The following is a 115,343-nucleotide window of genomic DNA, read 5'->3' as shown; positions in this document are numbered from 1 at the left end:
CTGGCAGACCCGGTCGGTGTATCTGTCGACGGTGCCGACCCGGGTCATGCATCGGATCCGCCACCAGGTGAACACCGGTCCTCCGCCGGACGGCGCGGTCGCCCCCGGCACACCGGACGCCGCGATCGATCTCGAACTCGACGTGTCGGCGTGGGTGGAGCAGAAGTGGTCGGCCATCGGCGCACACCGGTCGGAGATGGACCGGAGCCCGGCCCTTGCCGAACTCGCCGAACTCGACCTCACGCGCCGCAACGCCCTGCTGGGGACGGAGTGGTACCTCCGCCGCGACCTCGTCGACGGCGGCGTCGACCTGGTATGAGACCGGCGCCTACACGTCGATGATCGACGACCGTAATCCGCTGGCGCGAAGAACCTTTCGTTCGATTCCGGCGCGCAGACCCTCGGCCGTTCCGATGAGACGGACGGAGTCGGTCGCCCGGGTGATCGCGGTGTAGAGCAGTTCCCGACTCAGCAGCGCGGAGTCGGCGGGTGGGATCACCACGGCCACGGCACGGTACTGGCTGCCCTGGCTGCGGTGGATTGTCATCGCATAGGCCGAGGACACTCCCCGGAGTCGGCCCGGGTGCACCAGACGCAGGTCGGTGCCTCGGCCGAACGCCGCCATCAGCCGATCGTCCTCGGCGACGACGATGCCGGTGTCACCGTTGAACAATCGTGCGCGGTGGTCGGTCTCGGTGAGCAGCAACGGTCGCCCCGGATACCAGGGGCGATCGAGATCGAGGAACGACGAGGCTCCGTCGGTCCCCCATGCGGTGACCCGTTGGGACCACTGCCGCACGCCCGCCGGCCCCTCGCGATGAGCACACAGCACCCGGTGTCCACCGAGTGCGGTCAGCGCGGCCTCGGCGTCGCCTCGTTCGGCCGCCGACGACATGGTCTGCACCCACGCCGACACCTCGCCCCGGGCGATGTGCGCCTCCTCGACGGGCTCGAGGGTGAGGTCCGGCGCTCCGGCGTCGAGTATCGACAACGCCTCGTCGGCGTCGCCGGCCCGGACGGCGTCGGCCAGCCGACCGATCCTCGCGCCGAAACGACGACGGCGGCGGAGCCGGACCACACCGTCGGCCATCTCCGACCGCTCCGATACCGCCACGGTCGCATCGGGATCCGTGGCGGCCCCGGTGTCGGTTGCCGTGTCGGTGACGGGCGGCGCGGTGTCGGTGGTGACGAGGTCGGCGAGCGGGCCTGCGAGTTCGGTGGTGTGCGAGCGGTGGACGAGGTCGGCCAACACGGCGCCGGCATCGACCGACGCCAGTTGATCGGGGTCACCGATCATCACCAACCGCGTGGTCGGTCGCAGCGCCTCGAGCAGGTGGTACATCAACGTCAGTGACACCATCGACGCCTCGTCGACGATGATCACGTCGTGTGGCAGGCGGTTCGACGCGTGGTGCCGGAACCGGTGACCGCCGCCGGGAAGCGGGCCGAGCAGCCGGTGGATGGTCACGGCCTCCACGTCGGGCAGCGCGATCTGCGCGGACTGGGCGGTCACCGCGTCCTGCAGCGACGCCGCCGCCCGTCCGGTGGGCGCACACAGACCGACGCGGAGTCCCGATCCGTGCAGCGCGTACAGCAGGGCGATGATCCGGGCGGCGGTGTGGGTCTTGCCGGTTCCCGGCCCGCCGGCGAGGACGGTGGTCCACCGGGTGGCCGCGACCGCTGCCGCCATCCGTTGACGGTCGGGGCCGGGTGCCTCCGGGTCCGGCGGGAACAGCGCACCGAGTTCGGTGGCCACGCGGGCGACCTCGACGAACGGTTCACCGGCCGCGCGCTCGGCGAGGATGGCGCGGACGCGTTGTTCCTCGCGGAAGTACCGGTCGAGGTAGAGCAGGGACGCACCGTCATCGGTGGTCACCACCCGAAGCGGCTGCAGTGGCGACTCGACCGACGTCGTCGCCAGAGCACTGGCCCGGACCTTGTCGGGAAGGGCGAGCGGGTCGGGCCACGACAACTCGGCCGGGTCCGTGCCGGTGTCGGAGTCGGGCGGGATGTCGCGTAGTCGCGCCAGGTCGATACAGACCGACCCGGCCCGGACGGCGCGGACGGTGAGGGCGACGGCGAGCAGGACGTCGGGGTCGACCTCGGCCCGGCGGATCGTCACCAGGCGCCGGGCGACGTGCACGTCGGCCGGACCGAGTACCCCCGCGCGGTTGAAATCCGCCAGTACTCCCTCGGCACGCAACGCGATCCGGTTGTCGGCGTTCATGATCGGCCCCCCGTCCTCTGCCCGCCCAGCAGCTCTGACAACGCCACCACGAGTGCGGGCGGCACATCCCAGCCGAACACCCCTCGATCGGGCGGGGTGTCGGGTCCGACCATGGCCCGGACGAAGAGGTACAGCACACGACCGAGGTGACGCTCGGGGCGGTACCCGGGCAGGCGCCAACGCAGATAACGATGCAGCGCAACCGAGTACAGCATCGCCTGCAACGGATAGTGCGATCGCATCATCTCCGCGGCCATGGCGTCCTCGTCGTAGTCCTCGACGGTCAGGTCCCCGAAACCGAGTCGGTTGGTCTTGTAGTCGACGACCACGAACCGTTCGTCTGCGGTGCGCAGGACGCCGTCGATGCTACCGGTGAGGAACCCGTCGAGCGCCGCGCCCGGGATGAGACGTAGGCGTTCCGGGTACTCGCGCAACGGGTCGTCGGCCGGGAGGTGCTCGTCCATCAGGTCAGCGATCGCGCCGAGGGTCGAGCCGCGGGTGGCCGACGCCAGCGGGAACTCGAAATCCATCTCGGCCAGACGGTCCGACATCGCGACCCCGGCGAGATCCGATGGTCCCGAGCCGATTCCGAGCGGGGTGTGCAACACCGAGTCCATCGCGTGGGCGAGCACGTCGACATCGACCTGCAACCCCGAGGACATTGCGGCACGGACACACCGTTCCCGGACCTCGGCGGACAGGTCGGCGGCGTCGGTGTCGACGTTCTCGAGCACCGAGTGCACGAGCAACCCGAACGTGGCACCGGCGGGGAGTCCGTTCATCAGCGACGGCGCGCCCGTGTCCGCGGTCGCGTCGGTGACCACCGCGTCCTCGGGTTCGTCGGTGAGCGCCGCGGTGGCATCGGCCTCGATCGCGGCACCGACCGCGACGTGCTGATCGGCGACCAGCGCGGAGTAGGAGGTGCGGCGCCAGCCGTGGTCGATGACACGGTCGAAGTCGGCGGCGCGCAGCGTGATCGGTTCGTCGTCGGTGGTCGGGACCGGTGGCGGGGACGCCGGTCCCCCGCCCACGGGTTCGACGGAGATCAGGCCGCGGGCCGCACCCGCCCACGCGGAGAGGTCGGATGCGATCGATGCGTCGGCCGGTACGCGCGCGCTCGGTCCGGGATCGGGCGCGCCGGTGTCGGCGCCGGTGGGAGTGCGGGCGAACAAGAGTCGGTGCAACGGTGCCGACCGCGCGGATGAACCGGCGGCCCACCACAGGACGACCTGGCACCGGGCCCGGGTGACGGCCACATAGAACAGTCGCAGTTCCTCGCCGGCGTCCTCGGCCTCCGACGTCCGACGGTTGCGGGCGAACTCGGCGGAGCGCGATCCGCCCACGTCGAGGATGCGGGCACCGGACTCGTCGTGCAGATCGAGGGTCGGCGGGTAGGGATTGCGGGCGGCGTCCCACCCGAACGGGACGTAGACGATCGGGAACTCGAGGCCCTTGCTGCCGTGGACGGTCATGATCGAGACCGCTTGCGCGTCGCGGTCCAGACGCCGACTCTGCTCGGTCTGATCGCCCACCCGGGGATCCTCGAGGCGGTCGACGAACCACCGCAACAGCCCCGCGATCCCCCGTGATTCAGTGACCACGTACCTGTTGCACAACGACGCGAGGTGCGCGATGTCGGTCATCACACGCTCGCCGTCGACGCCGGAGAGGATGCGCGACTCCAACCCGGTCCGGATCGCCAGGCGTTCGTACATCGCGGCGAATCCCGACTGCGCCATCGTCTGCGACAGCTCGATCAGCAGGTCACCGACGTCGGCCAACGCATCACCACCGGCTGCGTCAATCTCGCCCGCCGTACGACCGATCAGCGGCGTCAGCGCGGCGAGGCTCACGCGATCGGAACGGTTGGGCTGCTCGAGAGCCCGCAGGACGTGGAACCAGTCGCGGGCGCTCGCGGTGGCGAAGACACTCGATCCGGCACCGACCACCGAGGCCACCCCGGCCTCGCGCAACGCCCGCTGCACGGGTCCGATGGTCGAACGGGTGCGCAGCAGGATCACCACGTCCGAGGGCCGGACCGGCCGGGTGGTCCCGTCCGGGTCGGTCAGTTCGGGCGCATCGGCGAGCAGCTCGGCGACATCGCGTGCGACGTCGTCGACAACCGCGGACCGTACCGCGGACAGCGGCGGGAACCCGTTGTCCCCCAACGGTCCGAGGCCGACACGACCGAGGTGTCGCAGCCGCAGCGGTGGTCGGCCGGACAGCCTCGAGGAGGTGTGGGTCGCATCGACGGACCGGACGACGATGTCGGGATGTCCCAGCGCCGCTCCGCCGTAAAGGTGGTGCAACGCCGTCACGAGTCCGGCGTCGCTACGCCAGTTCGTTCCGAGGGCCTGGTGGTTGTCGGCACTCGTCGCGGCGTCGAGGTAGCTCAGGACCTCCGCGCCGCGGAAGGCGTAGATCGACTGTTTCGGGTCCCCGACCAGGATGAGATCGGAGTGGCCGTGGAAGCAGCGGCGCAGGATCTCCCACTGGATCGGATCGGTGTCCTGGAACTCGTCGACCAGGACAACGGAGAAGAAGTCACGGATCCGGGCGCAGGCCGCCTCGCCGTGCACCGGATCGGTGATCACGTCGCGGAGCAACGACTGCAGTTCGTCGTAGTCGCGGATGCGCATCATCCGCTTGCGTCGCAGCACCTCCCTGCGCACCGCCGTCACGAAGTCGGTCCGTGCGCGGGCCGTGGTCCCCTCCGGTGCATCGCGCGGAACGAGGGTGGCGTGGGACTGTCGGACCCCGTCGCGGGCGATGGCCACCGCGTCGCGGAAGTCGAACGGCAGCTCGTCGAGGCCGCTGTACCACTTGAGGAACACGTCACCGGCGACCTCGGTGACCAGGTCGTCGACCTCTTCGACGAGGGTGAGGCCGTGTTCGCTCTCCCCGGCGATGCCGAGCGCGTCGAGCATCCGCGAACAGAACGTGTGGGTGGTGCTGACCGTGGCGGCGTCGAAGTCCGACAACGCCGCGCTGATCCGTTCGCGACGTAGTGCCACCTCGTCGGCGGGAGCGTCGGCGAGCGCCGTGACCAACGAGTCCGACCTCGCGGACGCCGGGTCGGCGAGACCGGCGGCCAGGGTCGTCAGCCGTTCACGTGTCCGCTCCCGCAGTTCTGCGGTGGCCATCCGACTGAACGTCACCAGCAGCAGTGCACCCACGTCGACGCCCTCGGCGATGTAGCGGGCCGCCAATCCGACGATCGCGTGGGTCTTCCCGGTACCCGCGCTCGCCTCGAGCACGGTCGTGCCCGTGGGCAGCGGGGCCAGGAGGTCGAACGTGCTGCGCGCGATGCGCGGCCGCGGTGTTGTCATCGGACCACCACCTGCTCGGCGTCGAGCATCGGATGCCAGATCGACTCCGCCGATGCGGTGAATTCGTCGATGGCTCCCGGATCGGCCGCGATGCCGGCGAATCCGGAGGGGAAGACCAGGTTCAGGTAGCGGTCGGTGTGTTCACCGAACGTGCTCTCGAAGGCGGCCCGGGCGGCGTCGAGCGCATCCGGGACCGGCTCCCCTCCATGACGGCGGACGGCGTACTCGGCGCCTGCCGCCGCGGGCAGGGCCAGCGGGTGGGTGAGACCGAGGTCGCGTAGCCGCACCAGGTCGGCCAGTATCTGCGCCGGTGCAGCGGGCAGCGCGAGCTGCGCGCGGGCGAGCCTGGTCCCCTTGCCGAATCGGCCGATGGAGAGACCGGTCATGGTCCCGTCGGCGCGAGCGGCCGCCGCGGCGAGCAGGGCGATCCATGTGGACAGCCGGTGTTTGGGCGCGAGTTTGGAGTAGTGCGCCCGGAACACCACGTCACCGTGGACACCGTCCACCGTGCCGGTCAGTCGTCTGCCGTCGCCGAGGTCGACATCGACGTCCACCGACGTCCGTTCTATGGCGACGGTCGCCGAGGCCGCATCCCACAGACGGTTCACGTCGTCGAGCACCGGTTCGAGCGCGCGGCGACCCAGTTCGAACGGCGGCAGGGTCCCGCGGCGGAGTTCGGCTCCCCGCAGCGCGTCGATGGTGTCGCCCTGTAGTCGATGACGGAGCAACCGGTCGCCGATCCCCCAGCGGTCCAACGGATCGAGACCGGGATCGAGCTCGTCGTCGAGCACCTCCGCGGTGTCGGGGACGGCGAAACCGAGGCGTTGCCTGCAGAACCCGCGGACGGGATGTTCGAAGAACGCGATCAGTTCGGCGACATCGACCGGTGCCGCTGCGCCGACGGTGGACGTGACCGGCGGCAGCGGGGTGCGATCGAACTCGATGACGTGAGTGGGCGGCGCGATCAGCGCCCGAGCGCCTGCGAGGGCGGCGCGATCGAAACCGAAGGGCGCCTCGGCATCGAAGTTCGCCGGGTCGAAGGCGTGCAGCGGATGCCTGCGGACCACTTGCTCCGCGTGCGTGGGCGAGACCAGGGCGGTGATGGCGTCGACCACCTCGCTCACCGGCACCGACGGCGGACGACGAAGCCCGGTCACCGGATCGGCTCCGGTGTAGGCGATCACGAGCTTCTCGCGCGCCGACATCATCGTGTCGAGCAGGAGTTGCCGGTCCTCGCTGCGTGGATCGCGTTCACCCACGCAGGGGTTGCGGTCGAGGACATCGTCTCCGTCCTCACGCGACACCCGGGGGTAGACGTCGTCGTCGAGACCGATGAGCACCACCACCCGGTGCGGGACGGCGCGCATGGGCACCATCGAGCAGACCGTCAGCTCGCCGGTCCGGAAGTTCGCCCGTGTCGGGCGGGCGGCGACCACGTCGTCGAGCAGGGCGACGACATCGGCGCGGCGCAGGTCGACGTCGCCGCAGTGTTCGGTCGCGCGGGTGATCTCGTCGACCGCCTGCGCCCGCTGCCACGCGTCGGTGGGCGCCACGTCGAGCAGGTCGTCGATCACCCGCACCATCGACGCGGTCCAGTCCTGCGCCGAGCGCACCCCGGCGAGCGCTCCCACGCACGCGTCGAGTCGGTCCACGAACTCCGCGAAGCGACCGACCAGGTCGATGTCGGCGCTGTCGATGTCGTCGAGGGGCAGCGCACGGTGGATCCACTGCAGACCGGCCTCGTGCGCGACGACACCGAGGACGATCCGATCGAGCCCAGTCTCCATCGTGTTCTGTTCGAACCCCTTGAGGCCGAACGCGGTTCGCTGGGCCGATCCCAGACCCCAGCGGACGCCCGCCTCGGCCATCCACCGGCCGATGAGCTCGAGGTCGTCGTCGGTGAAACCGAAACGGGTCCGGACCGGTGCCCGGCCGGCCAGGTCGGCGATGTCGCTGGCGGTGACGCGGGCCCCGGCGAGCGCGACGACGACGACGACCGACTCCAGGACGGTGTTGGTCGCGCTCATCGAACGGTCGGCGAGACGGACCCGTAGTCGGTGCGCGGGATGGCCGTCGATGTCCGGGCCCCGGCCGTCCGGCCTGCGCGTGTCGAACGCCGCTCGGATCAACGGGGCGAACGCCTCGATGTCCGGGCACATGACGATGACGTCGCGGGGCATCAGTGTCGGGTCGTCGGTGAACATCCGGGACAGGACGTCCCGGATCACCTCGACCTGCCGGGCCGGGCCGTGGCACGAGTGCACGCCGACCGAGTCGTCCATGGGCCCCGGCGTGAGGTCGGTCGGCGTGGCGTCGTCACGGATCGTCTGTTGCAGACGGGCGAGCAGCGTCGTCGGTTCGGCGACCGGACCGGCGTGGTGGATGTCGCGGGTGACGTGGCGGGTCAGCCGCAGCTGGGTCTCGCGGATCTCCCGGGACAGGCTGGCCAGCAACGGGTTCGACACCGCGCCGCGGGCCAGATCACGGCGTCTGATCGGCTCCCCCGCGGCGGCGGTGATCTGCCACAGCCGGTCGCTGGGGTGCGGCAGGAAGACGTGGACGTCGCGCTCGGCACCCACGGCGGAGAGCACCGCGAGCTGCTCGGTGGTCAGCCGGGTGGGTCCGAACAGCGAGAGCCGACGGGGCAGGTCGAGTGCGGTCGGCTCGGACGAGATCTGCGCGCACAGGGATTCCAGACGCTCGGCCGGACCGGGCGTCCCGATCCGCTCACGCAGCCGTCGCCACACGTGCGCCTGCCACCGTTGGTCGGTGGGGAGCTCACCGCCGATGCCGTCGGTGTCGTGGCCGGCGGCCCAGTCGGAGAGCATCTGCGGTCGTTGCGCGGCGTAGGAGCGGAACGTGCGGGCGAGACCGACCGCCGTGCTCCACCGCCGCCCGGCGCGATGCGCGTCGACCGATCCGTCGGGGCGGACACCCAGGTGCCGTGCGAGAACCTCGCAACCGGGATCGTGCACGCAGGTGTCGAGCACCTCGAGCAGCGTCCATCGCATCCGCGCGGGCGACCACGGGTCGTCGGCCCGGTGGTAGCCGCGGATCGACCCGAGCACCCGGTCGACGAGGTCGGTGGGCGACCGGAAGTCGATGTTGGCGGCGATGCCGTCGGACCCGGCACCGGAGGTGCCCAGCCGCGCGGAGAGCCGTTGACCCAACCAGCGCTCCACCCCCTTGGCGGGGACGGCGACGATCTCGGGGGTCAGCGCGTCGGCGAGGGGATCGAGCAGGATGTCGGCCAGGGCGTCGGCGAGGATGTCGGTGCGCTCGGCGCGATGCAGGGTCAGCATGGTGCCCCTCCCCTCGCTCCGACACGTTGCCGCACAGGTGTACCAGTGGGCACCGACATCACCGCGTCAGGCCCGCCGACGCAGGGCCACCGGTTCGTCGAGACGGTCCCGCATGGCCGTCACCAAATGCTCCGGCATGGCCGTGGGTGCGCCCTCCGGATCCACGCACACCAGTGTGGTCTCGGCCTGCACGAAGCGTCGGCCGGAGGCATCGGCGAGCACCGAACCGAATTCGAACGACGAGCGGCCGACCCGACTCAGCCACACCGACGCCATGATGTCGTCCTCGCTGTAGGGGATCGTGGCCAGGAATTCGACCTCCTGGCGCACCACGACCAGGCCCGTGCCGGTCGCGGTGGCATCGTCGGTCCTCGGTGCCGCCGGGCCGGCCGCGATGAGGCGCGGCATGGCCCGCACCCGGGACTCCTCCAGCAGGCGGGCGATCGCGACGTTGTTGATGTGGCTGTTGATGTCCATGTCACCCCAGCGCAGTTGCAGGGCGATGGTCACCGCGTGATCGGACATGGGCGACATCGTATCGTCGGCGCGCGTGCACGCCACGGTGCGGTGCGTCAGGGGCGGGTGAACTGCAACTGGCTGACCTGCAGGTAGCCCGACGCGAACCCGGCCTCGCAGTAGGCCAGGTAGTACTCCCACATGCGACGGAACGTCTCGTCGAACCCCTTGTGCTGCACGGTGTCCCACGAGGCGTTGAACCGATGGCGCCAGCGCCGCAGCGTCTCGGCGTAGTGCTGTCCGAGATCGATCCGGTCCGACCGGACCAGTCCGGTGTGCTCGGCGATCGTGGAGTCGATGGCCTCCATCGAGGGGATCAGCCCACCGGGGAAGATGTACTTCTGGATCCAACCGAACGACCGTCGGGTGGCCAACATCCGGTTGTGCGGCATCAGGATCGCCTGGATCGAGACCTTGCCGCCCGGAGCGAGCAGTTCGTCGATCTTGCCGAAGTAGGTCGGCCAGTACTCCTCGCCGACCGCCTCGATCATCTCGACGCTGACGATCGCGTCGAACCGACCCTGGACGTCGCGGTAGTCCTGAAGGCGGATGTCGATGCGGTCGGTGAGACCCGCGGCGTCGATGCGCTGCAGCGCGAGCTCACGCTGCTCCTGCGACAGCGTCACCGTGGTCACCTCGGCACCGCGTTGCGCGGCACGGATGGCCAGGGCGCCCCAGCCGCTGCCGATCTCGAGCACCCGCGTGCCCTCGGCGACCCCGGCCATGTCCAGGACCGAGTCGATCTTGCGGTACTGCGCCGCCTCGAGATCCTGCGTCGCGAAGTCCCCGGCCGCGTCGAACATGGCCGAGCTGTAGGACATCGTGGGGTCGAGGAACGAGGCGAACATCTCGTTGCTGAGGTCGTAGTGGGCGCCGATGTTGCGCTTGGACCCCTCGACCGAGTTCCGCTGGTGCTCCGGGATCCGTTTGTCGACGACGGCCCGCAACTTCCAGATCGGCTCCGGCACCAGACTGGTCATCCGCTCGGCGAACGGCGTCAGGGCCCGCCCGAGGTCACTGCCCTCGGCCGCGCGCCAGTCACCGGCCATGTAGGCCTCGCCGAGTCCGATCTTCGGGTTGTGTCCCAGTCGGTCGTAGAAGACCTTGGGCCGCACGATCTCCAGTGTCTCGCTGTCGGGGGCCCCGTTGCCGCGGATGTCGCCGTCCGGGAACAGCACGTTGACCGGCGCCTTGCTCAGCGCGTAGTCGACCAGGCGACGGGTGATGGGGGTCTTGAACCACGTCCCCGCGAGGACAGGCCTGCGCACGGCGAACGGATCAACGACGTTGGTCATGGGTTCAGACCTCCTGTGGGGGCGTGTGAGAAGGGCGTGCCACGACGGGCAGGCGACGGAGCCAGAGCCAGATGCCGTGGACCGCGATGAGTCCGGTGACCCGCTGGGGCATCAGCGGCATGGTCAGTATCGACCGCAGGACGGCTCGTTTCGTGGCCGGGCGCGGAACCCCGGTGAACGACGCGGAGAACGGCGGCATCCCGGGGCGGTCGAGTGTGATGGTGACGACGACACGTTCGGCGTCGAGTCGGAACACCATGCGGTAGTGGCCCGAGACGTCGTTGAACGGCGAGACGTAGAAGTGTTTGTCGACCTCCGCGCGTCCGTCGGCGTCGGGCCGGAGCAGATAGGCGGTGCGTTCGCCGTAGGTGTTGTGCACCTCGGCGATCAGGCACCGCAGTTCACCGTCGGCCGTGAAGCACCAGTAGACCGACAGCGGGTCGAAGACGTAGCCGAGCACCCGCGCGTTGGCGAGCATGACCACCCGCGAGCCGGCACCGAGGTCGATGTCGTTGGCCGCCAGATAGGTCTCGACGTTGGTCTTGATCGCGGCCGCGGAATCGGAGTCGATCGCGCCCAGATGGTCTCGGGCGCTGAACCGCGCGAAGGGGGCGAGCGGCTTCGGCAGCCGCGGAGGCGCGTCGAGGTCGATCAGCCACTGGTACACGCGGTGTCGGAACCTGTGCGCCGTCTGCCCGCGCCGGACGTGCGAGACGTCCCCGGTCACGATCGCCGGGAGCGACGGCAGGTCGAGGACCGCCGTCATCGGGTCACCACCGGGCACCGAGATGTTCGGCTGCGGCAACACCAGAGCGGGCGCCGTCCTCGTGGAAACCCCAGCCGTGGTAGGCACCTGCGAACGCGGTCGTCGACGAGTTCAGTTCGCCCAGAAGGGTTTGCGCGGCGACGGCCGCCGGCGTGTAGGTGGGGTGGGCGTAGTCCATCACCGCGATGATCGTCGACGGATCGATGAGTTCACGGGCGTTGAGCGTCACCAGGTAGTCGGTCGCGCTGTCGAGTGCCTGCAGGCGGTTCATCCAGTAGGTGACCACCGGCGGTTCGTCCGATCCGCCGTCCCCGTCAGGGGTCAGGTAGTTCCACGACGCCCTTGCACGCTTCGCCGACGGCAGCAGGGTCGAATCGGTGTGCAGCACAGCCTGGTTGGGCGCGTAGTGGAACGCCGACAGGACGGTGCGCTCGGATTCCGACGGATCGGCCAGCATCGCCAGCGCCTGATCGGGGTGGGTGGCGACGACCACCTTGTCGAATCGGTTGCGGGCGCCGGTGCGGTCGGTGATCGTGACGCCGTCGACGTGGCGCACGATCTCGGTGACGCCGCTCGACAGCCGGACGTCGGCGATGCCCTCGGCGATCCTGCGGACGTACTCCTGGGATCCGCCGGTCACGGTGTACCACTGCGGCGAGCCGGTGACGGTGAGCATGCCGTGATTGCGCAGGAACGCGAAGAGGTAGCGCGCTGGGTAGTCCAGCGACGCCTCCGGGCCCGACGACCACACACAGGACACGAGCGGGACGGCGTAGTGACGTCGGAAGAACGCACCGAAGTCGTGCCCGTCGAGGAACTGTCCGTAGGTGGTCAGGTCGTCGTCGGTGGCCGAGTCCAGGAAGGCCCCCGCAGCGCGGTGGAACTGTTTGATCTGCAGGAGCATCCCGAGGAATCGCGGGTCGGCCAGCCGACGCGGCTGCGCGAGGATGCCGCCGACGCCCCGACCCCCCGCGTACTCGAAGCCGCTGACGCGGTCGACGATGCTCATGCTCATCTCGGTGGGCTGGGTGGCCACACCGAGGTCGGCGAACAGCCGGCGCAGGATCGGGTACGTCTCGTCGTTGTGCACGATGAAACCGGAGTCGATGCCCAGTCGGCGGTCACCGTCGGGCACCTGATGGGTGTGGGCGTGGCCCCCCAGCCGGTCGTCGGACTCGTAGAGCGTCACCGCATGGGTGCGGCCCAGCAGGTGCGCGGCGGTGAGTCCGGACACGCCCGACCCCACGACCGCAACGGTCGGGGATTGCGCATTCTGGGACCCACTCGTCATCACTCGCACCACTGTCTCTCACGCCGAAGAAGCCATTGTCGGATCACAATGGTCTCACTCATGGTTCGGACCCCCCGCACCACCGGATGGGCGTCGGCGGTTCGCTGTCGGTGAAATCGGACACGGGAAATCGGACACCGCCGCGACGCGCATAGGCTCGCGACATGAGCATCACTCGTTCGTCCGTGGTCGATGACTCGATCGACGAGGTCTTCGCCTGGCACCAGCGCCCAGGGGCGTTCCATCGCCTCTCCCCCGGCTTCGCGCCGATGTCGCTGCGGTCCGAGGCCACCTCCATCGAGGACGGCAAGGCCATCCTGGTGCTTCCCGGCGGTCTGACCTGGACCGCGGCCCATCAGCCGGGCGGATATCGTCCGCCGAACCAGTTCGTGGACAAGCTCACCTCGGTCCCGCTCCGGTACGTCACCCCGTGGACGCACACCCACAACTTCGACGCCGTCGACGCCGACCACACCCGCGTGACCGACAACGTGGACACCCGGGTGCCCGGATTCGCGTTGTCGTCGATGTTCGACTTCCGGCATCGGCAGCTCGCCGACGACATCATCACGCAGAAGTGGGCTCGGTCACTGCAGCCGACGCCGCTGACCATCGGCATGACCGGGGTGTCGGGGACGATCGGCACCGCGCTGGCCGCCCTGGCCACCACCGGCGGCCACCGGGTCGTGTCACTGGTGCGTCGGACACCGGTCGGCGACGACGAACGACGCTGGGACCCCGACAATCCCGCCGCCGATCTGCTCGACGGACTCGACATCGTGGTCCATCTGGCGGGCTCGTCCATCGCGGGGCGGTTCACCGACGCGCACGTCTCCCGTGTCCGCCACAGCCGGGTCGAGCCCTCCCACGCCCTGGCGCGGGTGGCCGCCGCAGCCGCCGCCGAGGGGCGCGGGCCCCGCGTCTTCATCGGGGCGTCGGCCATCGGGTACTACGGCGCCGACCGCGGCGACGAGGAACTCACCGAGACCAGCACCCCGGGCGACGGCGTGATCGCGGACATCGTGCGCGACTGGGAATCGGCCTACACACCGGCCGCGGAGTCCGGACTGCGGGTGGTGACCGTGCGCACCGGCGTCGTGCAGGCGGCGGCAGGCGGCATGCTCAAGGTGCTGCGGCCGGTCTTCGGTGCGGGGCTGGGCGGCCCGATCGGTGACGGCACGCAGTGGCTGTCCTGGATCGGTCTGGAGGACGTGTGCGACGTCTTCTACCGCGCGGCGCTCGACGACCGCCTGTCCGGGCCGGTCAACGCGGTCTCCCCCGAGCCCGTCCGCAACAGCGAGTTCACCGACACGATGGGGACGGTCCTGCACCGCCCCACCGTCCTGCGGGTGCCGGAGTTCGCACCGAAGCTGGTGCTCACCGAGAGCGGTGCGGGCTCACTGGCGTTGGCGAGCCAGCGTGTGCTCCCGGAGGTCCTCGCCGGCGTCGGGCACGATTTCCGGATGCCCGCACTCGCCGACACCCTTCGACACCAGTGCGGACGCTGACCGACGGGCGCGGTGGCGTGGCCCGATAGCACGACACGTTCGACGAAACCGCCGATGCGCTGCGCCTGCGCCCTATATTGGGGCGGTGATCATCGAGACCGCGCACCTGGTGCTCCGGCCGATCACCCGTGACGACGCCGCGGCCCTGGAAGAACTCGACAGTGATCCTGCGGTGATGCGCTACGTCTCGGGTGGACGCCCGACACCTCGCACCATGATCGAGGACTGGGTGATCCCGCGCGCCATCGCCGAGATGTCCACGCGACGTGGGGTCGGCATGTTCGCCGCGATGGATCGACACCGGGGCGGATTCCTCGGCTGGTTCTCGCTGCGGGCCCCGCGCCACAGCAGCCGGGCCGAGCTCGAACTCACCTATCGCCTGCGTCGTGAGGCGTGGGGGTACGGCATCGCGACCGAGGGATCACGCGCACTGGTGCAGGTGGCCTTCGACCGTCTCGCGACCGACCGTCTCTTCGCCGGGACGATGGCCGTCAACGCCCCGTCACGCCGGGTGATGGAGAAGTCCGGCATGCGCCTGGCCGCCCTCCACCAGGCCGACGACACCGCGATCGACGGATACGAGCGCGGCGAGGTCGAGTACGAGATCCTCAGATCTCAGTGGGAGACAGCGGATTTCCCGTGGGCGAGATCGGCTCGGGCGGCCGCGCACCTGATCGCCTAGCCGCCACCGCACGCGCATCGGCCGACGACCCCGTGCGCACCGCGACGATGCCGGCCAGCAGGACGAACGCACCGAGCACCTGCAGCGGTCTGAGCACCTGACCCAGCAGGACCGCCGAGGCGACCGCCGACGCGACGACCTCGAGGAGCGCGACGAACGAGGCCGGTGTCGGTCCGAGCATGCGCACCGCGGTGATCCCGGTGACGTAGGCCAGCGTCGTCGCGACACCCGCGACCGCCAGCGCCGCGACCCACCACGGGGTGGCGTGGCCGGCCAACGTCACATCCGCCGTGGTCGCACGCATCGGGAACCACCCGACCGCGCCCGCGGCACCGACGAGCACCGCACCGACCACGAGTCCTCCACACGTCAACGCGATGGGGTCGACGCTGCCTGCGGCGTCCTCGGACTCCTCGGCCAATATGAAGTACGCGGCCAAACCGACCGCCGCGGCCAGCGCCCAGGCGACCCCGACCGGATCGATCGACACCCCGGCACCACCGCCGATCACGACCAGCAGGCCGGCGACCGCGACTGCGCCACCCGCCAGGGTCACCCGACCCGGACGTCGCCCGCGCACGGCCCACTCGAACCCGATCACCATCACCGGGGCGCTGTACTCGATGAGCAGCGCGATCGGGACGTCGAGGTAGCGGACCGCGTTGAAGAAGCTCAGCTGGACGACGGCGACGGCCAACACCCCGTACGCCACCACCCGGATCGGGGCGCGCCCGATCGCCAGCAGTCGTCGGGGTCGCAGGATGAGCACCGGGACGACCAGCAACGCCGCGCCCAGCCCGAGTCGCAGTGCGCTCGCCGCGGTCGACGACCATCCGGCGTCGATCAGCGACTTCGCCAGCGGCCCGGACATCCCGAACGCGGTGGCCGACACCGCCGCGACCATCAGCCCACCGGAGGCGGTCCGATTCATGGTGTTCCCCGTTCGCTCCGCATGCGAGAGGTCGCATGTAAGAGGTGATCTTCATTTAGACTCCTTACAGGAGACGACATCGAGAGTCAGGAGTCAAGGTGCGTTTCACCCATGACACAGAACCGGCGTTGGTTGCCGTCGTCGCGCTGGTCAACTCCGGGCGCAATGCGCAGGACACGCTCACCGACCCCGCCGCTCTCGCCGATTTCCTCGACGAGCACGGCTACACCGGGCGTCGTGACGGCACCGACGCGGAACTGAGGTCGGTGCGGGCGTTACGGGACCGGGTGACGCATTTCTGGCAGATCGGACGCGACGACGCCGCGTCGGAGGTGAACGCGATCCTGCGTGAATGCGGCGCCGTGCCGTTCCTGACGCGGCACGACTCGAGCGACTGGCACATCCACGTCACCGATTCCGCCGATCCGCTCGCCGACCGCATCGGCGCCGAGACCGCGATGGCGCTGATCGACCTGATCCGCGCCGACGAGTTCGACCGACTCACCGTGTGCGCGGCGCCGGACTGCGATTCCGTGCTGATCGACATGTCACGCAACCGTTCTCGCCGGTTCTGCGCCCACCGCAACTGCGGCAACCGGGCCAATGTGGCCGCATACCGTCGACGTCGATCGCAGGCCGCCGACTGACGCGGCGACGGGTACGCCCGTACCGGTCCCCGGGGGCCGACGACACGGTGCCCACCGTGGGCGCGTGCGAATCGCCTCGATTGACTACCGTTGAGTCCGAGCGGGCGTGAACTCGACCTGAGACCGGCCTGCGCAGACGCACTCCACGACCACAGACAGGAGAAGCCCATGAGCCTGAATCGGCTTGATGGACAGCACCCCCATCGCGTGGTGGTCATCGGATCGGGATTCGGCGGGTTGTTCGGCACCCAACGGCTGAAGAAGGCCGATGTCGATGTCACCTTGATCGCACGCACCACACATCACCTGTTCCAGCCCATGCTCTACCAGGTCGCGACGGGAATCGTGTCGGAGGGCGAGATCGCCCCGGCCACCCGGGTGATCCTGCGGAACCAGGACAACGCACAGGTCCTCCTGGGCGACGTCGAATCCATCGACCTCGAGCGCAAGGTCGTCCGGTCGCGGCTGCTGACCCGCATCACCGAGACCCCGTTCGACAGCCTGATCATCGCCGCGGGTGCCGCCCAGTCGTACTTCGGCAACGACCAGTTCGCCGAGTTCGCGCCCGGCATGAAGACCATCGACGACGCACTCGAGTTGCGCGGCCGCATCCTCGGCGCGTTCGAGCAGGCCGAGCTGTCCGAGGATCCCGAGGAGCGAGCGCGTCTGCTCACCTTCGTGGTCGTCGGCGCCGGACCCACCGGCGTCGAGCTGGCCGGTCAGATCGCGGAGATGTCCGACAAGACCCTCAAGGACACTTTCCGCAACATCGACCCGTCGAGCGCCCGGGTGATCCTGCTCGACGCCGCGCCGTCGGTGTTGCCGCCGATGGGCGAGAACCTCGGCACCAAGGCCGCTCGGCGACTCGAGAGCATGGGCGTCGAGATCCAGCTCAACGCGATGGTCGTCGACCTGGACTACAACGGTCTGACCGTCAAGGACAAGGACGGCACCACCCGTCGCATCGAGTCGCAGTGCAAGGTGTGGTCGGCCGGTGTGGCCGCCAGCCCGCTGGGCAAGCAGCTCGCCGAGCAGAGCGGCGTCGAACTCGACCGCGCCGGTCGCGTGAAGGTGCAGCCGGACCTGTCGATCCCGGGTCACCCGAACGTCTTCGTCGTCGGCGACATGATGTCGATCGACGACGTCCCCGGCATGGCGCAGGGCGCCATCCAGGGCGGTCGGTACGCGGCGGACGCGATCAAGGCGAGCCTGTCGGGCCAGAAGCCCGAGGAACGCAGCCCGTTCAAGTACCACGACAAGGGTTCGATGGCCACGGTCTCGCGGTTCAGTGCCGTGATGAGCGTCCCGATCCCGTTCACCTCCAAGCGCTTCGAGACCGAGGGATTCTTCGCGTGGCTCGGGTGGCTGGCACTGCACCTGGTCTACATCGTCGGGTTCCGCAGCCGCCTCAGCACGATCATCGACTGGACGGTGTCGTTCACGACCCGCAGCCGCTCGCAGCTCACGGTGACCGAACAGCAGGTGTACGCGCGCACGGCGATGGATCACCTGCACCACCTCGAGTCGGAGAACAAGACCGACGAGGCCTCGGGGATACCGGCGGCGTCGGCGCCCACACCGCCCGCGGCCACGTCGACCCCTCCCTCGGAGGGCTCCGAGGTGCAGGGCACGACCGACAGCAAGGCGGCCGAGGACACCAACACCAAGGGCAAACAGCCGGCCGAGGCCGACGCGAGCTGACTCAGCTCAGATCGGTCACGCCCTGCTCGATCTGGGTGAGTGATCGTCCCAGCACCGTGGTCAGCGATCCGCCGCAGTCGAGCCGCAGGCGGGCCGCGATCATGCGTTCCGACACCGCGGCCGGATCCGTGTCCGGGTAGCGGAACGCGCTGAGTACCGCACGCTCGCCACTCGTTGCCGGGTTGCCGTCGGAGTCGAGCACGAGGCGGTGTCGCAGGGCCGGGAGGTCGTCGACGTCGACGTACAACCGGCCCTGCCAGCGTCCGCCGTCCTCGTCGTGGCGACCGAGTTGTACCCGTTCGTCGATCAGCACCGACGAGGTCGGGTCCGCGCGGACCGTCGTCGAGGTGACCAGGTCGGCGTCGGCGGCGACGATCGTCGGCAGCGGCGTGATCGCGAGGTCGGCCCCCGCGCCGACGAGCACGGTCCAGTCCATGGTCGAGGTCCGCTCGGTCAGCGACGGCAGCGCGATCGTCGCGGCGACGGTGCTCAGTCGGAGGCGGGCTCCCTCCTCGACCTCGACGGTGATGTCGACGTGGTCACCACCGAGTGGTGTCGCGGCCGTCGAGATCAGGTGCAGCGCATCGGTACCGGTCTGACGGACGGCGAGTCCGCCACTCGACCGGATCCGAGGTGAGCGCCCGAAGCGGGCGACGATGTGCACATCGGTGCGCATGCCTCAGGCCTGCGTGCCCACCCCTGCGCCCAACTCCGAACGCACCCAGGACAGCACCTCGCTCGCGGCGGGGTCGTCGGTGAGCGAGATCAACGCGGTCGGGCGCCCCTCGCGGACACGGGCGGCGTCGGTCGCCATCACGGTCAGGTCGGCACCGACGAGCGGGGCGAGGTCGGTCTTGTTGATCACCAACAGATCCGAGAACGTCACGCCCGGCCCACCCTTGCGCGGGACCTTGTCCCCGCCGGCCACGTCGATGACGAAGATCTGGACATCGATGAGACCGGTCGAGAAGGTCGCGGTGAGATTGTCGCCGCCGGATTCCACCAGGATCAGGTCCAGCGGCGGGTTCGCGGCCACCAGGTCGTCGATGGCATCGAGGTTGGCGGTGATGTCGTCGCGGATCGCGGTGTGCGGGCACCCACCGGTCTGGACGGCGGTGATCCGCTCGTCGGGCAGGACGGCGTTGCGCCGCAGGAAGTCCGCGTCCTCGGTCGTGTAGATGTCGTTGGTCAGCACGGCGACCGAGAGTTCCTCGCGCAGTTGCCGACACAGCGCGGCGACCAATGCCGTCTTCCCGGAACCCACGGGGCCGCCGATACCGATACGCAACGCCTCACCGGGTTGGCGGACACGGCGCGGCCGGTCGTGGGCGTGCGAGTGGGGTTCGCCGTCGATCAGATGCGGGGGCATGTCACCATCTTTCGGATAGTCGATCAGGATGCGAACAGCGGCATGCCGCGTCGCTCGTGGCGTTCGGCGAGTACGTCGAACAGGGGGTCGGACAGGTCGGCCAGGCCGGATGCGGCCTGCTCGGCGATGTCCTGACACAGGGGTGCGAGGTCCATCGTGATGATCGCGACGTCGGCCGGATCGAGCGCGAGGAGTCGTTGTCCGGCGGTCGCGGCACCGGTCATCGCGGTGTAGACCTGCACGAGCGCGGTGCGCCGCCCGGAGACCCCGCACAGTCGGCCGACCCGACCGGCGATCACGGGCAGATGCGATCGCGGGATGTGGTCGGCGAAGTCGTGATCGGGCCAGCGTCGGCGCGCGAGCCGGACCATTCCCCGCCCCTGACTCAGCGATGCCGCACGAGCCGCCGACGAGGGTGTGCGTGCGTCGGTCTCGCGCTGCGCGGCCGCGTCGGACAGTCGGGCATCGGCGACCGCGGCGGCGATCGACGCGGCCACGAGAGCACCGGTGGCGATCCGACGCTCGAGATACCGCCGCAACCCGGCCGCGTCGACGACCACGCGGTCGGCGATGGCCTGCTCCACGCCACCGGAGTGGACGTGGCCGCCGACCGGGAGTCGTGAGTCGGCCAGGGTGAGCATCATCGCCAGGGCGTGGTCGCCGGACGCGACATCGTCTGTGTCGGGGAGCATCTCAGAACAGGAAGTAGCGCTGGGCCATCGGCAACGACGTGGCGGGCTGCTCGGCCCACACCTCACCGTCGATCCGGACGGTGAAGGTGTCCGGGTCCACCACGATCTCGGGCTGGGCGTCGTTGAGCGGCATGTCCTTCTTGCCCACGGCCCGGACGTTCTTGACCGGTGCGAGTCGGCGTCGGAGCCCGATCCGGTCGGCGAGCCCGTCGTCGAGGGCCTGCTGGGCGACGAACGTGAGCGAGGTGTCGGCGGCCACCGGGGGCGCGGCGCCGAACATGGGGCGCGGCAACACCGGCTGCGGTGTGGGGATGGACGCGTTCGCGTCCCCCATCGCCGCCCATGCAATGGCGCCGCCCTTGACGACCACGTGGGGACGGATGCCGAAGAACGCCGGTTCCCACAGCACGAGGTCGGCGAGCTTGCCCACCTCGACCGAGCCGATCTCGTCGTCGAGGCCATGCGCGATGGCCGGACAGATCGTGTACTTCGCGATGTAGCGGCGGGCGCGGTTGTTGTCGGCGGTGGTGTCGCCCGCGAGCGACCCGCGCCGCCCCTTCATCACGTGGGCGGTCTGCCATGTCCGCAGCACCACCTCGCCGACGCGACCCATCGCCTGGGCGTCGGAGCCGATCATCGAGATGGCACCCAGGTCGTGCAGCAGATCCTCGGCGGCGATCGTCGACGGCCGGATACGGCTCTCGGCGAACGCCAGATCCTCGGGGACGCTGGGATTGAGGTGGTGGCAGACCATCAGCATGTCGAGGTGCTCGTCGAGGGTGTTGACGGTGTGCGGCCGGGTGGGGTTGGTCGAACTGGGCAGGATGTTGGGAAGGCCTGCGACGGTGATGATGTCGGGCGCGTGTCCGCCGCCTGCACCCTCGGTGTGGTACGCGTGGATGCCGCGTCCGGCGATGGCTCCGATGGTCTGCTCGACGAACCCGGCCTCGTTGAGGGTGTCGGAGTGCAGGGCCACCTGCACGCCGAACTCGTCGGCGACGCGCAGGCAGGCGTCGATCGCCGCGGGGGTGCTCCCCCAGTCCTCGTGCACCTTGAACCCGGAGGCGCCGGCGAGGATCTGCTCGCGCATCGACTCGACGCCGACGGTGTTGCCCTTGCCGAGAAGCACGATGTTCATCGGCCAGTGATCGGTCGCGGCCATCATCGACGCGAGATGCCATGCGCCGGGGGTCACGGTGGTCGCCTTGCTGCCCTCGGCCGGCCCGGTTCCGCCGCCGATCAGGGTGGTGACGCCGTTGCCCAGCGCCTCCTCCATGATCTGCGGGGCGATGAAGTGGACGTGGCAGTCGATGCCGCCCGCCGTGACGATCTTGCCGTTGCCCGCGATCACCTCGGTCGACGGGCCGATCACGAGCTGCGGGTGGACGCCGTCCATCGTGTCGGGGTTGCCCGCCTTGCCCAACGCGACGATCCGACCGTCCCGGATCCCCAGGTCGGCCTTGATGATCCCCCAGTGGTCGAGGACCACCACGCCGGTGATGACGGTGTCGGGACTGCCCTCGGCGCGGGTCGCCCGCGACTGACCCATCGATTCCCGGATGACCTTGCCGCCGCCGAAGACCGCCTCCTCGCCGGCGAGCCCGGGACCGCCACAGCGGTCCTCGGTCACCTCGATCAACAGGTCGGTGTCGGCCAGCCGGATCCGGTCACCGACGGTGGGGCCGAACAGTTCCGCGTATCGCGCTCTGCTGAGAGAGGCCATGTCAGTCCAGCTTTCCCGGAGGGTCCAGCGACAGTCCGGGGACGACCCGGGCTCCGCCGATGGGGACGAGTTCGACCTGCATCTCGATGCCGGGCTCGAAGCGCACCGCGGTGCCGGCCGGGATGTTCAGTCGCCGACCGTGTGCCTGCTCGCGGGAGAAGTCGAGCGCGGCATTGGCCTGCGGGAAGTGATAGTGGCTGCCCACCTGCACCGGGCGGTCGCCGCGGTTGACCACACTCACGGTGGTGATGTCGGCACCGGCATTGATCTCGACATCGCCCTCGGCACAGAGGATCTCACCCGGGATCACCGCGATGGACGCCGCATCGGCGCCGCCACCGGTCATGAGATCGGGTCGTGCACGGTGACCAGCTTCGTGCCGTCGGGGAAGGTCGCCTCGACCTGGACGTCGTGCAGCATCTCCGGCACGCCGGACATCACCTCGGCCCGACCGATCACCTCGCGCCCGGTCGACATCAACTCGGCCACCGACCTTCCGTCGCGGGCGCCCTCGAGCACGTGGTCGGTGATGAGGGCAACGGCCTCAGGATGATTGAGCAGCAGACCTCGCCCCTGACGTCGCCGGGCGAGCTCGGCCGCATACGAGATCATCAGCCGTTCCTGTTCGTGCAGGGACAGTCGCATGACGCCTCCCTCCGTTCTCTCCCGTGGAATGGGCTATCTCATGGTGCCACGCTGCGCGCAGCTCGGCGCGGCGTGCGACAGCTCAGCCGCCGGCCAGCGGGGCGACCCGTTCGGGTGTACACAGTGATCCGATGGCGGCCACGTGCGCGGGTTCGAACGCGTCCACACCCCACCCGCGGACCAGGACACCGGCCAACGCCCGCGCGGTGGCCGGTTCGTCCATCACACCGCCATCGGTCGCATCGCCGGTCCCGTCGGTCTCGGCGCGTTCGAGGTAGCGCTGCAGACGGGCGGTCGCCGCGGGCATGGCGTCGGCGAAGAACGTCTGCACCGCCAGCCATCGCGTGACGAGGTGCCCGGGGTGCATGTCCCACCCCTGGTAGAAGCCCCGCTCCAGCGAACGCCGGACGAGTCGGTGGTGGCGCCGCACGGCGGAGTCGACCTGCGCGGCGTCACCGGTGGGGACGATCTGCGTGGACCCGTCACAGACCCAGACGCCGGTCTGGGCGGCCGACGCGAGCATGACGGCCTTGGCGTGATCGGCGACCGGGTGTTCGAGCGACTGGTACGCCGACACGATCCCACAGGCCGCGCTGTAATCGTAGGTGCCGTAGTGCAATCCGCTCAGGCGCGGGCCGGACCGATGGATGGCCTGCGCCACGGTCGCGGTACCGGAGGCACCGACCACCGCCTGCGGGCTCTCGATCTGCAACTCGAATCGCACCGTCATCGGCGCGAGTCCGTGTGCTCGCTCGATCTCCTCGCACAGCGCGACCACCGCGTCGACCTGGGCGACCGCCCGCAGCTTCGGGACCGTGAAGACGAAGCCCTCGGGGACGCCGCCCGCGCCGTCGAGAACCGCCTCCATCGTGCGCAGGCCACGAGCCCGCTCGAGCGGGCCGAGCCCCTTGCACCGGACACCGGAGCTCAGGCGCGGGCCCGACCCCGACGCGCTCCACTGCGCCAACACCGCGCCGGCCGCCCGGGCGTGCCGGTCCTCGACCGCGTCGTCGCGCCAGCCGTAGCCGTCCTCGAGGTCGATCCGCAGATCCTCGATCGGGGCGGCCCGCAGGCGGGTGAGCATGGTGTCGACCGCGTCCTCCGAGGACAGTTCGACCAGCGTGGGTCGCACCGACTCGGCCAGTTCGACTGCACGAGCGCCCCATTGGGCGACGGTGTCGGAACCCACCGCGTCGGCGGGGACGTAGACGGTGTGCACGGGTTGGGTCTCGGCGCGTGCATCCGGGTATCCGGCGGCGAGCTCGGCGTCGACCTCGCGCAGCAGAGCGTCCATGCGCATCTGCGCGCGTGCACGCAGGCCCGTGGTGTCGATTCCTTCGGTCATCGGCCGGTCAGGACGGACGACCGTCGAGGTTCTGCAGCCGGACACGTCCCTGCGCCAGCAGGCGGTCGTCGGCGTCGGTCACGTCGACCTGCCACAGCTGCGACGACCGGCCACGGTGGATCGGCACGGCGCGACCGGTCACGACACCCGAGCGGACCGACTTGAGGAAGTCGGTGGAGTTGTTGACCCCGACGACCGTGGGCGGGAGGCCTTTCTCCTGCAGCCACATCGCGGCCGAGACACTGGCCAGCGACTCGACCAGCGCACAGTAGGTGCCGCCGTGGACGATCCCGTCGGGCTGGTGGTGCACGGAACCCGCGTCGAACGTCGCGACCGACCCGTCGCCGCTCATCGTCTGGTACTCGAAACCCAGTGTCGCGTCGAGGCCCGAGGGCTCGGTGCCGATGGACAACGGTTCGTCTGCCACGGGGGCTCCTTCACGGTCGGTGTGCCTGCGACCCTATGTCACCGTCGAACGACGACCTGCCCCGGAAAACCGGCAAGCCCCACACCCTGGGGGCGTGGGGCCTGCCGTGGCGTGGACCGGGGGTCTCTGCAGCCCTCAGGACACTCACTCGGTCCGACGTTGATCTAAAGATAGGCTACCCTTATTCATGTGTCAACAGCGGCCCAACCGGGGCGCTGCGGGGGAAACCGAACGGAGCGTCCACCCATGCGGTGGCTCCGGAAACGGACTTCATCGGTAAACTCGGGAGGATGAGCGGCTTGGGCGATCTGGAACGTGCGGTCATGGACAACCTGTGGTCCAGTGACACCCCGCAAACGGTGCGCCAGGTCCACGCGGCACTGTCCCGCGACCGCGAGCTGGCGTACACCACGGTGATGACCGTCCTGCAACGTCTGGCGAAGAAAGACCTGGTCACGCAGATCCGCGACGACCGCGCCCACCAGTACTCCCCGACCCACCCGCGCGAACACCTCGTGGCGAGCCTGATGGTCGACGCACTGAGCGAGGCCGACGAGTCCACCTCCCGCCACGCCGCACTCGTCTCGTTCGTGGGTCGGGTCGGCGCCGACGAGGCCGACGCCCTGCGCCGCGCCCTCGACGAACTCGAGGCCGCGCAGTCCGAGTCGCGGAACCGCTGAACGAGTCCGCTGATCGCTCGTGGGCACCGTCGCCACACAGGTAGAATCGGCTGATCGGCCACCGTGCCCGGTCCGTCGGACACGTACCAACAGCCGTAGGAATCGTCGATGACCGCCCTCGTATTCGGGATCTTCGCCCTGGCTCTGACAGGTCCCGTGGCGGAGTGGCTCTCCCGGGCCCGTTGGCCGTTGCACGCCCCGCGCGCCGCGATGGCCCTGTGGCAGTCGATCGCCCTCGCCGCCGTCCTCTCGGCGTTCAGCTGCGGCCTGGCGATCGCGGCGAACCTGCTGGTCCCCGGTCCCGACGGTCGCCCGACCACCAACCCGTTGGACGAGATCAAGTCGCTCGGCGTCGTGCTGTGGCTGGTCTACGTCGGCGTCTTCGCGCTCACCCTGATGATCGGCGCCCGGCTGATGTACACCACGGTGCGCGTCGGTGTCCGCACACGCGCGCGGCGTTCGGCTCATCGCCAGCTCATCGACCTCCTCGACCGGGTCGACCGCAGCCGGTCCGACCATCGGTTCCTCGCCCGCGACGTTCGCATGCTCGAGGTGGAACAGCCCATCGCCTACTGCCTCCCCGGGTTGCGCCAGCGCGTCGTCCTGAGCGAGGGCGTGATCTCCCGGTTGAGCCGCGACGAACTCGAGGCGGTCATCACCCATGAGCGGGCACACCTGCGGGCACGCCACGACCTCATCCTCGAGGCGTTCATCGCGGTCCACGCCGCCTTCCCCCGATTCATCCGCAGCAAGTCCGCGTTGGGCGCGGTCCAGCTGTTGGTCGAGGTCCTCGCCGACGACCACGCGGTCCGCGCCACCGGCCCGACGCCGCTCGGTCGGGCCCTCGTCGCCTGCGCCGACTCGGTCGCTCCGCGCGGTGCGCTCGCGGTCGGCGGCCCGACGACGCTGACCCGCGTGCAGCGGCTCAGCCACGATCGTCCGGCGCGCCTGGCCGGATTGGTCGCATATGTCGCGGCCGCGGGAATCCTGGTCCTGCCGACACTGGCCGTCGCCATCCCATGGCTCACCGAGTTGAGCAGGCTCGTCACCGCCGGATGACACCCCACCGACGCGGAGTCCGACGCATGGCACTCACGCGGAGGCAATAGGCTGGGGCACATGACACAGACTGACTCAGGCGCCGACTCCACCAGCACTGCTCGCGCACAGATCGGCGTCACCGGTCTGGCCGTCATGGGCTCCAACATCGCACGCAACTTCGCCCGCCACGGGCACACGGTCGCACTCCACAACCGCAGCATCGCCAAGACCGACGCGCTCATCGACAAGCACGGCTCCGAGGGCGACTTCGTCCGGACCGAGACGATCGAGGAGTTCATCGCCGCGCTGGAGAAGCCACGCCGCGTGTTGATCATGGTCAAGGCCGGCGACGCGACCGACGCCGTCATCAACGAGCTCGCCGACGCCATGGAGGAGGGCGACGTCATCATCGACGGCGGCAACTCGCTCTACACCGACACCATCCGTCGCGAGAAGGAGATGAGCGACCGCGGCCTCAACTTCGTCGGCGCCGGCATCTCCGGCGGCGAGGTCGGCGCGCTCGAGGGCCCGTCGATCATGCCCGGCGGCCCCAAGGAGGCCTACGAGTCACTCGGCCCGCTGCTGGAGTCGATCTCCGCGCACGTCGACGGCACACCCTGCTGCACCCACATCGGCCCCGACGGCTCCGGACACTTCGTCAAGATGGTGCACAACGGCATCGAGTACGCCGACATGCAGCTCATCGGCGAGGCCTACGACCTGCTGCGCAAGGCGCTCGACCTGCCGGTCGACAAGATCGCCGACGTGTTCCGCAACTGGAACTCCAGCGACCTCGAGAGCTACCTGATCGAGATCACCGCCGAGGTGCTCTCCCAGACCGACGACGAGACCGGGAAGCCGCTCGTCGACGTCATCGTCGACGCCGCCGGCCAGAAGGGCACCGGCCGGTGGACCGTGAAGTCCGCCCTCGACCTCGGCGTCCCGACCACGGGTATCGGCGAGGCCGTGTTCTCGCGCGCACTGTCGAGCGCGCTCGATCAGCGCAAGGCCGCCAACGGACTCGAGTCCGGCGAGCTCGGCAGCGCGCCGACCGACACCGACCAGTTCATCGACGACATCCGCTCGGCGCTCTACGCGTCGAAGGTCGTCGCCTACGCGCAGGGGTTCGACCAGATCGCCGCTGGCAGCAAGGAATACGACTGGAACCTGCACCCCGGCTCGATGGCCACCATCTGGCGCGGCGGCTGCATCATCCGGGCCCAGTTCCTCAACCGCATCGTCGAGGCGTACGACGAGAACGCCGACCTCCCCAGCCTGCTCCTCGCGCCGTACTTCCGCGACGCCGTCGAGAAGGCCGTCGACAGCTGGCGCCGCGTCGTGGTGACCGCCACCCAGATGGGTATCCCCGTCCCGGCGTTCGCATCGTCGCTGTCCTACTACGACGCCCTGCGGGCCGACCGGCTCCCCGCCGCGCTGACCCAGGGACTGCGCGACTACTTCGGCGCACACACCTACCAGCGCATCGACAAGGAGGGCACGTTCCACACGCTGTGGAGCGAAGGCCGTACCGAGGTCGAGGCCTGAGCCGGAGAGGCGACACAGTGCGTTTCATCGACGGCCACACCCCGGCCAACGATCTGACCTACGACGACGTGTTCGTCGTCCCCGGCCGCAGTGATGTGGCGTCGCGGTTCGACGTCGACCTCTCCTCGCGGGACGGTTCGGGCACCACGATCCCGATCGTGGTGGCGAACATGACCGCGGTGGCGGGCAAGCGGATGGCCGAGACGGTGGCCCGCCGCGGTGGTGTGGTGGTTTTGCCCCAGGATCTCCCGGCCGAGGCCGCCGCCGACTCCATCGCGTTCGTGAAGAGTCGCGGTCTCGTCGCCGACACCCCCGTGATCCTGTCCGCCGGTGATTCGGTCTCCGATGCGTTGGCGCTGCTCCCCAAGCGTGCGCATCGGGCCGCGGTGGTCGTGCACCCCGGGACCGGCGCGCCGCAGGGCATCGTCACCGAGGCCATGTGCGCCGACGTCGACCGGTTCGCGCGACTGTCGGAGGTGCTCGACCCGAACTTCGTGTCGATGCCCGTCGACTCGGCACCGCGCGCGGTGTTCGACGCGCTCACCGACCAGCACCTCGGGGTCGCCGTGCTGACCCACCCGGACGGATCGATGGCCGGTGTCCTCACCCGCACCGGAGCGCTGCGCACCGGGATCTACCAGCCCAACGTCGACGGGGACGGGCGGCTGCGTGTCGCCGCCGCCGTCGGCATCAACGGTGACGTGGTCGGCAAGGCGCGGGCGCTCGTCGAGGCCGGCGCCGATCTCCTCGTCGCCGACACCGCCCACGGTCACCAGGAGAAGATGCTCGCCGCGGTCGCCGCCCTGTCCGCGGCCGACCTCGGTGTTCCGATCGCCGCGGGCAACGTCGTGTCGGCGCAGGGCACCACCGACCTCATCGACGCGGGCGCGTCAATCGTGAAGGTCGGTGTCGGACCCGGCGCGATGTGCACGACCCGGATGATGACCGGTGTCGGGCGCCCCCAGTTCTCCGCGGTCACCGAGTGTTCGGCGGTCGCGCGGGCGCGCGGCGCGCATGTCTGGGCCGACGGCGGGGTCCGCCACCCGCGCGATGTCGCACTGGCCATCGCCGCCGGGGCATCGAACGTGATGATCGGGTCCTGGTTCGCCGGCACCTTCGAGTCACCGGGCGACCTCAAGACCGACCCGTCGGGCCGGTCGTACAAGGAGAGCTTCGGGATGGCGTCCAAGCGTGCGGTCGCCGCCCGCACCGCCACCGACAGCGCCTTCGACCGTGCACGCAAGGGACTCTTCGAGGAGGGCATCTCGAGTTCGCGGATCCTGCTCGACCCGGATCGCCCAGGTGTGGAGGACCTGATCGACCACATCTGCTCGGGAGTCCGCAGCACGGCGACCTACGTGGGAGCCCGAACGCTCGACGAACTACACGACAAGGTGGTCCTCGGGGTGCAGTCACCAGCCGGTTTCGCCGAGGGACGGCCCCTGCCCAGCGGTTGGTGAGGCCCGTCACCCGATACGATGGGTGTCTTGGTCATCGATTCGACACCGCGCCTTCTCGGACTCGCTCCCCGGCGCCCCATGGAGGACATCTTGGTGCCCACGGCACCCGTGCTCACGCACAGCCACATCACCCCGACATCTGAGCCGGGTCGCTGAGCATGCAGGCACTCATCCTCATCGGCAGTCTGCTGGGCTTCATCGCCCTCACACTCGGCACCGCCCTGTTCGTCGCGGCCGAGTTCTCGCTCACCGCGCTGGAGCGCTCCACCATCGAGGCCGACCGCCGGCAGCGTGACGATCGCCGCTCGCGGCAGGTCAGCCACGCGCACAAGACGCTGTCGTTCCAGCTGTCCGGCGCGCAGTTGGGCATCACGATCACCACCCTGGTCACCGGTTACATCGCCGAACCGGTTCTGGCGCAGCTGTTCTCCCCCGTGTTCGACGCGATCGGGACGTCGGAGCAGGTCACCTCGGTGGTCTCGCTCCTGCTCGCCCTGGTGATCGCCACCTCGCTGTCGATGATCCTGGGCGAGCTCATCCCGAAGAACTTCGCCATCGCACGTCCGTTGCCCACCGCGCGCGGGACGGCCGGGCCGATGACGGTGTTCTCAACCGCCTTCGGGTGGGCCATCAACGGTCTCAACGGGACGGCGAACTGGCTGGTCCGACGCCTGGGCATCGAACCGGCAGAGGAGCTGCGCTCGGCGCGCTCGCCACAGGAACTCGGATCCCTGGTGCGCAACTCGGCGCGCGAAGGGTCACTCGACCAGGGCACCGCGATCCTGGTGAACCGCTCGCTGCGCTTCGGCGAACGCACCGCCGAGGAACTGATGACACCGCGCGTCACCGTCGACGCGGTCGACGAGGACGCGAACGTCCGTGACCTCATCGTGGCCGCGTCGGAGACCGGGTTCTCCCGTTTCCCGGTGGTCGTCGACGGCGATCTCGACAACATCCGCGGGTTCGTCCACATCAAACAGGCCTTCACGGTTCCGCTGTCGGAACGCCGCACCACGCGTCTGGGCGACCTCGCCCGGCCGGTGCCGGTGGTGCCCGCGAGTCTCGACGGCGACGCGTTGATGAGCCGCATCCGGGCCGACGGCATGCAGGTCGCGGTCGTGATCGACGAATACGGCGGCACCGCGGGCATCGTCACCACCGAGGACCTCATCGAGGAGATCGTCGGTGACGTCACCGACGAACACGACGACGAGCAGGCCGATGTCCAGAAGGACGGCGAGGGCTACCTCTGCGCCGGACTGCTGCGCATCGACGAGCTGTTGGAGGCCACCGGCTACAAGGCACCCGACGGCGACTACGACACCCTCGGCGGTCTCGTCATGCACACCCTGGGTCGGCTCGCCCAGGAAGGCGACGTCGTCGACCTCCCCGAGCGCGCGGGATCCGACGACGACGAGAGCGGCAACGACCCCATGCCGGTGGTGCCGAAGTGGCGGGCGCGGGTGGTCCGGATGGACGGCCGCCGCATCGACATGGTGGCCATCGAACCGATCCCCGAGGATCAACGGAACGCCGACGGCACCGACACCGACACCGACGAGGAGGTCAGCTCGTGAACGACCTCCTCGGCGTCCTGCTCGCCGTGCTCCTGCTGGCGGGCAACGCCTTCTTCGTCGGCGCCGAGTTCTCGCTCATCTCCGCCCGCCGCGACCGACTCGAGGCCCTGGCCGACGAGGGCAAACGCCGGGCGCTGACGGTCATCCGTGCCGGCCAACAACTCTCGCTCATGCTCGCCGGAGCGCAGCTGGGCATCACCATCTGTTCGATCCTGCTGGGTCGTGTCGGTGAGCCTGCAGTGGCGCATCTGATCGAGAAGCCAATGGACCTCCTCGGTGTGCCCGAGAGCTTCCTGCACCCGATCGGTTTCGCGATCGCCCTCGCCCTGGTCGTCGTGCTGCACATCCTGCTCGGCGAGATGGTGCCCAAGAACATCGCGCTGGCCGGTCCCGAGAAGTCGGCGATGCTGCTGGTGCCCGCGCATCTGGCGTTCATCAAGCTGGCCCGCCCGCTCATCTCCTTCTACAACCTCGCCGCGAACCTGTCGTTGCGCGCCATCCGGGTGGAACCCAAGGACGAGCTCGACGCGACGGTCTCGGCGGGCGAACTCGCCGCGATGATCGGTGAGTCCCGCGAGGAGGGGCTGATCGACGCCGAGGAGCACGACCGTCTCACCCGCGCGCTGCAGACCACCGGTCGGACCGTCGTCGAGGTGGCGATCGGACTCGACGAATTGCGCAGTGTGCGGGTCACCGCCGACCCGGTGACCGGTCGGTCCGGCCCCACGTTGGGGTCGATCGAGCGGGCCGTCTCCGACACCGGCTTCTCGCGGTTCCCGGTGCGCGGTTCCGACGGCGCCTACACCGGATACCTGCATCTCAAGGACGTGCTCGACGAGATCCTCGACGACGACATCGGGCAGGACTCGATCATCGGCGTCGACAAGATCCGCCCGCTGCCGGTCATCTCCGGCGACACCTCGCTCGACGAGGCCACCGCCGCCCTGCGCCGGACCAGCGCCCACCTCGGCGCGGTCGTCGACGTCAACGGGCGCACGGTCGGCATCGTCGCGCTCGAGGACCTCGTCGAGGAGTTCGTCGGCACCGTGCGAGACGAGACGCACCGGATCTGATGGCGGTCCAGGGACTTCGCGTGCGCCTGTGCGCGTCCGACATCGCCGAGCGGACCGAGCGGCACCGTGGTCGGGTGGGTCGTGTGCTCGACGACCATCCGGCACGGACGCGCGACGGGTCGCCGCACCCGGTGTGGGATTTCCTGTTCCGCTACTACAGCCACAAACCCGCGCTGTTGATGCGCTGGCACCCCGGCTATGGCGTCGACCTCGACATGCCGACCGAACACGCCGACTACCCGCACTACGTGCCGTCCGCGGATGGGGATGCCGTCACCGTCGACCCGGCGTATCTCGAGACCCGCTCCCGGACCGTCGGGTTCGTCGACGGTCTCCTTCGCGCCACCGCCGACCGAGCGCCCCGCCTCAACTGCTTCGGGATGCACGAATGGGCGATGGTCTACCGCGCACCGGCCTCCGACATCCGGCACCGGACGCCCCTGCGGCTGTCGGCCGCCGACACCGACGCCGCGGTCGAGGCCAGTGAGCTGCGGTGTACCCATTTCGACGCTTTCCGGTTCTTCACCGAGCCGGCGGGCCCGCGCAACCTGATGTCGTTGACGCGCGAGACACAGGTCGACTCCGAGCAGCCCGGCTGCGTCCATGCGGGCATGGACCTCTACAAATGGGCCTACAAGTTGAGCCCGCTGATCGGCTCCGACCTGGTCGTGGACGCACTCGAGGTCGCGTTCGACCTCCGCGAGTTGGACATGCGGGCGAGCCCGTACGACTTCGCCGCGCTGGGCTTCGCCCCCATCGCGGTGGAGACGCCCGCCGGACGTGCGGAATACGTCCGTCAGCAGGCGACGTTGACCGATCACGCGGCGCTGATCCGGCGCCGACTGATCGACAGTTGTGCCGGTCTGATCGACCGCCAACCTCCCCGCTGACGGCTTGTTACTCCCAAGTAGCCTGGCAACGTACATTCCGCTGTTTCGACGACGAGAAGTGAGGCAACCATGTCCGAGCGCGTCACGGTGAACGGGGTGCAGGTCGCATCCGTTCTCTACGACTTCATCAACTCCGAGGCCCTTCCCGGGACCGGTGTGGATCAGGACGCTTTCTGGACCGGTGCCGCCGCCGTGATCACCGATCTCGCGCCGCGCAACCGCGAGCTCCTCGAGATCCGCGAGTCGCTGCAGGCCAAGATCGACGCCTGGCACCACGACAACACCTTCGAGCCGGTCGCCTACAAGGAGTTCCTCACCGAGATCGGCTACCTCGCGCCGGTGCCCGAGGACTTCCAGATCACGACCGACAACGTCGACACCGAGATCACCAGCACCGCGGGCCCGCAGCTCGTGGTCCCCGTCCTCAACGCCCGCTTCGCGCTGAACGCGTCGAACGCGCGGTGGGGCTCGCTGTACGACGCGCTCTACGGCACCGACGCCATCTCCGAGGCCGACGGCGCCGAGAAGGGCACGTCCTACAACAAGGTGCGCGGCGACAAGGTCATCGCCTACGCCAAGAACGTCCTGGACTACGCCGCGGCGCTGGAGGACGGCTCGTGGACGTCGGTGACGAAACTGCACATCGACGGATCCGCTCTGGTCGTCACCCTCGACGGCGGCAGCACCACGTCGCTCGCCGACCCGAACGCGTTCGCGGGCTACCTCGGCGACGCCGCGGCTCCCACCGGGGTCCTGGTGCGTCACAACGGACTTCATCTCGAGGTCCAGATCGATGCCGATTCCCCGATCGGGTCCACCGACCCGGCGGGCGTCAAGGACGTCCTCGTCGAGTCGGCGATCACCACGATCATGGACTTCGAGGACTCCGTCGCGGCCGTCGACGCCGACGACAAGGTGCTCGGTTACCGCAACTGGCTCGGCCTCAACCGCGGCGACCTGTCCGAAGAGGTCGCCAAGGGCGGCAAGACCTTCACGCGCGTGCTCAACCCCGACCGCGTCTACACCGCACCGGACGGCGGCGAGCTGTCGTTGCCGGGTCGCTCGCTGCTGTTCGTCCGCAACGTCGGCCACCTGATGACCAACGACGCGATCCTCGACGCCGACGGCAACGAGGTCGGCGAGGGCATCCTCGATGCGTTGTTCACCTCGCTGATCGGCGTCCACGGCATGAGTGCCGACGGTCTGCAGAACTCGCGCACCGGATCCATCTACATCGTCAAGCCGAAGATGCACGGCCCCGACGAGGTCGCCTTCACCGCCGAACTGTTCGGTCGCGTCGAGACGGTTCTCGGGTTGCCGGAGAACACCATCAAGGTCGGGATCATGGACGAGGAGCGCCGCACCACGGTCAACCTCAAGGCCTGTATCGCCGCGGCGTCCGAGCGCGTCGTCTTCATCAACACCGGCTTCCTCGACCGCACCGGCGACGAGATCCACACCTCCATGGAGGCGGGCGCCGTCGTGCGCAAGGCGGAGATGAAGTCGCAGACCTGGATCAAGGCCTACGAGGACTTCAACGTCGACACCGGCCTGCACGCAGGTCTGCAACACCGTGCGCAGATCGGCAAGGGCATGTGGGCCATGCCGGATCTGATGGCCGACATGCTCGAGCAGAAGATCGGCCACCCCAAGGCCGGCGCGAACACCGCGTGGGTGCCGTCGCCGACCGCGGCGACCCTGCACGCTCTGCACTACCACCAGATCGATGTGTTCGAGCGCCAGGACGAGATCGCCAAGCGTGATCCGGCGTCGGTCGACGACATCCTGACCATCCCGCTCGCACCGAAGACCGACTGGTCCGACGAGGAGAAGCAGCAGGAGCTCGACAACAACTGCCAGTCGATCCTCGGCTACGTGGTCCGGTGGATCGACGCCGGCGTCGGTTGCTCGAAGGTCCCCGACATCCACGACGTCGCGCTCATGGAGGACCGTGCGACGCTGCGGATCTCGAGCCAGCTGCTCGCCAACTGGATCCGTCACGGTGTCGTCTCCGAGGCCGACGTGGTCGCGTCGCTCGAGCGGATGGCGCCGGTGGTCGACCGACAGAACTCGTCGGACCCCACCTACCGGCCGCTGGCACCGGATTTCGACTCCAACATCGCCTTCCAGGCGGCCAAGGAGCTGATCGTGTCCGGGACGACGCAGCCGAGCGGCTACACCGAGCCGATCCTGCATCGGCGTCGTCGCGAGTACAAGGCCGCGAACGCCTGAGCGGGACGACTATCCTCGCCTGTCATGGGCCAACATCGCACCGATGACACACGACGCCGCGGCATCAGCCGCGGCGTCGTGTTCGGTTTCCTGGCGATCGTGGTCGTCGCGGTGCTGGTGGTCGTGTGGGTCGTCCTGGGCAACCGGATCTCCGCCGACGGGGACGATGCGGCCAAGGCCTGCGTCGAGGGGCCGGCCACGGTCACCGTCCTGGCCGATCCCGCCCTCGCGACACCGCTGAACACCATCGCCGGCGCCTACAACGCGACCAAACCGGTGGTGCGCGACCAATGCATCACCGTCACCGTGGCACCGCAGGACGCGAAGGTCACGCTCGACGGACTCTCCGGCACCTGGGACACCGAGTCCATGGGCCCCTACCCGGCGGCCTGGGTGCCGGCGTCGTCGGTGTGGAGCGCGCAGCTTCTCACCGCCCGTTCGGCGGTCGTCGACGGCAACCCCGAGTCGCTGGTGACATCGCCGGTCGTTCTCGCGGTGGCCCCCGAACTCGCGCGGGCGGCCGGTTCCACGGTGGGGTGGCTCGACATCCCCACATTGGCGCGCCGCGACAACAGCCTCGACGATCTCGGTCTGCGCGGGTGGGGGTCGTTGAAGATGGCGCTCGCCGCCGGACCCGGCAGCGACGCGAGTGTGCTCGCGGCCGAGGCCATCGCCACGCAGGTGTCGCGGACGACTACCGGCGGACTCACCGCCGCCGACGCCGACTCGGCCACGGTCACCTCGACGCTGACCGATTTGCGCAGGCGCGCACCGACACCCACCGACGGTGTCGCCACCGGGGCACTGCCCACCATCGCGAACTCCGGCAACCCGGCGGCCGCATCGATTCACGCCATTCCGATCACCGAGCAGGCGTTGTACGCGGCCACCCGCACCGACACCTCCCCCGGCGTCGTCGAGCTGCTGCCCGACGGTCCGACCCCGATGGCCGACTACCCCGTCATCGACCTCACGGGTCAGCAGGTCAGCGCGGCGCAGGCCGAGGCGGTCACCCGATTCTTCGACTTCGCCCGCACACCGGAGCAGCTGAAATCCATCACCGCACTTGGTTTCCGCGGCAACGCTCCGCTACCGGCGGCCACGGCGGCGGTGACCTTCCCGGTCACGAACAACCCCATGCCCGCACCGGAGCCGGCCGCGGCAGCGACCATCGCGAAGATCATCCTCGGCGGCTGAAGACAGCAACGCCATCAAGGTAGGTTGTCTGTCGGTTGTGCGAGGGTCCACTTCATGACGACTGATCTCGCCGGTGCGACCACGCAAGCCGTCCCGTGGGGAGCCTTTGGCGCTTATTTCTTTCTCGCGTCCGGCGTTTACCTTCTGTCCGAGGGCCTGGCGAAGGGGCTCGTCGGGCTCTCATCACGTATGACAGTGATCAGCAAAAGTATTGAGGTGGGCACCAAAGTCTCATCCGGCGCGTGGTTCGTGTTCTGGGCGTGGACCTGGTTGGACGATTCGACCAGTCACGGCAACGGCGGGCCCGGCTCATTTGTTCTCTTACAGGTTGTGTTCATAGCAGTTGCATCTGCTCTTTTCGGTCTCGTATCGACGGCTATGACCAAATTCCGCCTAGAGAGCCCGGATCAACCCCCTCGTTCTACCCAAATCCGCTTCCGCGACCCCAATCCTGATCGCGGGAACGGAATCGAGTCGCGCGAACCGGCCTGTCGCCACAGCCCACACCGCTCAGGGTAGATAGACGCGCCACACAGCCACCGGACGCCAGCCACGTGGTTTGTGTACCCCGAGCGGCTTCGAACTCAGGCCTCTACAGGGTCGCTGAACGCCTCGATGGGCGGGCAGCTGCAGACCAGGTTGCGGTCGCCGTAGACGCCATCGATACGACGGACCGACGGCCACACCTTGTCGCGTGCCCCGGACGAGGGACGCCCGCTCGGGAACGCGGCGACCTCACGTGAGTACGGGTGGTCCCACGTGTCGGCGACGAGGCATTCCGCTGTGTGCGGCGCGCCGCGCAGCGGGTTGTCGTCCACCGACCAGGTGCCGTCGGCGACGAGTTCGATCTCGGCCTTGATCTCGACCATCGCGTCACAGAACGCGTCGATCTCGTCGAGGTTCTCGCTCTCGGTGGGCTCGACCATGAGCGTGCCGGAGACCGGGAAGCTCATCGTCGGTGCGTGGAACCCGTAGTCGGCCAAGCGCTTGGCGACATCGTCGACGGTGACGCCGGTGGCCTTTGTGATCGGACGCAGGTCGAGGATGCACTCGTGTGCGACGGTGCCGTCGTGCCCGGTGTAGAGGACCGGGTAGTGGTCACCGAGACGCTTGGCGATGTAGTTCGCCGACGCGATCGCGGTCAGCGTCGCCCGCCGCAGTCCCTCGGCGCCCATCATCAGGATGTAGGCGTAGGTGATCGGCAGGATCGACGCCGATCCGTACGGCGCACCCGAGATCGTCAGCGCGCCCGGCAGATCGTCGTCGAGCGGGTGGCCGGGCAGGAACTCGGCGAGATGCTCGCGCACCCCGATCGGTCCGACACCGGGTCCGCCGCCGCCGTGCGGGATGCAGAACGTCTTGTGCAGGTTGAGGTGGCTGACGTCGCCACCGAAACGACCCGGGCGGGCAACGCCGACAAGGGCGTTGAGGTTCGCGCCGTCGACGTAGACCTGTCCGCCCGCGTCGTGCACGGCCGAGCAGATCTCGCGGACCTCGTGCTCGAAGACGCCATGGGTCGACGGGTAGGTGATCATGATCGCCGCCAGCGACTCCGCGTGGGTGGCGATCTTCTCCTTGAGGTCGGCGGTGTCGACGTCACCGTTCGCGCGGCACGCGACCACGACCACCCGCATACCCGCCATGACCGCGGACGCGGCGTTGGTGCCGTGCGCGCTCGACGGGATCAGGCAGATGTCCCGGGCCTCGTCACCACGACTGAGGTGGTACTTGCGGATGGCGAGCAGGCCGGCGTACTCACCCTGCGATCCGGCGTTCGGCTGCAGGCTGACCCGGTCGTACCCGGTGATCTCCGACAGCCAGTTCTCCAGCCGCGAGATCATGGTGTGCATCCCGACGACGTCCGACTTCGGTGCGAACGGGTGCAGGTTCGCGATCTCCGGCCAGGTGATCGGCTCCATCTCGGCGGCCGCGTTGAGCTTCATGGTGCACGAGCCGAGCGGGATCATGCTGCGGTCGAGCGCGATGTCCTTGTCGGACAGTCGACGCAGGTACCGCAGCATCGCCGTCTCGGTGTGGTACCGACCGAACGCGGGATGGGTGAGGAATTCGGTGGTGCGTGAGCCGAACTCGGCATCGCGCGGCTCCGCGGCCGAGACACCGAAGGCCTCGATGACGGAGTCGACATGGGCGTCGATCGTCGTCTCGTCGCACGCGATACCGACATGGTCGTCGTCGACGAACCGTAGGTTGACGCCGCTGGTCTTGGCTGCGGCGACCACGTCGGACGCACGGCCGGGAACCCGTGCGAGCACGGTGTCGAAGAACGTGTCGTGGACGACGGCGTCACCGAGGGCGGCGGCGATGCGAGCGGCGTGGGCGTGGGTACGGCGTGCGATGGCGGTCAGCCCCTTGGGGCCGTGGTAGCTCGCGTACATGGCAGCGAGGACGGCGAGCAGGACCTGCGCGGTGCAGATGTTGCTGGTCGCCTTCTCACGACGGATGTGCTGCTCGCGGGTCTGCAGCGACAACCGGTACGCCAGGTTCCCGTCGGCGTCCTTCGACACCCCGACAAGGCGACCCGGCAGCTGTCGCGCGTGCGCGCTGCGCACCGAGAGGTACCCCGCGTGGGGTCCGCCAAAGCCCATCGGCACGCCGAAGCGCTGGGTGGTCCCGAAGCAGACGTCGGCGCCCTGTTCCCCGGGAGGGGTGATGAGCGTGAGAGCGAGAAGATCGGCGCCGACGGCGACGAGGGCGCCCCGTTCGTGCGCCGCTGCGATGATCGGGGCGGCGTCGATGACGGCGCCGGACGCCGCGGGCACCTGCAGCAACACGCCGTAGAAGTCACCGTCGGGCAGCCCGGCGGTGAGATCGGCACGGACGACCTCGATGCCCAGCGGCTCGGCGCGGGTCTCGATGACGGCCAGGGTCTGGGGGAACAGGTCGGTGTCGACGACGAATCGCGGCGACTTGTTCTTGTTGGCGCGACGCAGCAGCGTCATCGCCTCGGCGGCGGCGGTCGACTCGTCGAGCATCGACGCGTTCGCCACGTCCATGCCGGTCAGGTCGGAGACCATCGTCTGGAAGTTGAGCAACGCCTCGAGTCGTCCCTGGCTGATCTCGGGCTGGTACGGGGTGTACGCGGTGTACCAGGCGGGGTTCTCGATGAGCGAGCGCCGCAGCACGGCCGGCGTGTGTGTGCCGTAGTAGCCCAGGCCGATCATCGAGGTCGCGACGGTGTTCTGCGACGCGAGCGCTGCGAGTTCGGCCAGCGCCTCGACCTCGGTGGCCGCGGGCGGCAGCACGTCGAGACCGTTGTCGTCGGCGGGATCGGCGATCGAGGCGGGGACCACCGCGGACGCGAGGTCCTCGAGCGAGGACACGTCGAGGAGCGCGAGGATGCGCGCGAGGTCGTCGGAATCGGGGCCGACATGACGATCGGCGAAGACATCGGAATGTTGCACCACGGGAGAACCTTTGCGCCGAGTCCGACATCACGCCGGACGGGGTGGGTCCTCCCCCTCTGTCCTGCTCTCGCCCGACCTCGCGGTCGGACTCAGGCGCCTGAGAGATTCAGCTGCGCGAGGCGCGGCCTTTCACCGTGGGCGGGCGACCGGGGTCACCACTTTCCAGAGACGTCGTAGCGCACCACGGTCCTGGATGCCTGAGAGATTGACGGAGAGGTGTTGCTCCTTCGGCGGCCGGGACCAGCCGTGGCTGACCCGACGCTCTCCCATGGTGCGGCGACGTAGGAGAAGTCTAGCCCGTCTTGCGGGTACGGGTCTTCCGGCGAGCCGCCAGCTCGTCCTCGGGTGCGGTCTCGCTCACACCGCCGTCGGCGCGCTCACCCGGGAAGTCGGCGATGGTGCCGGACAGTTCGCGCATCGCGCCGCTGACAGCGATGCCGAAGACACCTTGACCGCCCTGCAGCAGGTCGACGACCTCTTCGGCCGAGGTGCACTCGTAGACCGTGGTGCCGTCGGAGAACAGGGTGATGCGTGCCAGGTCCTCGACGCCCCGCTTGCGCAGGTGGTCGACGGCGACGCGGATGTTCTGCAGCGAGATACCGGTGTCGAGGAGTCGCTTCACGATCTTCAGGACCAGGATGTCCTTGAAGGAGTACAGCCGCTGGCTGCCGCTGCCCGCGGCGCTGCGGATGGACGGGACCACCAGGGACGTACGGGCCCAGTAGTCGAGCTGTCGGTAGGTGATGCCGGCGATCTGGCACGCACTGGGAACGCGGTATCCGACGAGTTCATCGGGGACGGTGTCGTTCGGGAAGAGTCCCGGCGCGATGTCGTCGAGGGTGCCCTGCGTGGGGCGCGCAGATGCGGCCACCGGTGCCGTCGCGACTTGGTCGACGCTGGTCACGCCGTCGCGGTTGTTCGGCTCATCGCCCACTGCGTACTCCTGAATGCTCACCGGGCGTCCCCGGCAACCCGAGGACGACGACGAAAACACCATCGTTGCAACTCAGATTACGCCGTCCGACCCGACCCTGGTTGGCGTCCCGCTCGATCGCGGGATCTGTGGGCAAACCTATGGCGGCGAAGGGGTGGTTTCAATGCGACTCGCGGAGCACGTGACTCTCAACGTGAGGTTGAGGGTGAACCGTGACCCCGCGGATGCACAACCGTGATGTGGGACCGAGGTCCGACGAACCGGTCAGGATCCGCCGGTCGCCTTGAAGTCGTCCGGGGAGATGGTGTCGAGGAACTCCTTGAACTTCTCCACCTCGTCCTCCTTGACCTCTTCGGAGTCGGCGGACTCCTCGTCGGGGATCAGCAGACCCGCCTCGGCGAGCACGCCCTCCTCGGCGATGATCGGCACCTCGGCCCGCATGGCGATGGCCACCGAGTCCGACGGCCGGGCCGACACGCGTAGATCGCCGGCGAAGACCATCTCGGCGTAGAAGGTCCCCTCCTGCATGTCGACGATGCGCACCTCGATCAGTTCCTGGCCGAACGCGGCGACCAGGTTGACGATGAGGTCGTGGGTCAGCGGCCGGGGCGGCTCGACGCCCTTCTGCCGCAGCGCGATCGACGCGGCTTCGCTCTGTCCGATCCAGATCGGCAGATAGCGTTCGCCGTCCACCTCGCGGAGGAGCAGCACCGGTTGGCCCTGGGGCGGTTCCACGCGAATCCCGACCACCTGCATCTCACACATGTCGCACCGCACCCATCGAGTGTTCTCCCAACCTGCTGTCGACAACCGCACGAAGGCGCGGCCGGCCTGCACCAATGTTATGGCACGAACACGACCGCGCTCGATCTGAATTCGACGCTACTCCCGCTCAGTCGAGTGCGTCGCGTACCGCGGCTTTGACGAGCTGGGTGTGCAGCGTGACCGAGAGCGCCGCGACCTCGCGGATCAACTCCTCGGCACGATCTCGGGCGCCGGCGCCCTTGCTCTTGGCGATCGGGTTGGCGATCTGTGCGACCAAACCGGCCTCGCGGTCGGCCGAGACCTTGAACGCCCTCAGATGACGGGCCTCGAGCCCGAAATCGGCGAGCGCCGCGGCCGCTTCCACCAGGCGGACGGCGTCCTCGTCGAAGAATCCGCCGGGCCCTGCCGTGAGGAGACCGCTGCGCATCAGTTCGGCGACGAAGGCCGCGTCGGCGCCGGTGCGTTCGAGCAGGGTCTCGCGCGAGATCCGGCCGCCCGATCGCTCGAAGTCGATCGCGGGCGCAACCCACGACCGTGCCGACGACAGCAGTCGCGGCGTACCGGGGTCGACACGCTCGCCGCGGTCGATGGCCTCGAGTTGTTCCTTGATGACCTTGAGCGGCAGGTAGCGGTCGCGCTGCGCGGTGAGCACGAAACGCAGGCGCTCACAATCGGCGTGGCTGAAACGTCGGTAGCCCGACGGTGAACGCTCCGGGGTGATCAGCCCCTCCGCCTCGAGGAAACGGATCTTCGAGATGGTGACGTCGGGGAAGTCGCCCCGCAGACGATCGAGGACCGATCCGATGGACATCGATCCTTCGTGTCGACCACCCGAGGACGGTGCGGTCATCGATTAACCGGCGGCCTGGGATCCGTCGTCGTGCGGGCCGCTGAGGAAGACCAGACGGAACTTGCCGATCTGGACCTCGTCACCGTTGGCCAGCACAGCGGAGTCGACCGGCTCGCGGTTGACGTAGGTGCCGTTGAGGCTGCCCACGTCGACGACCTGGAACTCGTTGTCGCCCAGGCGGAACTCCGCGTGACGGCGGCTGACGGTGACGTCGTCGAGGAAGATGTCGCTGTCGGGGTGGCGACCGGCCGAGGTGGTGGCCTGGTCGAGCAGGAAGCGCGAGCCCGCGTTCGGACCGCGCTTGACCACGAGGAGAGCGGTTCCGGCCGACAAGCGCTCGGCGCCGGTCTCCGAGGTCTCGGTCGAGCCGCCGTTGGCGTCGAGCTCCTTGATGAAGTCGGCGCGGAAGACCGAGGTCGTCTCCACGGGTGCCTGGAGGTCCTTGTCGTTGTCGCTCACCAATTCTCCTTAAGTGTTCCGTGCCCATCCGATGGTCTCGGGGTGGGACGCGATGGCCGGCCCACCGTGACGTGCCGGCAGATCGTGGCCATGATGTTCGGGGTCGGTCCTGACGCTCGTTGTGTCGTGCTGTGGTCGCCGACGCCCAGCGGTCGATGTCGGATCTCGCCGCGCCCGACCGCTTTGCTCCACTGACCGTACCCTGCCCTGTCGGGCGGAGACACCGCCGATCCTAACCGCTGACCGACGCGAAACATCGGCGGTCGCGGGACTCGGTGGATCAGCCCTCGATGACCGCGCGGTACGCGTCGGCGTCGAGCATGTCCTCGAGGACGACGCCGAGATCGGTACCCTCCGGAACCGCGATCTCGACCAGCCACCCGGCACCGTACGGATCGGAGTTGACCAGCTCGGGAGTGGCGTCGAGGTCGTCGTTGACGGCCGCGATGGATCCGTCGATGGGACCGAAGATGTCCGAGACGCTCTTGGTCGACTCGACCTCGGCGAACGACTCGCCCTTGTCTACGGCGTCGTCGACGGCGGGCAGTTGCACGAACACCACGTCGCCGAGTTGATCCTGGGCGTAGGAGGTGATGCCGATCCGGACCACGCCCGGCGCGGTCTGCTCGATCCACTCGTGTTCGACGGTGTAGCGCAGGTTTTCGGGCACCTCGATCTCAGTCACGCGGAGAACCTTAGCGCGAATCGACCGCCGACATCCCACCGCCCGGTGGCATCTTCTGCATCACCAGGACGGTCTGCACCCAGTACTGCAGGAACGACCAGACGTACATGCCGGTACCCCAGATCAGGAACGCCCAACCGATGGGTCGGACGATGTCGCCGAACACACCGTCGAGCTGCCCACCGAGTATCAGCGGGAACCCGTACATGAGCGCGAAGGTCGCCGCCTTGCCCACGTACGTCGACGGCAACGCGGTCAGTCCCCTGGTCCGCAGAAGCGGCACGCTGAGCAGCAGCAGCAGATCTCGACCGATGAGGATCCCGATCAACCACCACGGGATGATCTCGCGCACGCCCAGCCCGATGGGGACGATGATCATGTAGATCCGGTCGGCCGCGGGGTCGAGAAGGGCGCCGAGTTTCGACGACTGGTTCAGCAGCCTGGCGAGTTTTCCGTCGGCATAGTCCGAGAAACCCGACACCAGCAGGACCACGAAGGCCCACCCGTCGGCCTTCTCGACGAGCAGCAGCCACAGGAATACCGGCACGAGCACCAGCCGCAGGAAACTGAGCGCGTTCGGGATCGTCAGCACCCGGTCGGCGGACTGTTGCGCCTCTGCACTCATGCGCTCAGCCTGTCACAGGACTCCGGTGTCAGCGGAAGATGCCGATGATGCCCTGCAGCGTCTTCGCGCCGCCGCCCGCGAACGGGTTGTCGTGGACCATGTAGGTCCACGTGGTGGTGGTACGACGCAGGTCGGCACCCTCGAGGTCGACACCGTCGGCGGTGATCGTGGCCTCGCGGAACGTCTTCCGCGCGTTCTCCACCGCCTCGCCGGGCAGCCGACCGAACTCGTCGAGGATCAGCTTGTGGAACTCGTCGAGCGGGCTCTGCCTGCCGATGGACCGCAGGTGGATGCTGGCGCGGACGTCGGCGACGAACGCCAGGTGATCAGCCCACGCGCGGTCGAGGTGGTAGAGCGCGATCTCGCGCGCCGCCTGGACCAGCACGTCGTGCGGCACCGGCTCGGCCGGGGCCCGATCCTCGGTGGCGACCGCGGCTTTGGTGATGGTCACCTCGGCGGCGTCGCCCGAGTCGGGGTCGGTGGCCGACATCGCATCGTTCGGTGCGTCGGCGTCGGCGGCGCCCGCCGCCTTCTCGATGGAGGTACCGGTGAGCTCGGCGTAACGCTCCGAATCACTCTTGCGCAGTTCGTCGAGGGCGATCTCGGTGGTCAGCACCTCCATGCGGCGTTTGACCACGATGTCGCGCTGCTGGTTGACCAGCTTGTTGTAGCGCCAGGTGTTCGCGTGCAGCTCGAGCATGATGCCCTCGGCGACGCGCTGGGCCTGTTCGATGAGCTCGATCCCCTTGGCGCCCATCGAGCCGTCCTCGGATTCGGACTCCGGGTCACGCTTGAACGACAGGTTCCGGGTGACCACCGGGTCCTCGAGGCTGGAGAAGAACACCGAACGGCCGGGATCGCCCTGGCGGCCCGCGCGTCCGCGCAGCTGGTTGTCGAGGCGTTCGGTGTCGTGGCGACCCGTGCCGACGACGCAGAGGCCGCCGAGCTCGACGATCTGGTCGCGGGCGCCGGTGGACTTGCCGTCCTTCTCGCCACGGGACCCACCGAGCTTGATGTCGGTACCGCGACCGGCCATCTGCGTCGACACGGTGACAGCGTCGAGCGCACCGGCCTCGGCGATGATCGACGCCTCCTCGGCGTCGTTCTTCGCGTTCAGCACAACTGCTTTCACACCGGCCCGGTCGAGTAGGTACTCGAGCTCCTCGGACTCGGCCACGTCGTGGGTACCGATGAGAACGGGCTGACCGGTCTCGTGGATCTCCTTGACGAACGCCACGACGGCCTCGGCCTTGTTGGCCTTGCTGTCGTAGACGCGGTCGGCCTCGTCGACGCGGACGTTGTCGGTGTTCTGCGGGATCTGCGAGACCGCGAGCTCGTAGAACTGGCGGAACTGCTCGCCCGCCGCGAGCGCGGTACCGGTCATGCCACACACCGTCGGGTAGCGGCCGATCAGAGCCTGGACGGTCATCGTGTCGATGACCTCACCGGAATCGGTCTGCGCCAGACCTTCTTTGAGCTCGACCGCGGCCTGCAGGCCGTCGGGCCAGCGCTGCAGCTGAGCGACGCGGCCGCGTGACGCGTTGATCAGGTGGACCCCGCCGTCACGGACGATGTAATGCACGTCGCGCTCGGTCAGGATGTGCGCGTGCATGGCGATGTTGACGTGCACGAGGGTGGTGCCGACGTGCTCCTCGTCGTAGAGGTTGATGCCGCCGAGCTCGGCCTCGATGAACTCCGCGCCCTCGTCGGTGAGGAAGACGTTGCGGCCGTCGGTGTCGATCTCGTAGTGGTTGCGCTTGAGCTTGCCGACGGCGTCGTGGATCGGCTTGTCCGGCACCTCGCCCGTGGTCGCACCGGCCAGGATCAACGGGACCAACGCCTCGTCGACCAGTACCGAGTCCGCCTCGTCGATGATCGCGACGTCCGGTCGGGGCGAGACGAGCTCATCGGCATGGGTGACGAGCTGGTCGCGCAGGACGTCGAACCCGACCTCGTTGACCGAGCCGTAGGTGATGTCGGCGTCATATGCGGCCTTGCGCTCGGCGCGGGTCGACGCCTCGGAGACGAATCCGGTGGTGATGTCGAACAGCGTGAACAGCGGCTTCATCTGGTTCGCGTCGCGGGTGGCGAGGTAGTCGTTGACCGAGATGACGTGCACGCGGTGACCCTGCAGGACGTAGCCGATCGCGGCGATAGCACCGGCGAGCGTCTTGCCCTCACCGGTGGCCATCTCGACGACGTCGGCCTCGAGCAGCCGGAGGGCGCCCTGCAGCTGCACGTCGAAGGGGCGCATGTCGAGGGTGCGCTCGCCGGCCTCGCGGGCGAGTGCCAGGAACTTCGCGCGGTCGGTGCCGGCGGGGTCGGTGATGTCGAGCTTCTCGGCGGCAGCCGCGAACTCGGAGTCGGCCAACCCGGCGGCCCACGAGTCGTGTTCGGTCGATTCCTTGATCAAGGTGATCGACTTCGACTGATTCCGCGACGATTGCGCACCCAGAGCGCGCCACATCCTGTTCGAGAGCTTTCCCACCGCGCCGAACTCCTCACTGTCGTCGAACCGGCGTGTCCGCCGGTCAGCGTGATCTACCGTACGCGGATGAGTCGGCGGGCAATCTTCGTCCTCCGCGCTGTCGGCGCGGGCGCCCTCGTCGCGTGCGGAATCGGTCTCGGCGCGAACAACGGCTGGCTGATGGCCCTGATCGTCGGCGTGCCCCTCATCGTCACCGGTGTCGTGATCGCGCCCCGTCCGAGTCGGGTCAGCGAACTCCCGGTGTGGACGCAGGCCGAGCCAGGGGTCGGGGCGCAGGTTCAGGCGCTCACGCGCAGCACCCTCGGCGACCTCGATCGGCAACCGTGCCTGGTCAGCGCGACGGTGTCGCCGGCCGACGACACCCCCTACGAGGCTCGCTGGCTCGCCTCCATGACGCGGTCGGACGTGACCGCCCTGCTCGACTCCCCGCACGTAGAGCTTCCCGACGATCTGGTCCCACCTCGCGAACCGGGCACCCCCGAGTTCGACGACGTTCCCGGCAGGCACGCCCTGATCTACCCGGCCGCCACGGTCGCGGTGCTGGTCGTGCTGCTCGTCCTGGTGCCCGCATCGGTGTGGCGTGTAGACGTCGACGCATCGTCGGGCGTCGGGTCCGAGTCGGACAGGGGGTCGACGGACCGCGTCACCGCCGGTCAGCTGACCTCGGCGGTACGGCACGCGAGGACCATGGCACCGGCCGCGGCGCAGAACATCCTGCAGATCCGCCTGTCCGAGAGCGGCAGCGACAGTGTCGATGTGTTCCTCCCCGACACCGGCCAGGTGGTGTCGGCGTACCGCAGCTCGAACGGGTGGCGCGATCAACCGCCACGTGAGACCCGATCGCGCAGCGCGGACGCGTTCGCGCTGACGGATCTGGATCGGTTCGACTTCTCCGCAGCCGCCTCGGCCATGGTCGCCGGCGACGGCAAACTCCTCGGGCTCGACATCAAACGCCCGACCGCGGGCGCGGCGCCGCTGGCCACCGGCACCGTGGGCCCCAGCGTCTTCGACAGGCGGACGGTGCAGGCGCTCCTGACCGGCGAGGTCGCCGAGTCGTTCGACCCCGGCGACCTCTCGGTGTCGATGCGTATCGCCGCCGACGCGATCCGCGGGGCCCGGCTGCCGACGACGGCGCCGGTTCTCACCCGCTTCGAGATCCGCGGGACACGGCAGGGGACGCCGATCATGCGCGCCGGCTCCATCCAGAACTCCGGTGGCGTGCTGATCGACTATTCGACCGAGACCACGACCGGGTCGATCGTCGTGCGGCCCGGCGAGTTCCCGACCTCCGACAGCCCGCCCTACGAGAACAAGGCGGGTCGGCTGCCCCGGGGCGCTGCGTCGTTCGATCAGCTGTCCGCGGCCACGTTCGCCCGCATCCGCGACGACGCGATGCGACGAGGCGGGGTCGACACGTTCGACCGGACGGCCTTCGATCTGCAGGTCACGCAGGGCCGTTCCGACGACGACTACGGCCCGGTCATCTTCGCCGCGGTCGGCCCGTCGAACCGATCGGTGGGCACCTACGCCCTGTCCGGCGAATTCCTACGAGCCGGGACCAGCTAGTTCAGTCGGCGGAGTCGGTGAGACACCGGTGCCATGCCTCACGGAGCACGAAGACCGATCGTTGATACCGGTCCGCATAGTCGCGGTCGTCGGGAAACCTGTCGGTGCGCAGCGCCTCGGCGGCGTCCATGGACTCCTGGAACCGTTGGACGGCGGGACGTGTCACGTCGGTGACGGTGGGTGATCGCAGCGCGAGGTCGGTGTCGAGTTCGTAGGGTGCGTATTCCGACATCACCGCGTCGTGCATACGGGTCGCGGCTTCCCAGAGGCGTTGCGCCGCTTCATCGGTGCCCGCGTCGGCGACACGAGCCATCCGCGGACCCGTCGCCGCGGCGGGTGTCTCCACGACGCGACGGCGCGGTACGAGCGCGACGAGTCGAGCGGCGACCTCCTGCGCGGCGGGATCGGACCCCATGACCGCCACCTGCCACCGGTCCACCACCTCGTCGGCGCCGGGCGCGGTGTCGAGACGGGCGACCTCGAGCTGCAGATAGCCGCACCCCTTCACCGTCAGCCGACGGGCCGAGGAGCCGCGCATCGACGAGGTCGATGTCGCGACCGCGCCGCCGGGGACGACCGATCGGAGGCGACGTACCGCGATCTCCTCGATGGTGACGTCCTCGTTGCCCAGATAGATCCACTCGTCGTCGACGGTCAGGATGACCGCGCCGCGGCTCAGTTGCCGACCGATCGCAGCGACGGCGACGCTGCCCGCGATCGCGCCGGCCACGACACCGACCACCAGGGCCGAATCGACGCCGACGGCTCGCAGGATCACCAACGCGATCACACCGACGGCCAGCAACGCCACCGCTGTCGCCGCGGCGACCCGATGCCCGACGCCGAGGTACTCGGTGCGTGCGGTGACCGACAACGGCGCGGACACGGCGGGTCAGACCGCGAGCTGCTCGTCGAGGAAGTCGACGTAGTCGGCGATGGCCTGCTCGAACGGTTCGCCGACGTAGATGTCGAAATGTCCGACCGGGTACCGCTTGACGGTCCCGTGACGCGCCTGCGCGGCGTACTTCAGTGTCGGTCCGGCCGGCGCGACGGTGTCGTTGTCGCAGACCCCGAACAGCACCGGCGCGGTGATGTCGCGGACACGGCGCCCGGGACGTTCGAGCGGTACCGACAACCCGAAGCTCGCGGTCACCGCGTTGGAGAACTCCATCCCGTCCGGGACGATGCCGAGGTAGCCGTCCATCACGTCCGGCGCGTTCATCAGCGCTGTCTCGCCGGGATGCCCGGCGAGCGGAACGAGCACCCGCGACCGGTGGGTGACGGCCGCGAACAGGTCCCGGAACGCAAGCACGCTCAACCGCATCGACGCTCCGAGCCCCTGGGTCTTCGACGACGCGATCCCGTCGGTGAACGGGCACTGGGAGATGACCGCGGCGACGCGGTGGTCCTCCGCCGCGACCGCCAGTACGTGTCCCCCACCGAACGACGACCCGAAGATGGCGACGCGGTCGGGGTCGATGCCCGGCAGCGACCGCGCGTGAGCGATCGCCGCATGCCAGTCGGCGCGTTGCTTCTTGATGTCGAGGAGCTGTCGCGGTGACCCCTCACTGTCCCCGAAATGCCGGTAGTCGAACACCAGGGCGGCGTAACCGGCGTCTACGAATCGCTCGGCGAAAGCATCGAGACGCATCTCCTTGACCGCGCCGAGACCGTGGCCGAGCACGACGATCGGTCGATCGGACGACTCGTCGATGGAGTCGTCGGTGTCCGGACGGTAAAGCCACGCCGCGCAGCGATCCGTCCCCGAACTGAATCCGACATCCTCACGCGTATGTGTCATGCGGGCAATTATGCGGGTCGGCCCGAATCGGAGTGACCGTTCGCACCCCTCGGGTGCCCCCTGCGGTCGGATCAGGGCTGCGGCAGCGACGCCATCCCGCGCAGATAGCGACCGGCGACGATCTTCTGCGCCAGCGGTCCGAGTGGGCCGGCCACGGTGGTCAGACGACTCCCCGACCGGGAGAACGCCGCGACCCCGAACACGACGGAGTCGTCATCGCGGTGCTCGACGGCGAACAGCTCCTCCCCGAGCTCCGGGTGGCCCGGCAGGGTTCCGTAGGCAAAGCCGGCATGGCGGGGTTCGTCGAACACATAGACCACCCGGGCCGGCGCGTGGATGCGGATGGGTCCGACGCCGAGAGCCAGCCGGGCCACGGTGCCCTCCGCGACCGTCTCGTCGGAGGTCGCGACGGCGATACCGGCGCGCAGTTGTACCTGCCAGGTCATCACGGCGCGCGCGCACTGGACGAAACGGTCCCGCCCGTTGCCGATCACGGTCTCGCGTCGCTGATGGTGATAGCCCGAGGGCATCTCACCGCGGGTCGCACCGACCTCGAAGTACGTGTAGCCGCTCGCGCGCAGTTCGGAGGCTGTGGTCGGATCGAGCTGGGTGACGGCATCGGTGCGCATACCCGACGGTAGCGGCGTCATGCGGCGTCGAGAATCCCCGCCGCCTGTCCGACCCTGCGGTAGGCGGCGGCCAGGGAGTCGACGGTGTCGTGGGCGTTGAGTCCGCTGGGATTGGGGACGATCCACAGCGGCGCACCCGCGAGTTGCTCGTCCTGCTCCCCCGTGACGGCCTTGGGTCGACGGAAGGCCGTGCGATAGGCAGTGATCCCGGCGACCGCGACCACGCGCGGTGCGACGGTACGCACCGTGTCGAGCAACCGCTGCGTGCCGTCCCGCAGTTCGTCCGGCGTCAGCTCGTCGGCACGGGCCGTCGCTCTCGGGGCGAGGTTGGTGATGCCGATTCCGCGTCGCAACAACATCTCCCGGTCGGCGACGGCGTACCCGTTCGACGCGTCGATCAACCGGTCGAGGATGCCCGCGCGGTACAGCGCGGGATAGAACCGGTTGCCGGGCCGGGCGAAGTGTGCGCCCGTCGCCGCGGTCCACAGGCTGGGGTTGATCCCCACGAACAGCAGTCGACAGTTGTCGCCGATCAGGTCGTCGACCACGGCGCCGCGGTAGGCGGCCAGCTCGGACTGCGTGAACCTCATCGTCGGAGTAGATCAGCTCGTAGACTTCGCGCGATGAAGCAGCAGGTCAGTTTCATCACGTTCGCCACCCCCGACCTCGACGAAGCGCGGTCGTTCTACTGCGCCGGACTCGGGTGGGAACCACTTCTCGACGTCCCCGGCGAGATCCTCTTCTTCCAGGTCGCCCCCGGGCTGCTCCTCGGCTTGTTCGACGCCGACAGCTTCGAATCCGATCTCGCCGGAGCGGGCAACGGGTCGACCGTGTCCGGGGTGACGATCGCCAACAACGTCGACAGCCGCGACGAGGTGATCGCCGTCGTCGATCAGATGGCCGCGGCCGGCGCCACCATCCTCAAGCCTCCCCAGGACGGTGCCTTCGGCGGCATCTTCCACGCCCACGTCGCCGACCCCAACGGTGTGATCTGGGAGATCGCGCACAATCCGGGGTGGCGGGTCGAGGCCGACGGAACGGTCGTTTTCGGCTGACGCCTCCTTGCTACGGTCACCCATGGCCACCGATGCGACCGATCTCGACGGGTCGGTCGCCGTGTTCACCGCTGCACGTCCCCGTCTGTTCGGCATCGCCTACCGCATGCTGGGCAGCGTGTCCGAGGCCGAGGACATCGTGCAGGACACGTGGCTGAAATGGCATTCGGCCGAGCAGAATTCGATCCGTAACCCCGATGCGTTCCTCACCACGATCACCACGCGTCTGTCCATCAACGCCGCGACGAGCGCTCGGCGTACCCGGGAGACCTACGTCGGGCCATGGCTTCCGGATCCGGTCGACACCCACGCGGATCCGTCGATCGGAGCGGAGAACCGGGCGGGGACGAGCGTCGCGGTGCTCCTGCTCCTCGAGACGCTCACACCACGTGAACGGGCCGCCTACGTCCTGCGCGAGACCTTCGACTACCCCTACTCCCGGATAGCCGACATCGTGGGCACGACCGAGCCCGCGACCCGGCAACTGGTGAGCCGGGCCCGAACGCATCTGCACACGGCCGAGCGCATCCCGGTGGACAGCGCGGATCAGAGTCGACTTCTCGACGCGTTCATCGCCGCTGCCCGCGTCGGCGACCTGGCTCGGCTCGAGTCGTTGCTCGCCGAGGACGTCGTGAGTCGCTCCGACGGCGGTGGCGTGGTGCGGGCCTCGAAGTTCCCGGTGGTCGGACGGGACAGGGTCGCGAAGTTCGTGCGCGCCTTCGCCGACCGGTTCTGGGCCGGCACCACCGTGACGCCGGTGCACGCCAACGGGCAGCCGGCCGTGGTGGTGGCCCGCGGCGACGTCGTCTGCGCGGTGATCTCGGTGGCGGTGTCGGATGCGGTCATCGACACCGTGCTCTGGCAGATGAACCCGACGAAACTGTCCGGGTTCGCGGCAACGCCCTGACCTGGTCGATGTCACAGGTTGCGACGGTGCCCTGTCGTCCATGGTGATCGCGGACATCGGAGCCGCGACCGACACCAGGGGCATCTCATGAAGATCGTCATCATCGGCGGAACCGGACTCATCGGCACCAAGCTCACCGCGGCGCTGCGAGCCGCGGGTCACGAGACCGTCGCCGCGTCACCGAACACCGGGGTGAACACGCTGACCGGCGAAGGACTGGCCGACGCCCTCGCCGAGGCGACCGTGGTGGTCGACGTGTCGAACTCGCCGTCGTTCGCCGACGACGCGGTCCTGGACTTCTTCACCACCTCGACGACCAACCTCCTCGCCGCCGAGAAGGAGGCAGGAGTGCGCCATCACGTCGCGCTGTCGGTGGTCGGCACCGACCGGCTCGCCGAGAGCGGCTACTTCCGGGCCAAGATCGCCCAGGAGAAACTGATCCGGGAATCCGGGGCGCCGTTCACGATCGTGCATGCGACTCAGTTCTTCGAGTTCGTCCGCAGCATCGCCGACGCCTCGACCGTCGACGGTGTCGTGCGCCTGTCCCCCGCGTCGATCCAGCCCATGGCCGGCGACGACGTCGCGACCGCGCTGGCACGGTTCACCGTCGAGGCCCCCCGCAACGCGACGGTGGAGATCGCCGGTCCGGAGGAGTTCGGTCTCGATGAACTCGTCCGGATCGGTCTGGCGAGCTACGGCGACACCCGCGACGTGGTCACCGACGACGATGCGCGCTACTTCGGCGCCCGTCTCGAGGGTGCGATCCTGCTGCCCGGCGACGGTTCCGAGGTCCTCACGACCCGCTTCCGGGAGTGGCTGCCGCGGGGCTAGAGGTGCGTGAGCACGTTGACGACGGTGCCCGCGGTGTCGCGGTAGAAGAACCGGCGCACGCCCCACTTCTCATCGCTCAGCGGGTGCACGATCTCCAGCGACGCGTCGAGTGCCGCCTGATATCTCGCGTCGACGTCGGACACCTCGATCGACACCGACGGGTTGCACGGCGCGGTCTGATCGACGGTCATGAGGCTCAGCTGGACACGGTGGTCCGCGTCGGCCAGGGTCGCGATCCAGCCGTGGTCCATCACCACCTCCAGCCCCAGGACCGCCGCGTGCTCGGCAACCGCCGACGGCAGATCGGTGACGGTGACCACTGGCATCACACGCATGACTGTCATGCCGACCAAGCGCTCCGAACTGGGCTTTGAGATTTAACCGGTCTCACACGCAACTCCGTCTCCATCTCGATCGAGGTCGAGGCTATATCCGGGGTCGCCCTCCCGGATAGGTGCCGCACCGGCCGCGCGAACTGCGGCGCAGTTCGCGTACACGGGCGCTCCCGCACCGCCGGCATCCGGAGCCTCTGCCGCGGGCGGCGGGGTGTACTCAGGCGTCGGCGTCGGCGTCGGCGTGTATCTCGGTTCCGGCGGTGGTGTGTAGTCCGGCGTGTCGACAGTGGTCGTCGTGGGCTCCGCAGTCGGCTCGACGGTGGTTGAGTCCATCGATGTCGAGGTCTCACTCGATGACGATTCCGTCGTTGACATTACGGAAGTCGAACTCGACGAGCCGCTTGAGTCACCGGGGTCCGATGACCCGCATGCGGCGGATCCAAGACCCAACGCGACGCCCAGAGCGGCCACGGCGACGGCCTTGCTAAGTTTCGAAAAGAACATATCCGTCATCGTCAATGCCTGGGCGTTCGCGACGCCAGCGCCTGTTCGTACTACAGGTGCGCAGCGGTCACCGCAGCCCAATAGATGTCGGCCGTGGCGTTGCAGGTGGTCAACGCGGTGCCCGCGCCGTAGGCGTAGGCGCAGTTGGTCTTCAGGTCGTTGCGCAGGGCCGAGTTGCAGGCCGTGTAGTTGCTGCCCGAGGCGTCGGCGCGGTCGTAGCAGAGGTCGTGGCGGGCGCACGGTCCGCGGAAGTCGGCCGCGAAGTAGCTGTCCGGCGACGACGTGCAGTAGTCATGCCGCGCAACGGGCGCCAGGTTCGTGTTGTAGACGTAGTTGCTCGGGATCCCGACGAACGCCGCCGCCGAGGTCGATCGCGACTGCGCGGAGACCGGCGGTCCGGGGTACACCTGCGACGCCGCCTGCGCCGCGGGGTCGATCGGGTACTTCTCGGTCGGGGTGGCCGATGCGGTCGCCTGGTTGCCGAGAACGGCGATCACCAGCAGGGCGAGGGTCACGACGGCGGCGCGTATTCGATTCATTACCGGAGGTAATCACCTGGCCGTGACGCCGGTATCCGGATTGGGCGAATTCCGTGTGAATTGCGAACGACTTGATCGCGTTCGGGAATGGCGATGCTGACGCGCCTCGTTGCAGCGAGGGTGTGCCGCTTCTCGGCACCATCAGACTGGAAGGCTGCGATCATGAGCGGAAAAGTGTGGTTCATCACCGGTACGTCCCGCGGGTTCGGACGCGAGTGGGCAATCGCCGCACTCGAACGAGGTGACAAGGTCGCGGCCACCGCGCGTGACACCTCGAAGCTCGACGATCTCACCGCGAAGTACGGCGACGCACTGCTGCCGATCGAGCTCGACGTGACCGACCGCGATGCTGACTTCGCCGCGGTCAAGAAGGCGCACGACACCTTCGGTCGCCTCGACATCGTCATCAACAACGCCGGTTACGGACTGTTCGGGTTCGTCGAAGAGGTCAGCGAGGCCGAGGCCCGCGACCAGCTGGAGACGAACGTCTTCGGCGCCCTGTGGATCACCCAAGCGGCGCTGCCCTTCATGCGCGAGCAGAAGAGCGGACACATCCTGCAGGTGTCGTCCATCGGCGGCATCAGCGCGTTCCCGCTGGTCGGTCTCTACCACGCGTCGAAATGGGCGCTGGAAGGCTTCTCGCAGTCGCTCGCCCAGGAGGTGGAGGACTTCGGCATCCACGTCACTCTCATCGAGCCGGGCGGGTTCAGCACCGACTGGAGCGGACCGTCGGCCAAGCACGCAACCGAACTCGACGCCTATGCCGACGCGCACAAAGCCGCGCAGGAGGGCCGCAAGAAGCGCAGCGGTACACCGGGCGATCCGACCGCGTCGGCACGTGCGCTGCTCAAGGTGATCGACGCCGAGAAGCCGCCGCTGCGGGTGTTCTTCGGCGAGGCGCCGCTCGGAATCGCGAAGGCGGACTACGAGAGCCGCATCAAGAACTGGGAGCAGTGGCAGGACGTGGCCCTCGAGGCCCAGGGCTGAGAAATCCCACCGACGCCTCAGCGCAGGCGTAGTTCGACGACCACCGGCGAGTGATCACTTGCCGGTGGTTCGCCGTCCGGGGGCGGCAACTTCTGCGGGCGGAGCGCATCGAAGTGCGCGGACGCATAGACCCGGTCGCTGTTGGGCGGTGCTCCGGCGGTCGCCTCCGACAACTCGACCTCGGTGAACATCTCGTGCTCACGGTCGAACTCGGCCGAGCCGTCACGCACGTTGAAGTCGGCCCCGACGATCGTGGGTCCGGACCACGCCGGGACGGTCTCGAGCATCGGCGCGACCTGACGGACGGGCTCGTCGACACCGTCGTGCGGCGAGCTGAAATGCCCGGACAGCACCCGGATCCGGTTGCCAGTCGGGGTGCAGATCAGGGCATCGGTGACAGCGCGCGGCTGATACTCGGTGCTCGAGGCGAACATGCGACGTCGACGGCCGAACCATCCCGAGACGATCCCCGACCACATCGCCACCGCCGACCGGAATCGCCGAGACGTCTTCTCGCCGAACGCGTCCGGGATCCGAAGACCGCGCGCGTCGCTGATCGTGATGCCGCTGAACGTGAGGATGCCGGTGCCCTCTCTGCGCCCATAGACCTTCTCCGCGGCGGGGGTCATCACCGCACTCGTGGGGTGCAGGCGCTTCACCAGCTGCCCGAGGGTGTCGGTCATCGTCGAGCGCAACGCGAAGTCATCGAGTTCCTGCAGCAGGACGATGTCGGCCTCGGCGGCTCGGATGGTCGCCGCGAGATGGTCGAGGGTGCGCGGTGTCGCGAAGAACTTCCCGGGGCCACCCATCCCGCCGTGCACGTTGTACTCCAACACCCGCAGGGTCTCGCCGAGAACCTCCGGCGTCTCGACGTGGTCGGCGCGGTAGGGGCCGAGGCTGAGTCCGATCGCCTGCGATCGGACCATGCCCACCGCGAATCCGGCTGCCGCACCCAGCAACGTCGCCGCGACCACGCCGGCGGAGGTGAACGTGCCGATGATCGCACCGAGCACCGCGCCTACCAGGATCAGCAAGCTGCGGTCACGGATCGTCGAGCCGATCAGGTCGATCAACCCCGGTCGGTGATCGTCGAGGTCGAGCCGGGGCAGCATCGGTCCGCCGGCGATCGGGAGTCGGCGGATGGTGTGGACGGTGACGTCGACGGTGAGGGCCATCGCGGTCAGATCTCGAACTGGACGCGAGCAACCTGATCGCACACGTCGACGATCCGTTTCCGGTGGGCGTTGTGCTCTGGATCGACGTCGTAGCCACGGTAGGCGTCGACGTCCTGCCAGTCGTTGGTGATGGCGAAGTCCCATCCGCCGTCGCGGAGTCCGGCGTCGAAACCGACGTGGTTGGCGACAAGCCCCGGCAACGTCAGAGCGGCGATGCCTGCCAGCCCCGCCTCGAGTTCGGCCCGGTCGTCGGCTCGTCCCTCGGGACCCCGGTCACGAAGGCGACCCATCACCACATTGCGAATCATGTCGTCGATCATCCCGTAGTCCGGTTTCAGGGATGGACGACGGTGACCCCTCCGACGCCGGCGCCGGGATCCCCGAGCGCCATCAATCGTGCGGGCGCGTGGTCGAGGTCGATGGCGTCGCGCAGCAGGGCCTGCGGCGCCAGGGTTCCCGCGGCGATCTCGGCGAGCATCGCCGGGTAGGTGTGGGCGGCCATGCCGTGACTGCCCAGCAGTTGCAGCTCGCGTGCGATGACGAGCCCCATCGGGACCGCCGGAGCCACGTCGTCGCCGAGCAACCCGACCTGTACGTGCCGACCGCGGGGGCGCAGACACGCGATGGACGCCCACATCGTCGAGGCGGCACCGAACGCGTCGATGGACACATCCATGTCGTTCAGATCCTCCGCCGAGGGTGCGCTGCGCGTCGCACCGAGCGACATCGCCAGATCGCGACTGGCCGGGGACGGGTCGATGGCGACGACCGTGGCCCCACGCGCGGCGGCGATCATGACCGCCGAGAGTCCGACGCCACCGCAGCCGTGCACGGCGACCGACTCCCCCGGCTGCACGTTCGCCACCTGGGTCACCGCCCGGTAGGCGGTCGCGAAACGGCAGCCGAGGCCGGCAGCGGTGTCGAAGTCGACATCGTCGGGCAGCGCGACAAGGTTCACGTCCGCGTGGTCGAGAGCGACGCGCTCGGCGAACGAGCCCTGGTGGGTGAACCCGGGTTGGGTCTGACGCTCGCACACCTGTTGATCACCGCGCCGACACGGTCCGCAGTCGCCGCAGGCGCAGACGAACGGCACGGTGACGCGCGCGCCGACCGCCCACCCACGGACCTCTGGCCCGACCTCGACGACGGTCCCGGCGAGTTCGTGACCGGGCACGTTCGGCAGCGGGATGTCGGGATCGTGCCCCTGCCAGCCGTGCCAGTCGCTGCGACACAGACCGGTCGCGGCCACCGCCACCACCACCCCGTGCGCAGGGCAGGAGGGCTCGGCGATGTCGCGCACCGACATCACCGATCCGAACGTCTCGTACACCACGGCTCGCACGGGCTCATTGTGCTCTGTGTCGCCGACCGACCTGCACGTAGCATTGCCGCGATGTGGATTGGGTGGATCGAGTTCGACTTCCTGTTGGGAGACGTGCACTCGCTGAAGGAGAAACGTTCCCTGGTACGACCGATCGTCTCGGAGATGACCCGCAAGTTCTCGGTCTCGGCCGCGGAGGTCGATCACACCGACCTGCACCGGCGTGCCGGAATCGGCGCGTCGGTGGTCAGCGCCGACCGCGTGCACGTCACCGACGTGATCGACCGTCTCGAGCGGCACGGCGCCAGCCGACCCGAGGTGCACCTGGTGTCGGTACGGCGACGAATCATCCGCGCGGACGAGGTCTGATCCGCCCGGACGTGGTCTAGCCCGCCAGATGTCCCCACGCGTCCGACAGACAGGTCCAGGGGCCGGTCGCGACGACCGCACCGTCGACCAGCACCACGACCCGATCGGCCTGTTCGAGGGCCGCTCGCTTGGACGTCGACCCCAGCACCGTGATGCCGCGGGCACGCAGACCGGCCCACAGTTCGACCTCGGTCGTCGCGTCGAGCGCGCTCGAGACGTCGTCGGCGAGAAGCAGTTCGGGTTCGATCGCCAGCGCGCGGGCGAGGGCTAGTCGCTGTACCTGACCGCCGGACAGTCGGACGCCGCGGTGCCCGACGACCGAGTCGACACCGCCTGCCGCGGCCACGTCGGACTCGAGGCGGGCGTCGGCCACCGCACGCTCGATCGCCCGGTCGTGGTCGAGGCGGACGTTGTCGGCGAACGTGCCCGACAGCACCCGGGGAACCTGCGCCACGTGGGCGACCTGACCCGGCCGGAGGAACGTCTGGGCGTCGGCGATGTCGACGTCGTTCCACCGGATGACGCCGGTGTGGCCCACCAGGCCGCACAGGCTCGCCAGGAGGCTGGATTTGCCGGAACCCACCTGGCCGAGGAGCAGCACGAGCTCCCCCGCCTCGACGGTGAGGTCGACGCCGGACACACCGCGAGTGCCGTCGTCGTGCACGGCGGCCACGTCACGTAGTTCGAGGCGCTGCAACGGGGTGCGTGGAGTCGGCACCGGACGGGGCGCGCTTCCGGCCCACAGGTCGACGCCCGGCGGGATGTCCATGAGGTCGGCGCCACCGGCGAAGCGGCTCGTCGCCTTCTGCCAGGACCGGGTTCCCGGCGCCTCGGTGATGACCGCTCCGGCGACCCGACCGAAGTAGTCGAAGCCACCGACCGCGCCTGACACCAGCAGTGCCGTCGCGAGGTCCCAGCCGTCGAGGAGGTATACCACCCACGCGGCGACGACGCCGAGTTGGACCATGACCACCGGCACACCGATGAGCACCGACTGCACACGGTGCTCGCGGACCGCCGCGTCGACGCGTCCGCCGTCGACACCCCGGAGGTGTGCGTGCACGTCGTCGGTGGCGGCGGCGAGCTTCACGGTGCGCACGCTCTCCAGCGACGACACCAACGACCGCCCGAAGTGGGCCCGGGTGGCCGACGCGGCCGCGGCCGACCGTCCGGCGATGGGCCTACCGACCACCGACGCTGCGGCCGCGGCGATCATCACCGCGAGCAGGATGGCGCCGGCCAGGACACTGCCGCCGAGAACGGCGGCGGTCACGACGACAAAGAGCCCGTTGGTGACGTCGATCCAGCGGTCGGAGTAGCGCAGGAAGCGATCGGAGTCGAGGACCCGCGACATCACCTCGCCGGGCGGTGTCCGCGGCAACCCGTGCTGCCGGGTCTGCGCCTCGAGCACGGTCATCCGGATCCGCAGCGATGCCGCAGACCACCAGGGCAGGAATCGTCGGATCGCCGCCGCGAGGGTGATCGGGTTGGCCAGCAGCACGATCACCAGCGAGACGGTCAGCGTCACCGGCGTCTCGCCGCGTTGCAGGTTCTGCACGACGTGACCCCAGACGTAACCGGTCAGTGCCCCGGTCGCGCCGAGGACGGCGTTCACGGCGAACAACGCGCACCCGACGAGCCCCCACGTCGGATGGACTCGGATGATGTGCGCGATGCCGCGGGTCAGGCTCGGCCCGTCACCGACATCGACGACCTCGGGCGGCGGGCCCTGGCGCCGGATTCCGCCGATGGCCCCGTCCATACTCGATTCCTTGTGTAGCGCAGACCGTTCGACCGCGTCGGTTCCGGCGGCGTCGAGGAGCCGGCGGAACGGTCCGGGGCGGGACTCGAGTTCGGTACGAGGCCCCTGGTCGATGATGTGGCCACGTTCGAGCACCGCGACGTGGTCGGCGCGGGTCACGGTGGAGAGCCGGTGGGCGATGAGGATGCCGGTGCGGTCGGCGAGCAGCCGGTCCGCGGCACGGACCACGCGCGCCTCGGTGAGCGGGTCCATCCGCGCCGTGGCCTCGTCGAGGATCACCACGCGGACGTCACGGACGAGCAACCGTGCGAACGCGACGAGCTGCTCCTCGCCTGCCGACAAGGTGGTCCCGCCGGGGCCGAGAACCGTGTCGAGCCCGTCGGGCAGACCGTCCACCCACGCGGTGAGGTCCAGTTCATCGACCGCGTCCTGCAGACGCGATCGCGGCAGCGGCGCGAACAGTGCGATGTTCTCCGCCAACGTGCCCGCGAGGATCTCGGTCCGCTGGGTCACCACGCCGACCGACGCCCTCAACTGGTGCAGGTCGAGGTCGAGGACGTCGACCCCACCGACGAACAACGATCCGGGCTCGGGGTCGACCGCGCGGGAGACCAGCGACGCGAGCGTCGACTTGCCCGATCCGGTCCGTCCGACGAGGGCGCACGTGCTGCCCGCAGGCACGGTCAAGTCGATGCCGTCGAGCGCGAACACACCTTCGGCGTAGGCGAAGCGCAGATCGCGAAGCACGATGTCGACGGGCCCGCCGGGGATGGATTGTCCACCAACGGGTTCGGGGTCGGTGCCGACGAGCTGTCTCAGTCGGATGATCGCACCCATGCCCGCCTGCAGTTCGGGGAGGTGACGTGCGAGTTGGTTTATCTGGCCGATCAGGCCGGAGCTGACGAGGAACAGCGTGACCAGGCTGGCGACGTCGAGGTCGTTGTCGGCGACGAGAGCCACCCCCGCGACGACGACACCACCGAGCAGCGCGTGCAGCAGTCCACCGCAGCGGATGGCGATGCGCGACTCCACGGCGATGACTGCCCGGAAACGGTCCTGGATGGTGCCGGAGATCTCCGCGACCCGGCGCAGTAGGTACGCCTGGCCGAGGCTGGTGCGCATGTCGTCTCGGGCGGCGATGCCCTCTTCCATCGCGGCCGCGTGATCGGTCCACGCGATCTCCTCGGCGACCTTGCGGTCCCGCAGCTCACGCAACAGGGGACGGATCACCACGATCGCGAGTGGGCCGAGGACGGGGAAGATGATCCAGGCCGGCCACCACGTCAGACCGGCAACAATCCACATCGGCAGGGTCGAGAAGACCGTGCGCATGGCGTCCCACACCTGCAGACGCACCAGCGTCCCGACTTCGTGGGTGTCGTCGTCGACCCGGTCGAGCACCTCACCGACGGCCTGCTCGGACAGCCGCTCCAGCGGTTGGTGCAGTGCGGCGGTGAGCAGGTCGTCGCGGAGTCGGCCCTCCGCACGGTCGGTGATGGCCGCCCACACGGTGCGACCGGCGGTGTCGAGGAGCGCGTAGCCGACGAGACAGGCGGCCAACAGCACGATGGTGGCGCCGGCCGGGTTCGCCGCGACCCGTCCGATGATCACCGTGCCGATGGACTGCAGGATCGCGGCGATCGCCAACGCGACGAGCGCGACACCCGCGGCGGGCCTGCGCAGACGCCGCCAGTCCACAGTCTGCGCAGGCACGACGACAGCGCCCACGCGGGGCGTGGGCGCTGTCGTGGACGGTCGCGATGTCGTGGTGGTCATTGTTAGAGACGCTACGCACCACCACTGACATCGGCACCTGCTTTTTGCGGGTGCCGATCGGGAGATCAGGCCAGCTCGTTGCGCTTCCAGTTGTTGTGGAACTCCAGACCACTGCGGACGAACAGCTGGGTCACGGGGCAGCGACGCTCGACCTCGGACACGAACGTGCCGAACTGCTCCTCGGTGGCGTCGGTCTCGACGGTGGCGTCGACCGTCACCTTCTCGAAGTTCGAGTTGCCCTCCTCGCCCTTGACCAGGACCAGGGTGTCGAGATCCCCCTGGATGGTGAAGGTGAACTTGCCCAGAGTGATGCCCAGGTCCTTGGCGACGAGCGCCGCGGTGACCTGGTTGCACGACGTGAGTGCACCGAGCGCGTAGAACAGCGGGCTCGGCGCCTCGTCCTTGCCGCCGAACGCGGGGTAGGCATCGGTGTGGAACTCGTGCTTGTTGTCACCCTGCGAGACGAGCGTCTGGGCGACGCCGGTGCCCTCCGCCTCGATCACGAACGGGACGACGCTTGCACGGATGGTCGATGTCACAACGGACTCCTCATGTCGATTTGGGATACGTAATCAGTGTTCCGGGTACGCGACCTCGAGGCACCATTCCGTTCAGCCCGATCCGAACCGTGCGCCGGGGAACACCGGCCTGCTGATCCCGGTCACGGGAAACTGAGGACGTCGTCACCCCATGCGGTACGCAGTTCTCGGTCGAGGTCGTGCACCGCGCGGTCGTTCCCATCGATGACCAGGCTCGCGCGGTCGTCGGAGTCGTAGGGCCGCCACACCGGGGCGTTCGGGACGCCGTTGGGGGCACCGCTGACCGCGAAGTTCAGCCACCGTCGCTGCATTCGTGCCGACACGGCCTTGCCCGTCGTCAGACCGCCGAGTTTGAAGGTGATGTCCTTGCGCCCGCTGACCAGGTTGCCGAACACGTACGGCAACTCCGTCGCGTGGGTGGCGCCGACGCGCAGGAGTCGGAACAGCGGCGTCGCCCAGTCGAACCGGTAGAGGAACACCGGCGCGATCGCACTGTGCCCCTCGGCCAACCAGACCGTCGGCATCCGGAAACCGATGTCGCGGGCCACCGCCATCCCCTTGCCCTTGCGCCGGACCCCGGCGTAGGCGGCGAGGATGTCGGCCTCGTGCGGGATCGCGAGCTCGGGTCGTTCGACCGCGATCTGCGCGAACATTGCCCGGATGGCATCGGGCGTGATGGGGATCAGCGGCGACTTCATCAGCTTGAACAGCGCCGCCTCGTCCTTGTTGGTCCCGATCAGCAGTGGCACGGGATGCGCGTTCCCGGTACGGAACACGTCGAGGGGGTAGTCGGGCACGAGGTCGCGGTCGACGACCGGCGCGAACGCGAGTGTCCCCGGGGCGCTCGTGGGGATTTCGTCGAACAGCCGGAACGTGGCCTTGGCGACGGCGTCGGTGGGCACGGCGCGCAGGCGGCCGATGTCGTCCGGCGCGATGCCGATGTCGTCGAGGAACATCTCGGCGATTCGCCGAGCCCGCGCGCCGTCGTAGACCGACGTGGCGGGCGAGCTCTGCGCGATCGCGCGGTGGAACAGCCCCGCCGCCGACGGGACGGTCATCAGGGTGGTGACCATGCCGCCCCCTGCGGACTCGCCGAACACCGTGACCTGAGCGGGGTCGCCGCCGAACGCTGCTATGTTGTCGCGCACCCACTGCAGGGCCAGGATCACATCGCGCAGTGCGAGATTCGAGTCGAAGGGGTGTTCGTCGGTTCCGAAACCGGACAGGTCGAGGAACCCGAATGCACCCAACCGGTAGTTGACGGTGACGACCACGACGTCGCCTCGCTCGACCATCGCCGCGGCGTCATAGAGCGGTTGTGTCGTCGATCCGAGGATGTAGGCGCCGCCGTGGATCCAGACCATGACCGGTCTGGGGTCGTCGACGCTCGTCGCCGAGGCGGCGGAGACGTTGAGGGTCAGGCAGTCCTCGTCCTTGGTGACGTCCGGGCCGAGGTCGATGACGGGGATGTCGGGCTGCGGCGCGACGGCGCCGAATCGGGTGGCGTCGGCGATGTCGGTCCACGGTTCCGGCGGGATCGGTGCGCGCCAGCGCAGTTCGCCGATCGGCGGGGCCGCGAAGCGGATCCCCTTCCACACGCGGGTCCGTCCGTCATCGGTTCCGCGTACCGGTCCGTTGCTGGTCTCGACCACAGTTCGATCCGACGTCATCTCCTCATACTGCCTCCTAAACCGGTGGCGTCCGACGTTGACGACGCCTTAACGTCGGCAGGATGACGACCGAACTCCGAACACATCAGGCCCGGTCACGCGTTCCGGCCGACGAGGAACCGACCCTCACGTGGATCCGAGCCGTGGTGCTCGGCTTCAACGAACCGGAGTACAGCGACGAGGGCATCGCACGGTGGCTCGCCGCGTTCGTCGACCAGGACGCTCGGATGCGTGGCGTCCACGACCCACGGACCGGGGGCCTGCGCGACGACCGGGTGCCGGTGGCGACGCTGGGGAGCTGGGACACGACCGTCAACGTCGGCGGAACCCTGTTGCCCGCGAACGCGATCAGCGACGTCACCACCCGCACCTCGCATCGCAGGCGGGGACTGCTCCGTCAGCTGATGACCACCGACTTGACCGAGGCAGCTCAGCGCGGGATGCCGCTGGCCGCGCTGACGGTCAGCGAGTCGGGTATCTATCGACGGTTCGGATTCGGTCCCGCGGTACAGGCCAACCAGATCCGCGTGCGGACCGACGCGTCGTTCCGGGTCACGACTCCACCGACCGGACGCGTCGAGATGGTCGATCGCGACGTCTATCTGGATCGGGTACGTGCACTGTTCGACGACTACCACCAGCGCACACCCGGGTCGGTCGACCGGGGCCCGGCCGCAGACGACGTGCTCGCCGGCCTGGACCAGGTGACCGGAAAGCCGCTGCCGGGCTTCAGGTACGCCCTGCATGTCGACGACGACAACCGGTGCGATGGCGCGGTCGCCTACAAGCTCCTCGAGGAGGACGGCACCGCCGAGATCCGTGACTTCGTTGCACCGAACCCCGCTGTAGGCGTGGCGCTGTGGGACTTCCTCGGCCACTCCGACCTCATCCGGACCATCACGCAGCGCCGTGCGCGTGTGGATGACCCGCTCCGCTACGCGCTCGCCGAACCCGACGTCTACACAGTCGAGAACCGCCGCGACTTCCTGTGGCTGCGGGTACTCGATGTTGCAGCGGTCCTGACCGCCCGGGGCTACCTGACCGACGGCGAGATCACGTTGAGCGTGCACGACGAGCAGGATTTCGCAGCGGGCACCTATCGGCTCGCCGCGACCGGCGGCACGGGCGTGGTCGAGCGGATCGACGATCACTCCGACGACAACGCCGATGTCGCACTGGATGTCGCCGCGTTGGGATCGGCACTGATCGGTGGTGTCGGTGTGCGGACCCTCGCGGCGGCCGGGTACATCCGCGGAGACCGCGTCGAGGACTTCGCCCGCCTGATGGTGTGCACCGGCTCCCCCGCGTCGATCACGCCTTTCTGAGTCGAGGTCGCTCGAGTATCGGGTTCACCGACCTGGACGTACGGTTGGCGAAAGAAAATCGGCGGTCGGGACGGGAGCGTGGTTGCGGTGGTGGCCAAGGTGATGGCTGTGGTGTTCGCGGTGGCTCTGATCTCGACCGGTGTCGCGACGACGGCTACAGCTGCGCCGGCTCCTCGTGCCGAGGGCGCACTGAACGCCGGCCTGAGCGGGCCCGGACCGTACGCGGTGTCGGCGACCGCGCAGGTCACGCGATGTGTGGGGCCGGAGGCGGATGCGCAGAACGCCGACGCGCGCAGGCAGGGTGCGTTCACGCCGCTGCAGTGCACGTCGGCGGCACCGATCGGACGCGGCCCCGACACCGGGGTCGACTTCTACTACCCGACCGCGACCGGTCAGCGACCCCTGGTGGTGTTCGTTCCCGGCAGCCGTGCGAATCCGGGGTACTTCGCACCGCTCGCGCGGCACTGGGCCAGTTACGGATTCGTGGTCGCGATCTCGTACAAGGGCACCGAGCTAGCGCCGGAGAGCGGATTCCTGGGCCTCCGGCGGGCGGTCGCCGTGAACGGTGATCGCACCTCGCCCCTTTTCGGACGGATGGACCTCAGAAGGGTTGTGCTGGCTGGGCATTCATCCGGTGCGACCAAGGCCATCGAGGTGGCCGGGATCGCGAATGCGACGAACGGGGTGCCGGTACCACCGGCATTCGACGTCCCGGCCGCGGTCCGGCTCGTCGGCGTGCTGGCCCTGGCGCCGGACGTGTACACCGTCCCCACCCCGGTGCGTACGCCCACACTGATCGCCACCGGCACCGCTGATCGGGCGTCGAACCCCGGACGGATCGAGCCGATCGTCTACGGCCCGATCACCGGGGCTCCGGCGTGGTTCGTCGTCGCCCGGGGTGCGCCGCACCTCGGTGTGGTCAACCCGCTGACCACCTATCCGTTGACCGGTGTCGCGGTGCAGTTCCTACGGTTCGTCACCGGCGACCCGGCCGCCTGCCGCAGCTTCGTCGGCCCGTCGTGGACCCTGCCCGGCGACGGTGCGTTCGCCCGGGTCGTCCGCAATGCGACGGCCCGGGCGAGCAGCTGCCCCGCCTGATCGCGACTACGCGAAGCCGACGATCGGTCGTGGCCGGTAGTGCTTCTCGAGAGTCTGCAGCTCGTCGTCGGTGAGTGTCACAGATGTCGCGGCGACCGCGTCGTCGATGTGACCGACCTTGCTCGCACCGATGATCGGCGCGGTGACGATCGGCTTGTTCAGCACCCAGGACAGCGCGATCTGTGCGCGCGGGACGCCGTGTGACTCGGCGATCTCGGTGACGGCCTCGACGGTGCGACGGTCATCGTCGTTGTACAGGGTGGCCCCGAACTTGTCGGTGTCGCTGCGCTTGGTGGTCGTGTCCCAGTCGCGGGTCAGACGACCGCGCGCCAGCGGACTCCACGGGATGACCCCGACGCCCTGATCAGCGCACAGGGGATGCATTTCACGCTCCTCCTCGCGGTACAGGAGGTTGTAGTGGTCTTGCATCGAGACGAACTTCGTCCAGCCGTTGGCCTCGGCGGTGTATTGCGCCTTGGAGAACTGCCACGCGTACATCGACGAGGCCCCGATGTAGCGGACCTTTCCGGCCTTGACCACGTCGTGCAGTGCCTCCATCGTCTCCGCGATCGGGGTCGTGTAGTCCCAGCGGTGGGTTTGGTACAGGTCGATGTAGTCGGTGCCGAGGCGCTGCAGGCTGGCATCGACCTCGGCCATGATCGCCTTGCGCGACAGACCGACCTCGTACGGCGACGGGCGGCCGTTGTGGAACACCTTGGTGGCGATGACGACGTCGTCGCGGCTGACGAAACTCTTCAGCGCCCGACCGACGATCTCCTCGCTCGACCCGGCGGAGTACGAGTTGGCGGTGTCGAAGAAGTTGATGCCCGCATCGATCGCATGCTTGATGATCGGCCGCGAGTCGTCCTCGGTGAGCGTCCACTCGTGCGCTCCACGGTCGGGCTGACCGAACGTCATACAGCCCAGGCAGATCTGCGACACACGCAGTCCGCTCGACCCCAAATTCACGTAGTCCATGGTCTCGATTCCTTTCAGGGTGTCCAACCGAGGGCCGGCCCGAGGTGGGTGGCCATGTCGGAGATGATCTGGATGTAGTCGTCCGGTTCGAACGAGAACGGCAGCGCGAAGGCGACTTCCGAGGCGCGTTGAAAGCCCGCGTGGGCGTAGAGCTTCTCGGCGAGCTCGTCGGACGGCCCGACGAGGTCGGGCGCGAAGAGCATCTTGCGCGGGCCCTGCGGGGTGAGCGTCCGCTCGAAACGGGACTCGGCGTAATCCTGGTAGCGCCGGACCTGATCGGGTGTCGCGGTGTCGGTGGGGATCACGACCAATCCCTGCGAGACGCGTGCTCGGGACGGATCCGGATGATTGGCGAGGTAGGCATCGATCTGCTCGCCCTGGATGGTCGCGAAGTCGACGGAGTCGCTTCCCTCGGTGGTGACCACCGACGACGTCAGGTAGTTCAGCTGCTGTTGTCCGGCCCAGATCGCCGAACTCAGACCACCCCCGTACCAGACCCGGTCGACCAGGCCGGGTGAGTGCGGTTGCACCCGACGCGAGAAGTTCTCGATGCCGACCGTTCCCTCGAACGGACTGACCGGATCGCCGCGCAGGCAGCTCAGCAACCGCACGACGCGCTCCTTCGAGAAGTCCTCGACGTCGTGGGTGTCGGGATAGAGCGCCGTCTTATAGTCGTCGTAACGCATCGGTGTGCCCACCGAGACGCCGGGATTGACGCGACCGTCGGACAGGAGGTCCACGGTTGCGAGGTCCTCGGCCAAGCGGAAGGGGTTCTCCAACCCCAGCGGGATGACCGCGGTCCCCAGCTCGATCCGACTGGTCTTCATGGCCGCGGCGGCCATCACCGCCACCGGAGACGAGATCCCGAACTGTAGATGACGGTCGCGCAACCACACGCTGTCGAAGCCGAGGTCCTCGGCCCGCTGGATCACCTCGATCGTCTCGAGATGCCCGGCACGCGGTGACGCCTCGTCGAACCGTCCGATGGTCAGGAAGCCCAGCTTGGTCAGCGGCTCACCCCTACGCGGCATGGCTGTTCCTCTCGATGATGATCACGCGGTCACTCCGCACGCGAGAACTCGGACGCGCGGGCGATCTGATCCGGGGTGATCGACGCACCGGTGTAGCGCTCGAACTGACGAGCGGCCTGCAGAGCGATGACGTCGGCACCGGTGATCACCGGTTTACGTGCGGCGCGCGCCTCGAGGATGAGCGGCGTCTCCGCCGGGAACGCGACGACGTCGAACACGACATCGGCGGCTCGGACCTGATCTGCGGAGAACGCGAGTTCGTCGGCATCGGGGCCGCTCATGCCCACAGGCGTGACGTTGACGATGACCCCGGGACCGGGAGCCGGTTCTTCCGAGGACCACCGGTACCCGTATTTCTCGGCCAGGGCCGAACCGGCGGCCTCGTTGCGGGCCAGTACGGCGAGGTCGTCGAAGCCGGCGTGGCGGAACGCCGCGACGACGGCTTTGGCCATCCCGCCCGATCCGCGGACGAGGACGGGCAGCGCGGTGTCCAGCTCGTGGTCGTCGATGAGTGTCGCCACCGCCTCGAAGTCGGTGTTCGACGCTGTGAGCCGTCCGCCGTCGTTGACGATGGTGTTCACCGACTCGATCGCCGCCGCCGAGGGTTCGATGTCGTCGACGAGGGCGATCACCGCCTCTTTGAACGGCATCGACACCGAGCAACCGCGAAATCCGAGTGCCCGCACCCCGCGGATGGCGCCCTCGATGTCGTCCGTGGCGAACGCCTTGTAGACGAAATCCAGACCGAGTTCCTCGTACAGGAAGTTGTGGAAACGGGTCCCGATGTTCGAGGGCCTGCCCGACAGCGAGATGCACACGGTCGTGTCCTTGTTCAGAATCGGCATACGGGCCATCTTTCCTGTGTCGGATCCTTCACGTGCCGTCGAGTCGCTCGAATCGATCACAAAAGTCGCCGAGCCGTTTGACGGATGCTGCGTTCAGCGGAAGCATCGGTCGATGCGTCCGTACGTTCGGACGACTCCATCTGTCCCCGACGCGACCCGAGAAGATGACCTCACCGTTGCCCGAACCCGTTCCGACCAGCGCCGACGCAGACACCAGTGCGATCGAGGTGGCCCACGGCGCACTCGCCGAGCCGGCCCGGCTGCCGCACGTGTCACCGGTGGCCGAGGTCCGGCGCGTGGGTGCGACCGCCTTCCAGATCGCGCGTGGGGTCACCGAGTTCGCGGTCGGCTACCGTCCGTCGCAGTCGGCGGCGCCGCGCGCGGCCCGCGAGGTCCGCGACGTGTTCGAGCGCCTCGGTCCGACCTATGTGAAGCTCGGGCAGCTCATCGCGTCCAGCCCCGGTGTGTTCACCCCGACCCTCTCGCGTGAGTTCGAGACCCTTCTCGACCGGGTGGCCCCCGCCTCACCGGAGGTCATCGAGGCCGTCCTCACCGATGCGCTCGGCGCATCGCCGTCGGAGGTCTTCGCCGACTTCGACCCGGCGCCGATCGCGTCCGCCTCCATCGCGCAGGTGCACACCGCGACGCTGCACACCGGCGAGCGGGTCGTGGTCAAGGTGCAGCGCCCCGGGATCACGACACGGCTGGCCGCGGATGTCGCCATCCTCGAGCGGGTCGCCCAGCTCGTCGAGCTCTCGCCGTACGGCCGCATGCTCAGTGCGTCGGATGTGGTCGACGACTTCGCCACCGGTCTGGCCGCGGAGGTCGATTTCCGCAACGAGGCGCGGGCCATGGACGATTTCGTCGCCGGGCTGGCGGGCACGCCGCTGGCCGAGCGGGTCCGTGTACCGAAGGTGCATCACGAGTTCACCACCCGCGAGGTGCTCACGATGGAGTACGTCGACGCCCTGCGCATCGACGACGCCCGCGCCATCCGCGCGGCGGGACACGACGGCACCGACATCGTCCGCACACTGTTGCTGTCGTTCCTCGAGTCCGCTTTCCACGGCGGCACCTTTCACGGCGACCTCCACGCCGGCAACGTTCTCGTCGACGAGAAGGGCCGGTTGGTCCTCATCGATTTCGGCATCGTGGGTCGATTCGACGCGCGTACGCGCCGCATCATGCGTCGTCTCGTCGGAGACCTGTTCCTGCGCAGCGACTACGAGGCAGCCGGTCGCGCCCTGTTCACCCTCGGTGCGGTCCGCAAGCCCGGTGGCACCCGCGAGGGCGCCAAGGACATGCGTCGGTTCACCGCTCCCCTGGCCGGAAAAGACCTCGGCGGGATGTCCTATACCGCGCTCGGTGGTCAGCTGGCCGCGCTGGCGAAGGCGTATGACCTCAAACTCCCGCGGGAGCTCGTGCTCGTCGGCAAGCAACTGCTCTACGTCGAGAAGTACATGAAACTGCTTGCCCCGCAATGGCGTGCGCTCACCGACAAAGAGCTGTTCATGTTCATGAAGAACATGCTCAACGAGGACACCCCCACGCGCTGACCGTCACGGGGTCCGCGTCGCCACGTTCGTGATGTAGGTTCACTCCCGACGTCGGTGTGCTCTGGTCGGAGGTTCGATCGGAGCGCCGTAAGAGGGAATCCGGTGATAGTCCGGAACTGCCCCGCAGCGGTGATCGGGAACGACGCGACAACACGCACTGGCCGTGGGCCGGGAAGCAGTCGCCGGTAGGTGGCATCGACACAGATGCCGTGCCCGAGAGTCCGAAGACCTGCCGCCGTTGGTCGTGTCGACCGACGCGACCGCTCATCGACCTCGTGGGACATGGTCGGTGCGGCGCGTGAGCGACTCATGGCTGCCTGCACCCCTTTTCCGCGTTCGACGGAAAGGTCCCGCGGTGCAGACCCAGCAACGCCGCCTCGCCGTCTTCGTGGTGCTCGCCTTGGTGGCCCTGGTCGGTGCCTCGGTTCTCGGACTGGTCGTCGGCAGTGTGCACATCGCCCCGTCGGCCACGCTGCGCTACCTGTGGGCCGAACTGTCCGGAGGCACCATCACCTGCGCAGACGCCCCGGACTACCGGATCGTCGTCGATTCCCGACTCCCCCGGGTGCTCACGTCGATTTTCGTCGGAGCCGGACTCAGCACGGTCGGCGTGATCGTGCAGGCGGTCGTGCGCAACGCCCTGGCCGACCCCTACATCCTCGGGATCTCCTCGGGCGCGTCGGTCGGCGCCACCGCGGTCGTTCTGTTCGGCGCTCTCGGCGGCTTGGGGCTCTACGCGCTGCCCTCGGCGGCGTTCCTCGGCGCATTGTTGGCCACCGTCATCGTGTTCATGCTGGCCCGGACCTCATCGGGACTCGAACCACTGCGCCTCGTCCTGATGGGTACCGCACTGGGATACGGCTTCTCGGCCATCACGACCGTGCTGGTGTTCCTCGCCCCGGCCGGTGACGCGGCCCGCAGCGTCATGTTCTGGCTGCTCGGGAGCCTTGCCGCGGCCAGTTGGCATTCGGTCTGGCTGGTCGGTGTCGTGTCGGTCGTGGGCGCGGTGCTCGCGGTCGCCGTGGCCCGCCACCTCGACGCGCTGTCGATGGGCGACGACGTGTCGGCGAGCCTCGGCATCGACGCCGGCCGGTTCCGTCTCGGACTGTTCGTGGCGTCGGCGATCATCGTCGGCGTGATCGTGTCGGTGTGCGGGGCAATCGGTTTCGTCGGACTGATCATGCCGCACGTCACCCGGCTGTTGGTCGGCGCCGATCACCGTCGCGTGCTGGTGTTGTGCCCGCTGCTCGGAGCGCTGTTCGTCGTGGTCGCCGACATCATCTCGCGCACACTGGTCCCGCCCTACGAACTGCCCATCGGAGCGATCACCGCAGCCGTCGGCGTGCCGACGTTCATCCTGCTGATGCGCAGGCGGACCCGGACGGTGTCGCCATGAGTCGTTCCGACCACCGATCCGCCGTCGAGTACTCCGATGTCTCGGTGCGCCTGGGCGGTACCCAGATCGTGCACGACCTGACGATGTCGGTGGAGACGGGACGCTTCTTCGGGTTCATCGGACCGAATGGCAGCGGCAAGTCGACGGTGCTGCGATGCCTGTACCGCGCGTTGACGCCGACCAGCGGGGACGTAGCGATCAACGGTCGCCGCGTGGGAGCGAGCTCGTTGCGGGAGAACGCACGTCAGGTCGCCGCGCTGACCCAGTCCTCGACGATGTTCCTCGATTTCACCGTCGCGGAGGTCATCCGCACGGGCCGGCTCCCCCACGTCCGCATGCTGCAGTCGATGTCGGCGGACGACGAAGAGATCTGCGCCCGGGCGGCGGAGGACGCCGGGGCCACCGACCTTCGTGACCGGTTGTTCAGCGAACTGTCCGGCGGTGAGGCGCAGCGCGTCCTCGTGGCCCGGGCGTTCGCGCAACAGACCCCGATCCTGGTACTCGACGAACCGACCAACCACCTCGATGTGAAGCATCAGTACGCCGTGATGCGTGCGGCACGCGACCGCGGCGTCACCGTCATCGCGGCGCTGCATGACCTGAACGTCGCCGCCCAGTTCTGCACCGATCTCGCCATCGTGTTCGACGGTCGAATCGTGCTGCGCGGCACGCCGGCCGAGGTGTTGACCGTCGCCGCCATCCAGAAGTGGTTCGGGATCGGCTGTCACGTCGTCCCCCATCCGCGTACCGCAGTTCCGCAGGTCATCTTCGACGAAGGGCTCAACCCATGAAGACATCCATGCTCGGTGCCGCGGTGTGTGCCGTCGTGGCAACGCTCGTGATCAGCGGCTGTGGAGCTGAGGTGGAGAACGCCGCGACGTCCTCGAGCGCCGGTGCGAAGGTCGAGGTCTCGAATTGCGCGGGGCCGCTGTCGGTGCCGTCGAATCCGAGCCGCGCTCTGACCAACGACACCGGCATCACCGAGATGATGTTCGCGCTCGGCCTACAGGATCGGATGGTGGGCTACACCACCTACGAGGGCAAAGAACGTGATCTGGCGACGTCGCCATGGCGGCAGGAGTTCGAGACCACGCGGTCACTGGGCACCGCGTTCACCCGCGAGGTGATCCAGAATGCCGACCCCGACTTCGTGTTCGCCGGGTGGAACTACGGGTTCAAGGAGTCCACCGGCGTGACACCCGACTGGATCCGCACCATCGGCGCGACGCCGTACCAGCTGACCGAGGCGTGCCGGCAGCCCGGCACCACCAAGCGCGGCATCAAGCGGCCGCTCGACGCGCTCTACGACGACATCGACAACCTGGGGACCATCTTCGACGTCCCGGACCGTGCCGCCGCCCTCGTCAAGAGCTACCGCGACGAGGTGTCCGCCGCGTCGGCGAAGGCACCCGCCGCCGATCGTCGCGCTCGCGTCCTCCTGTTCGACAGCGCCGATCCCGCCCCCTTCACCGCCGGTCGTAATGCCGCACCGGACCAGATCATCGCCGAGGCGGGCGGCACGAACGTGTTCGACGATCTCGACGACTCGTGGACGTCGGTCTCGTGGGAGGCCGCCGCGCAGAACGATCCGCAGGTGATCGTCGTGGTCGACTACGGCGCCGGCCCGGCCAACACCGTCCAGGCCAAGATCAATCAGCTCCGGGCGCAGCCACTGATGGCCGGCACCACCGCGGTCCGCGATGGCAACTTCATCTCGTTCCCGTACGCCGCACTGGTCGAGAGTCCGCGCAACCCCGCCACCATCACCGCGCTGGCGAGTTACCTCCGCGGCAAGGGGTACTGACCTACGCTCCGCGGAGCGCGGGTCACGCTGCGACAGTTTCAGCATGCCGTGCCCGGCAACGACCGAAATCCGCGGCACGCCGCGGGGGCGTCGAGCAATCGGTGGCCGGTGTGACATCTTGGCGGCATGACCCTGCGGGACTACGCGCGTGATGAACTGACGTGGCGGATCCCGTTGTCCGGTGCGACCGAACACCCATATCTGCCACTGGCGTGGTTGGCGGCCGTCACTGCAGTCGGCCACGACTTACGGTTCCGCCGGTACGGTCGCCGCTGCCGTCTCGACGACGCAAGCGTCGCTTGGGATCTGACGCTTGTCGTTCACGGCGACAGCGACTTCGTCAACATCGGCATGAGTCCGACCACGACCTGCGCGGATGGTTTCGGCGGCTTCTCGGTTGGCCGCGGATACATACTGACGGCGACCGCCGCTCAGGCAACTTTGTGGGTCGCCGAAGCGGTGCAAGATGACCTGGCGGGGTACGAGTTCGTGCAGTGGCCGTCGAACGGAGGCCGGCTGTTCGCTCCTGAGGTGCGCGACGAGCGCGCCGTGTGGGTGCACCCGGATGACAGCACGACGATTCCGATTGGCGGCCTCACGGCTGCTGAATGACTGGCCACCCTGCGTAGATCAGGTCTCGGGCGTGTTGCCGCTCTGACCGAGCAGGTAGAGGCGTTTCACCGCGACAAGGATTGCGTCGGCGATGACATCGCGGGTCTGTGGTTCGGCCAGGGCGGCGGCGTCGGCGGGGTTGGTGATGTAGCCGACATCGATCTCCACGGTCGGCATCTGCGCAAGTCGCAGTATGTCCCATGTCCGCTGGTGGGTGTGGCAGTCTTTCAGGCCTGTCCGGGCAACGACTTCTTGTTGAACCAATCCGGCCAGCACTCGACCGATGGTCGAAGCGGAGCCGTGCGCGTCACCGAAGTAGAAAGTCGCGATCCCGTTCGCGTTGGTGTTCCTGTAGCGGCCACATCTCAGGGCGATGAACAGGTCGGGGCCGTAGCTGTTGACGACGCCTGCGCGAACGGCGTCATCGGGGTTGTCGGCGGCGTCGCGGGTCAGGATGATCTCGATACCCGCCGCGGCCATACGGCCCTCGACGAGACGCGCGAGTTCCAGAAGCACACGGGTCTCGAGATCCGCAGTGGCTGCGTCGACGTATTCATCGGCGACGCCGAAACCGGGGTCGATGACGACGCGCTTGGCGATCGCCCGCGATCCGAACCATCTGTGGCCATCGTCAGAGTGAGCGGCGTATTGGGAGCCGCCCGTCACCGGGGTACCGAGATGCTGCAGAGGGCGCAACGTATTCGGACCACATATGCCGTCCTGGGACAACCCGTACTCGCACTGAAACGAGCAGAGGGCGTTATGGGTGACCTCACCGAAGTGGCCCTCCACCAGACCGTTGTAAAAGCCGAGACCAGCCAGTCTGGACTGCAGCTCGGCCACATCTTCGCCCTGCATGGGGGCAGACATCCGGTAGGCCAGGATGCGTTCACCCAGGCGATACCGGTCCATCAGCGGGCCCCTCTTGTCACTGCATCCACGCCAGACGCGCGAGTATTGCCACCGTAGTGTGAATTGGTCTGCCGAAAGCGTCGACCGGCTCCACTGCCGACATGGACCGTGCTGATCGCGCTCCGCGGAGCGCGATCGAGAAGATCGCCGATGTGGCTACTTGCCGAACCCCGCGTTGCGCAAGGCGTCGGCCATCGAGCCGGTGGGCGCGGGCGTCGCGCGGCGGTCGTTGCTCTTCCCCTGCGCCGGCTTACCGCGGCCGGCGTCACCGGCGCGCTGCGGCGGTCGGCCACCCTGCCTGCGTTCCTGTTTCGGCGCTCCCGGCTTCTTCGTGCCCGGCCCGACCTCGTCGTCGAGTCGCAGGGTCAGCCCGATGCGTTGGCGATCGGTGTCCACCTCGAGCACCTTGACCTTCACCACCTGGCCGGACCGCACCACCTCGTGCGGGTCGGAGACGTACTTGTCCGACATCGCCGAGACGTGGACCAGACCGTCCTGGTGCACACCGACGTCGATGAACGCGCCGAACGCCGCCACGTTCGTGACGACTCCCTCGAGGACCATGCCGGGCGTGAGGTCGGCGACCTTCTCGACTCCGGCGGCGAACGTGGCGGTGGTGAACGCAGGACGCGGATCACGTCCGGGCTTCTCGAGTTCGGCGAGGATGTCGGTCACGGTCGGCACACCGAAGCGGTCGTCGGCGAAGTCGACGGGACGCAGCGTGCGCAGTGATCGCGTGTCCCCGATGAGTTCGGCGAGTGTCACGCCGGAGCGGTCGAGGATCTTCCGCACCACCGGGTAGGCCTCGGGATGGACCCCCGACGCGTCGAGCGGATCGGTGCCGTCGGTGATCCGCAGGAACCCGGCGCACTGCTCGAACGCCTTGGGCCCCAGCCGCGGTACGTCGAGCAGGGCCTTGCGAGTCTGGAACCGGCCGGCCGCGTCCCGATGGGCGACGATGGATTCCGCAAGCGTCGTCGACACCCCCGACACCCGGGCGAGCAGCGGCACCGACGCGGTGTTCAGGTCGACACCCACCGCGTTGACCGCGTCCTCGACCACCGCGTCCAGGCTGCGCGCGAGCGTGCCGGGGTTGACGTCGTGCTGGTACTGGCCGACGCCGATCGACTTCGGTTCGATCTTCACCAGTTCGGCCAGCGGATCCTGGAGTCGGCGCGCGATCGACACCGCTCCGCGGAGCGTCACGTCGAGCTGTGGGAGTTCGTAGCTGGCGTACTCCGACGCCGAGTACACCGATGCGCCGGCCTCGCTGACCATCGCCTTGGCGGGCGCGGTGCTCCCCGACGAGCGGATCTCCGCGAGCAGTTCGGTTGCCAGTGCGTCGGTCTCGCGGGACGCGGTGCCGTTGCCGATCGCGATGAGGTCGACGCCGTGGCGTGCGACCAGCGCCGCGAGCGTCGCCTTGGCTGTGTCCCACTGCTTCTGAGGCTGATGCGGATAGATCGCACAGGTGTCGAGGACCTTGCCGGTCCCGTCGACGACGGCCACCTTCACACCCGTGCGGAAGCCGGGATCGAGGCCCAACGTGGTGCGTGCGCCGGCCGGTGCGGCGAGCAGCAGGTCGTTCAGGTTCTGGGCGAAGACCGCGACCGCGTCGTCCTCGGCCTGCTTGCGCAGACGCAGGCGTGCGTCGGTCTCGGCGGTCAGGTGGAGCTTGACCTTCCACGCCCAGCGCACGCACGTCGCCAGCCATGCCGTTGCGGGTCCGGGGTGCGACAGATCGATTCCCAACGACGCCGCGGCCAACGCCTGGTAGGCCTCGTCCTCGCCGCCGTCGAACGTCAGCGACAGGACGTCCTCCTTCTCACCACGCAGGGCGGCGAGCACTCGGTGCGACGGCATCTTGTGCAGCGGTTCGGAGTAGTCGAAGTAGTCACGGAACTTCTGTCCGGCAGGGGTGTTCGCGACCCCCTCGGATTTCGGAGCGGTGCGCAGTGCTCCCTCGCCCCAGAACTTCTCGCGAGTGGCGCCGACGAGGTCGGCGTCCTCGGCCGCACGCTCGATCAGGATGAACCGAGCGCCGTCGAGTGCCGCAGCCGCATCCTCGAAGCCCCCGGTGACGAACTCGACCGCGACCGCGTCGGGCACCAGCGAGGGATCGGACAGCAACCGGTCGGCCAGTGGTTCGAGTCCGGCTTCGCGAGCGATCTGCGCCTTGGTGCGCCGCTTGGTCTTGAACGGGAGGTAGATGTCCTCGACGCGTGACTTCGTCTCGGCTGCCTCGAGCGCGATCCGCAGCTCATCGGTCAGCTTGCCCTGCTCTTCGATCGACTTGAGTACCGCAGTGCGTCGCTCGTCGAGTTCGCGGAGGTAGCGAAGTCGTTCGTCGAGGGTGCGGAGCTGTGCGTCGTCGAGGCTGCCGGTCACTTCCTTGCGGTAGCGGGCGATGAACGGGACGGTCGAGCCCTCGTCGAGCAGCCGCACAGCCGCCGCGACCTGGTTCTCTCCCACCGCCAATTCCTCGGCGATACGGGCGTTCACGGACTTGCGCACAGCACTCGAATTCACCTGACGCACCCTACAGATCGCCACCGTCGGTCGGCCGCGCCCGCGGCGGCGCGTCTGTGTCGTGCCCCACCTCGGCACGATGTGGTGTCCGTTTTGTGGATGATGGTGGGGAAAGCGGCGATGGGCCGTCAGAACACCAGGAGGTCGGCGGCCTTGAGCACCGCGGCAGTGACAGCGGCAGACGAGCACGGGTTCAGCGGACTGACCGGCATCGCCGCGGATGTGCTCGAGAGCATGGGCGACGCGGGCATCGGACTGTTGATCTTCGTCGAGACGATCTTTCCTCCGATCCCCAGCGAGGTGGTGTTGCCGTTCGCGGGGTACCTCAGCCGCAGCGGCGACCTGTCGTTCGTCGGACTGTTGCTGTGGAGCACCGCGGGCGCCTGGATCGGGGCGTTGGTGCTGTATCTACTCGGACGGCTGGTCGGGCTCGACCGTACGGTGAACGCCGCCGTCTGGACCCGCATCGTGAGCCGCCGCGACGCCGAGCGTGGCGCGCACTGGTTCAGACGGTTCGGCACGTGGTCGGTGTTCCTCGGTCGGATGATCCCCGGGGTGCGGTCGATCATCTCGCTCCCCGCCGGCGCCGGAGCGATGAACCTCGCCGTGTTCAGCGCGCTGACGATCGCCGGGTCGGCCATCTGGAACGGGCTGCTGCTCGGTGTCGGTGCCGCGCTGGGCACTCAGCACGAACGCTTCCACGACTACCTCGGATACTTCGACTACGTCGTCTACACGATTCTCGCGGTGGCAGTGGTGACGTTGATCGTCCGGCGACGACGCCATGTACGCGAGGACGACGCAGCCCAGGTCGACGAGCAGGTATACCGGTAGGGTGCCCGAACTTCCCGAGGTCGAGAACGCGCGACAAGTCGTCGAAAAAGCGTTAGACCGCACCATCACCGAGATCGACGACAACGACGAGTACGAATGCCGCCCGCATCGGCCCGGCGAGATCGCCGACGCTCTCGTCGGTGGCCGACTCACTGCGGCGAACCGGCGCGGCAAGGCGATGTGGTGTGAGACCGAGACCGCCGACGGCTCGCCCGGTCCCACCCTCGGCATCCATCTCGGCATGGGTGGCCGCATCATCGTCACCGCCCCGGACGGCGACGAGTCGTCACGCTATGGCGGTGGTGACCCACATGTCGGCGAGCGCGACACCGACAAGCCGGAGTGGACGCGGTTCTCGATGACCTTCGACGACGGCGGCCAGCTGCGACTGTTCGACAAGCGCCGGCTCGGCCGCGTCCGGTTGGAACCCGACATCGACGCCCTGGGCACTGACGCCGCCGAGATGGACCGCGACGAGTTCCGCACGATGATCGCCGCCAGCGCCGCGCCACTGAAGGCCCGGTTGCTCGACCAGAACGCGATCGCCGGCATCGGCAACCTGCTGGCCGACGAGGTGCTGTGGCAGTCGGCCATCTCACCGTCACGACGGGCCAAGACACTCGACGTCGACGAGGCAGACGAGCTACGTCGAGTTCTGCGACGCTGCACGCGGTCGGCCATCCGCAAGGGCGGCGTCCACACCGGCGAGATCATCCCGTTCCGGCACGCCGATGCATCATGCCCGCGGTGCGGTGCGCCGATGAAGCGCGGCACAGTCGGCGGCCGGACCACCTGGTGGTGCTCGAAAGAGCAGTCCTAGCGCGACGACCTCACTTCGCCGACGACGCAGCCGATGTCGAGGCGCTCTTGGAGGTCGAATCAGTCCGCGTCGACGCCGATCCTGCCCCTGCCGTGGACGACGCGGACGACGACGTCGTGTCCGACGTCGTCTGGGACGGCGTTGCCGGAGCCTGCGATGACGTCACCGGAGCCGTCGATGTCGAGGTCGCATCGGAACTCGTCGACGTCGGCACGGTCGAGGACCCCGTGCCGGAGGCAGAAGAGCCGCTCGACGAGGGGGTCGTCGCCGGCGCGATCGGCTTCGTCACGCTGGACGCGGGGACCGTGACCGACGTCGTGACGGTCGGCGAGGTCGCGACGCCCGTGGACGTGGGGCCGGCGGTGGATCCGACGCTCGTGAGAGATCGTGCGGCCGTCGAGTCGGACGCACTCGCAGCGCCCGAGTTCGAGATCTCCTGAACAGCAGCGGCATTGATCGTCGAGGCGTTGTCGGTGCTCGTAGCGGTCTTGTTCGCGGCGGTTGTCTTCGCCGCGTCCAGCTTGGCCTGCGCGTCTGCGAGTGCCTTCTGGATTGCTGCCGCGTCCGACGGGGCGGACTTGGCCCACGAGTAGAAGTCGTGGCTACCGAAGTTGTATTGAAAGCGGACCGGCGCGCCGGTCATGACGGCCTGCGCGTTCAACATGGTGGTCGAGAGCAGCGACCCCATCTCGATGGCCACCCCTGTCGCGATGGCCACACCCGCCGCGGGAATGCCCAGGAGGCCACCCTGTGCGATGAGCGCCAGCACTGTCTTCAGCGGCGGGATGCCGTTCCCGACGGAGATGATGGCAATCTGACCGTTGGCCTTGAGCTCACCGAGTCGCTTGCTGACATCGTTTGCCGCCCAGGTGTTCCCGGGCATGGTCGGGTCGCCCCACATCGCGGTTCCGCCGTTGCTGATCCCGGCGCGATCATTCTGGATGTACGGGATCGCCTGGTATCCGAGCGCGTTGTCGGTCTGGTAGAAGCCGGAGAACGCACGGACCACCGAGAAGACGTCCGGATGGTTCAGCGCCAGGATGATCGCCGGTCCCGCTGACATCGAGACACCGACGATGGCGTTGTTCTGCTTCTGAATCGAGAAGTTCTTGTTCAAGTAGTCAGGCAGCTCGGTGCTCAGGAAGTCATCCCACTGCGGCGCCGGAACCTTCTGACCGTTCTGTATGGGATTGGTCTGCCAGTTCGTCGCCCACTCCCCGGCACCGCCCGCGGGCAGAACCAGGTTGACGCCTGTGCTGTACGCGTCGACCTCACCCACATCAGGGTTCGCCCACGTGTTGTAGTCGTTGTTCGCGCCGAGACCGTCGAGGAAGTAGATGCCGTTCTCGGTACCGCCTGCGGCCTGATCAGACGCACGAACCTCCACAGCGACCTCGCGACCGAGGGAGTTGGAGAAGAACTTGCATGTCTGGATGTTGCGTTGCTGATCGGCAGCGGTGTTCCAGGAACAGTTCTCGCGGAGCTGCGCCGGAGCGACCGCCATCGCCGGTGCCGCCATGCCGAGCGTGACCGCGGCAGCGGTGGCGCCCGACGTCGCCAGGAGAAGCTGCGCTCTGCGCTTCGACGGCGACGACGTGCGTGTCGGTGTTGCATGCTTGGTCTGGGCGCGATGGCGCCCCTGTGAATTCCCCACCGTAAAACCTGCTCCCTGTGAAAATACGTTTTTCACTCCCCGGTGAGTAACATACAGTCAGCGACCCCTCGCCGTCGACTAACGATCAAGAAACCCGCGCGTTCGCACGACACCGCTCCACAGATGGGTCTCATCCACCGTTGGTCTGCCGCAAGCCTTTAGCCAAAGTATCGAATGTGTAGACATAGCCGCCGTCGCGTCCACTGACCGTCATGTACGCCTTCGTGTTTCCCGGGATGACCGCGATGTTGGTGGCGGTGTCGAGGCCCTTTGCGTCGGCCTCGGGGATCTCGATGGTGGTGAGGTGCTCGCCGAACTTGTTGAAGACGACAATCGCCGGTCTGCGGTGTAGCGCCTGATAGATGTTGCCGTCGGCATCTACTGCGGTGGAGTCGATCTGACTGATCCCACCGTCGTAGTAGATGGCGGGGTGGCGGGCCGCGATCGCCGTCCGGTCCTGGTTGAGCTCGTAGTGGTCGATGCGGTTGGCGCCGTATTGGCTCACCCAGAGGCTGCGGACGTCGGTGTCGAACGAGATGCCGTTGGGTGATTCGAGCTGGTCGGCGATGACAGTTGCTGCGCCGTTCTTGTCGATTCGGATGACGCGGCCCTGGGGCGGGCTCACGGGGTCGAGCAGACCGATGATGTCGGTGACGAACATGGTGCCGTCGTTGTCGAAGGTCAAGTCGTCGGGCATCATTCGCTTGCCGTTGACGTCTCCAGCGTAGAACGTCCGATGGTCGGTGCCGTCGGCGTTGATGCTGTCGATGGTCCCCTCGACGACGTCGGTGAGGTAGATCCGACCGTCGACCGGACTGAACTGTGCCGAGGTGTATCCGCTCGTGGAGTCGGTGTAGACCGGCTCCACCTTCTTTGTCTCGACGTCGACCCGCATGAGCTTGGGGGCGCCGGCCGGCGCGGTGACGTCGACAAGGTAGAGCCGACCGTCGGGCCCGAATGTGGGCCCCTCGAGCAACGCATTGCCCGCTGTCCCATGACCTTTGCTGACTTGAACCAAGCGTTTGGCAGTCTTCACATTGGCAGAGTCGGTGTCGGTTGGCTCGGCGGTCGAGCACCCGGCGAGTATCACTGTGGCCAGCGCGAGCGTCGGGACAAGGCGTCCGAGTCTCCTCACGATTGCGTCCCGAGGACGTCGGCCATGTCGGTGGATCGCCAGTCGCGCAGCAGTTTGTGGAACGCGATGGGACCCGGACTGTACGACTGCGCGCGTACGGTGGGCATGCCCTCCTTGTTGTAGTAGCCCGGCGTACAGGCCTCGAGGAAGGCGCCGTTGCTGCGCGAGGTCGCTGCGATGGTGTCGAGCCAGTCGGCTTCGGCCTCACGGGTCGGCTCGACTAGGTGGACACCGAGCGCGCCTGCCCGGGTGAGGATCGCCGCGATGTGGGCGGCCTGCTCGGTGAGGATGTGCGCGAAGTTCACCGCGCTCGCGTTTTGCAAAGCGCCGAGGTGCAGGAGGTTCGGGAATCCGTTGCTGGCGACGCCGTGCAGGGTGCGCGGCGAGTCGTCCCACGCCTCTTTCAGCGTCACCCCGTTGCGGCCGTGGACGGGTAGATCGCCGGACAGGACACCGGACTTCCCGACCTCGAACCCGGTCGCGAAGATGATGCAGTCGACCTCGTACTCGATGTCACCGACGACGATCGCGTTCTCGGTGACCCGGGTGATGCCGCCATGATCGGCGGTGTCGACGAGCGTCACGTTGGGCCGGTTGAACATCTGCAGGTACAGGTCGCTGAACGTCGGCCGCTTACACATGTAGCGGTACCAGGGCTTGAGCAGTTCCGCGGTCTCCGGATCGTCGACGACGGCGTCCACACGAGCACGGATCTCGGTCATCTTCTGTGCGTCGACAAGTTCGTCGACGCGATCCCGCTCGGCGGGCGTCAACGTCTCGTCCACCGCACCGGGGACCATCTGGCGCTGCAGCGACGCGGTCGATGTCCAGCCGTCTTGGGTCAGGTCGACCTCGACCCGCTCGCCGGAGACGATCTCGAGGAAGTTGTTCATCCGCTCGCGCTGCCATCCCGGTTGCAGCGACGCCGCCCAGTCCGGATCGGTGGGACGTTGATCGCGGACGTCGACCGATGACGGCGTGCGTTGGAACACGAACAGCTGCTGAGCGTCTCGGCCGAGGTGCGGGATGATCTGCACGCCCGTCGCCCCGGTCCCCACCACCGCTACGCGTTTGTCGGCCAGTCCGGTGAGGTCGCGGTCCGCGGTGCCACCGGTGTAGCCGTAGTCCCAGCGGCTGGTGTGGAAGGTGTGGCCGGCGAAGGTGTCGATGCCCGGGATACCGGGCAGCTTCGGTTGGGTCAGGGTGCCCGACGAGGTGATGACGTAGCGGGCGCGCATGCGGTCGCCGCGGTCGGTGGAGACTATCCAGTTCTCGTCCGTGTCGTCCCAGCGCAGCTCGGTGACGCGGGTGTGGAACGCGGTGTCGCGGTACAGGTCGTATTTCTGCGCGATCGCGATCGCGTGCTGACGGATCTCTTCGCCCGGGGCGTAGCGCCAGTTGGGGACAGCTCCGACCTCTTCGAGAAGTGGCATGTAGGAGTAGGACTCGATGTCGCAGTGGATGCCCGGGTAGCGATTCCAGTACCAGGTGCCGCCGAAGTCGCCGGCCTCGTCCATCATGCGGATCGACTCGATGCCGGCCTCCCGGAGCTTGGCCGCGGTCACCAGGCCACCGAATCCCCCGCCGATCATCAGCACCTCGACGGTGTCGGTGAGCGGCTCCCGCTCACTGCGCGGCGTGTAAGGATCCTTGGCGTAGTAGCCGAACTCCCCTGTCGCAGGGACGTACTGGTCGGTGCCGTCGGTACGCAGCCGGCGATTCCGCTCGTGGGCGTACTTGGCGCGTAGCGCGTCGAGGTCGATGTCGTCGGCCGTGGTCGACGGCGCGGTGTAGCTCGTGGTCATGGTTGACCTCCTCCCAGAAAGGTTAGCGTAATCCTAACTAACGTTCCTGAGTCACTTCTCAGCTGTGCGCGGCTAGGGTTGCCACATGACCGACGACGCGGACGACGCAGCTGAAAAGCAGCGCGTGGTGAAGTCGATCGAAAAGCTCACCGCCGCAATGGAAGAAGCTGCGTTGCCGGCACTCGTCACGCCGTTGCTCGACACCGAGCTCACGATCCAGCAACTCAAGGTCCTGATAGTTCTGGTCACCACCCCCGACGGTTCCACCGGCAAAGGCCTGGCGGAATCATTCGGTGTCGCCATGGCGTCGATGTCGGGACTACTCGATCGGCTCGTCACCCAAGGCGTTGCCGAGCGAACCGAAGATCCGATCGATCACCGAGTTCGACGAGTCAAGGCCACTCCCCTGGGCGCGTCAGTTGTACGCAAGCTCGTTGCTGCGCGACCGGAGTTTCGTAGCGACATCTTGATGTCGGTCGACCTCGACGACTTGCGGTCGCTGGAAAAAGGAATGCAAGCGGTGAGCGCCAAGCACTCGCCCCTGTAGCCGGTGAATCGTCGGTAGCCATGACGGCTGTGCCTCTTCGTTCCTATGCTCAAACCCGGCGACCCGTACGTACAGGGCGGCAGCGCTCGTCGACGCCAAGCCGCTCAGTGCCCACGAACGAGTCCCCTTGCTCGCCGGCACAGGTCAAGACTTCCGCGCGCGGCGACGGAAATGCGATCATCGCGGGCTCGGCTGGCGTTGGGAATGATGTACCGACAAGAGGAGATGTCATGACCACGACCATCACGACAGATAGCGGCACCGCCGCAGCGGACAGCTTCGCGGCCGACTGGGAGAAGTGGCACCACGCTCGAAAACAGACTCTCGGGATGCCCGGCGGATGGCTGTCGATCAACCGTTTGGAGTGGCTCGACACCGAGCCCGGTCGGTTTGATGAACTACCCGGGTCTTGGTGGTACGAGGGGTCGGTTGCGCACCTTGCACCCAGCAAGGACGAGACGTTCTCAGCGCGCCAGTTCGAACTGCACCCAACGGGTCCGGGTGAGGTCGTCGACGTCGACGGACACCATATCGAAGTAGCCCGCCGCGGCGACGGATACCTGATCCGCGTCCACGACGACTCCGCCCCGACGATTCGTGACTTTCGCGGCGTGCCCGCCTACCCCGCTGACCGGTCGTGGGCGATCGACGCACGTTTCGAGCGCTACCCCGAGCCGGAGCCCGTCACCGTGGGGGCGGTCGCCGAGGGACTTGCGCACGTGTACGTCTCGCCGGGGGTGCTGGTCATCGAGCACGGCGGCGACGAACACCGTCTGGTTGCGTTCAACGGCAAAGACGGCGGACTGAGCGTGCTCTTCACCGACGAGACGTCGGGAGTGACCACCTATGCAGCCAATCGCAGTCTCGCTGTCGACGCGTCAGACGAGACCATTCGCGATGGCGGTGCGGTGACCGTCGACTTCAACCGAGCGGTCAATCTGCCCTGCGCTTTTATCGATTTCGCGACCTGCCCGCTTCCCCCGGCCGGCAACCATCTGCCGTTCGCCGTCCATTCAGGCGAGAAGACGCCGTACGAGCGCGGGTGAGATGGCAAGCCCGCGCCTCAATTGCCCATTGCTAAGAGCTGCTGACAATAAAAAGCTGTCACCTACTAAAGGTTTCTATTCCGGCAGATGGTCGCAACGATCTAGTACATCCAACCATCCGCAGGCCATCGAGGCTACCGGGCACACGATAGCAAAAACATCTCAGTAATAGCTGAAAATGCCTACGGAATCAGCGTATAGGCAATGACCTCCCCAGATTCCATCACATCAATTCCCATCCACCCCCCTTTACCACCCACTCGCCAGACCGCAGGCGCTGGTTGTTTTGAGTAAAGCGAAACTAGGATGCATGCGAGACTGAATACCTTGGGACCCGACGGAGCTAGAAGTACTCGAGAATCCGACGAAAGCGAAAAGCATAGTGAATCAAGCGCCAGGTAAGTATCTGCAAGCGAATGAATGTCATACTGGTATATAGGTTTTCCCTGTAGACTGGTCACCAAAGGCCGGTTTACTGCTTGCGCACCTTGAGAAAAGCGCGAGTCGTCACTCGTAGCCGAAAAGGCCCAAGTCCTAGCTGGCTCCACCAATTCGATGATTCCGAGAGCGCGATAAGGTTCCAAGCCAAGGCCAACAATGAGAGATATCGGCAGCGAAGATGGCCGAAGCGGACCACGAAAGTCGGGCCCCAGTGGTCCCGCACTCAGGACATCTGCCTGCTGTGCGACCGCTGCACTCGCACCGTAACTGGCAGGACAGTAGACAAACGTAATGGAAGATGCATTCGACGCAACGGCGCTTCGCGTTACATTCCCCAAAACGCGGCGCGGCATGCTGCTAATGTCCACCGCGACGCGTTTTTCGGCCAAACTATTTTCACCCAAGCTTGAACAGAACCATTCGGCATCCAACAAAACCCAGTCAGCCTCTGTATATTCTTGCATATTTCTGAGAACTGCCCCTGGCGCATCATCACCGTAGGTTAGCGCAATTTTTTCCAACGCCTGTACCCCGAGACGACAACAGTAACTTGAACGAGTTTCGTAACCACAGCTAGCTATAAAGACGTCGAAGGTCTCACGCCGGTCGAATACACGGTCTTCTATCCTCATATTTGGTCGAACCCCAACTGTTCCGGTGCTACAGAGCGCGATTCGTCAGTTCGATGTGTCGTATGACGCGGCTTCGACAAGTCGGCCAGTATAGATTGAAGCTTAGCGTCTTTGCCGAGACGAAGGGGGAACTCCTTTCCTTCTCGGACACCAAGCAAGTACGCGAGACGAAATCGCTGCCCCCTAAAGTCCGACAGCACAGCGCTGCTTCGACGGTCACGAACTTGGACGAATGCGCCTGCGTAAAGGCCCATTACAAGCGCATCTAGAACAGTAGAGTCCGTGTTCCCATCAACCGTAAAACAATTCTGAGGATCGGCCGAAAACTGTGCGGTATTTTGCTCATGAAAGTACGTGGCTACACGGTCCACCAGAGCGGTCACTGGAAGCGCATCTGTCTGCTCGCCGTTTCTCCGGGGTAAGACACGAAGAAGTGCTTCAAATCGGTTCGCTAATCCATCTAGCGCGTCGTACTGGAATCCTGCGCTGACCGAATTTGTACGTTCATCATAGTAATCCAACATTTGAGAGAAAGCAGACTTAATCCACCGTGGGTTGCCTTCTAGTGCGGTCACGACGGCACTCGCGCCCGTGAACGGTTCAAACGTTTTCTTCCGAGAACGACCGACCGGCCGGCCATTCACGAAACGCATGACAGATTGCCTGAAAACAAGCAGCGGGAATATTTTGCGTAAAGTAGCAGACCGCCGATTATACGTTAGGTTATCAAACGACTCAATATCTATGTCCTGCCGGTCGATCCAAGACGCAAAGGACCGATCGTCGGCAACCGCTCGGCGCAGCACCTGCCTCAAAACGTTTTCTTGCGCCTTGGCGTCTCTTAAGGAGTTTTCTTGAACAATAAGCGAGTTGCCGAGCGCCTTGGCAAGCGACGTATGCGCAAGGCCGCGAGAATGCAGCGCCTCGTTCCACAATCCATTGGTGAACCGCCAGATTTCCCGTCGGGCAAGGCCAGTTAGGTAGAATGTCTGGAAGTCGTGCCCGGGGATGGGACCTCCATGCACGCCGAATGAATGCATGTAGCGGTCGAATGGGCTCATCGAAAGCTTTAGGATGAGGTTACCAGCTCCCCCCCTCACGAAACCAACAACTTCTTCGTGAATCGCACGCGGCGCGATCTCCATCTCGTCAAGCAGAAGCGCCCAGCGGTGATTCAGTTGCCCAGTAACGCGATTGAAAGCTCTAATCCCAAACAGTAGAAGGGCGATACCACCACCTGCGCCGAGCTGCGTGCCCGGCCCTGTCCCGTCGACAAGTCGCAAAAGAAATAAATCGATAGCGTTAAGCATCCCAATAAGCGTGTAAGTGCGAAGTTCAAGCCCCCAAGCTTCTGCACACTGCTGTACAAACAAGGACTCTTGTTCCGGGGTTAGCTTAGCGGGCAAATGAACAGCTTCGTCGCTTTCGGTTTCGCCCGTCCGGTATAGAACAGTTTCGATAAATGAATAAAGCATTTGCGCGACGAACGCAGCGTGCCCATTCGAGTTGCTTGTCTGACTTGCCCAAAGTTCATCGGCAGGTAGGAAAATTGCAGAATACCGGACTTGCTCGCGCACAGCATTGGCGTTTCGGCCCTGCCAGGCGGACAGACTCTCCCCTTGCAGCATTTTCAAGAGCGTCGTCTTACCGCTCCCACGCGGCCCGATCAGATAACAGTGATCGACTCCGGCAAGCGCGCGAAATGCTGGAGGCTCGACAAAGCTGGATGCGACCTCCAGGGCCGACATTTTCTTTGCGTTAAACGCACCAAAGGGAGCAGCACCCCTATTCATCGTGCACCTACCCTCTTCGAAATATTGTAAATGCGATTCTGTCGGTCTCGTGTGAAAATGATGTCGTAGTTATCTTCTAGCTTTTTTTCTAACGCCTCTTGATCGAGAGGAAGCTGAAACTGGAGCTCAGGTAGCTGCCGCACAATATCGGCATACAGAAAGTTTGTGCGACCGCGACCTTCAGAAAAGAGACTCGCAATTTCTCTCATGAGTTCATCCGGGTCCTTTGTGCAACCAAATCCGCCGACAGCAGGAAGGCCGGAACCAAGCCGGTCGGACACCGTCCACCCGATCCCGTAGCTCCAGGTATAACTCTCGACCACTCCGCGAATAGTCCCAGCACCGGGCACATACAAGTTGGATGCATCCAGAATGTGAAATTGATTTTTGGTAACATTCGCTACTGGCTCCCACATCTTCGCACCGAGGCTGCCAGCGCAGAGAATGAGTGGACCTTCTGCACTAACGGCGGTTGATCGCGAAAGAAGGGGAATGTGTTTGTGACCGTGGACCACAACCCATCTGCCCAGCGTTGGCGTCTCAGTCAATAATTTAACAAGCTCGCCGCCTCGGTGCATCGGGCCGTAACTGTCCTGAAGATACGTCCGCAGCTGATGTTCAACCGGGTGATGGTGAACAAGGGCAATATTTACTTTGTTTCCGTTACACAACGCTAAGTCGTCACGAATTTGTTTCTCAACAGACTCCAAGAAGTAGCCGCGATCGATTGCAGAATAGTAGTCCACCCGAGCGGCGTCGCTATCAAATTTGTCGGGATGATGGGGAAAACCCTTAGTCGAATCGATTACAAGTATTCGGTGGTCTTCTCGATCGAGGAGTAAGTATCCACGGTCCCAAAAGAAGTCGGACGAACGCTGATCGCGCACGGGGAAGCTTGGGGTCAGCGCCTTCAGCGCCCGTGCAATGTCGGCCGTCGGCTGATGAGTAGTAACGTCGTGGTTTCCCGGTGTACCTATAACGTCAGCACCCAGTTTTGTCGCGACGTCATTGAGCCTGCGCCAAGCATAGGGTAGGCCCACTGCGTTCCCCTGATTAGCCACGTCACCAGGTGCCAGAACGTAGTCGACCCGCAGCTCCGCCGACTCAACAAAGGCGAGCAGATCAACTAGTGGATCCACACCCATGGCGTAGTCTGTCGCGTCAGACAGAATTCGGGTATGTCTTGATTCAACGCCCTCGTCAGCGTGTAGATCGGAAATAACGGCCATACGAACGTTCGTCACAGGGCAAGCCTTCGCCTAAGTGATGAACTCAGGATCAGCAGCTCGCCTGTCTTTCCACGAGTTTGAGAGCGCGAAGACATACTCGAATATCGGCTTTCCGTCATAATCCAATAGCGGCTAAATTGCTGCCGGAATTGATTACAGTCTGGCAGCGAAAGAATGCAGAACACACCGCTTCGATCGAGTTTTTCGAAACAAACCCGCAAGCGCTCTTGATCGTCGGTGGTGAAGATTTTTGAATTATAGTCGACGAAACGATCGTTATCGACGTAGGGTGGATCGAGGTAGACGAAATCGGCTTCTTTGCAGTTGCTCAGCGATTCTTCGAAATCGCTAGCGAGGATGGAAGTGTCGAGCGACAATCTGGCGGAGACACGCTTGAGATGGGCCGTGTCAACAACGTTAGACGATTTAGGCCTTCCGTATGGAACGTTGAATTCGCCCAACCGGTTTTCTCGATATAGGCCGTTGAAGCAGAGCTTGTTCAGATAAATGAAACGCGCAGCGGATTCAATTCGATCAGACGGATGAAGTTCTCTTACGGCGTAGAACGAAGTTTTATCCGTCGCCCAGCGACGCGCGGCGTCGGCGACGTCCTCGGGATGATCTTTTACTGCGGTGAAGCAATCGATTAGCGGGTCGATCAGGTCCGCCAGAAACGACCTGTGCCCCTCTGCTGCCGCAAAATATAATGCGCCCGAACCTAGAAACGGTTCGTAGTAATCCCGGAAGTCACTGGGAATAAGTTGCGTCAGGCGAGGCGTGAGCCATCGCTTCGAGCCTGCCCAACGCAGAAAGGGCAGCGGTGCAGCGTCAACTAGCATCGTCAGTGTAGGTCCTAAGTTGGCTTAGTGTCACGCAACAATACGGGACTCCGCCGACTACGACCCGAAGGCGCGCCTACCGCAATGTCGGGCTGACAGGATTTGAACCTGCGACCACTTGACCCCCAGTCAAGTGCGCTACCAAGCTGCGCCACAGCCCGTGGCTGCCCCGTGAGAGGCATCGCCGCCCCGTGAGGAGCAGCCTGAACAGGTTATCCGACCGGCCTGCCTCAGTGCCAATCGCCTGGCCGGTGCCGCGCGTCAGAGACGAGCGAGCAGCTCAGCCTTCTTGGCGGTCAACTCGTCGTCGGTGAGGATGCCGCGCTGGTGCAGGCCGGCCAGCGACTCGATCGTCGCCAGGATGTCCTCGGAATTGCTCGTGCCGCGGGTGGACGACGCCGCCGGCGGCGGCTCGGCAACCGCCGACTCCGGAGACGCGTCACCCTCGACCTCGGTGAGGCTGGACACATCGAAGGTCCCCAGCTGACTCGTGAAGGTGACCACCCCAGGCCCGCCACCCTGCTGCTGCGCCACACCGCCGATGTGGTGCTGACCGGTGTCGAAAACCCTTGTCACGCCCTGAACCTGGATGGCCAGACGCCGGGTCGCGGGAAAGATCGCGTACCGCGCGTCGTTTTGGCCACCGAACGAGCTGGGGACACCGAGATCGCCCGGCCACCACTGGGACGATGCCACCCCGACCTGACTGTCGTCCGGGAACACCGCGTTGGTGGTGACGAGTTCCGACATTTCCGAGCACAGAGCGTCGACGCGGGCTTTGAGAGCGTGGTCGAACATGTTGCCCACCATGGTCATCCCGCCGCGGATCCACTGGCCCGATCCGCCGAGCTCGGGGATCGAGAACTGGGCCATCGTGCCGCCGCCCCTGCTCACTGCGAGCAGCATGGCGAGCACAGCATCATGCGACACCTCGTGACGCTGCGCGATGTTGGCGACGGCACGTTCGACTTCCGGGCTCACCGTTGTTCGCATGAGGCGATTCTAGGCGTCGAGCGACTTCCGAGATCGACGCATGGAAGTCTGCCTACTTCAGGTCCAGCGCCCTCGACACCGTGAAGAACAGGTCGGTCTGATCGGTCAGGCCCACCACGTCCGCGGCATTCGGACCGTAGGCCGCGATCCGCAGCTGAGATCCGGTGTGGCCCTGGTCCTAGGCGTCGAGGTTGTCCGAGGTGCCGTAGGACACCGTCATCGGAGCGCCGTCCTTGGTGGTCAGCACACGGGTGAGTCCGGGGTAGATCGCCTCACGCACAGCCTGTTCGGGAAGCTTCGCCTCTTCCGCCGCGGCCGCGACGTCCTCGGCACTCGTGGTCTCGACGACCTGGCTGCTGTGGGCGTGATCCGCCGTGGCGATGACCAGGGTGTCCTTGGACTCCTTCGCGTAGGCGAGCGCCACCTGGGTGGCGTCGTCGAGATCGACGGTCTCCCCGATCTGGCCGCACGGGTTCGCGGCATGATCCTGCTTGTCGATCGACGCGCCCTCCACCTGGAGGAAGAAGCCCCTGTCGTTGCCCTTGAGCAGGTCGATCGACTTCTTCGTCATGTCGGCGAGCTTGGGGACATCGGCGCCCCGCTCGGGGTTGTCGGTGCACGTCGCGGCCGGCTCGAGGTAGCCGCCCTTCGTGGCGACGGGGCCCTGCATGCGCACCGGCATGTTGCCATCGGCGAAGAGGCCGAGCACCGGTGCGTCCTGGTTTGCCTTGTCGAGTTTGTTCACGTCGTCGGCCGTGCGGACGATGTTGTAGCCACGCTCCTTCGCCTGGACCTCGAGCGTCTTGCCCCGGTAGTCACCGGCCTTGGCGACCTGCTGGAAGCTCTCGGCGCCACCACCCATCACGATGTCGGCGCGCGAGGTGAGGATCTGCTCGGAGATGGATCCGAGTCCACCCTTCTCCAACGCGTTGTCAGGGCACTTCGCTGTGGTGTCGTCAGGTCCGTAGCACTTGCGCGCGCTCACGTGCGCGAGCTGCACCGCTGGGGTCGCGTCCTGGATCTCAGCCGTGCTGATGTCGCCGGTCGCCTTGCCGGATTCCTTGGCCTTCTGCAGCAGTGTCTTCTGCGGCGCTCCCTTGATGTCGACCGAGATCGCGCCGTTGTAGGTCTTGGTGCCGGTCGCCCAGGCCGACCCGCTCGCCGCGGAATCAGTGACGTAGCTGGGCTTTCCGTCCTTGCCCACCGAGTAGTGGGTGTACTGCCCGGTGAGCGGCAGAGCATCGATGCCCGGGAAGGCACCTGCGGCGCCCTCGGCGTAGTTGCGCGCCACGGTGATCTCCGAGTCGCCCATTCCGTCACCGATCAGCAGGATGACGTTCTTGGCGCCGGTGCTGCGGATCGAGTCCTCGATGAGCTGACGCCGGTCATCACCTGAGCGGCGGGCACCGCCGTGCTCGGAGATGGAGCCGGTCGCCGCGGGGGTGAGCATCGGCAGCGCCGAGTCCGACCCCGTGTCGCCGTCGTCGGAACCACATGCGGCGACCACCGCCACCATGCACACCGCTGCAGACATCGCCGCGTACCGCTTCGCGTTCAACCGCACTCTTCGTCCTCTTCTAGTCTATGTCCGGGCGCCGAAGGCCCGCGATGCATAGTGGAGTCCGCATATGAACGGACTCTGTCGAGAAGACGACGAAACACCCAACTGCGGCACAAGCCGCGAAGTACCGATACCCGATTACTTGCGGCGCTCGCGCTTTTCGCGGACTCGGACGTTGATCCGCACCGGCGACCCGTCGAACCCGAACTGTTCACGCAACTTGCGCTCCAGGAAGCGTCGGTAGCCGGCCTCGAGGAACCCCGTCGTGAACAGCACGAACGTGGGCGGCCGCGTGGCGGCCTGGGTCGCGAACATGACGCGAGGCTGACGGCCACCACGAACCGGCGGCGGTGTCGCGGCGATGATGTCCTTGAGCCAGCCGTTGAGCTGACCGGTGGAGATCCGCTTGTCCCACGAATCCAGCGCGCCATCGAGCGCAGGCACCAGCTTCTGCACCGAACGTCCGGTGGACGCGGAGATGTTCACGCGACGGGCCCATGGGACGCGGGCCAGGTCACGGTCGATCTCCTTGTCCAGCTGCAGGCGGCGATCCTCGTCGACGAGGTCCCACTTGTTGAACGCGATGACCAACGCGCGACCGGCCTCGATCACCGACGTCAGCACGCGCTGGTCCTGCTCGGTGATGGGCTCGGACGCGTCGATCAGCAGCACCACGACCTCAGAGGCGTCGATGGCCGCCCGGGTGCGCAGTGACGCGTAGTACTCGTGTCCGCTGGCGGTGTTGACGCGCTTACGGAGGCCGGCGGTGTCGACGAAGTTCCACAACCGTCCGCCGAGCTCGACGAGCTCGTCGACCGGGTCGACGGTGGTGCCTGCGACGTTGTCGACGACCGCACGATCGGAGTCGGTCAGCTTGTTGAGCAGCGAGCTCTTGCCGACGTTGGGCTTGCCGACCAGGGCGACACGGCGTGGTCCGCCGTAGACGTCACTCTCCCGGGGGGTCTCGGGCAGGATCTCGAGGATCGCGTCGAGCAGATCGCCCGCTCCCCGACCGTGTGCCGCCGACACCGACCACGGCTGACCGAGGCCGAGCGACCACAGCGTTGCCGCCTCCGACTCGACCCGCTCGTCGTCGACCTTGTTGGCCGCGAGCAACACCGGGGTCTTCGAACGACGCAGGACCTTCGCGACGGCCTCATCGGTGCTGGTGGCTCCGACGGTGGCGTCGACGACGAGGACCACCGCGTCCGCGGTCTTCATGGCGTGCTCGGCCTGCTTGGCGATCGACTGCTGCATGCCCTTCGCGTCGGGCTCCCAACCACCGGTGTCCTGCACCAGGAATCGCCGCCCCGACCAGTTGGCCGAGTAGGAGACGCGGTCACGGGTGACGCCGGGGATGTCCTCGACGACGGCCTCGCGGCGGCCGAGGATGCGGTTGACGAGCGTGGACTTGCCGACGTTGGGTCGTCCGACGATCGCGACGGTCGGCATCGGGACCGCGAAGCCCTCGACACCGTCGCCCTCGGGGTCGACCACCTGCCAGTCACCCTCGTCCGACCAGACGCCGTCGACGACACCGAGATCGATGTCCGTGGGTTCGGTCATGACAACACTCCGATTCGCTGGTTCGACAGTTCGGCCAGTCGGTCGATGACCTGGTCGATGTCGAGATTGCTGGTGTCCACCTGAACCGCGTCATCGGCCGGACGCAGCGGCGAGTGCTCGCGCGTCGAGTCGAGATGGTCGCGTCGCTGCACGTCGGCCAGCACCGCAGCGAGGTCGCTGGTGCGACCCTGTGCGAGGTTCTGGTCGTGGCGGCGCTGGGCGCGCGCCTCGGCGGTGGCGGTGAGATAGATCTTGAGGGTGGCGTCGGGGAAGACGACCGTCCCGATGTCGCGTCCTTCGACGACGGCGAACTCGCCGGCGACGAGTTCACGCTGCAGCGCGACCATCTTCTCGCGGACCGCCTTGACCGCGGATACGGCCGAGACGGCCTGCGTGACGGCATCGGTGCGGATCTCGTCGGAGACGTCCTCACCGGCGAGGGTGACGGCGTGGGACGACGGATCGTTGCTCAGGGTCATCGCGACGGCGGCGACAGTGTCGATGATCTCCTGCTGCACAGCGACATCGGCGCCGGCGCGCAGTGCGGCCAGGGTGGCGACGCGGTACATCGCGCCGGTGTCGAGGTAGCGCGCACCGACACGGTCGGCGAGTCGACGCGAGACGCTCGACTTGCCGGTGCCCGCGGGCCCGTCGATGGTGATGATCGCGGTGGTGGGCGTGGTGCTCACATCCCCACCGCCTTGTACAGCTCGCCGATCTCCTTGCGGCCCAACACCCGAAGGCTGCCGGGGCGCTGGTTTCCGAGGTTCACGGTGCCGATCTCGGTGCGCACGAGCCCCAGCACGGGGAATCCGACGGAGTCCATCATGCGACGCACGATGCGCTTACGGCCCTCGTGCAGGACGAGTTTGACCAGCGTCTGGCCCTCGTTGACCTCCAGCACACTGAAGTTGTCGACCTCGGCCGGACCGTCATCGAGCTCGATGCCGGCCTTGAGGGTGCGTCCCAGTCCGCGCGGGACGAGACCCTTGACGGTCGCGAGGTAGGTCTTGGGCACCTCGTAGGACGGGTGCATCAGGCGGTGCGCGAGTTCGCCGTCGTTGGTCAGCAGCAGCAGACCTTCGGTGTCGGCGTCGAGGCGTCCGACGTGGAACAGTCGCTGACCGGCCATGACACGCTCGGCGACGATGTCGCCGACGCAGGGACGACCCTGGTCGTCGGACATGGTGGACTGCCACCCCTTGGGCTTGTTCAGCACCAGGTACTGCATGTCCTCGTCCATGACGACGCGCGCGCCGTCGACGCGGACGACCGCGGTTGCCGGGTCGATGCGCATGCCCTGCTCGACGACGATCTCGCCGTCGACGTCGACACGTCCGGCGGCGATCAGTTCTTCCGCGCCGCGGCGGGAGGCGACACCGGCCTGCGCGAGGACCTTCTGCAGGCGCACGCCGTCGGCGACGTAGTTCGCGCCGTCGCCGTCCACGGGGTCGACGTTCTGGAAGCGAGCGGGTTTCGCGTTGTTGATGCGGGCTTCACCGCGCGCCACGCTGGGGCTCGAGGTGCCCTTTCGATGCGTGCGCTTGGGGCCGACGCGTCCGCCGGGCGCCGGGCGGCCGCTGCGCTCCGCGCTCTTGCCGCTGCGGTCTGCGCTCTTGCCGCTGCGCTCGGTGCCCCTGTCACTGCGCTCCGCGCTCTTTCCGCTGCGGTCTGCGCTCTTCTTGTTCGTGTTCGATGCAGCGTTCTTGCTGCGATCCGGTCTGCCGTCTCGGCTAGCGGGTGCCATGGTGTATCCAGTTTCTATTCAGGTTTTGAGTTCAGTCGTCCAACTCCGCGGTGGCCGCGGATATTTCCGACGCCCCCGAGTCTGACGGGTGGGAGCCCATCTTGGCGAATCGCGGATCGCTGATGATCTCGTCGCCGATCTCGTCGATGACGTCGACGTCGGGCAGCAACGGCGCCAGATCCGGGAGTTCACTCAGCGACGCCAGCCCGAGCCGTTCGAGGAACAACTCGGTGGTCGCGTACAACGTCCCGCTGGTTTCCGGGTCGGTTCCGGCCTCGGTGATGAGCCCGCGGGCCAGCAGGGTGCGCATGACACCGTCGACGTTGACGCCGCGTACGGCGCTGACCCGGGTGCGGCCGACCGGCTGCCGATAAGCCACCACCGACAGGGTCTCGAGTGCGGCGCGCGTCAGCTTCGACCGCGCCCCGTCGAGCAGCAGCTTCTCCACGTAGGGGGCGTAGTCGTTGCGGGTGTAGAACCGCCAACCGTCACCGGCGAAGCGCAGGTCGATGCCGCTCGACCGGGCGGTGAGCTCGGCGTCCATGGTGCGCAGCGCCGCGTCGATCCGCGCGGCCGGCTCCCCCGTCGCCGACGCGAGTTGGTCGGTGGTCACCGGAGAGTCCACCACCAGCAACACCGCCTCGAGGGCCGAACGCAGTTCGTCGTCGTCGAGCGGGTCGGCGGGCTCCTCGGACACCTCGACGGCGCGTTCGGGCTCGTCGAACAGTCCGTCGGAGGCTGTGTCGGAACTCTCGTCGGGTCCGCTCGTCTCTGCGCCGGCGGTCATCTCGCTGTCACTCACCCGTAGTCCTCCACGCTGGTCACGCTGATCTCCTCGGTCTCGCGCTCACCGCTCCACATCACGTGCAGGATCCCGAGTGCCTCGCTCTGCTCGAATTCCACGGCGCGTTGTCGGAACAGGTCGAGCAACGCCAGGAATCGGGCGACGACCTCGAGTCCGTTCGCGCACTCCGACGCGAGCGTGCCGAAGTCGACCCACTGGCCCGCGCCTGCGATCCGCAACAGCTCGGTGACACGGATGACCTGCTCGGGCACCGACACCGCGTCCACGTCGTGCAGATGCGCCAGCCCGACGCGAGGGACCGGTTTGGGTGTCATGGCGGCTGCCGCGACCTGCGCGAACTGCCAGGCATCGACACCCAGCGCCACCTCGGGCAACAGCTGCTCGTAGCGCGGCTCCAGTGACACCGCTCGCGGATAACGTTGCAGCGCGGCCGCTTCCAGCTCGGCGAACAGTGCGGCCACCTGCTTGTAGGCGCGGTACTGCAGCAAACGGGCGAACAGCAGGTCCCGCGCCTCGAGCAGCGCGAGGTCGTCGGCGTCCTCGACCTCGCCCGCGGGCAGCAGCCGCGCGGCCTTGAGGTCGAGCAGTGTCGCGGCGACCACCAGGAACTCGGTGGTCTGATCGAGGCTGACGTCGTCGGTGAGGTTGCGGGTGTAGGCGATGAAGTCGTCGGTGACCAGGTGCAGTGCGACCTCGGTGACGTCGAGGCGGCGGTTGCTGATCAACTCGAGCAGCAGGTCGAACGGTCCCTCGAAGTTGGTGAGGTTGACCTGGAAGCCGACCGGCGCGGCCTGCTCGACGGTGTCGCTGTCGGTCACGACGTGCCGGTGCGGTACAACACCTCACGCGCCAACGCCCGGTACGCCTTGGCGCCACCGGATTTCGGTGCCCACGACGTGATCGGCTCCCCGGCGACGCTGGTCTCGGGGAAACGCACGGTGCGTGCGATGACGGTGTCGTAGACCGCATCACCGAACACCTCGACCACCCGGTTCATCACCTCACGCGAGTGCAGCGTGCGGGCGTCGAACATCGTCATGAGGATGCCGCCGAGGTGCAGCCGCGGGTTGAGCCGGTCACGCACCTTGTCGATGGTGTCGTTGAGCAGCGCCAGTCCACGCAGCGCGAAGTACTCCGACTCCATCGGGATCAGCACGGTGTCGGCGCACGCGAGCGCGTTGACGGTGAGTAGTCCCAGCGACGGCTGGCAGTCGATCAGCACGTAGTCGTAGCGGTCCAGGATCGGGTGCAGAGCGCGCGCCAGGGTGTGTTCGCGGCCGACCTCGTTGACGAGCTGGATCTCGGCGGCGGACAGGTCGATGTTGCTGGGCAGCAGATCCAGTCCGTCGACGCGGGTCGAGTGCAGCACCTCGTCCACCGACACCTGTGGCGGGACCAGCACGTTGTGCACGGTCAGCTCGAGTTCGTGGTGCGGGACGCCCAGGCCGGCCGACAGCGCGCCCTGAGGGTCGAGGTCGACGAGCAGTACGCGCCGCCCGTACTCGGCCAGCGCGGCGCCGAGGTTGATCGTCGACGTTGTCTTGCCGACGCCACCCTTCTGGTTGCAGACGGCGATGACGATGGCCGGGCCGTGCTTGTCCACCGGCGTCGGCTCGGGCACCTCACGCGTCTGCCGGCCCGTCGGTCCCAGCCCCTCGGCGTCCGCGGCCGACACGTCCGACTCGGCGGGACCGCGCGACGGTGTGTCGATGGTCAGGCTGTACTGGGCGTCGTGCGGGTCGGTCTCGCGAACGGGCGCACCCGGAACCGGTGGCTGCGGTGCGCTCACGTCGTCGATGCTCCCGTCGTGCGTGGTGGGGATGGAATGCAGATCAGCCTAGTGCGTCGACACCGCGATGCCGTGACGCATCGCCGTCAGCGCGCACGGGGATGGGCCGTGGCGTACACCTCACGCATCGCCGAGACCGTGACCAGCGTGTACACCTGCGTGGTAGTCACCGAGGCGTGTCCCAGCAACTCCTGCACGACGCGGACGTCGGCCCCGCCGTCGAGCAGGTGGGTGGCGAAGCTGTGGCGCAGCGTGTGTGGCGACACCGACTTGTCGAGACCGGCGCGCCCGGCCGAGTCGACGAGCACCTGCCAGGCACTCTGCCGCGACAACCGCCCACCCCGGGAGTTGAGGAACATCGCCGGGTTGAACTTCGACACCAGCGCCGGTCGGCCACGGACGAGGTAGGCCTCGATCGCCGCGATCGCCGGCCCGCCCACGGGCACCATCCGTTCCTTGCCGCCCTTGCCGCGCAGCAGGATCGCGCCGGTCTCGGCGACGAAGTCCTCGATGTCGAGCGAGACCGCCTCGGAGATGCGCGCGCCGCAGCTGTAGAGCAGTTCCATCAGGGCACGGTCGCGCAGGCTGCGCGGCGTCTCCGACGGACCGCTGCCGCCGGAGGCCTCGAGGATCGCGACGACCTCGTCGACGGCCAGCGACTTCGGCAGCCGACGGGCCGGCTTCGGAGGCCGGACGGCGTGCGCCGGGTCGGTGGTCGTCATCCCCTCGGCGAGGGCGAACTTGTGCAGACCACGCGTGGCGACGAGGGTGCGCGCGACCGAGCTGTCGGCCAGCGGCACCTCGTCCCGGTCGGGATCGCCGCGCCGCAGGGCGACGAGAAACTCGCGCACGTCCTCCTCGGCGACCTCACCGAGCTCGGCGATGGAGCGCGACGTCAGGTAATGCTGGTACCGGGTCAGGTCACGGCCGTAGGAACTCAGCGTGTTCTTCGCGGCCCCTCGTTCGACGGCGAGATGGTCGAGATACCGATGGATCTGGCTCTCGAGCTCCCCGCCTGCGCCCGACGTCACGCGCCGCCGGAGTCCCTGCGCGCGTGTCGCTGATCGAGGGCCGTGGGCTGGTCGACCCACTCCGAGTCGGGACCGCGCAGGTCCGCACCGGTGCGCTGGGTGTGGGCCAGGGCCAGGATGCCGGCGACACTGGTGACGTTGACGATCTCGCCGGAGAACACCATCGCGACCGCGTCGTCGAGGGGGATCCAGTCGATGGCCATGTCGGCCTCTTCGTCGTGGGCCTCGGGGCGGTCGACATCGTGGAGGTCGGTCGCCCGGAACACCCGCAGCGCCTCGTCGGTGAACCCGGGCGAGGTGGCGACGTCGACGAGGGTGGCCCAGGTGTCCGCCTCGACGCCGACCTCCTCCACGAGCTCACGTTGCGCCGCCTGCAGCGGCGACTCCTCGCCACCGGAATCCATCAGTCCCGCAGGCAGTTCGCGGAGTCGGCGACCCACCGGGTGCCGGTACTGGGTGACCGTCGCGATGGCACCGTCGTCATCGAGCGCCACGATCGCGACCGCGCCGTGGTGTTCGACGACCTCACGCTTGGCCGAACCGTCACCGGGCATGGTGACCTCGTCGACCCGCAGCGCCAGGATCGCGCCGTCGTAGATCGTCCGCGAGTCCGTCACGGCGAACTCGTGGCGCCCGGTGGTGTCGTCCGATGCGCTCAAGCGCCTGCCTCCGCGGCGTCGGACTCGACGACGGGTGCGGTGACCACGCGCTCGTCACCGTGGACGTCGACCTCGAGTCGCTCGGCGGCCTTGTAGCGCAACGCCGCGGCGACGAACGCGATGAACAACGGGTGCGGGCGGGTGGGCCTGCTCTTGAGCTCGGGATGTGCCTGCGTCGCCACCAGGAACGGGTGGATCTCCTTGGGGTACTCGACGAACTCCACCAGGTGACCGTCCGGCGAGGTACCCGAGAACACCAGGCCGGTGCTCGCGACCTGCTCGCGGTAGGTGTTGTTCACCTCGTAACGGTGCCGATGTCGTTCCGACACCTCGGTGGAACCGTAGGCGTTCGCGACGATCGAGCCTCGCTGCAGCACAGCGGGATACGCACCGAGACGCATGGTGCCACCGAGGTCGGCCTCACCGGCGACGGCCAGTTCCTGATCGGCCATGGTGGAGATCACCGGGTACGGGGTCTCCGGGTCGAACTCGGCCGAGCTGGCGTCGTCGAGTCCCGCGGCGCGAGCGGCCTCGATGACGATGCACTGCAGACCCAGGCAGAGTCCGAGCAGCGGGATGCCACGACGGCGGGCGTACCGCACGGCGCCGACCTTGCCCTCGATGCCGCGGATGCCGAAGCCGCCGGGGATGAGGATGGCGTCGACGTCGCCGAGATGTTTCTGCGCACCGAGGTCGGTCGCGCACTCGTCGGACTGGACCCACCGGATCTCGACCTTGGCCCGCGCGGCGAAGCCGCCGGCGCGGATCGCCTCGGTCACCGACAGATACGCGTCGGGCAGGTCGACGTACTTGCCCACCAGCGCGACGGTCACCGACTCGCGGGGCTCGTGGACCCGCTTGAGGAGTTCGCCCCACACGGTCCAGTCCACGTCGCGGAAGGGCAGTCCGAGCTTGCGGACCACGTAGGTGTCGAGCTGCTCGTTGTGCAGCACCTTGGGGATGTCGTAGATCGACGGCGCGTCCGGGGTGGAGATGACGCCCTCGATGTCGACGTCGCACATCAGCGCGATCTTGTTCTTGAGCGGCTCAGGGACGTCCCGGTCGCACCGCAGGATGAGCGCGTCGGGCTGGATACCGATGTTGCGCAGTGCCGCCACGGAGTGCTGGGTCGGCTTGGTCTTCAGTTCGCCCGACGGTGCGAGGTACGGGACCAGCGACACGTGCAGGAAGAAGACGTTGTCACGGCCCACGTCGTGGCGGATCTGACGCGCCGCCTCGATGAACGGCTGCGACTCGATGTCGCCGACGGTGCCGCCGATCTCGGTGATCACCAGGTCCGGCTCGTTGCCCTCGGCATCGGGTGAGCGCATCGCGAGGATGCGGTTCTTGATCTCGTCGGTGATGTGCGGGATCACCTGCACGGTGTCGCCGAGGTACTCGCCGCGACGCTCCTTGGCGATGACGGTCGAATACACCTGTCCGGTGGTCACATTCGCCGATTGCGACAGATTCCGGTCGAGGAATCGTTCGTAGTGGCCGACGTCGAGGTCGGTCTCGGCCCCGTCCTCGGTGACGAACACCTCACCGTGTTGGAACGGGTTCATCGTTCCCGGATCGACGTTCAGATAAGGGTCGAGCTTCTGCATGGTCACCCGCAGACCGCGAGCGGTCAGCAGTTGGCCGAGGCTGGAAGCCGTGAGTCCCTTGCCGAGCGACGACGCGACGCCGCCGGTGACAAAGATGTGTTTGGTGCCCGAATGAGCATGACGCAGTGGTCGCAAGGCTTCTCCCGATTGGCCGGAGCAGGTCCTATGACCTGCTCGCCTACGGGATTCAACCGTAACACCTCCGGAGGTGTTCGGGCGTCAGGTGGTCGGTGCGACCGCGCTCGCGCCGGGCCCGGTGCCGAATGCGCCGACCCGATTGCGTGCCGCATTCGCCAGTGCGAGGGCGGTGACGATGCGCCCCGTGCTCGCCTCGACGTCGTCGACCGAGGACACTCCACGCGACAGCGAGGCGTCCGAACGCAGCACCGCGATCGGCGAGCCACCTTCGGCCGACCCCGTCCGACCGGCCAGGACAGCGCCGGATCCGCGTGCGCCGAACGCGGCGGCGAACCGTGCCACCACCTGTCCACGTGCGCCGGCGTCGTCGGCGAACTTGTCACCGGTGACGACCACCGCCAGTTGCGCGGGCCCCACGGCGTTGTCGACGTAGGTGATGAAACCGCCCTGCCGTAGTGCGGCGAGTCCGGCGCCGATGTCGGCGTCCGATGCGGGCGCGGCGTCGCCCTTGCGCTGCAGCAGTGCGCCGAGCAGGTCGCCGACGCGACCGCCGGAGTCGGTGAGTTCGGGTCGCAGTGTCGTCCCGGCGGGGATGCTCTGGTCGACGATGCTCGTCAGCTTCTCCGCCGAGCCGTCGCCGATGAGCGCGTCGGTGAGCCCGACCTGCCCGGCGAACCGCGCGCCGGACTGGTTGAGGACCTGCTTGACGCCGGCGATGTCGCCCTCGCTCGCGCCGGGAACGGTGACCAGCAGCACCGATCGGTTGGCGAGCAGCCCGTTGAGGAGTCGGGGCGCCACGGCGGTGTTGAACGCGTCGGCGGCGTTCACCTGACCGCTCAGTGCGTCCTTCTCCGACCGCAGGCCGGACACCGTCGAGTCGTCGTCCGACGACCCGACACGGTCACCGAGGAAGCCCGATCCGAGGGCGAGACCCACGGCGAGCGCGAGGAACACCGCGATCAGCGAGATCGCGTGTTGGCGAAGAGAGATCACGTGCTATCGGTTCCACACGTCCCTGGCCCACGAGTAGACCCGATCCCACTCGGCGAGGATCCAGTCCACGATCTCGCCACCGGTGTTCGACGCGACCACCGCGACGATGACCGCGGCCAGCGCGGCGAGGATGAGCAGCGCGATGGCAGCACCGGACACGCGGCTGCGGTACAGCGTCGCAACGGCTTTGGCGTCGACGAGCTTGGGGCCGACCTTGAGGCGGGTGAGAAAGGTCGACGGGTTGCTCTCGCGACGACTGCGATCGAAGAAGTCGTCGAGCGTCGCCGAGGTGCCGACCGTGACGATCAGGGAGGCGCCGTGGAAGTCGGCGAGCAGCAGCGCGAGGTCGGATGCCGACCCGGCGGCCGGGAAGGTCATCGCACCGACACCGAGGTCCTGGATGCGCTCGAGCCCGGTGGCATGACCGTCAGGGTCGGCCGGGAGGACGACCTGCGCACCACATTTGAGCGTGGCGGCGCGGATGCCCTCGGGATCGCCGACGATCAGGTCGGGACGGTAGCCGGCGCGCATCAACGCATCGGCGCCACCGTCGACGCCGATCATGACCGGCGCGTACTCCTTGATGAACGGCTTGAGCTTCTTGAGGTCCATCTCGTGCTCGGGTCCGTCGGCGACGACCACGACGTGGCGGTTCTTCAGCGTGACCTCGACCTCGGGCACACCGACACCGTCGATCAGCAGCGGCGACTCGCTACGGATGAACTCGATGGTGTTGCCGGAGAACGCCTCCAGGTGATCGACCAGACCGGACTTGGCCTCGATCATCATCGAGGCGACCTCACGCTCTCCGATCTCGGTGCCGCGTGCCAGTCGGTTGTGACCGACGTAGACGTCACCGTCGTCGATGCGGATCTTGGCGCCGTCCTTGATGCGGCGGAAGACCTCCGGGCCGGCGTCGTCGATCAGGGTGATGCCAGATGCGACCAGCACCTCGGGACCGAGGTTCGGGTAGCGCCCGGAGATCGAGGGCGAGGCGTTGATCACCGCGGTGACGTCCGCCTCGACCAGACGGTCGGCGATGACACGGTCGAGATCGAGTTCGTCGAGGATCACGATGTCCCCGTGCCCCACCCGTTCGAGCAACCGGGTGGTGTTCTTGTCGACCCTGGCGATTCCGCTGAATCCAGGCAGGGTGTCGTCGGTGCGGGACAGCAACGCTGGCATCTTCATGCCGCTCATGATTGCTCCGGCATCGCCGACGACCATGGAGGCGCGCCGTAACAATTGCCACTTTTGTCACACGAGCAACACCAGTTACGCGGTTGCCTTCTCGCTCTCCGCGGTGGCCAGCAGCTCCTCGGCGTGCGCCCGACCGGTGTCGGAGTCGCCGAGTCCGGCCAACATCCGGGCCAGTTCGGCGATCCGACCGTCGTGGTCGAGGGTGGTCACCGAGCTGGTCACCGAACTCGCGCGCGTGCTCTTGCCGATCAGCAGGTGGTTGTCGGCGAAGGCCGCGACCTGCGGGAGGTGCGTCACGACGATGACCTGATGGCTGCGGGCCAGCGCGGCGAGTCGCTTGCCGATCTCGACCGCGGCCCGGCCACCGACACCGGCGTCGACCTCGTCGAACACCATGGTCGATCCGCCACCGGGTCCGGCGAGCACCACCTCGAGGGCGAGCATCACGCGCGACAGTTCGCCGCCGGACGCGGACTTGGTGATGGCCAGCGGTACCGCACCCGAGTGCGCGGCGAGGGTGAACTCGACACGGTCGACGCCGCCGGATCCGGCGTGCAGGCGCGCACCGCCGACGACGAGGCTGCGCGGGTCGGATTCCCCCGACTCGTCCGGCACCACGGCGACGCCGAGCTTGGCGTCCTTCATGGCCAGGCCTGCGAGTTCCTTGGTCACCTTCGTCGCCAGCGAGCCGGCGGCCTTCGTCCGCGCCGCGGTGAGTGTCGTCGCCGCGGTGACCAGTGCGTCGGTGGCCTCGGTCGCCGCGACCTCGAGTGCCTCGATCGACACCGACGAGTCGTCGATCTCGGCGAGCCGGCGGGTCGCGTCGTCGCGCCAGGCGATGACGCCGTCGATGTCGGGGGCGTACTTGCGGATCAGGTTCTTCAACTCGGACTGTCGGGCCAGGACCTTCTCCAGCTCCGACGCGTCGGCGGGCAGACCGTTGAGGAACGACCCGAGTTCCTCGCCGATGTCACCGACGAGGGACAACGCCTCCTCGACCCGAGGACGGAGCTCGCGCAGCGTGGGCTCCGACGTCGTCTCCAGCAGGTTGCGGACCTGACCGAGGGAGTCGAGTGCCGACCCCGCGTCGGTGTCGGTGTCGGCCATGTCGGCCTGTCCGGTCAACGCCACGTGGGCACCGGCCGCGACCGAGCGGACCGCCTCGAGGTCGCCGAGTCGGTTGACCGTGGCCGCGAGCTCGGTGTCCTCACCGGGCGTCGGGTCGACGGCACCGATCTCGTCGAGGGCGTAACGCAACCGGTCGGCCTCCTGGGCCAGCTGTCGCGAGTTGGCGCGGCGCAGCTCGAGCTGGTCGACCGCCTGGGTCCACGCGTCGCGGGCGCGGCTGTACTCGGCGAACGACTTCGCGACGGGCTTGCCGCCGAAGCGGTCCAGGGCATCGCGTTGGTGTTCGGGTTTGAGCAGCCGCAGCTGGTCGTTCTGACCGTGGATGGTGAGAAGGCTGGTGGTGAACTGTCCGAGCACGCCGACCGGAACCGAACGACCACCGAGGTGGGCCCGCGAGCGGCCGTCGGAGCCGACCGACCGCGCCGCGATCACGGTGTCGTCGTCATCGCGTTGCGCGCCGGCGGAATCGAGGATCTCGGCCACCTGGGAGTCGGCCGGGTCGAGTCGGAATCGTCCTTCGACCATGGCGCGGTCGGTACCTGCGCGCACCCGGTCGCCGTCACCGCGCACCCCGGACAACAGGTGCAGGCTGGTGACGACCATCGTCTTGCCCGCACCGGTCTCCCCGGTGAGCACGGTGAACCCGTCGTGGAACTCTGCGGCGGCGTCCTCGATGACACCGAGCCCGCTGATCGCTATTTCTTCGAGCACGTCACACCTGCCTACCCCGCCACCCGGTGACGGGAAGATCGAATTTCGTCACCAACCGGTCGGCGAACGGATCGGAATCGATCCGGACCCACCGCACCGGCTGCTTTCCACGGACCGCCTCGACGCGGGCCCCCGCAGGCACCTGCAGCGTCCGGCGTCCGTCGCACGCGACTATGGCATGCTGCCCCGACCGTTCCACCTCGATGGCGATGACGGAATTGGGACTTGTCACCAGGGGCCGGGTGAACAATGCGTGCGCGTTGGAGGGGACGACGAGGATCGCCTCGAGGTCGGGCCACATCACCGGACCGCCCGCGGAGAACGCGTAGGCGGTGGATCCGGTGGGTGTCGAGATGAGCATGCCGTCGGCGCCGAACGCCGCGACCGGCCGCCCGTCGACCTCGGCCACCATCTCCAACACGCCCTGACTGCGGGGATTCTGGATGCTGGCCTCGTTGAGCGCCCAGCTGCGGTCGAGCACCGTGCCGTCCATGGTGATCGCGATGTCGAGGGTCATGCGGTCCTCGACGCGGTAATCGCCGGCGATGAGCTGTTCCATCACGGCGTCGACCCGCTCGGCCTCGGCCTCGGCCAGGAATCCGATGCGCCCCAGGTTGATCCCGAGCACCGGAACCGCGGTGGGATAGGCGAGTTCGGCGGCCCTCAGGAAGGTGCCGTCACCGCCCAGGACGATCACGACCTCACATCCGGCTGCGGACTCCTCGTCACCGGAGGTGATCGAGACGTTCGCCCCCATGCTGCGCAGCTCGACCGGGTCGACGGGATGGATGTTGGGCGTCCCGGATCCGGACTCGAGGTGGGCTCCGCGCATGTCGTGATCGACGATGCGCAGACCGATCCCGGCGTCGCCGCAGTGGCGGGCGATCGCGGCCAGGGTGTCGGTGACGATCTCCCGACCCGTGTGAGCGACGACCAGGAACTCGCGGTCCTGTGTCACTGTGCACCCGCGCAGCTCATTGAGGCCCCTTCTCGATTGCTGTCGTTATCGCAGCCAGTGTCTCGTCGTCGAGCTCACTGCTGCGGTCGGCGTGCTCGTCCGGGACACCGCCGAGCAGGGTGTCCTCTGCTTCTACGTCGGCAACCACCGGAACGGTTCCCTCTTTACGCAGCCACAAGAAGTATTCAACATTTCCCGACGGGCCCGGCAGCGGGCTGGCCACCACACCCTTCGTGCGCAGTCCCAGCGCCTGGGCGCGGGCCGCCACCGCGCCGACCGCCCCGGCCCGCAACGCCGGATCTCGGACCACCCCACCGGTGCCGACGCGGTCCTTACCCACCTCGAACTGGGGTTTCACCATCGGCAGCAGATCGCCGCCGGGGGCTACGCACCGCGCGAAGGCGGGCAGCACGAGCCGCAGCGAGATGAAGGACAGATCGGCCACGATCAGCTCGACCGGGCCACCGATGTCGTCGGCGGACAGGTGGCGGACGTTGACGCGATCGCGGACGTCGACACGGTCGTCGGACTGCAGCCGCCAGACGAGTTGCCCGTACCCGACGTCGGCGGCGACCACACGGGCCGCTCCGCGACGCAGCAGGACATCGGTGAAGCCGCCCGTGGACGCACCGGCGTCGAGGCAACGTCGTCCCTCGACACGGACACCACCCGATCCCGAGTCGTCGGGCGCGAACGCGTCGAGCGCACCGATGATCTTGTGCGCGCCGCGCGACGCCCACTTCTCGGTGTCGTTGTCGGTCAACAGGATCGGGGTGTCGCGCGAGACGTTGGTGGCCGGCTTGGAGGCCCGCACACCGTTGACCGTGACCTGCCCGTCGGTGATCAGATCACGGGCCTGCTCACGCGAGCGCGCCAGACCGCGGCGGACGAGTTCGGCGTCGAGACGGGCCCGGGGTGCCACTACCGCTCACACACGGTCGAGCTGCTCCAGGGTCGCGGTGAGCACGTCGTGCGCGCGTTCGAGGAGCTCGGCCTGTGCGTCCAACGTCGTCAGATCGATGCCCGGTTCGGTGTCGCCGCCCAGATCGTGCCGGTCCTGCGCGGCGCGGCGAACCTCGTCGACCTGTGCGGTGAACTGGTGCACGTCCCGCTGGATCTGCGCCGGATCGATGGCGGCACGCTCGGCGACCGTGGACGGAGTCGGCGGTCCGGGCCTCGGGCCCGGGATCGGTTGGTTCATCGAGACCCAACGCTATCGGAGTCCAGCCCGTACCGGCGCAGCGCCGCGGCGGCGGCGTCATCGGTCCCGGTGAACGCGATGTCGCCGGGTTCGCGGTCACCGACGGCGTCGGACTCCCAGGCCGCGTTCAGCAGCGCGGGCAGCAGGGAATCGGCGTCGGCGCCGTCTGCGGACCCGACCGTGATCGGCGACGCGGACACGTCGACGGTCCAGCCGGTCGCCGAGGAGATCGCGCTGGCCGACAGCGGTGCGGCCAACGCGGCCAGGTCGGGTGCGATGTGGGTCGGGCGGTGATCCGGGGCCGCGCAGATGGCGTCGGCCACGGTCGCCACACCGGTGAGCACCAGCAGGCTGTCGGCGCCGATGGTGTTGGCGCCGGCGATGTCGGTGTCGAGGCGGTCGCCGATCACCAGCGGATGCGACGCTCCGCTGCGGTCGAGCGCATCGCGCATGAGCGGCGCCGCCGGCTTCCCGGCGACCAGCGGGGTCTTCCCGGTCGCATTGGCGACGGCGGCGACCATGGATCCGTTGCCGAGCATGAATCCCCGCTCCGACGGCAGTGTCGGATCGATGTTGCAGGCGATCCACAGGGCGCCGGCGTTGATGGCCAGCACGGCCTCGGACAGTTGCGCCCACCCGGTCTCGGTCGAATGTCCCTGCACCACCGCCGCGGGCCGGTCGTCGGCGCTGCGGGTGACACCGATCCCGACCTCGCGGATCTCCTGTGCGAGACCGTCGGTGCCGATCACGAGTGCTCGCGAACCCGGCTCGAGGTGTTCGGCGAGCAGTCGGGCCGCGGTCTGCGCGCTGGTGACCACCTGGTCGGCGTCGGCGTCGAAGCCGAGGTGAGTGAGATGCTCGGCGACCTCCGGTGCTCGGCGGCTGGCGTTGTTGGTGACGAAGTAGATGGGCTGGGTGGCCGCGCTCAGCGCGTCGGTCGCCCCGTCGATCGGACGGCTGCCTGCGAACAGCGTGCCGTCGAGGTCGAACAGCAGGGCGTCGTAGTCGTCGGCCAGTCCGTCGGTGCGGGGTGCTGCGTCGCTCACGGTGTCCTCTTCGGTCGTTGCCGGCGTCTGCGGCGCGGTGTCGTGTACGTCGGTGGCGGGTCCCGTCTCGGGTGCGACGACCACGGAGTCGGCAACGGTCTCGGTGACCGCAGTCGGAGCGGGCTCCGGTTCCGGGGTCGCCTCCGACGTCGCCTGCGGTTGCCGAGCCGGCTCGGGCTCGGGAGTCGGCTCGGGTTCGGGCTCGGGAGTCAGCTCGGGTTCATGGGTCGGCTCGGGCTCGGGAGTGGGCTCGGGCTCCGGGGTCACCTCCGGCGCGGGAGTGCGCACGGGTTCGGGGCCCGGTTCCGGCTCGGGCGACGCCGTGGCCTCGGCGAACTCCGCTTCCTCCTGCGCCATCTCGGCCGCGAAGCGCTCGGGGTCGGTGAGCTCGGTCAGCCGCAGCTCGGCGTCGGTCACGTCGTCGACGTCGGCCGCGGCCGCGTTCATGAACCAGGTGATCGCGTCGTCGTCCCGTCCGGCAGCCTGCAGGGCGGTGCCGTACGCGTAGAACAACCGGGCGGGGCCGGTTCCGCTCTGCCCGGGATCGAGGCCCGCGGACTGCAGCGTGACCACGGCCTTGTCGAACTCGCCGAGATCGATCCGCGCCCCGGATTCGACGATCTTCATCTCGATGGCCTCGTCGCCGGTGAGGGTCCGCCCCTCGTCGCTGCGCGCGACGTCGATGGCGCGGTCCGGACGACCCAGTCCGCGTTCACAATCGGCGATCAGGGGCAGCAGGCTGGTGCCGCCGGACATGCGGCGGGCGGCGCGCAGTTCCGACAGCGCCTCGGTCCACTCCTGGGCGTTGTAGGCGGCGATGCCCGCGGTCTCCCGGACGACGGCGATGCGGCCGGCGCGCTGACGAGCGGCCCGGGCGTGCTCGAGGGCGAGGACCGGGTCCTCCTCGAGCAGCTGCGAGGTCATGATCAGGTGCCGCGCGACGGTGTCGGCATTGGTGCGGTCCAACGTCAGCAGGTCGCGGCGGACGGCCGGGTCGAGATCCTGCGGGACGACGTTCTCGGGCAGCGGCGGCTCCGGCGGGCGGTTCGCGGATCCGCCGCGGCGCTGCTCGCCACGGTCACGGTCGCGGGGCGGGCGACCATCGCGGTCACGTGCGGGACGGGCGTCGCGGCCTGCGCGCGGATCCCGGTCGGAGCGGCCTCGTCGGTCGGACGGCGCTCCACGACCCTGGCCACGATCGTCGGAGCTGTGTGCACGGGAAGGTCGGTTGTCCCGATCGGTCATGGCAGTCCTCTGGTCTCGACGATCCGCAAGCCGGATCCACGCTGTGAAGTTTGTCGGCTCAGCATATCGGGGCGTCGTCCGACCGACCGAATCGTGCCCGTACGCCGCCGCCGGCCCTGCGGAGCCGCGATCAGGCGATACGGGCCCGGCGGATGGCCGGGGAGGTGGACTGCGGGAGCAGACGCGCGCGGTCGACCGGCAACAACAGCTCAACCTGGGCGTCCTCGGGATATCGGTAGGGGTTGCCCAGCACGACGCCCGCGAGCTGACGTCGCAGTCGCGACATCTCGGCACGAACGGTGATCGCTTTGCCGTCGTCACCGAACAGCGCCTCGGCCATCTGCGGTGCCGTCCGACCGGACCGGTGCATCGCCAGCAGATAGAGGATCTCGGCGTGGCGCGGCGTCGGCTCATGGGTCCAGGCGCCGGCCCGGCCCGAGACCTGCAACATCGGACGCAGCGGGTCACGCAGATCGACGTCGATGCAGGTGGTGACCGCGTCCTGCGGATCGGTCGCGTCGTCGAAGACACGGACGAGCCAGCCGCCGGGCAACGGCTCCAGATCGCAGGCGCCGAGCGCGGGCACCCACATCCGTCCGGACGCCGCGGACTCCGGTAGCAACACGCGGGTGTGCGGGGCCAGTGAGTCCACTGCCGCCACCCACCCGTGTCCGTCGACCGCCATGGCCGGACCTGCCATCCGTGCCAACATCGGTGCGGCCACCGATCGCAGACGGTCCAGGGTGCGGCGGTGCAGCTCCCGGAGGTGCGACTCGGCCAGCTTGGCGACCACGTCGACCAACGCGACCGTGGTCGGATGGATGGTCGAGGCCGGACCGCTCACGTCCACGGCGCCGATCACGTCGCCGGTCCGGGGATCGTGGATGGGGGCGCCGGCACAGGTCCAGGGGTGGTGGCTACGTGAGTAGTGCTCGGCCGAGAAGATCTGGACCGCCTGCCGCGACACCAGCGCGGTGCCGATGGCGTTCGTCCCGACGGAGTTCTCCGCCCAGTTGGCCCCCTCGACGAACCCGAGGCGATCAGCTTTGGTCAGCACCTGCGTCGACCCGCTCCGCCACAGCACACGGCCGCTGCGGTCGGCGACCACGAGAATGTTGTCCCCATCGGTGATCACCGTGTCGAGTCCCCGGGCGAGGTCCTCGATGACGTCGGCCAGTCCGGATTCGTGTCGGTGCATCTCGAGGTCGCCGGACGCCACCCCGGTGTCGGGCTGGTGGTCGGGGCTCAGGCCCTGGGACATGAGACGTTCCCAGGACTCCCCGATGACGGTGCGTGGACGGGCGGGGGATTTGTCACCGGCCATCGTCGCGTCGTAGACGGCGGTCAGGATCTCCGCGTACTTGCGCGGGTCATCGCCGGGTAGCAATGCGGGTTCGGGAGCGGCGGGCGATGTCATCGTGCGCCCAGTGTGCTCCCGGTCACACGCTGGTCGCAATCCATCGGTCGTGTCGCGGGCGATGCAACGCACTGCAACTCTTGTCCACCGCGCGTCGCCGGGCTGTGCTGTGGGTCACAGGTCGGTTTGTGTGGCCGACCGTGTCCACGAAGGAGTGATGATGACCCAGACCATCGAACCGCAGACTGCGCAGCAGTCGGGGACGGCCGCGGTGATGGATCCGCAGGCGCGAGTCGACGCCTGGCTCGGCGCATTCGAGACCGCGTTGTCCACCCGCGACATCGAACGAGCAGCCGGAATGTTCGCCACCGACAGCTTCTGGCGCGACCTGGTGACCTTCACCTGGAACCTCACCACCGTCGAGGGCCGCGACGGCATCTCCGACATGCTGACCGACTGCCTCATGACGACCGACCCCACGGGATTCCACACCACCGAGACCCCGGAGCACGCCGATGGCGTGATCTCGGCATGGATCGCGTTCGAGACGTCGTCGAGCCGCGGCAAGGGCCATCTCCGCCTCCGCGTGGACGCCGATGGCGGTCCGGACCTCGGGTGGACGCTGCTCACTACGATGCAGGAGCTGAAGGGGTTCGAGGAGCGGCAGGGATCGACGCGGATCCAAGGAGCCGTGCACGGCTCGAACGCCGACGCCCAGACGTGGGCAGAGCAGCGGGCCGCGGAGGAGAAAGACCTCGGGTACTCGACCCAGCCCTACGTGTTGATCGTCGGCGGTGGCCAGGGCGGCATCGTCATGGGCGCGCGGCTACGCCAACTCGGTGTCCCGGCCCTCGTCGTCGACCGCGCACAGCGCCCTGGCGATCAGTGGCGTGGTCGCTACAAGTCGCTGTGCCTGCACGACCCGGTCTGGTACGACCACCTCCCCTACCTGCCGTTCCCGGAGAACTGGCCGGTGTTCGCCCCCAAGGACAAGATCGCGGACTGGCTCGAGATGTACACCAAGGTGATGGAGGTGCCGTACTGGACCTCGACGATGGCGGAGTCGGCCGAGTACGACGACGCCACCGGCACCTGGACGGTGGTCGTCGACCGTGACGGCGAGAAGGTCGAACTGCATCCGCAACACCTGGTGATGGCCACAGGTATGTCGGGGAAGGCCAACATCCCGCAGTTCCCGGGAATGGACGACTTCGAGGGCGAACAGCACCACTCGAGCCGGCACCCCGGGCCCGATGCTTTCGTCGGCAAGAAGGTCGTCGTCGTCGGATCGAACAACTCCGCACACGACATCTGCAAGGCGCTTTACGAGACCGGCGTCGACGTGACCATGCTGCAGCGATCCTCGACCCACATCGTGAAGTCCGATTCGCTGTGCGAGATCGCCCTGGGGGATCTGTACTCCGAACGTGCGGTGAAGGGCGGTATGACCACGCAGAAGGCCGACCTGACGTTCGCGTCGTTGCCCTACCGGATCATGCACGAATTCCAGATCCCGGTGTATCAGCAGATCGCCGAGCAGGACAAGGACTTCTACGGACGTCTGGAGGCGGTCGGCTTCAAGCACGACTTCGGGGACGACGGATCGGGGTTGTTCATGAAATACCTGCGCCGCGGTTCCGGCTACTACATCGATGTCGGTGCAGCCGAGTTGGTCGCCGACGGGAAGATCAAGCTGGTGGGCGGCCAGGTGGAACGCCTGACCAAGAACTCCGTCGTGCTGTCCGACGGGACCGAGCTGCCGGCCGATGTCGTCGTCTACGCCACCGGGTACGGGTCCATGAACGGCTGGGTCGCGGATCTGATCGATCAGGAGACCGCCGACAAGGTCGGTAAGTGCTGGGGCCTGGGATCGGCCACCACGAAGGACCCGGGGCCCTGGGAGGGCGAGCAGCGGAACATGTGGAAGCCGACCCAACAGGATCACCTGTGGTTCCACGGCGGAAATCTGCACCAGTCGCGGCACTACTCGCTGTACCTGGCCCTGCAGATCAAGGCGCGGTACGAAGGGCTGCCGACGCCGGTGTACGGGATGCAGGAAGTGCATCACCTGAGCTGATCTCCACGACTTCCAGACAATAGAAATGAGGCCCCCTGACCGAAGTCAGGGGGCCTCATTCAAGTTGTGTTCGGCGGTGTCCTACTCTCCCACACTGATTAGGGTGCAGTACCATTGGCGCTGGAGGGCTTAGCTTCCGGGTTCGGGATGGGACCGGGCGTTTCCCCTCCGCTATGGCCGCCGTAACTCTGCGAAACAGAGACACGAACATAACGGTGAAACCATTCTTGCGTCTGGTTTCTATGTGTTTGTTTGTGTGTTGTTTCAGATATTGCACAGTGGATGCGAAACAAGTTCAAATCTATTGCTTTTATTTGAAGGTTGTTGTTGTAAGTCCTCGGCCGATTAGTACCAGTCACCTGCACCCATTACTGGGCTTCCAGTTCTGGCCTATCAACCCCATGGTCTGTGGGGGGCCTTAACCACGCGATGGTGGTGAGAAACCTCATCTTGGAACAGGCTTCCCGCTTAGATGCTTTCAGCGGTTATCCCTTCCGAACGTAGCTAACCAGCAGTGCTCCTGGTGGAACAACTGGCACACCAGAGGTTCGTCCGTCCCGGTCCTCTCGTACTAGGGACAGG

The 115,343-nt window shown here is 67.7% G+C and carries 99 protein-coding genes, 1 tRNA gene, 2 rRNA genes, 1 pseudogene and 2 riboswitches (1 of these 105 running past the window's edge); of the genes and pseudogenes, 33 read left to right on the top strand and 70 right to left on the bottom strand.

All coding sequences use genetic code 11. The features are described 5' to 3' along the window. Positions 1-319: the 3' portion of a PIG-L family deacetylase gene (locus tag LX13_RS19125; protein ID WP_253662925.1), read on the top strand. It extends 440 nt beyond the left edge of the window; only the last 319 of its 759 coding nucleotides appear in the window; its start codon lies beyond the left edge, outside the window; its stop codon occupies positions 317-319. A 9-nt stretch (positions 320-328) separates the two neighbouring features. On the opposite strand, the gene recD is transcribed toward LX13_RS19125, so the two are convergent. From recD to LX13_RS19090, 7 genes are all read right to left on the bottom strand, one after another. Then, positions 329-2,227: an exodeoxyribonuclease V subunit alpha gene (gene recD / locus LX13_RS19120; RefSeq protein WP_253662924.1), complete on the bottom strand. Its 1,899-nt coding sequence runs from the start codon at positions 2,225-2,227 to the stop codon at positions 329-331. Then, on the bottom strand, positions 2,224-5,556 hold the full coding sequence (locus tag LX13_RS19115) for a UvrD-helicase domain-containing protein (protein ID WP_253662923.1): 3,333 nt from the start codon (positions 5,554-5,556) through the stop codon (positions 2,224-2,226). The genes recD and LX13_RS19115 overlap by 4 nt, the downstream gene beginning before the upstream one ends. Further along, a complete protein-coding gene (gene recC / locus LX13_RS19110; RefSeq protein ID WP_253662922.1) occupies positions 5,553-8,858 on the bottom strand; it encodes an exodeoxyribonuclease V subunit gamma in 3,306 nt (1,101 codons plus the stop codon). The genes LX13_RS19115 and recC overlap by 4 nt, the downstream gene beginning before the upstream one ends. A 66-nt stretch (positions 8,859-8,924) precedes the next feature. Beyond that, a complete protein-coding gene (locus LX13_RS19105) occupies positions 8,925-9,383 on the bottom strand; it encodes an acyl-CoA thioesterase (protein WP_253662921.1) in 459 nt (152 codons plus the stop codon). A gap of 47 nt (positions 9,384-9,430) precedes the next feature. After that, complete coding sequence (locus LX13_RS19100) at positions 9,431-10,669, bottom strand: SAM-dependent methyltransferase (protein ID WP_253662920.1); 1,239 nt, start codon at positions 10,667-10,669, stop codon at positions 9,431-9,433. Positions 10,670-10,673: 4 nt separating this feature from the next. Then, positions 10,674-11,435, bottom strand: a complete 762-nt coding sequence (locus tag LX13_RS19095; RefSeq protein ID WP_253662919.1) for a DUF1365 domain-containing protein — start codon at positions 11,433-11,435, stop codon at positions 10,674-10,676. A gap of 4 nt (positions 11,436-11,439) precedes the next feature. Beyond that, on the bottom strand, positions 11,440-12,726 hold the full coding sequence (locus tag LX13_RS19090) for an NAD(P)/FAD-dependent oxidoreductase (RefSeq protein ID WP_253662918.1): 1,287 nt from the start codon (positions 12,724-12,726) through the stop codon (positions 11,440-11,442). 164 nt (positions 12,727-12,890) lie between these two features. Between LX13_RS19090 and LX13_RS19085 the strand changes: the two genes are divergently transcribed. After that, the gene (locus tag LX13_RS19085) at positions 12,891-14,234 is read left to right on the top strand and encodes a TIGR01777 family oxidoreductase (protein ID WP_253662917.1); all 1,344 of its coding nucleotides are present in this window, start codon (positions 12,891-12,893) and stop codon (positions 14,232-14,234) included. Positions 14,235-14,319: 85 nt separating this feature from the next. Further along, the gene (locus LX13_RS19080) at positions 14,320-14,916 is read left to right on the top strand and encodes a GNAT family N-acetyltransferase (protein WP_253662916.1); all 597 of its coding nucleotides are present in this window, start codon (positions 14,320-14,322) and stop codon (positions 14,914-14,916) included. Here the strand turns inward: LX13_RS19080 and LX13_RS19075 are convergent. Next, entirely contained in the window at positions 14,843-15,847 is a 1,005-nt protein-coding gene (locus tag LX13_RS19075) for an EamA family transporter (RefSeq protein ID WP_253662915.1), read from the bottom strand. The genes LX13_RS19080 and LX13_RS19075 overlap by 74 nt on opposite strands. Positions 15,848-15,945: 98 nt before the next feature. On the opposite strand from LX13_RS19075, the gene LX13_RS19070 reads away from it, so the two are divergent. Both LX13_RS19070 and LX13_RS19065 read left to right on the top strand, forming a co-directional pair. Beyond that, complete coding sequence (locus LX13_RS19070; RefSeq protein WP_253662914.1) at positions 15,946-16,494, top strand: CGNR zinc finger domain-containing protein; 549 nt, start codon at positions 15,946-15,948, stop codon at positions 16,492-16,494. A gap of 168 nt (positions 16,495-16,662) precedes the next feature. Beyond that, on the top strand, positions 16,663-18,195 hold the full coding sequence (locus LX13_RS19065; RefSeq protein WP_253662913.1) for an NAD(P)/FAD-dependent oxidoreductase: 1,533 nt from the start codon (positions 16,663-16,665) through the stop codon (positions 18,193-18,195). 1 nt (position 18,196) lies between these two features. Here LX13_RS19065 and LX13_RS19060 read toward each other — a convergent pair whose 3' ends face one another. From LX13_RS19060 to LX13_RS19025, 8 genes are all read right to left on the bottom strand, one after another. Continuing rightward, positions 18,197-18,871: an urease accessory protein UreD gene (locus LX13_RS19060; RefSeq protein WP_253662912.1), complete on the bottom strand. Its 675-nt coding sequence runs from the start codon at positions 18,869-18,871 to the stop codon at positions 18,197-18,199. Between the two features lie 3 nt (positions 18,872-18,874). Next, positions 18,875-19,564, bottom strand: coding sequence for an urease accessory protein UreG (gene ureG / locus LX13_RS19055; protein WP_253662911.1), 690 nt, complete (start codon positions 19,562-19,564; stop codon positions 18,875-18,877). 23 nt (positions 19,565-19,587) lie between these two features. After that, positions 19,588-20,256: an urease accessory protein UreF gene (locus tag LX13_RS19050; RefSeq protein ID WP_253662910.1), complete on the bottom strand. Its 669-nt coding sequence runs from the start codon at positions 20,254-20,256 to the stop codon at positions 19,588-19,590. 1 nt (position 20,257) lies between these two features. Beyond that, the gene (locus tag LX13_RS19045; protein WP_253662909.1) at positions 20,258-21,979 is read right to left on the bottom strand and encodes an urease subunit alpha; all 1,722 of its coding nucleotides are present in this window, start codon (positions 21,977-21,979) and stop codon (positions 20,258-20,260) included. Position 21,980: 1 nt separating this feature from the next. Further along, on the bottom strand, positions 21,981-22,325 hold the full coding sequence (locus LX13_RS19040) for an urease subunit beta (RefSeq protein WP_253662908.1): 345 nt from the start codon (positions 22,323-22,325) through the stop codon (positions 21,981-21,983). Then, a complete protein-coding gene (locus LX13_RS19035; protein ID WP_253662907.1) occupies positions 22,322-22,624 on the bottom strand; it encodes an urease subunit gamma in 303 nt (100 codons plus the stop codon). The genes LX13_RS19040 and LX13_RS19035 overlap by 4 nt, the downstream gene beginning before the upstream one ends. 82 nt (positions 22,625-22,706) lie before the next feature. Next, positions 22,707-23,969 carry a DUF6986 family protein gene (locus tag LX13_RS19030; RefSeq protein WP_253662906.1) on the bottom strand — a complete coding sequence of 421 codons (1,263 nt, stop codon included), beginning with the start codon at positions 23,967-23,969 and terminating at the stop codon, positions 22,707-22,709. A 7-nt stretch (positions 23,970-23,976) separates the two neighbouring features. After that, the gene (locus LX13_RS19025) at positions 23,977-24,396 is read right to left on the bottom strand and encodes a PaaI family thioesterase (RefSeq protein ID WP_253662905.1); all 420 of its coding nucleotides are present in this window, start codon (positions 24,394-24,396) and stop codon (positions 23,977-23,979) included. Positions 24,397-24,686: 290 nt separating this feature from the next. On the opposite strand from LX13_RS19025, the gene LX13_RS19020 reads away from it, so the two are divergent. The 10 genes from LX13_RS19020 to LX13_RS18975 all read left to right on the top strand — a co-directional run bounded on the left by LX13_RS19020 (position 24,687) and on the right by LX13_RS18975 (position 36,610). Next, the gene (locus LX13_RS19020) at positions 24,687-25,076 is read left to right on the top strand and encodes a BlaI/MecI/CopY family transcriptional regulator (protein ID WP_253662904.1); all 390 of its coding nucleotides are present in this window, start codon (positions 24,687-24,689) and stop codon (positions 25,074-25,076) included. 108 nt (positions 25,077-25,184) lie between these two features. After that, positions 25,185-26,135, top strand: coding sequence for a M56 family metallopeptidase (locus tag LX13_RS19015; RefSeq protein WP_253662903.1), 951 nt, complete (start codon positions 25,185-25,187; stop codon positions 26,133-26,135). A 60-nt stretch (positions 26,136-26,195) separates the two neighbouring features. Further along, positions 26,196-27,662, top strand: coding sequence for an NADP-dependent phosphogluconate dehydrogenase (gene gnd, locus LX13_RS19010; protein ID WP_253662902.1), 1,467 nt, complete (start codon positions 26,196-26,198; stop codon positions 27,660-27,662). Between the two features lie 17 nt (positions 27,663-27,679). Next, positions 27,680-29,122 (top strand): GMP reductase, encoded by a 1,443-nt coding sequence (gene guaB1 / locus LX13_RS19005; protein WP_253662901.1) that lies wholly within the window; start codon positions 27,680-27,682, stop codon positions 29,120-29,122. A gap of 158 nt (positions 29,123-29,280) precedes the next feature. Beyond that, the gene (locus tag LX13_RS19000; RefSeq protein ID WP_253662900.1) at positions 29,281-30,699 is read left to right on the top strand and encodes a hemolysin family protein; all 1,419 of its coding nucleotides are present in this window, start codon (positions 29,281-29,283) and stop codon (positions 30,697-30,699) included. Beyond that, positions 30,696-31,772, top strand: coding sequence for a hemolysin family protein (locus LX13_RS18995; RefSeq protein WP_253662899.1), 1,077 nt, complete (start codon positions 30,696-30,698; stop codon positions 31,770-31,772). Before LX13_RS19000 ends, LX13_RS18995 begins: the two co-directional genes overlap by 4 nt. Beyond that, a complete protein-coding gene (locus tag LX13_RS18990; RefSeq protein ID WP_253662898.1) occupies positions 31,772-32,662 on the top strand; it encodes a 3-methyladenine DNA glycosylase in 891 nt (296 codons plus the stop codon). The genes LX13_RS18995 and LX13_RS18990 overlap by 1 nt, the downstream gene beginning before the upstream one ends. A gap of 69 nt (positions 32,663-32,731) precedes the next feature. Next, positions 32,732-34,894 carry a malate synthase G gene (locus tag LX13_RS18985; protein WP_253662897.1) on the top strand — a complete coding sequence of 721 codons (2,163 nt, stop codon included), beginning with the start codon at positions 32,732-32,734 and terminating at the stop codon, positions 34,892-34,894. A 24-nt stretch (positions 34,895-34,918) separates the two neighbouring features. Next, entirely contained in the window at positions 34,919-36,091 is a 1,173-nt protein-coding gene (locus tag LX13_RS18980; protein ID WP_253662896.1) for a substrate-binding domain-containing protein, read from the top strand. Positions 36,092-36,145: 54 nt separating this feature from the next. After that, the gene (locus LX13_RS18975) at positions 36,146-36,610 is read left to right on the top strand and encodes a hypothetical protein (RefSeq protein ID WP_253662895.1); all 465 of its coding nucleotides are present in this window, start codon (positions 36,146-36,148) and stop codon (positions 36,608-36,610) included. Between the two features lie 65 nt (positions 36,611-36,675). Here LX13_RS18975 and gcvP read toward each other — a convergent pair whose 3' ends face one another. From gcvP to secA2, 8 genes are all read right to left on the bottom strand, one after another. Beyond that, positions 36,676-39,516, bottom strand: a complete 2,841-nt coding sequence (gene gcvP, locus LX13_RS18970) for an aminomethyl-transferring glycine dehydrogenase (protein WP_253662894.1) — start codon at positions 39,514-39,516, stop codon at positions 36,676-36,678. A 174-nt stretch (positions 39,517-39,690) separates the two neighbouring features. Next, a riboswitch (glycine riboswitch) is annotated at positions 39,691-39,795 on the bottom strand. A gap of 13 nt (positions 39,796-39,808) precedes the next feature. Further along, complete coding sequence (locus tag LX13_RS18965) at positions 39,809-40,420, bottom strand: MerR family transcriptional regulator (RefSeq protein WP_372500013.1); 612 nt, start codon at positions 40,418-40,420, stop codon at positions 39,809-39,811. A 294-nt stretch (positions 40,421-40,714) separates the two neighbouring features. Next, positions 40,715-41,215 carry a bifunctional nuclease family protein gene (locus tag LX13_RS18960; RefSeq protein WP_253662893.1) on the bottom strand — a complete coding sequence of 167 codons (501 nt, stop codon included), beginning with the start codon at positions 41,213-41,215 and terminating at the stop codon, positions 40,715-40,717. A gap of 127 nt (positions 41,216-41,342) precedes the next feature. Then, positions 41,343-42,065: a transcriptional regulator FtsR gene (gene ftsR, locus LX13_RS18955; protein ID WP_253662892.1), complete on the bottom strand. Its 723-nt coding sequence runs from the start codon at positions 42,063-42,065 to the stop codon at positions 41,343-41,345. A 3-nt stretch (positions 42,066-42,068) separates the two neighbouring features. Further along, a complete protein-coding gene (gene garA / locus LX13_RS18950; RefSeq protein WP_188493041.1) occupies positions 42,069-42,524 on the bottom strand; it encodes a glycogen accumulation regulator GarA in 456 nt (151 codons plus the stop codon). Between the two features lie 280 nt (positions 42,525-42,804). Then, on the bottom strand, positions 42,805-43,209 hold the full coding sequence (gene gcvH / locus LX13_RS18945) for a glycine cleavage system protein GcvH (RefSeq protein ID WP_253662891.1): 405 nt from the start codon (positions 43,207-43,209) through the stop codon (positions 42,805-42,807). Positions 43,210-43,219: 10 nt separating this feature from the next. Then, the gene (locus LX13_RS18940; protein ID WP_253662890.1) at positions 43,220-43,834 is read right to left on the bottom strand and encodes a CDP-alcohol phosphatidyltransferase family protein; all 615 of its coding nucleotides are present in this window, start codon (positions 43,832-43,834) and stop codon (positions 43,220-43,222) included. A 28-nt stretch (positions 43,835-43,862) separates the two neighbouring features. Beyond that, positions 43,863-46,322, bottom strand: coding sequence for an accessory Sec system translocase SecA2 (gene secA2 / locus LX13_RS18935; protein ID WP_253662889.1), 2,460 nt, complete (start codon positions 46,320-46,322; stop codon positions 43,863-43,865). Positions 46,323-46,388: 66 nt separating this feature from the next. Here secA2 and LX13_RS18930 point away from each other — a divergent pair, with 66 nt between their 5' ends. After that, positions 46,389-47,888, top strand: coding sequence for a hypothetical protein (locus LX13_RS18930; protein ID WP_253662888.1), 1,500 nt, complete (start codon positions 46,389-46,391; stop codon positions 47,886-47,888). A 1-nt stretch (position 47,889) separates the two neighbouring features. On the opposite strand, the gene LX13_RS18925 is transcribed toward LX13_RS18930, so the two are convergent. The 4 genes from LX13_RS18925 to LX13_RS18910 form a co-directional block, all read right to left on the bottom strand. Beyond that, positions 47,890-48,774: a hypothetical protein gene (locus LX13_RS18925; RefSeq protein ID WP_253662887.1), complete on the bottom strand. Its 885-nt coding sequence runs from the start codon at positions 48,772-48,774 to the stop codon at positions 47,890-47,892. Between the two features lie 6 nt (positions 48,775-48,780). Then, positions 48,781-49,689 (bottom strand): alpha/beta hydrolase, encoded by a 909-nt coding sequence (locus LX13_RS18920; protein WP_253662886.1) that lies wholly within the window; start codon positions 49,687-49,689, stop codon positions 48,781-48,783. A gap of 71 nt (positions 49,690-49,760) precedes the next feature. Next, on the bottom strand, positions 49,761-50,339 hold the full coding sequence (locus LX13_RS18915; protein ID WP_253662885.1) for a DUF1990 domain-containing protein: 579 nt from the start codon (positions 50,337-50,339) through the stop codon (positions 49,761-49,763). Continuing rightward, positions 50,336-50,908, bottom strand: coding sequence for a mismatch-specific DNA-glycosylase (locus LX13_RS18910; RefSeq protein ID WP_253662884.1), 573 nt, complete (start codon positions 50,906-50,908; stop codon positions 50,336-50,338). Before LX13_RS18910 ends, LX13_RS18915 begins: the two co-directional genes overlap by 4 nt. Positions 50,909-50,941: 33 nt before the next feature. On the opposite strand from LX13_RS18910, the gene LX13_RS18905 reads away from it, so the two are divergent. The 3 genes from LX13_RS18905 (at position 50,942) to LX13_RS18895 (ending at position 53,111) form a co-directional block, all read left to right on the top strand. After that, complete coding sequence (locus tag LX13_RS18905; RefSeq protein WP_253662883.1) at positions 50,942-51,373, top strand: VOC family protein; 432 nt, start codon at positions 50,942-50,944, stop codon at positions 51,371-51,373. Positions 51,374-51,395: 22 nt separating this feature from the next. Next, positions 51,396-52,280, top strand: a complete 885-nt coding sequence (locus LX13_RS18900; RefSeq protein ID WP_253662882.1) for an RNA polymerase sigma-70 factor — start codon at positions 51,396-51,398, stop codon at positions 52,278-52,280. Between the two features lie 87 nt (positions 52,281-52,367). After that, positions 52,368-53,111 carry an SDR family oxidoreductase gene (locus tag LX13_RS18895; protein ID WP_253662881.1) on the top strand — a complete coding sequence of 248 codons (744 nt, stop codon included), beginning with the start codon at positions 52,368-52,370 and terminating at the stop codon, positions 53,109-53,111. Here LX13_RS18895 and LX13_RS18890 read toward each other — a convergent pair. From LX13_RS18890 to LX13_RS18880, 3 genes are all read right to left on the bottom strand, one after another. Further along, entirely contained in the window at positions 53,108-53,455 is a 348-nt protein-coding gene (locus LX13_RS18890) for a VOC family protein (protein ID WP_253662880.1), read from the bottom strand. The two genes, LX13_RS18895 and LX13_RS18890, sit on opposite strands and share 4 nt — an antisense overlap. Positions 53,456-53,488: 33 nt before the next feature. After that, positions 53,489-53,779, bottom strand: coding sequence for an excalibur calcium-binding domain-containing protein (locus tag LX13_RS18885; protein WP_253662879.1), 291 nt, complete (start codon positions 53,777-53,779; stop codon positions 53,489-53,491). Between the two features lie 221 nt (positions 53,780-54,000). Then, positions 54,001-54,489 carry a phospholipase A2 gene (locus LX13_RS18880; RefSeq protein ID WP_253662878.1) on the bottom strand — a complete coding sequence of 163 codons (489 nt, stop codon included), beginning with the start codon at positions 54,487-54,489 and terminating at the stop codon, positions 54,001-54,003. A gap of 162 nt (positions 54,490-54,651) precedes the next feature. Between LX13_RS18880 and LX13_RS18875 the strand changes: the two genes are divergently transcribed. Further along, positions 54,652-55,476: an SDR family oxidoreductase gene (locus LX13_RS18875; protein WP_253662877.1), complete on the top strand. Its 825-nt coding sequence runs from the start codon at positions 54,652-54,654 to the stop codon at positions 55,474-55,476. A gap of 17 nt (positions 55,477-55,493) precedes the next feature. On the opposite strand, the gene LX13_RS18870 is transcribed toward LX13_RS18875, so the two are convergent. Genes LX13_RS18870 through LX13_RS18860 form a run of 3 tightly spaced genes read right to left on the bottom strand, consistent with a single transcriptional unit; the run spans position 55,494 to position 57,993 of the window. Next, positions 55,494-56,651 carry an endonuclease/exonuclease/phosphatase family protein gene (locus LX13_RS18870; RefSeq protein ID WP_253662876.1) on the bottom strand — a complete coding sequence of 386 codons (1,158 nt, stop codon included), beginning with the start codon at positions 56,649-56,651 and terminating at the stop codon, positions 55,494-55,496. Positions 56,652-56,656: 5 nt separating this feature from the next. Then, a complete protein-coding gene (locus LX13_RS18865; protein WP_253662875.1) occupies positions 56,657-56,959 on the bottom strand; it encodes a Dabb family protein in 303 nt (100 codons plus the stop codon). A 26-nt stretch (positions 56,960-56,985) separates the two neighbouring features. Further along, positions 56,986-57,993 (bottom strand): alcohol dehydrogenase catalytic domain-containing protein, encoded by a 1,008-nt coding sequence (locus LX13_RS18860; RefSeq protein ID WP_253662874.1) that lies wholly within the window; start codon positions 57,991-57,993, stop codon positions 56,986-56,988. 51 nt (positions 57,994-58,044) lie between these two features. On the opposite strand from LX13_RS18860, the gene LX13_RS18855 reads away from it, so the two are divergent. Next, the gene (locus LX13_RS18855; RefSeq protein WP_253662873.1) at positions 58,045-58,341 is read left to right on the top strand and encodes a DUF503 domain-containing protein; all 297 of its coding nucleotides are present in this window, start codon (positions 58,045-58,047) and stop codon (positions 58,339-58,341) included. Between the two features lie 16 nt (positions 58,342-58,357). Here the strand turns inward: LX13_RS18855 and LX13_RS18850 are convergent, their stop codons facing one another. From LX13_RS18850 to LX13_RS18840, 3 genes are all read right to left on the bottom strand, one after another. Next, positions 58,358-61,879 (bottom strand): ATP-binding cassette domain-containing protein, encoded by a 3,522-nt coding sequence (locus tag LX13_RS18850; protein WP_253662872.1) that lies wholly within the window; start codon positions 61,877-61,879, stop codon positions 58,358-58,360. Positions 61,880-61,944: 65 nt separating this feature from the next. Then, complete coding sequence (locus LX13_RS18845; protein WP_253662871.1) at positions 61,945-62,418, bottom strand: OsmC family protein; 474 nt, start codon at positions 62,416-62,418, stop codon at positions 61,945-61,947. A 122-nt stretch (positions 62,419-62,540) separates the two neighbouring features. After that, a complete protein-coding gene (locus tag LX13_RS18840) occupies positions 62,541-64,088 on the bottom strand; it encodes a carboxylesterase/lipase family protein (RefSeq protein WP_253662870.1) in 1,548 nt (515 codons plus the stop codon). A gap of 62 nt (positions 64,089-64,150) precedes the next feature. Here LX13_RS18840 and LX13_RS18835 point away from each other — a divergent pair, with 62 nt between their 5' ends. After that, on the top strand, positions 64,151-65,413 hold the full coding sequence (locus LX13_RS18835) for a GNAT family N-acetyltransferase (RefSeq protein WP_253662869.1): 1,263 nt from the start codon (positions 64,151-64,153) through the stop codon (positions 65,411-65,413). A 78-nt stretch (positions 65,414-65,491) separates the two neighbouring features. Continuing rightward, the gene (locus LX13_RS18830; RefSeq protein ID WP_253662868.1) at positions 65,492-66,511 is read left to right on the top strand and encodes a poly(ethylene terephthalate) hydrolase family protein; all 1,020 of its coding nucleotides are present in this window, start codon (positions 65,492-65,494) and stop codon (positions 66,509-66,511) included. Between the two features lie 6 nt (positions 66,512-66,517). On the opposite strand, the gene LX13_RS18825 is transcribed toward LX13_RS18830, so the two are convergent. The 3 genes from LX13_RS18825 to LX13_RS18815 are packed head-to-tail and all read right to left on the bottom strand — an operon-like array spanning position 66,518 to position 69,365. Beyond that, the gene (locus LX13_RS18825) at positions 66,518-67,489 is read right to left on the bottom strand and encodes an aldo/keto reductase (RefSeq protein WP_253662867.1); all 972 of its coding nucleotides are present in this window, start codon (positions 67,487-67,489) and stop codon (positions 66,518-66,520) included. 14 nt (positions 67,490-67,503) lie between these two features. After that, on the bottom strand, positions 67,504-68,520 hold the full coding sequence (locus LX13_RS18820; protein WP_253662866.1) for an LLM class flavin-dependent oxidoreductase: 1,017 nt from the start codon (positions 68,518-68,520) through the stop codon (positions 67,504-67,506). A gap of 29 nt (positions 68,521-68,549) precedes the next feature. Then, positions 68,550-69,365 (bottom strand): shikimate 5-dehydrogenase, encoded by an 816-nt coding sequence (locus tag LX13_RS18815; protein ID WP_253662865.1) that lies wholly within the window; start codon positions 69,363-69,365, stop codon positions 68,550-68,552. A gap of 164 nt (positions 69,366-69,529) precedes the next feature. Here LX13_RS18815 and LX13_RS18810 point away from each other — a divergent pair, with 164 nt between their 5' ends. From LX13_RS18810 to LX13_RS18790, 5 genes are all read left to right on the top strand, one after another. Then, positions 69,530-70,921 carry an ABC1 kinase family protein gene (locus LX13_RS18810; RefSeq protein ID WP_253662864.1) on the top strand — a complete coding sequence of 464 codons (1,392 nt, stop codon included), beginning with the start codon at positions 69,530-69,532 and terminating at the stop codon, positions 70,919-70,921. Positions 70,922-70,956: 35 nt separating this feature from the next. Further along, positions 70,957-71,172, top strand: a riboswitch (cobalamin riboswitch). Between the two features lie 62 nt (positions 71,173-71,234). Further along, entirely contained in the window at positions 71,235-72,317 is a 1,083-nt protein-coding gene (locus LX13_RS18805) for a FecCD family ABC transporter permease (protein WP_372500012.1), read from the top strand. Beyond that, positions 72,314-73,108 (top strand): ABC transporter ATP-binding protein, encoded by a 795-nt coding sequence (locus LX13_RS18800; RefSeq protein WP_253662862.1) that lies wholly within the window; start codon positions 72,314-72,316, stop codon positions 73,106-73,108. Before LX13_RS18805 ends, LX13_RS18800 begins: the two co-directional genes overlap by 4 nt. Continuing rightward, positions 73,105-74,121: an ABC transporter substrate-binding protein gene (locus tag LX13_RS18795; RefSeq protein ID WP_253662861.1), complete on the top strand. Its 1,017-nt coding sequence runs from the start codon at positions 73,105-73,107 to the stop codon at positions 74,119-74,121. Before LX13_RS18800 ends, LX13_RS18795 begins: the two co-directional genes overlap by 4 nt. 126 nt (positions 74,122-74,247) lie before the next feature. Next, positions 74,248-74,733 carry a hypothetical protein gene (locus tag LX13_RS18790; RefSeq protein ID WP_253662860.1) on the top strand — a complete coding sequence of 162 codons (486 nt, stop codon included), beginning with the start codon at positions 74,248-74,250 and terminating at the stop codon, positions 74,731-74,733. Between the two features lie 18 nt (positions 74,734-74,751). On the opposite strand, the gene LX13_RS18785 is transcribed toward LX13_RS18790, so the two are convergent. Together LX13_RS18785 and LX13_RS18780 are read right to left on the bottom strand one after the other, a co-directional pair. After that, on the bottom strand, positions 74,752-75,645 hold the full coding sequence (locus LX13_RS18785) for an N-acetylmuramoyl-L-alanine amidase (protein WP_253662859.1): 894 nt from the start codon (positions 75,643-75,645) through the stop codon (positions 74,752-74,754). A 156-nt stretch (positions 75,646-75,801) separates the two neighbouring features. After that, the gene (locus LX13_RS18780; protein WP_253662858.1) at positions 75,802-78,183 is read right to left on the bottom strand and encodes a Tex family protein; all 2,382 of its coding nucleotides are present in this window, start codon (positions 78,181-78,183) and stop codon (positions 75,802-75,804) included. 159 nt (positions 78,184-78,342) lie between these two features. Here LX13_RS18780 and LX13_RS18775 point away from each other — a divergent pair, with 159 nt between their 5' ends. Both LX13_RS18775 and LX13_RS18770 read left to right on the top strand, forming a co-directional pair. Beyond that, positions 78,343-79,008 carry a DedA family protein gene (locus LX13_RS18775; RefSeq protein ID WP_253662857.1) on the top strand — a complete coding sequence of 222 codons (666 nt, stop codon included), beginning with the start codon at positions 78,343-78,345 and terminating at the stop codon, positions 79,006-79,008. Between the two features lies 1 nt (position 79,009). Further along, positions 79,010-79,828, top strand: coding sequence for an Fpg/Nei family DNA glycosylase (locus tag LX13_RS18770; RefSeq protein ID WP_253662856.1), 819 nt, complete (start codon positions 79,010-79,012; stop codon positions 79,826-79,828). 10 nt (positions 79,829-79,838) lie between these two features. On the opposite strand, the gene LX13_RS18765 is transcribed toward LX13_RS18770, so the two are convergent. From LX13_RS18765 to LX13_RS18755, 3 genes are all read right to left on the bottom strand, one after another. Beyond that, positions 79,839-81,482 (bottom strand): alpha/beta hydrolase, encoded by a 1,644-nt coding sequence (locus LX13_RS18765; protein ID WP_253662855.1) that lies wholly within the window; start codon positions 81,480-81,482, stop codon positions 79,839-79,841. 130 nt (positions 81,483-81,612) lie between these two features. Beyond that, on the bottom strand, positions 81,613-82,518 hold the full coding sequence (locus LX13_RS18760) for an SMP-30/gluconolactonase/LRE family protein (protein ID WP_253662854.1): 906 nt from the start codon (positions 82,516-82,518) through the stop codon (positions 81,613-81,615). 95 nt (positions 82,519-82,613) lie between these two features. Next, complete coding sequence (locus LX13_RS18755) at positions 82,614-84,422, bottom strand: flavin-containing monooxygenase (RefSeq protein ID WP_253662853.1); 1,809 nt, start codon at positions 84,420-84,422, stop codon at positions 82,614-82,616. An 85-nt stretch (positions 84,423-84,507) separates the two neighbouring features. Between LX13_RS18755 and LX13_RS18750 the strand changes: the two genes are divergently transcribed. Together LX13_RS18750 and LX13_RS18745 are read left to right on the top strand one after the other, a co-directional pair. Beyond that, on the top strand, positions 84,508-84,969 hold the full coding sequence (locus LX13_RS18750; RefSeq protein WP_253662852.1) for a MarR family winged helix-turn-helix transcriptional regulator: 462 nt from the start codon (positions 84,508-84,510) through the stop codon (positions 84,967-84,969). 230 nt (positions 84,970-85,199) lie between these two features. Further along, positions 85,200-86,015 carry a DUF1684 domain-containing protein gene (locus LX13_RS18745; RefSeq protein ID WP_253663603.1) on the top strand — a complete coding sequence of 272 codons (816 nt, stop codon included), beginning with the start codon at positions 85,200-85,202 and terminating at the stop codon, positions 86,013-86,015. Positions 86,016-87,084: 1,069 nt separating this feature from the next. On the opposite strand, the gene LX13_RS18740 is transcribed toward LX13_RS18745, so the two are convergent. The 23 genes and pseudogenes from LX13_RS18740 to LX13_RS18630 form a co-directional block, all read right to left on the bottom strand. After that, positions 87,085-88,881, bottom strand: a complete 1,797-nt coding sequence (locus LX13_RS18740) for an ORC-CDC6 family AAA ATPase (protein WP_425579823.1) — start codon at positions 88,879-88,881, stop codon at positions 87,085-87,087. Then, a complete protein-coding gene (locus LX13_RS18735; protein WP_253662850.1) occupies positions 88,878-90,125 on the bottom strand; it encodes a metallophosphoesterase family protein in 1,248 nt (415 codons plus the stop codon). The genes LX13_RS18740 and LX13_RS18735 overlap by 4 nt, the downstream gene beginning before the upstream one ends. Beyond that, the gene (locus LX13_RS18730) at positions 90,122-90,949 is read right to left on the bottom strand and encodes a DNA adenine methylase (RefSeq protein WP_253662849.1); all 828 of its coding nucleotides are present in this window, start codon (positions 90,947-90,949) and stop codon (positions 90,122-90,124) included. The genes LX13_RS18735 and LX13_RS18730 overlap by 4 nt, the downstream gene beginning before the upstream one ends. 87 nt (positions 90,950-91,036) lie before the next feature. Continuing rightward, positions 91,037-91,110 (bottom strand) — tRNA-Pro (locus LX13_RS18725). 100 nt (positions 91,111-91,210) lie between these two features. Beyond that, a complete protein-coding gene (locus LX13_RS18720) occupies positions 91,211-91,942 on the bottom strand; it encodes an SHOCT domain-containing protein (RefSeq protein WP_253662848.1) in 732 nt (243 codons plus the stop codon). Positions 91,943-91,994: 52 nt separating this feature from the next. Next, positions 91,995-93,476 (bottom strand): annotated as a pseudogene (phoA, locus tag LX13_RS18715) (alkaline phosphatase). 165 nt (positions 93,477-93,641) lie between these two features. After that, entirely contained in the window at positions 93,642-95,069 is a 1,428-nt protein-coding gene (der, locus tag LX13_RS18710; RefSeq protein WP_253662847.1) for a ribosome biogenesis GTPase Der, read from the bottom strand. Next, positions 95,066-95,758, bottom strand: a complete 693-nt coding sequence (gene cmk, locus LX13_RS18705) for a (d)CMP kinase (protein WP_253662846.1) — start codon at positions 95,756-95,758, stop codon at positions 95,066-95,068. Before cmk ends, der begins: the two co-directional genes overlap by 4 nt. Next, on the bottom strand, positions 95,755-96,816 hold the full coding sequence (locus tag LX13_RS18700) for a pseudouridine synthase (RefSeq protein WP_253662845.1): 1,062 nt from the start codon (positions 96,814-96,816) through the stop codon (positions 95,755-95,757). The genes cmk and LX13_RS18700 overlap by 4 nt, the downstream gene beginning before the upstream one ends. 31 nt (positions 96,817-96,847) lie before the next feature. Next, complete coding sequence (gene scpB / locus LX13_RS18695) at positions 96,848-97,603, bottom strand: SMC-Scp complex subunit ScpB (protein ID WP_301301555.1); 756 nt, start codon at positions 97,601-97,603, stop codon at positions 96,848-96,850. Positions 97,604-97,614: 11 nt separating this feature from the next. Continuing rightward, complete coding sequence (locus LX13_RS18690) at positions 97,615-98,439, bottom strand: segregation and condensation protein A (RefSeq protein ID WP_253662843.1); 825 nt, start codon at positions 98,437-98,439, stop codon at positions 97,615-97,617. Continuing rightward, entirely contained in the window at positions 98,436-99,332 is an 897-nt protein-coding gene (locus LX13_RS18685; RefSeq protein WP_253663602.1) for a ParA family protein, read from the bottom strand. Before LX13_RS18685 ends, LX13_RS18690 begins: the two co-directional genes overlap by 4 nt. Before the next feature lie 164 nt (positions 99,333-99,496). Continuing rightward, the gene (xerD, locus tag LX13_RS18680) at positions 99,497-100,441 is read right to left on the bottom strand and encodes a site-specific tyrosine recombinase XerD (RefSeq protein ID WP_253662842.1); all 945 of its coding nucleotides are present in this window, start codon (positions 100,439-100,441) and stop codon (positions 99,497-99,499) included. Further along, complete coding sequence (locus LX13_RS18675; RefSeq protein WP_253662841.1) at positions 100,438-101,100, bottom strand: NUDIX domain-containing protein; 663 nt, start codon at positions 101,098-101,100, stop codon at positions 100,438-100,440. Before LX13_RS18675 ends, xerD begins: the two co-directional genes overlap by 4 nt. Beyond that, positions 101,097-102,842: a CTP synthase gene (gene pyrG / locus LX13_RS18670; RefSeq protein WP_253662840.1), complete on the bottom strand. Its 1,746-nt coding sequence runs from the start codon at positions 102,840-102,842 to the stop codon at positions 101,097-101,099. The genes LX13_RS18675 and pyrG overlap by 4 nt, the downstream gene beginning before the upstream one ends. 84 nt (positions 102,843-102,926) lie before the next feature. Continuing rightward, entirely contained in the window at positions 102,927-103,838 is a 912-nt protein-coding gene (locus LX13_RS18665; protein ID WP_253662839.1) for a copper transporter, read from the bottom strand. Between the two features lie 3 nt (positions 103,839-103,841). Continuing rightward, positions 103,842-105,029 carry a putative cytokinetic ring protein SteA gene (gene steA / locus LX13_RS18660; RefSeq protein WP_253662838.1) on the bottom strand — a complete coding sequence of 396 codons (1,188 nt, stop codon included), beginning with the start codon at positions 105,027-105,029 and terminating at the stop codon, positions 103,842-103,844. A gap of 84 nt (positions 105,030-105,113) precedes the next feature. Next, complete coding sequence (recN, locus tag LX13_RS18655; RefSeq protein WP_253662837.1) at positions 105,114-106,877, bottom strand: DNA repair protein RecN; 1,764 nt, start codon at positions 106,875-106,877, stop codon at positions 105,114-105,116. A gap of 1 nt (position 106,878) precedes the next feature. Beyond that, positions 106,879-107,850, bottom strand: coding sequence for an NAD kinase (locus LX13_RS18650; RefSeq protein ID WP_372500010.1), 972 nt, complete (start codon positions 107,848-107,850; stop codon positions 106,879-106,881). A gap of 1 nt (position 107,851) precedes the next feature. Further along, positions 107,852-108,757, bottom strand: a complete 906-nt coding sequence (locus LX13_RS18645; RefSeq protein WP_253662835.1) for a TlyA family RNA methyltransferase — start codon at positions 108,755-108,757, stop codon at positions 107,852-107,854. A gap of 6 nt (positions 108,758-108,763) precedes the next feature. Further along, on the bottom strand, positions 108,764-109,036 hold the full coding sequence (locus LX13_RS18640) for a hypothetical protein (RefSeq protein ID WP_253662834.1): 273 nt from the start codon (positions 109,034-109,036) through the stop codon (positions 108,764-108,766). Next, positions 109,033-111,327, bottom strand: coding sequence for an HAD-IIA family hydrolase (locus LX13_RS18635; RefSeq protein WP_253662833.1), 2,295 nt, complete (start codon positions 111,325-111,327; stop codon positions 109,033-109,035). Before LX13_RS18635 ends, LX13_RS18640 begins: the two co-directional genes overlap by 4 nt. A gap of 130 nt (positions 111,328-111,457) precedes the next feature. Beyond that, on the bottom strand, positions 111,458-112,744 hold the full coding sequence (locus LX13_RS18630) for a helix-turn-helix domain-containing protein (protein WP_253662832.1): 1,287 nt from the start codon (positions 112,742-112,744) through the stop codon (positions 111,458-111,460). A gap of 160 nt (positions 112,745-112,904) precedes the next feature. Between LX13_RS18630 and LX13_RS18625 the strand changes: the two genes are divergently transcribed. Further along, positions 112,905-114,761, top strand: coding sequence for a flavin-containing monooxygenase (locus tag LX13_RS18625; protein ID WP_253662831.1), 1,857 nt, complete (start codon positions 112,905-112,907; stop codon positions 114,759-114,761). Between the two features lie 68 nt (positions 114,762-114,829). On the opposite strand, the gene rrf is transcribed toward LX13_RS18625, so the two are convergent. Then, positions 114,830-114,946: ribosomal RNA gene (gene rrf, locus LX13_RS18620) — 5S ribosomal RNA — on the bottom strand. Between the two features lie 139 nt (positions 114,947-115,085). Continuing rightward, positions 115,086-115,343 (bottom strand): 23S ribosomal RNA (locus LX13_RS18615); the annotation flags it as partial.

Origin of the sequence: Williamsia maris, assembly GCF_024171815.1 — a bacterium.
GTDB classification, from domain to species: domain Bacteria; phylum Actinomycetota; class Actinomycetes; order Mycobacteriales; family Mycobacteriaceae; genus Williamsia_A; species Williamsia_A maris.
The sequence above is the reverse complement of the archived record's forward strand: the minus strand, read 5'-3'. Positions and strand labels throughout refer to the sequence as shown.

Excerpts from the sequence above, each read along its gene's own strand:
- recD (WP_253662924.1), bottom strand. The coding sequence starts at position 2,227 with ATGAACGCCGACAACCGGATCGCGTTGCGTGCCGAGGGAGTACTGGCG.
- LX13_RS19115 (WP_253662923.1), bottom strand. The coding sequence starts at position 5,556 with ATGACAACACCGCGGCCGCGCATCGCGCGCAGCACGTTCGACCTCCTG.
- recC (WP_253662922.1), bottom strand. The coding sequence starts at position 8,858 with ATGCTGACCCTGCATCGCGCCGAGCGCACCGACATCCTCGCCGACGCC.
- LX13_RS19105 (WP_253662921.1), bottom strand. The coding sequence starts at position 9,383 with ATGTCCGATCACGCGGTGACCATCGCCCTGCAACTGCGCTGGGGTGAC.
- LX13_RS19100 (WP_253662920.1), bottom strand. The coding sequence starts at position 10,669 with ATGACCAACGTCGTTGATCCGTTCGCCGTGCGCAGGCCTGTCCTCGCG.
- LX13_RS19095 (WP_253662919.1), bottom strand. The coding sequence starts at position 11,435 with ATGACGGCGGTCCTCGACCTGCCGTCGCTCCCGGCGATCGTGACCGGG.
- LX13_RS19090 (WP_253662918.1), bottom strand. The coding sequence starts at position 12,726 with ATGACGAGTGGGTCCCAGAATGCGCAATCCCCGACCGTTGCGGTCGTG.
- LX13_RS19085 (WP_253662917.1), top strand. The coding sequence starts at position 12,891 with ATGAGCATCACTCGTTCGTCCGTGGTCGATGACTCGATCGACGAGGTC.
- LX13_RS19075 (WP_253662915.1), bottom strand. The coding sequence starts at position 15,847 with ATGAATCGGACCGCCTCCGGTGGGCTGATGGTCGCGGCGGTGTCGGCC.
- LX13_RS19065 (WP_253662913.1), top strand. The coding sequence starts at position 16,663 with ATGAGCCTGAATCGGCTTGATGGACAGCACCCCCATCGCGTGGTGGTC.
- LX13_RS19060 (WP_253662912.1), bottom strand. The coding sequence starts at position 18,871 with ATGCGCACCGATGTGCACATCGTCGCCCGCTTCGGGCGCTCACCTCGG.
- ureG (WP_253662911.1), bottom strand. The coding sequence starts at position 19,564 with ATGCCCCCGCATCTGATCGACGGCGAACCCCACTCGCACGCCCACGAC.
- LX13_RS19050 (WP_253662910.1), bottom strand. The coding sequence starts at position 20,256 with ATGCTCCCCGACACAGACGATGTCGCGTCCGGCGACCACGCCCTGGCG.
- LX13_RS19045 (WP_253662909.1), bottom strand. The coding sequence starts at position 21,979 with ATGGCCTCTCTCAGCAGAGCGCGATACGCGGAACTGTTCGGCCCCACC.
- LX13_RS19040 (WP_253662908.1), bottom strand. The coding sequence starts at position 22,325 with ATGACCGGTGGCGGCGCCGATGCGGCGTCCATCGCGGTGATCCCGGGT.
- LX13_RS19035 (WP_253662907.1), bottom strand. The coding sequence starts at position 22,624 with ATGCGACTGTCCCTGCACGAACAGGAACGGCTGATGATCTCGTATGCG.
- LX13_RS19030 (WP_253662906.1), bottom strand. The coding sequence starts at position 23,969 with ATGACCGAAGGAATCGACACCACGGGCCTGCGTGCACGCGCGCAGATG.
- LX13_RS19020 (WP_253662904.1), top strand. The coding sequence starts at position 24,687 with ATGAGCGGCTTGGGCGATCTGGAACGTGCGGTCATGGACAACCTGTGG.
- LX13_RS19015 (WP_253662903.1), top strand. The coding sequence starts at position 25,185 with ATGACCGCCCTCGTATTCGGGATCTTCGCCCTGGCTCTGACAGGTCCC.
- gnd (WP_253662902.1), top strand. The coding sequence starts at position 26,196 with ATGACACAGACTGACTCAGGCGCCGACTCCACCAGCACTGCTCGCGCA.
- LX13_RS19000 (WP_253662900.1), top strand. The coding sequence starts at position 29,281 with ATGCAGGCACTCATCCTCATCGGCAGTCTGCTGGGCTTCATCGCCCTC.
- LX13_RS18990 (WP_253662898.1), top strand. The coding sequence starts at position 31,772 with ATGGCGGTCCAGGGACTTCGCGTGCGCCTGTGCGCGTCCGACATCGCC.
- LX13_RS18985 (WP_253662897.1), top strand. The coding sequence starts at position 32,732 with ATGTCCGAGCGCGTCACGGTGAACGGGGTGCAGGTCGCATCCGTTCTC.
- LX13_RS18980 (WP_253662896.1), top strand. The coding sequence starts at position 34,919 with ATGGGCCAACATCGCACCGATGACACACGACGCCGCGGCATCAGCCGC.
- LX13_RS18975 (WP_253662895.1), top strand. The coding sequence starts at position 36,146 with ATGACGACTGATCTCGCCGGTGCGACCACGCAAGCCGTCCCGTGGGGA.
- LX13_RS18960 (WP_253662893.1), bottom strand. The coding sequence starts at position 41,215 with ATGTGTGAGATGCAGGTGGTCGGGATTCGCGTGGAACCGCCCCAGGGC.
- ftsR (WP_253662892.1), bottom strand. The coding sequence starts at position 42,065 with ATGACCGCACCGTCCTCGGGTGGTCGACACGAAGGATCGATGTCCATC.
- LX13_RS18940 (WP_253662890.1), bottom strand. The coding sequence starts at position 43,834 with ATGAGTGCAGAGGCGCAACAGTCCGCCGACCGGGTGCTGACGATCCCG.
- LX13_RS18930 (WP_253662888.1), top strand. The coding sequence starts at position 46,389 with ATGAGTCGGCGGGCAATCTTCGTCCTCCGCGCTGTCGGCGCGGGCGCC.
- LX13_RS18920 (WP_253662886.1), bottom strand. The coding sequence starts at position 49,689 with ATGACACATACGCGTGAGGATGTCGGATTCAGTTCGGGGACGGATCGC.
- LX13_RS18915 (WP_253662885.1), bottom strand. The coding sequence starts at position 50,339 with ATGACGCCGCTACCGTCGGGTATGCGCACCGATGCCGTCACCCAGCTC.
- LX13_RS18910 (WP_253662884.1), bottom strand. The coding sequence starts at position 50,908 with ATGAGGTTCACGCAGTCCGAGCTGGCCGCCTACCGCGGCGCCGTGGTC.
- LX13_RS18905 (WP_253662883.1), top strand. The coding sequence starts at position 50,942 with ATGAAGCAGCAGGTCAGTTTCATCACGTTCGCCACCCCCGACCTCGAC.
- LX13_RS18900 (WP_253662882.1), top strand. The coding sequence starts at position 51,396 with ATGGCCACCGATGCGACCGATCTCGACGGGTCGGTCGCCGTGTTCACC.
- LX13_RS18895 (WP_253662881.1), top strand. The coding sequence starts at position 52,368 with ATGAAGATCGTCATCATCGGCGGAACCGGACTCATCGGCACCAAGCTC.
- LX13_RS18890 (WP_253662880.1), bottom strand. The coding sequence starts at position 53,455 with ATGACAGTCATGCGTGTGATGCCAGTGGTCACCGTCACCGATCTGCCG.
- LX13_RS18885 (WP_253662879.1), bottom strand. The coding sequence starts at position 53,779 with ATGGACTCAACCACCGTCGAGCCGACTGCGGAGCCCACGACGACCACT.
- LX13_RS18880 (WP_253662878.1), bottom strand. The coding sequence starts at position 54,489 with ATGAATCGAATACGCGCCGCCGTCGTGACCCTCGCCCTGCTGGTGATC.
- LX13_RS18875 (WP_253662877.1), top strand. The coding sequence starts at position 54,652 with ATGAGCGGAAAAGTGTGGTTCATCACCGGTACGTCCCGCGGGTTCGGA.
- LX13_RS18870 (WP_253662876.1), bottom strand. The coding sequence starts at position 56,651 with ATGGCCCTCACCGTCGACGTCACCGTCCACACCATCCGCCGACTCCCG.
- LX13_RS18865 (WP_253662875.1), bottom strand. The coding sequence starts at position 56,959 with ATGATTCGCAATGTGGTGATGGGTCGCCTTCGTGACCGGGGTCCCGAG.
- LX13_RS18855 (WP_253662873.1), top strand. The coding sequence starts at position 58,045 with ATGTGGATTGGGTGGATCGAGTTCGACTTCCTGTTGGGAGACGTGCAC.
- LX13_RS18850 (WP_253662872.1), bottom strand. The coding sequence starts at position 61,879 with ATGACCACCACGACATCGCGACCGTCCACGACAGCGCCCACGCCCCGC.
- LX13_RS18840 (WP_253662870.1), bottom strand. The coding sequence starts at position 64,088 with ATGACGTCGGATCGAACTGTGGTCGAGACCAGCAACGGACCGGTACGC.
- LX13_RS18835 (WP_253662869.1), top strand. The coding sequence starts at position 64,151 with ATGACGACCGAACTCCGAACACATCAGGCCCGGTCACGCGTTCCGGCC.
- LX13_RS18825 (WP_253662867.1), bottom strand. The coding sequence starts at position 67,489 with ATGGACTACGTGAATTTGGGGTCGAGCGGACTGCGTGTGTCGCAGATC.
- LX13_RS18820 (WP_253662866.1), bottom strand. The coding sequence starts at position 68,520 with ATGCCGCGTAGGGGTGAGCCGCTGACCAAGCTGGGCTTCCTGACCATC.
- LX13_RS18815 (WP_253662865.1), bottom strand. The coding sequence starts at position 69,365 with ATGCCGATTCTGAACAAGGACACGACCGTGTGCATCTCGCTGTCGGGC.
- LX13_RS18810 (WP_253662864.1), top strand. The coding sequence starts at position 69,530 with ATGACCTCACCGTTGCCCGAACCCGTTCCGACCAGCGCCGACGCAGAC.
- LX13_RS18800 (WP_253662862.1), top strand. The coding sequence starts at position 72,314 with ATGAGTCGTTCCGACCACCGATCCGCCGTCGAGTACTCCGATGTCTCG.
- LX13_RS18795 (WP_253662861.1), top strand. The coding sequence starts at position 73,105 with ATGAAGACATCCATGCTCGGTGCCGCGGTGTGTGCCGTCGTGGCAACG.
- LX13_RS18790 (WP_253662860.1), top strand. The coding sequence starts at position 74,248 with ATGACCCTGCGGGACTACGCGCGTGATGAACTGACGTGGCGGATCCCG.
- LX13_RS18785 (WP_253662859.1), bottom strand. The coding sequence starts at position 75,645 with ATGGACCGGTATCGCCTGGGTGAACGCATCCTGGCCTACCGGATGTCT.
- LX13_RS18755 (WP_253662853.1), bottom strand. The coding sequence starts at position 84,422 with ATGACCACGAGCTACACCGCGCCGTCGACCACGGCCGACGACATCGAC.
- LX13_RS18750 (WP_253662852.1), top strand. The coding sequence starts at position 84,508 with ATGACCGACGACGCGGACGACGCAGCTGAAAAGCAGCGCGTGGTGAAG.
- LX13_RS18745 (WP_253663603.1), top strand. The coding sequence starts at position 85,200 with ATGACCACGACCATCACGACAGATAGCGGCACCGCCGCAGCGGACAGC.
- LX13_RS18740 (WP_425579823.1), bottom strand. The coding sequence starts at position 88,881 with ATGAATAGGGGTGCTGCTCCCTTTGGTGCGTTTAACGCAAAGAAAATG.
- LX13_RS18730 (WP_253662849.1), bottom strand. The coding sequence starts at position 90,949 with ATGCTAGTTGACGCTGCACCGCTGCCCTTTCTGCGTTGGGCAGGCTCG.
- LX13_RS18720 (WP_253662848.1), bottom strand. The coding sequence starts at position 91,942 with ATGCGAACAACGGTGAGCCCGGAAGTCGAACGTGCCGTCGCCAACATC.
- der (WP_253662847.1), bottom strand. The coding sequence starts at position 95,069 with ATGACCGAACCCACGGACATCGATCTCGGTGTCGTCGACGGCGTCTGG.
- LX13_RS18700 (WP_253662845.1), bottom strand. The coding sequence starts at position 96,816 with ATGGCACCCGCTAGCCGAGACGGCAGACCGGATCGCAGCAAGAACGCT.
- scpB (WP_301301555.1), bottom strand. The coding sequence starts at position 97,603 with ATGACCGCCGGCGCAGAGACGAGCGGACCCGACGAGAGTTCCGACACA.
- steA (WP_253662838.1), bottom strand. The coding sequence starts at position 105,029 with ATGAAGATGCCAGCGTTGCTGTCCCGCACCGACGACACCCTGCCTGGA.
- LX13_RS18640 (WP_253662834.1), bottom strand. The coding sequence starts at position 109,036 with ATGAACCAACCGATCCCGGGCCCGAGGCCCGGACCGCCGACTCCGTCC.
- LX13_RS18635 (WP_253662833.1), bottom strand. The coding sequence starts at position 111,327 with ATGACCGATCGGGACAACCGACCTTCCCGTGCACACAGCTCCGACGAT.
- LX13_RS18630 (WP_253662832.1), bottom strand. The coding sequence starts at position 112,744 with ATGACATCGCCCGCCGCTCCCGAACCCGCATTGCTACCCGGCGATGAC.
- LX13_RS18625 (WP_253662831.1), top strand. The coding sequence starts at position 112,905 with ATGACCCAGACCATCGAACCGCAGACTGCGCAGCAGTCGGGGACGGCC.